Annotated in this window: 91 protein-coding genes and 1 pseudogene (2 of these 92 cut by a window edge); 52 read left to right on the plus strand and 40 right to left on the minus strand. The window is 68.7% G+C overall.

The genetic code is table 11. The features are described from left to right. From LCL87_RS13905 to LCL87_RS13925, 5 genes are all read left to right on the plus strand, one after another. Positions 1-4,596: the 3' portion of a DUF5979 domain-containing protein gene (locus tag LCL87_RS13905; protein WP_225020524.1), read on the plus strand. Its footprint begins 159 nt before the window's first position; only the last 4,596 of its 4,755 coding nucleotides appear in the window; its start codon lies off the left edge, out of view; it ends in the stop codon at positions 4,594-4,596. A gap of 145 nt (positions 4,597-4,741) precedes the next feature. After that, positions 4,742-4,882 carry a hypothetical protein gene (locus LCL87_RS13910; RefSeq protein ID WP_225020526.1) on the plus strand — a complete coding sequence of 47 codons (141 nt, stop codon included), beginning with the start codon at positions 4,742-4,744 and terminating at the stop codon, positions 4,880-4,882. Between the two features lie 33 nt (positions 4,883-4,915). Continuing rightward, the gene (locus LCL87_RS13915) at positions 4,916-5,719 is read left to right on the plus strand and encodes a class E sortase (protein ID WP_225020528.1); all 804 of its coding nucleotides are present in this window, start codon (positions 4,916-4,918) and stop codon (positions 5,717-5,719) included. A 4-nt stretch (positions 5,720-5,723) separates the two neighbouring features. Then, positions 5,724-5,876: a hypothetical protein gene (locus tag LCL87_RS13920; RefSeq protein WP_225020530.1), complete on the plus strand. Its 153-nt coding sequence runs from the start codon at positions 5,724-5,726 to the stop codon at positions 5,874-5,876. 15 nt (positions 5,877-5,891) lie between these two features. Next, the gene (locus tag LCL87_RS13925) at positions 5,892-6,629 is read left to right on the plus strand and encodes a class F sortase (RefSeq protein ID WP_225020531.1); all 738 of its coding nucleotides are present in this window, start codon (positions 5,892-5,894) and stop codon (positions 6,627-6,629) included. Here LCL87_RS13925 and treZ read toward each other — a convergent pair. Together treZ and LCL87_RS13935 are read right to left on the minus strand one after the other, a co-directional pair. Further along, positions 6,610-8,370: a malto-oligosyltrehalose trehalohydrolase gene (gene treZ, locus LCL87_RS13930; RefSeq protein WP_225020533.1), complete on the minus strand. Its 1,761-nt coding sequence runs from the start codon at positions 8,368-8,370 to the stop codon at positions 6,610-6,612. The genes LCL87_RS13925 and treZ overlap by 20 nt on opposite strands. 59 nt (positions 8,371-8,429) lie before the next feature. Beyond that, positions 8,430-9,242 carry a mycofactocin-coupled SDR family oxidoreductase gene (locus tag LCL87_RS13935; RefSeq protein ID WP_225020535.1) on the minus strand — a complete coding sequence of 271 codons (813 nt, stop codon included), beginning with the start codon at positions 9,240-9,242 and terminating at the stop codon, positions 8,430-8,432. A 131-nt stretch (positions 9,243-9,373) separates the two neighbouring features. Between LCL87_RS13935 and LCL87_RS13940 the strand changes: the two genes are divergently transcribed. Together LCL87_RS13940 and LCL87_RS13945 are read left to right on the plus strand one after the other, a co-directional pair. Further along, positions 9,374-10,219: an SAM-dependent methyltransferase gene (locus LCL87_RS13940; RefSeq protein WP_225020537.1), complete on the plus strand. Its 846-nt coding sequence runs from the start codon at positions 9,374-9,376 to the stop codon at positions 10,217-10,219. Positions 10,220-10,386: 167 nt separating this feature from the next. Beyond that, complete coding sequence (locus LCL87_RS13945) at positions 10,387-11,502, plus strand: phosphotransferase (RefSeq protein ID WP_225020539.1); 1,116 nt, start codon at positions 10,387-10,389, stop codon at positions 11,500-11,502. Positions 11,503-11,674: 172 nt separating this feature from the next. Here the strand turns inward: LCL87_RS13945 and treY are convergent, their stop codons facing one another. Together treY and glgX are read right to left on the minus strand one after the other, a co-directional pair. Beyond that, on the minus strand, positions 11,675-14,053 hold the full coding sequence (treY, locus tag LCL87_RS13950) for a malto-oligosyltrehalose synthase (RefSeq protein ID WP_225020541.1): 2,379 nt from the start codon (positions 14,051-14,053) through the stop codon (positions 11,675-11,677). Continuing rightward, positions 14,050-16,170 (minus strand): glycogen debranching protein GlgX, encoded by a 2,121-nt coding sequence (glgX, locus tag LCL87_RS13955; RefSeq protein WP_225020543.1) that lies wholly within the window; start codon positions 16,168-16,170, stop codon positions 14,050-14,052. Before glgX ends, treY begins: the two co-directional genes overlap by 4 nt. A gap of 129 nt (positions 16,171-16,299) precedes the next feature. Here glgX and LCL87_RS13960 point away from each other — a divergent pair, with 129 nt between their 5' ends. Together LCL87_RS13960 and LCL87_RS13965 are read left to right on the plus strand one after the other, a co-directional pair. After that, positions 16,300-16,596, plus strand: coding sequence for a PepSY domain-containing protein (locus LCL87_RS13960; protein WP_225020545.1), 297 nt, complete (start codon positions 16,300-16,302; stop codon positions 16,594-16,596). A gap of 168 nt (positions 16,597-16,764) precedes the next feature. Then, a complete protein-coding gene (locus tag LCL87_RS13965; RefSeq protein WP_225020547.1) occupies positions 16,765-18,438 on the plus strand; it encodes an ammonium transporter in 1,674 nt (557 codons plus the stop codon). On the opposite strand, the gene LCL87_RS13970 is transcribed toward LCL87_RS13965, so the two are convergent. Next, positions 18,431-19,747, minus strand: coding sequence for an ion channel protein (locus tag LCL87_RS13970; RefSeq protein ID WP_225020549.1), 1,317 nt, complete (start codon positions 19,745-19,747; stop codon positions 18,431-18,433). The two genes, LCL87_RS13965 and LCL87_RS13970, sit on opposite strands and share 8 nt — an antisense overlap. A 141-nt stretch (positions 19,748-19,888) precedes the next feature. Here LCL87_RS13970 and LCL87_RS13975 point away from each other — a divergent pair, with 141 nt between their 5' ends. Together LCL87_RS13975 and LCL87_RS25880 are read left to right on the plus strand one after the other, a co-directional pair. Further along, on the plus strand, positions 19,889-20,437 hold the full coding sequence (locus LCL87_RS13975; protein ID WP_225020551.1) for a hypothetical protein: 549 nt from the start codon (positions 19,889-19,891) through the stop codon (positions 20,435-20,437). Positions 20,438-20,821: 384 nt separating this feature from the next. After that, positions 20,822-20,944, plus strand: coding sequence for a hypothetical protein (locus tag LCL87_RS25880; protein WP_510850765.1), 123 nt, complete (start codon positions 20,822-20,824; stop codon positions 20,942-20,944). Between the two features lie 60 nt (positions 20,945-21,004). On the opposite strand, the gene LCL87_RS13980 is transcribed toward LCL87_RS25880, so the two are convergent. The 15 genes from LCL87_RS13980 to LCL87_RS14050 all read right to left on the minus strand — a co-directional run bounded on the left by LCL87_RS13980 (position 21,005) and on the right by LCL87_RS14050 (position 38,396). Then, positions 21,005-21,532, minus strand: a complete 528-nt coding sequence (locus LCL87_RS13980) for a gluconokinase (protein WP_510850774.1) — start codon at positions 21,530-21,532, stop codon at positions 21,005-21,007. A gap of 12 nt (positions 21,533-21,544) precedes the next feature. Continuing rightward, positions 21,545-22,774 carry a D-mannonate dehydratase ManD gene (manD, locus tag LCL87_RS13985; RefSeq protein ID WP_225020555.1) on the minus strand — a complete coding sequence of 410 codons (1,230 nt, stop codon included), beginning with the start codon at positions 22,772-22,774 and terminating at the stop codon, positions 21,545-21,547. Next, a complete protein-coding gene (locus LCL87_RS13990) occupies positions 22,771-24,150 on the minus strand; it encodes a mannitol dehydrogenase family protein (protein ID WP_225020557.1) in 1,380 nt (459 codons plus the stop codon). Before LCL87_RS13990 ends, manD begins: the two co-directional genes overlap by 4 nt. A 41-nt stretch (positions 24,151-24,191) precedes the next feature. Continuing rightward, positions 24,192-25,613 carry a glucuronate isomerase gene (gene uxaC / locus LCL87_RS13995; RefSeq protein ID WP_225020558.1) on the minus strand — a complete coding sequence of 474 codons (1,422 nt, stop codon included), beginning with the start codon at positions 25,611-25,613 and terminating at the stop codon, positions 24,192-24,194. 87 nt (positions 25,614-25,700) lie between these two features. Continuing rightward, a complete protein-coding gene (locus tag LCL87_RS14000) occupies positions 25,701-26,750 on the minus strand; it encodes a LacI family DNA-binding transcriptional regulator (RefSeq protein WP_225020560.1) in 1,050 nt (349 codons plus the stop codon). A gap of 90 nt (positions 26,751-26,840) precedes the next feature. Then, positions 26,841-28,007 carry a Gfo/Idh/MocA family protein gene (locus LCL87_RS14005; protein WP_225020563.1) on the minus strand — a complete coding sequence of 389 codons (1,167 nt, stop codon included), beginning with the start codon at positions 28,005-28,007 and terminating at the stop codon, positions 26,841-26,843. Between the two features lie 60 nt (positions 28,008-28,067). Then, positions 28,068-28,928 (minus strand): sugar phosphate isomerase/epimerase family protein, encoded by an 861-nt coding sequence (locus LCL87_RS14010; RefSeq protein WP_225020565.1) that lies wholly within the window; start codon positions 28,926-28,928, stop codon positions 28,068-28,070. Between the two features lie 56 nt (positions 28,929-28,984). Further along, complete coding sequence (locus tag LCL87_RS14015) at positions 28,985-29,848, minus strand: ATP-binding cassette domain-containing protein (RefSeq protein ID WP_225020567.1); 864 nt, start codon at positions 29,846-29,848, stop codon at positions 28,985-28,987. Next, entirely contained in the window at positions 29,845-31,677 is a 1,833-nt protein-coding gene (locus LCL87_RS14020) for a dipeptide/oligopeptide/nickel ABC transporter permease/ATP-binding protein (RefSeq protein WP_225020569.1), read from the minus strand. Before LCL87_RS14020 ends, LCL87_RS14015 begins: the two co-directional genes overlap by 4 nt. Next, complete coding sequence (locus LCL87_RS14025; protein ID WP_225020571.1) at positions 31,674-32,615, minus strand: ABC transporter permease; 942 nt, start codon at positions 32,613-32,615, stop codon at positions 31,674-31,676. The genes LCL87_RS14020 and LCL87_RS14025 overlap by 4 nt, the downstream gene beginning before the upstream one ends. Next, a complete protein-coding gene (locus LCL87_RS14030) occupies positions 32,612-34,132 on the minus strand; it encodes an ABC transporter substrate-binding protein (protein ID WP_225020573.1) in 1,521 nt (506 codons plus the stop codon). Before LCL87_RS14030 ends, LCL87_RS14025 begins: the two co-directional genes overlap by 4 nt. 241 nt (positions 34,133-34,373) lie before the next feature. Then, positions 34,374-35,381: a Gfo/Idh/MocA family protein gene (locus LCL87_RS14035; RefSeq protein WP_225020575.1), complete on the minus strand. Its 1,008-nt coding sequence runs from the start codon at positions 35,379-35,381 to the stop codon at positions 34,374-34,376. Positions 35,382-35,434: 53 nt separating this feature from the next. Then, positions 35,435-36,277, minus strand: coding sequence for a TIM barrel protein (locus LCL87_RS14040; protein WP_225020577.1), 843 nt, complete (start codon positions 36,275-36,277; stop codon positions 35,435-35,437). 695 nt (positions 36,278-36,972) lie between these two features. Further along, positions 36,973-37,359, minus strand: a complete 387-nt coding sequence (locus LCL87_RS14045; protein ID WP_225020579.1) for a hypothetical protein — start codon at positions 37,357-37,359, stop codon at positions 36,973-36,975. Then, the gene (locus LCL87_RS14050) at positions 37,356-38,396 is read right to left on the minus strand and encodes an NAD(P)-dependent alcohol dehydrogenase (protein WP_225020581.1); all 1,041 of its coding nucleotides are present in this window, start codon (positions 38,394-38,396) and stop codon (positions 37,356-37,358) included. The genes LCL87_RS14045 and LCL87_RS14050 overlap by 4 nt, the downstream gene beginning before the upstream one ends. A 112-nt stretch (positions 38,397-38,508) precedes the next feature. Between LCL87_RS14050 and LCL87_RS14055 the strand changes: the two genes are divergently transcribed. Then, positions 38,509-38,871, plus strand: a complete 363-nt coding sequence (locus tag LCL87_RS14055) for a hypothetical protein (protein ID WP_225020583.1) — start codon at positions 38,509-38,511, stop codon at positions 38,869-38,871. Between the two features lie 97 nt (positions 38,872-38,968). Then, positions 38,969-40,174 (plus strand): helix-turn-helix domain-containing protein, encoded by a 1,206-nt coding sequence (locus LCL87_RS14060; RefSeq protein WP_225020585.1) that lies wholly within the window; start codon positions 38,969-38,971, stop codon positions 40,172-40,174. A 6-nt stretch (positions 40,175-40,180) separates the two neighbouring features. Here the strand turns inward: LCL87_RS14060 and LCL87_RS25885 are convergent, their stop codons facing one another. From LCL87_RS25885 to LCL87_RS14085, 5 genes are all read right to left on the minus strand, one after another. Then, a complete protein-coding gene (locus LCL87_RS25885; RefSeq protein WP_225020587.1) occupies positions 40,181-42,430 on the minus strand; it encodes a LuxR C-terminal-related transcriptional regulator in 2,250 nt (749 codons plus the stop codon). A gap of 2,329 nt (positions 42,431-44,759) precedes the next feature. After that, entirely contained in the window at positions 44,760-46,073 is a 1,314-nt protein-coding gene (locus LCL87_RS14070; protein ID WP_225020589.1) for an HNH endonuclease signature motif containing protein, read from the minus strand. Between the two features lie 31 nt (positions 46,074-46,104). After that, positions 46,105-46,353: a hypothetical protein gene (locus LCL87_RS14075; RefSeq protein ID WP_225020591.1), complete on the minus strand. Its 249-nt coding sequence runs from the start codon at positions 46,351-46,353 to the stop codon at positions 46,105-46,107. A gap of 30 nt (positions 46,354-46,383) precedes the next feature. Further along, a complete protein-coding gene (locus tag LCL87_RS14080) occupies positions 46,384-46,971 on the minus strand; it encodes a hypothetical protein (RefSeq protein WP_225020593.1) in 588 nt (195 codons plus the stop codon). Positions 46,972-47,011: 40 nt separating this feature from the next. Then, positions 47,012-47,800 carry a GNAT family N-acetyltransferase gene (locus LCL87_RS14085; protein ID WP_225020595.1) on the minus strand — a complete coding sequence of 263 codons (789 nt, stop codon included), beginning with the start codon at positions 47,798-47,800 and terminating at the stop codon, positions 47,012-47,014. A gap of 218 nt (positions 47,801-48,018) precedes the next feature. Here LCL87_RS14085 and LCL87_RS14090 point away from each other — a divergent pair, with 218 nt between their 5' ends. From LCL87_RS14090 to LCL87_RS14105, 4 genes are all read left to right on the plus strand, one after another. Further along, positions 48,019-49,266, plus strand: a complete 1,248-nt coding sequence (locus tag LCL87_RS14090) for a cytochrome P450 (RefSeq protein WP_225020597.1) — start codon at positions 48,019-48,021, stop codon at positions 49,264-49,266. 166 nt (positions 49,267-49,432) lie between these two features. Then, on the plus strand, positions 49,433-49,705 hold the full coding sequence (locus LCL87_RS14095; RefSeq protein WP_225020599.1) for a PrsW family glutamic-type intramembrane protease: 273 nt from the start codon (positions 49,433-49,435) through the stop codon (positions 49,703-49,705). Positions 49,706-50,111: 406 nt separating this feature from the next. Continuing rightward, on the plus strand, positions 50,112-51,077 hold the full coding sequence (locus tag LCL87_RS14100; protein ID WP_225020601.1) for a DUF389 domain-containing protein: 966 nt from the start codon (positions 50,112-50,114) through the stop codon (positions 51,075-51,077). A gap of 337 nt (positions 51,078-51,414) precedes the next feature. Then, on the plus strand, positions 51,415-52,782 hold the full coding sequence (locus LCL87_RS14105) for a DUF1254 domain-containing protein (RefSeq protein WP_225020603.1): 1,368 nt from the start codon (positions 51,415-51,417) through the stop codon (positions 52,780-52,782). Between the two features lie 547 nt (positions 52,783-53,329). On the opposite strand, the gene LCL87_RS14110 is transcribed toward LCL87_RS14105, so the two are convergent. Then, positions 53,330-55,396, minus strand: coding sequence for an acyltransferase family protein (locus tag LCL87_RS14110; RefSeq protein WP_225020868.1), 2,067 nt, complete (start codon positions 55,394-55,396; stop codon positions 53,330-53,332). 117 nt (positions 55,397-55,513) lie between these two features. On the opposite strand from LCL87_RS14110, the gene LCL87_RS14115 reads away from it, so the two are divergent. Genes LCL87_RS14115 through bioD form a run of 4 tightly spaced genes read left to right on the plus strand, consistent with a single transcriptional unit; the run spans position 55,514 to position 59,368 of the window. Then, positions 55,514-56,818, plus strand: a complete 1,305-nt coding sequence (locus tag LCL87_RS14115) for an adenosylmethionine--8-amino-7-oxononanoate transaminase (RefSeq protein WP_225020606.1) — start codon at positions 55,514-55,516, stop codon at positions 56,816-56,818. Between the two features lie 22 nt (positions 56,819-56,840). Further along, positions 56,841-57,467 (plus strand): hypothetical protein, encoded by a 627-nt coding sequence (locus LCL87_RS14120; RefSeq protein ID WP_225020607.1) that lies wholly within the window; start codon positions 56,841-56,843, stop codon positions 57,465-57,467. A 42-nt stretch (positions 57,468-57,509) separates the two neighbouring features. Continuing rightward, positions 57,510-58,676, plus strand: a complete 1,167-nt coding sequence (locus LCL87_RS14125) for an 8-amino-7-oxononanoate synthase (RefSeq protein WP_510850775.1) — start codon at positions 57,510-57,512, stop codon at positions 58,674-58,676. Next, positions 58,673-59,368, plus strand: a complete 696-nt coding sequence (gene bioD, locus LCL87_RS14130; RefSeq protein ID WP_225020611.1) for a dethiobiotin synthase — start codon at positions 58,673-58,675, stop codon at positions 59,366-59,368. The genes LCL87_RS14125 and bioD overlap by 4 nt, the downstream gene beginning before the upstream one ends. Here bioD and LCL87_RS14135 read toward each other — a convergent pair. The 5 genes from LCL87_RS14135 to LCL87_RS14155 form a co-directional block, all read right to left on the minus strand. Further along, positions 59,358-59,873 carry a hypothetical protein gene (locus LCL87_RS14135; RefSeq protein WP_225020613.1) on the minus strand — a complete coding sequence of 172 codons (516 nt, stop codon included), beginning with the start codon at positions 59,871-59,873 and terminating at the stop codon, positions 59,358-59,360. The genes bioD and LCL87_RS14135 overlap by 11 nt on opposite strands. A 220-nt stretch (positions 59,874-60,093) precedes the next feature. Then, on the minus strand, positions 60,094-60,264 hold the full coding sequence (locus LCL87_RS14140; protein ID WP_225020615.1) for a hypothetical protein: 171 nt from the start codon (positions 60,262-60,264) through the stop codon (positions 60,094-60,096). A 104-nt stretch (positions 60,265-60,368) separates the two neighbouring features. Then, positions 60,369-61,958, minus strand: a complete 1,590-nt coding sequence (ahpF, locus tag LCL87_RS14145) for an alkyl hydroperoxide reductase subunit F (RefSeq protein WP_225020617.1) — start codon at positions 61,956-61,958, stop codon at positions 60,369-60,371. A gap of 174 nt (positions 61,959-62,132) precedes the next feature. Next, positions 62,133-62,696, minus strand: a complete 564-nt coding sequence (ahpC, locus tag LCL87_RS14150) for an alkyl hydroperoxide reductase subunit C (protein ID WP_064059176.1) — start codon at positions 62,694-62,696, stop codon at positions 62,133-62,135. Between the two features lie 203 nt (positions 62,697-62,899). After that, positions 62,900-63,775, minus strand: a complete 876-nt coding sequence (locus LCL87_RS14155; RefSeq protein ID WP_225020619.1) for a TIGR03619 family F420-dependent LLM class oxidoreductase — start codon at positions 63,773-63,775, stop codon at positions 62,900-62,902. A gap of 256 nt (positions 63,776-64,031) precedes the next feature. Here LCL87_RS14155 and LCL87_RS14160 point away from each other — a divergent pair, with 256 nt between their 5' ends. The 8 genes from LCL87_RS14160 to LCL87_RS14195 all read left to right on the plus strand — a co-directional run bounded on the left by LCL87_RS14160 (position 64,032) and on the right by LCL87_RS14195 (position 86,351). Next, a complete protein-coding gene (locus tag LCL87_RS14160) occupies positions 64,032-64,316 on the plus strand; it encodes an Rv0250c family protein (RefSeq protein ID WP_225020621.1) in 285 nt (94 codons plus the stop codon). Beyond that, complete coding sequence (sdhC, locus tag LCL87_RS14165; protein WP_510850766.1) at positions 64,313-65,131, plus strand: succinate dehydrogenase subunit SdhC; 819 nt, start codon at positions 64,313-64,315, stop codon at positions 65,129-65,131. Before LCL87_RS14160 ends, sdhC begins: the two co-directional genes overlap by 4 nt. Before the next feature lie 51 nt (positions 65,132-65,182). Next, the gene (locus LCL87_RS14170) at positions 65,183-67,114 is read left to right on the plus strand and encodes a fumarate reductase/succinate dehydrogenase flavoprotein subunit (protein WP_225020623.1); all 1,932 of its coding nucleotides are present in this window, start codon (positions 65,183-65,185) and stop codon (positions 67,112-67,114) included. A 1-nt stretch (position 67,115) separates the two neighbouring features. Next, entirely contained in the window at positions 67,116-67,871 is a 756-nt protein-coding gene (locus LCL87_RS14175; RefSeq protein WP_225020625.1) for a succinate dehydrogenase/fumarate reductase iron-sulfur subunit, read from the plus strand. 248 nt (positions 67,872-68,119) lie between these two features. Further along, positions 68,120-68,440 (plus strand): hypothetical protein, encoded by a 321-nt coding sequence (locus LCL87_RS14180; RefSeq protein ID WP_225020626.1) that lies wholly within the window; start codon positions 68,120-68,122, stop codon positions 68,438-68,440. Positions 68,441-68,630: 190 nt separating this feature from the next. Next, on the plus strand, positions 68,631-85,046 hold the full coding sequence (locus LCL87_RS14185; protein ID WP_510850767.1) for an amino acid adenylation domain-containing protein: 16,416 nt from the start codon (positions 68,631-68,633) through the stop codon (positions 85,044-85,046). A gap of 102 nt (positions 85,047-85,148) precedes the next feature. Next, on the plus strand, positions 85,149-85,532 hold the full coding sequence (locus LCL87_RS14190) for a VOC family protein (protein ID WP_225020631.1): 384 nt from the start codon (positions 85,149-85,151) through the stop codon (positions 85,530-85,532). 63 nt (positions 85,533-85,595) lie between these two features. Further along, positions 85,596-86,351, plus strand: coding sequence for a Mut7-C RNAse domain-containing protein (locus LCL87_RS14195; protein WP_237692222.1), 756 nt, complete (start codon positions 85,596-85,598; stop codon positions 86,349-86,351). An 18-nt stretch (positions 86,352-86,369) separates the two neighbouring features. On the opposite strand, the gene LCL87_RS14200 is transcribed toward LCL87_RS14195, so the two are convergent. Beyond that, the gene (locus LCL87_RS14200; protein ID WP_225020635.1) at positions 86,370-87,515 is read right to left on the minus strand and encodes a lipase family protein; all 1,146 of its coding nucleotides are present in this window, start codon (positions 87,513-87,515) and stop codon (positions 86,370-86,372) included. A 145-nt stretch (positions 87,516-87,660) separates the two neighbouring features. Between LCL87_RS14200 and LCL87_RS14205 the strand changes: the two genes are divergently transcribed. Continuing rightward, positions 87,661-87,996 carry a hypothetical protein gene (locus LCL87_RS14205; protein ID WP_225020637.1) on the plus strand — a complete coding sequence of 112 codons (336 nt, stop codon included), beginning with the start codon at positions 87,661-87,663 and terminating at the stop codon, positions 87,994-87,996. Here the strand turns inward: LCL87_RS14205 and LCL87_RS14210 are convergent. Next, entirely contained in the window at positions 87,993-88,625 is a 633-nt protein-coding gene (locus LCL87_RS14210; RefSeq protein ID WP_225020639.1) for a TetR/AcrR family transcriptional regulator C-terminal domain-containing protein, read from the minus strand. The two genes, LCL87_RS14205 and LCL87_RS14210, sit on opposite strands and share 4 nt — an antisense overlap. A gap of 186 nt (positions 88,626-88,811) precedes the next feature. Between LCL87_RS14210 and bioB the strand changes: the two genes are divergently transcribed. The 3 genes from bioB to LCL87_RS14225 are packed head-to-tail and all read left to right on the plus strand — an operon-like array spanning position 88,812 to position 90,635. Further along, complete coding sequence (gene bioB, locus LCL87_RS14215) at positions 88,812-89,831, plus strand: biotin synthase BioB (protein WP_225020641.1); 1,020 nt, start codon at positions 88,812-88,814, stop codon at positions 89,829-89,831. After that, the gene (gene bsaP, locus LCL87_RS14220; RefSeq protein ID WP_225020644.1) at positions 89,818-90,063 is read left to right on the plus strand and encodes a biotin synthase auxiliary protein BsaP; all 246 of its coding nucleotides are present in this window, start codon (positions 89,818-89,820) and stop codon (positions 90,061-90,063) included. Before bioB ends, bsaP begins: the two co-directional genes overlap by 14 nt. Positions 90,064-90,074: 11 nt before the next feature. After that, complete coding sequence (locus LCL87_RS14225) at positions 90,075-90,635, plus strand: DUF2567 domain-containing protein (protein ID WP_510850768.1); 561 nt, start codon at positions 90,075-90,077, stop codon at positions 90,633-90,635. A gap of 31 nt (positions 90,636-90,666) precedes the next feature. Here LCL87_RS14225 and LCL87_RS14230 read toward each other — a convergent pair whose 3' ends face one another. Further along, a complete protein-coding gene (locus LCL87_RS14230; RefSeq protein ID WP_225020648.1) occupies positions 90,667-91,722 on the minus strand; it encodes a winged helix DNA-binding domain-containing protein in 1,056 nt (351 codons plus the stop codon). Between the two features lie 105 nt (positions 91,723-91,827). Between LCL87_RS14230 and LCL87_RS14235 the strand changes: the two genes are divergently transcribed. Beyond that, the gene (locus tag LCL87_RS14235; protein WP_225020650.1) at positions 91,828-92,619 is read left to right on the plus strand and encodes a hypothetical protein; all 792 of its coding nucleotides are present in this window, start codon (positions 91,828-91,830) and stop codon (positions 92,617-92,619) included. A gap of 1 nt (position 92,620) precedes the next feature. Here the strand turns inward: LCL87_RS14235 and LCL87_RS14240 are convergent, their stop codons facing one another. Continuing rightward, positions 92,621-93,325 (minus strand): lysophospholipid acyltransferase family protein, encoded by a 705-nt coding sequence (locus LCL87_RS14240; RefSeq protein ID WP_225020652.1) that lies wholly within the window; start codon positions 93,323-93,325, stop codon positions 92,621-92,623. Positions 93,326-93,362: 37 nt separating this feature from the next. Here LCL87_RS14240 and LCL87_RS14245 point away from each other — a divergent pair, with 37 nt between their 5' ends. After that, entirely contained in the window at positions 93,363-93,917 is a 555-nt protein-coding gene (locus LCL87_RS14245) for a TetR/AcrR family transcriptional regulator (protein ID WP_225020654.1), read from the plus strand. A 6-nt stretch (positions 93,918-93,923) separates the two neighbouring features. Here the strand turns inward: LCL87_RS14245 and LCL87_RS14250 are convergent, their stop codons facing one another. Then, positions 93,924-95,519 (minus strand): HNH endonuclease signature motif containing protein, encoded by a 1,596-nt coding sequence (locus tag LCL87_RS14250; RefSeq protein ID WP_225020656.1) that lies wholly within the window; start codon positions 95,517-95,519, stop codon positions 93,924-93,926. 47 nt (positions 95,520-95,566) lie between these two features. Continuing rightward, positions 95,567-96,301 carry an NUDIX hydrolase gene (locus LCL87_RS14255; protein WP_510850769.1) on the minus strand — a complete coding sequence of 245 codons (735 nt, stop codon included), beginning with the start codon at positions 96,299-96,301 and terminating at the stop codon, positions 95,567-95,569. A 103-nt stretch (positions 96,302-96,404) separates the two neighbouring features. On the opposite strand from LCL87_RS14255, the gene nadA reads away from it, so the two are divergent. From nadA to LCL87_RS14285, 6 genes are all read left to right on the plus strand, one after another. Next, entirely contained in the window at positions 96,405-97,436 is a 1,032-nt protein-coding gene (gene nadA / locus LCL87_RS14260) for a quinolinate synthase NadA (RefSeq protein ID WP_225020658.1), read from the plus strand. Further along, a complete protein-coding gene (locus tag LCL87_RS14265) occupies positions 97,436-99,013 on the plus strand; it encodes an L-aspartate oxidase (RefSeq protein WP_225020660.1) in 1,578 nt (525 codons plus the stop codon). The genes nadA and LCL87_RS14265 overlap by 1 nt, the downstream gene beginning before the upstream one ends. Then, a complete protein-coding gene (gene nadC / locus LCL87_RS14270; protein WP_225020662.1) occupies positions 99,010-99,870 on the plus strand; it encodes a carboxylating nicotinate-nucleotide diphosphorylase in 861 nt (286 codons plus the stop codon). The genes LCL87_RS14265 and nadC overlap by 4 nt, the downstream gene beginning before the upstream one ends. 6 nt (positions 99,871-99,876) lie before the next feature. Further along, the gene (locus LCL87_RS14275) at positions 99,877-100,491 is read left to right on the plus strand and encodes an NAD(P)H-dependent oxidoreductase (protein ID WP_225020663.1); all 615 of its coding nucleotides are present in this window, start codon (positions 99,877-99,879) and stop codon (positions 100,489-100,491) included. 138 nt (positions 100,492-100,629) lie between these two features. Then, positions 100,630-103,224 (plus strand): LuxR C-terminal-related transcriptional regulator, encoded by a 2,595-nt coding sequence (locus tag LCL87_RS14280; RefSeq protein WP_225020665.1) that lies wholly within the window; start codon positions 100,630-100,632, stop codon positions 103,222-103,224. Positions 103,225-103,258: 34 nt separating this feature from the next. Continuing rightward, entirely contained in the window at positions 103,259-103,708 is a 450-nt protein-coding gene (locus tag LCL87_RS14285; RefSeq protein ID WP_225020668.1) for a hypothetical protein, read from the plus strand. Here the strand turns inward: LCL87_RS14285 and LCL87_RS14290 are convergent. The 3 genes and pseudogenes from LCL87_RS14290 to LCL87_RS14300 all read right to left on the minus strand — a co-directional run bounded on the left by LCL87_RS14290 (position 103,674) and on the right by LCL87_RS14300 (position 107,207). Then, positions 103,674-104,290 (minus strand): annotated as a pseudogene (locus tag LCL87_RS14290) (LysE family transporter). The gene LCL87_RS14285 and the pseudogene LCL87_RS14290 overlap by 35 nt on opposite strands. 48 nt (positions 104,291-104,338) lie before the next feature. Beyond that, on the minus strand, positions 104,339-105,625 hold the full coding sequence (locus tag LCL87_RS14295) for a family 1 glycosylhydrolase (protein WP_225020670.1): 1,287 nt from the start codon (positions 105,623-105,625) through the stop codon (positions 104,339-104,341). Positions 105,626-105,635: 10 nt separating this feature from the next. Next, a complete protein-coding gene (locus tag LCL87_RS14300) occupies positions 105,636-107,207 on the minus strand; it encodes a GMC oxidoreductase (RefSeq protein WP_237692228.1) in 1,572 nt (523 codons plus the stop codon). A 280-nt stretch (positions 107,208-107,487) separates the two neighbouring features. Between LCL87_RS14300 and hisD the strand changes: the two genes are divergently transcribed. The 11 genes in view from hisD to hisI are tightly spaced (at most 59 nt apart) and all read left to right on the plus strand, a layout consistent with a single transcriptional unit that may run on beyond the window. Next, on the plus strand, positions 107,488-108,837 hold the full coding sequence (gene hisD, locus LCL87_RS14305) for a histidinol dehydrogenase (RefSeq protein ID WP_225020674.1): 1,350 nt from the start codon (positions 107,488-107,490) through the stop codon (positions 108,835-108,837). After that, positions 108,834-109,979: a histidinol-phosphate transaminase gene (locus tag LCL87_RS14310; RefSeq protein ID WP_225020676.1), complete on the plus strand. Its 1,146-nt coding sequence runs from the start codon at positions 108,834-108,836 to the stop codon at positions 109,977-109,979. Before hisD ends, LCL87_RS14310 begins: the two co-directional genes overlap by 4 nt. Continuing rightward, entirely contained in the window at positions 109,979-110,593 is a 615-nt protein-coding gene (gene hisB, locus LCL87_RS14315) for an imidazoleglycerol-phosphate dehydratase HisB (RefSeq protein ID WP_225020678.1), read from the plus strand. Before LCL87_RS14310 ends, hisB begins: the two co-directional genes overlap by 1 nt. 4 nt (positions 110,594-110,597) lie before the next feature. Further along, the gene (locus LCL87_RS14320) at positions 110,598-110,750 is read left to right on the plus strand and encodes a CG2302 family histidine operon protein (RefSeq protein ID WP_225020680.1); all 153 of its coding nucleotides are present in this window, start codon (positions 110,598-110,600) and stop codon (positions 110,748-110,750) included. Further along, positions 110,750-111,901, plus strand: coding sequence for an MFS transporter (locus LCL87_RS14325; protein WP_225020682.1), 1,152 nt, complete (start codon positions 110,750-110,752; stop codon positions 111,899-111,901). The genes LCL87_RS14320 and LCL87_RS14325 overlap by 1 nt, the downstream gene beginning before the upstream one ends. Before the next feature lie 9 nt (positions 111,902-111,910). Next, positions 111,911-112,546, plus strand: coding sequence for an imidazole glycerol phosphate synthase subunit HisH (gene hisH / locus LCL87_RS14330; protein WP_225020684.1), 636 nt, complete (start codon positions 111,911-111,913; stop codon positions 112,544-112,546). Between the two features lie 59 nt (positions 112,547-112,605). Further along, on the plus strand, positions 112,606-112,824 hold the full coding sequence (locus LCL87_RS14335; RefSeq protein WP_225020873.1) for a hypothetical protein: 219 nt from the start codon (positions 112,606-112,608) through the stop codon (positions 112,822-112,824). Positions 112,825-112,842: 18 nt separating this feature from the next. Next, positions 112,843-113,577: a bifunctional 1-(5-phosphoribosyl)-5-((5-phosphoribosylamino)methylideneamino)imidazole-4-carboxamide isomerase/phosphoribosylanthranilate isomerase PriA gene (gene priA, locus LCL87_RS14340; RefSeq protein WP_225020686.1), complete on the plus strand. Its 735-nt coding sequence runs from the start codon at positions 112,843-112,845 to the stop codon at positions 113,575-113,577. A gap of 14 nt (positions 113,578-113,591) precedes the next feature. Next, positions 113,592-114,425: an inositol monophosphatase family protein gene (locus LCL87_RS14345; protein WP_225020688.1), complete on the plus strand. Its 834-nt coding sequence runs from the start codon at positions 113,592-113,594 to the stop codon at positions 114,423-114,425. Continuing rightward, positions 114,422-115,195, plus strand: a complete 774-nt coding sequence (gene hisF, locus LCL87_RS14350) for an imidazole glycerol phosphate synthase subunit HisF (protein ID WP_225020690.1) — start codon at positions 114,422-114,424, stop codon at positions 115,193-115,195. Before LCL87_RS14345 ends, hisF begins: the two co-directional genes overlap by 4 nt. After that, positions 115,192-115,343 carry the beginning of a phosphoribosyl-AMP cyclohydrolase gene (gene hisI, locus LCL87_RS14355; RefSeq protein WP_225020691.1) on the plus strand. It continues 196 nt past the right edge of the window, so only the first 152 of its 348 coding nucleotides appear in the window; it begins with the start codon at positions 115,192-115,194; the stop codon falls past the right edge of the window. Before hisF ends, hisI begins: the two co-directional genes overlap by 4 nt.

Here is a 115,343-nt window from a genome sequence, read left to right on the forward strand (position 1 = left end):
CCGACGCAGACTGCCGAGAGTTCGCCCTCGACAACGGAACGGAGCTCCGCTCCGGCAGCACCCACGACCACGACCACGACCACGACGAAGGCGCCGGCGGTGACCACGTCGGAGTCGCCCGCAACCACGACGAAGGCGCCGGCCGAGTCGAAGGCGCCCGCGACCACGACGAGCGTGGCCCCCACGACGGCGCAGCGAAGCGCGGCGCGTGGACTCAACCCCGGCATCGAGGTCGCGATCACCGAGGTCAAGGTCGTGGGAACTCCCGGCCCGCAGATCAAGGTCGGGGACTCCGTCGAGGTGAGCGGCACGTGGGACGCGTCGAAGACCACTCCCAAAAAGGGTGACGAGTTCACGATCAAGTTCCCCGACGAGCTGAAGTTCCCGGCCAACCAGCCGATCGCTCTCGAGGGGACCGACAACGGCAGTCCGATCATCTGGGGCAACTGCGAGCTGGTGGCCGCCACCAATCTCATGACCTGTGTGCTCACCGACGCCGTGGACGGCCGCGAACTGGACGTGTTCGGCACCTTCACGGTCTACACGAAGGCAGTCGAGCGCACCACGTCCGAGACGGTGAACTTCACGATCAACAATGAGGTCGTGGCGGTCGATCTGCCCGGTACGGGCGGCATCAGCGACGGCGTCACCATCGGCGAGGCCAAGAAGTCCGGCAAGCTCCAGGACAACAAGCAGTCCGTGCGTTGGACGATCGATATCCCCGGCGCAGATCTGGCCGCTCTGGACACCGGCAACGGTTCGGTGAACCTGACCGATGCGCTCTCGGGCAACATGAAGCTGTGCGCGGGCACCCTGCCCAACGCCAAGCTGCTGGTCGGCCGGGACAAATTCGATGAGGTCTCGGGCGGTGTCACCGTCAGCCAGGCTGCTGCGGGCGCTCCCGTCTCCATCGCGATCACCAACGGTGCGGCTTTCAAGAGCGACATGGTCTACCGCGTCGAGTACACCTCGTGCACGGTCAGCGGTGAGGCAGACGCTGCCGGGACTGTTTACGACAACTCCGTGCAGATCGGCGGCAAGACTGTGAGCGCGCTTGGCGTCGGGCAGGACTTTGTCCCGAAGACCGCGCCGTCCAAGTCTGGAAGTCTGGACAAGGGTAAGCGCTACATGGAGGCCGACTGGTCGATCCTGGTCCCGGGCAGCTACATTGCCGGCATCACCACCCCGGACAAGAAGGTCACCATTGTGGAGACTCTCGGTACCGGGCACGCCGTCTGCAAGTCGGGCCTCGATCTGAGGATCGAGCGCGCCAACCGACTGCCTGCATTGGATGGCTCGGGTTACGGACGCACCACCGTCACCGGCGATTTCGACGTCGCCGTCACAGGTGCCACGGAGGGCGCCACGACCTTCACCGTGACAATCACGCCGAAGGATGCCGGCACGATCGACCCGAAGCAGTACTACTACGTCACCTACCGGAGCTGCCTCACCGGGAGCGAGGTGCCGGACAACACGGTGGAGTTCACCAACTCGGCGACGGTGAACACTGATCCGGTCACCGCTACGGCGAAGGGTCCCGCATTCGAGGGCAGCAAGAGCGGCGCGCTCAACAAGACGCCGCGGATGGTCGCCGGAGAGGCGCAGCCGGCCGGCACGACCCTCGACTGGAAGGTGGAGATCCCCGGACGCCACCTCGAGACGCTCACGGAACGTGCGGTCGTCACGGACACCTTCTCGGACACCCTGACCGTGTGTGAGGTCGGCAACGATCTCAAGGCGAACCTCAATCTCAAGGTCGTTGCGAAGGACTTCCTCGGCACCAACAGTGTCAACCCGGAGCGCGACCTCACCGCCGCCACCACGGTCGAGCGAACCGCCGACGGGATCAAGTTCACCCTCCCGAAGGACGAGGACGCCGGCGACTACAACCGTGAGATCCGGTACTTCATCGACTACACCCTGTGCACCGCCAGCGGTGGGCTGGATCAGTTCGGCACGGAGTACCGAAACTCGCTTGCCTACACGGGCAACATCATCAACTCGAAGAGCGTCGAGCAGACCTGGGGCGGTGGCGGCACCGGTACCGGTGTGACGCGCGGCTCGTTCTCGCTCCAGAAGGAGGCCGCACCGCTCTCCAAGGAGTTCCCGGAGGACACCGAGTTCACCGTGAAGGTCGAGGAGTTCGCCCCCGGGAACGATCCGGCGAACAACAAGCCGACCAGCACCTACAACATCAAGGTGAAGGCCGACGGAACGCCGGTCAACGGGCACAACCCCCGCGGCACCGGCTGGCAGATCCGCCTGTCCGAGATCGACCTGCCCACCGTCGGCGGCGTCTACTTCGAACAGGGCAAGTTCCGCCCGGCAGCGGGCGTGACCCTCAACGCGGACCAGACCCAGGCGCTGGTGACCATCACGCCGAAGGCCAACATCGGTGTCACCCTGCTGAACAAGGCCGTCCTGGGCAAGGCGACGATCACCAAGACCGTCATCGGTGACGGGCTCGGTGACCTCTCCGGCAACGAGTCGTTCGTCATCAACGCGCGCATCGACGACAATGACGACGCCACCGGCACCGAGGTGCGCCAGTTCACCCTGAAGAGCGGTCAGCACTTCGAGCTGAAGGACCTGCCCATCGGAGCGAAGGTCACCTTCGACGAGGTCCTGCCGCTGAACACCGACCGCGTGACGTGGGCGGCGCCGGTGATCGTGCCGAACACGCTCACCATCGGTACCAACGCCGCGGCGAACACGGTCTCCATCACCAACGAGGCCAAGATCACCTACGGCTCGTTCGACGTGAGGAAGGCGCTCACCGGACCGGAGGCGTTCAACAAGAACGTGCCGGCCACCTTCGACGTGACCGCCACTTGGACGGGCACGGACGGAGTCGAGCAGACCAAGACGCTGAAGCTCCCGAAGGACGGCAGCACGGTTTCGTTCGGTGAGAACCTGCCCGGTGGCACCAAGGTGACGCTGACCGAGACGGTTCCGGCGAACGGTAGCGGTCTCGCCTGGAGCGTGCCCGCATACGCCGGGAACGTCACCGCCGGCGCACCCGGCTCGGCCGTGGTGACCATCGGCAAGGACCGGGGCCAGGTCGAGGTGAAGAACTACGTCGACACCAACGACGGCACCCTGCGCATCACCAAGCAGGTCAGCGGCGAGGCCGCCGAGGCCGTCGGAGACGAGGCGTTCACGGTCGAGGCGCGCTGGCAGGACGGCACGGAGTTCCGCTTCAAGGAACTGACCGTCAAGCAGGGCGAGAGCACGCCGCTCGGCGTCGACATCCCTGTCGGTACCCAGGTGACCTTCACCGAGAAGGGGCGTCCCGGCATCGACCGAGTCGAGTGGGGCACGACCTCGTGGGGCACTGACCCGACCGGGGGCTCCTGGCTCATCTCGAACGCCGACGGCACCGCGACGGGCATCGTCTCGGACGCCCCGATCGACGGTCGATTGATCACCCTGTCGAACGAGGCGCTGTGGAAGTTCGGCTCGGTCGAGTTCACGAAGTTCATCCTCGACGGGGATGACCTCATCCGCGCCACCGAGGCTGACCTGCCCGAGGGTGCTGAGTTCAAGGTCAAGATCGATGGCATCACGCCGGCGCTGCCCGAGGGAACCGAGTTCCCGGCAGTGAACGAGACCATCACCCTCAATGCCGAGAACGACTGGAGCTGGACGTCCGGCGAGGTGCTGCCGCGGGACACCGTGATCACCTTCGCCGAGGTCGATCCCGCTGCCCTGCCCGGAATCTCCTGGGCGCGGCCGTACTACAACGTGGCTGCGGACGCCGGTGAACCCGGCCACCGCAATACCGTCGAGGTCGTGGCGGGTGACAAGGCAGTGGTGGAGATCCACAACCGCCCGATCCCGACCACGGACGTGGACATCGACAAGATCGTGACCGGCCCCAAGGGCAAGCAGGTGACGGAGCACGAGTCCACGACCTTCCAGGTCACGGCCACGTGGACGGACGTCGACGGTGAGGATCGCACCTGCGTCCTCGACGTCAAGCCGGGCGGCTCGGTCAGCCCGACCGCCGGGTGTGACGCGGCCGTCGTCGACGGCCGGGTCTACTTCCCGCGCGACACGGAGATCACCTTCGCCGAGACCGGCGCACTCACCGACGTGACCAACGTCAAGTGGGGCGAGGTCGTGTGGGGCGTCAACGAGGGCGAGGCGGAGGTTGCCACGATCGACGGCAAGTCGACCGCTGTCTCCGTCACCCTCACCGGTGACGCGAACGAGTCGGTGGTGCTGGGTCTCGAGAACAAGACCAGCAGCAACGGTCTGATCATCATCCCGCTCCCGATCCCGCTGCCGCCGTGGGGTGGATCGCTGACCCCGCCGGGGACCGGATCCGACGGGCCGACCCCGCCGGTCTCCGGCCAGCCGGAGCAGCCGGGCCAGCCGGGCCAGCCGGGTTCGCCGGAACAGCCGGGTAACTCCGGCCACAACGGTGCTCCGGGCCAGCCGGCTCCGGGCAAACCTGCTCCGGACCAGTCGTCGTCGCTGCCCGTGACGGGTGCGAACGTCGTCTGGCTCGCCGGTGCGGCGCTCGTGCTGATCGCCGGTGGCGGATGGCTCACGCTGCGTAACCGCAGGCGGGTGACCGGCGAGGGCTAGTCCCTCGGCCGACACACGGTAACGGGGCGGGCGCGATCTACCGGGTCGCGCCCGCCCCGGACCGGTGCCACACCGAATTCCGCTGACCAGCGGATCAGAAATGTCGCGGCCGATTGTTCGGCCGCCCTCGAAAGGAGAATCTTCCGTGCTCGTCCTCCCGCTCTCTCTCACCTTCGATGTCCAGACCACCGGTTCCGCCGTGATCGACGGTCTCGGTCGGTTGTCCGTCCTTCTCTATGATCTGCTCGGTGGCGGCGGAAGCGCCGCGATCAACCTGGGCAGCTAGCCGGTTCGACACCTGTGGAGGGGGCTCCGGCCCATGCGTGACACCAAAGTTCCTGGGCCGCAGCGGACCCGGCCGAATGTGGGCCGGGTCATCGGCGAACTGCTCCTCACCGCGGGGGTCGTCGTCCTGCTGTACGTCTTCTACGAGGCGTACTGGACGAATATCGTCTCGGGGCGGCTGCAGGACGAGGTCGACAACAACCTGACGGAATCCTGGGGTAGAGGGGCGGCCGGCGGCGAGCCGGTCGCCCCGCCGTCCCCGGCTCTCGGCGAAGGTTTTGCGCGCGTGCATATTCCCGTCCTTGATGCGGCCTACGCGGTCGTGGAGGGCACACGCAACGAGGACCTGCGGGCCGGTCCCGGCCACTATGTCGACTCGCAGATGCCCGGCGAGCCCGGAAATTTCGCGCTCGCCGGGCATCGCATCGGTACCGGTGCGGTGTTCCAGCACCTGGATCGGCTCGACACCTGTGATGCCGTGGTCGTGGAGACCGAATTTCAATGGGTCACTTACCGAGTGCTCCCGCTCGACGCCACTGCGCCCGAACGCCGCGCTGCGGCGTCAGCCTGCCTGAGTCCGGAGCAGGTCGATCGGGTCGCCGACGGCGACTACGCCCACCTCCAGGGACGGCACATCACTACGCCCGACGACATCGAGGTCGTCAACCCACTGCCCGGCGCCCCGTGGGTCGAGCCGCACCCGGGGCTGGAAAGCATCCTCACGCTCACCACGTGTCATCCACTGTTCTCGAACTCCGAACGCATGATCGTGCATGCCGTTCGCGTCGAGACCGTCTCGAAGTCGTCGGGCAACCTGCCTGCGGCGTTGCAGGAGTAGACAGATGTACGGCTATCTCTGGCGCATGCTCCCGGGTCCTCGACCGGTGAAGGCGCTACTGGCGATCGCCCTCGCGGTCGCGTTCGTGCTGCTGCTCATGGAAGTCGTATTCCCGTGGGTGTCCGAGCAGATGCCCTACTCTGACGTCACCGTATAGGGGAGGACGGCAGGCATGGGTAGGCACGAGGCCAGGCGACGAGCCGGTCGGGGCGGGACGATCCTGATGGTCGTCGTCGCGCTGATCCTGCTCGCGGGGGGTGGAGTCCTCGTCTTCCGCGGGTTGCAGCCCGAGCCTGCGGCGGCTGCGCCGGTGCCTCGGTCGACGTTCGATCTGTCGCCCGACGGCGTCGCGGATCCGGTCGACGGCGCTGTGCCGGGGATCGGCGCGGGTGGGAAGGCGCGCAAGCCCGGGCCGGCGGCGGAGAACCCGGCGGATCGGCCGCAGGTGCCGTTCGGGCCGCTGCCCGACAACAGTGTGGTGATCCCGGCGATCGGGGTGGAGACCACGCTTGATCCGCTCGGATTGGCGGCGGATCAGAGCCTGTTGTTGCCGCGGGACGTGAGTCAGGTGACGTACTGGACGGGCTCGGCGCCGATCGATGCCCCGGACGGGGGAATCCTGGTGGCCGGTCACGTGGACAACGCGAATCAGGGTGAGGGCGCGTTGTATTGGATGCACACGCTGTATCCGGGGGATGCGGTGTACGTGACGAAGGACGGCGTCGTGACCCGATGGAAGATCACGAAGATGGAGCGGTTCGTCAAGCAGGCGCTGCCGGACTGGGCGTTCCAGGGGCCCGGTGGTCCGCGAGAACTGCACATCGTCACGTGTGGCGGGGAGATCGTGAAGGACGCGCAGGGCCGGGGCACCTACCTCGAGAACGTGGTGGTCACCGCCGTCCCGTTCTGATCCTGGCAGCCGGATCGGCATCCAGGACCGCGAACGAGTGACCCGGCAGGACCACCGCGGACGCGGTCTCGTCGACGGTGGGCTCGTCCCACCACAGCAGCGGGATCCCGCCGACCGGCACGGTCACCGCGGCGGTGCCCAGGTTGCACACGACGCGCAGTGACCCGCGGATCATCGCGATCCACTTTGCGTCTTCGTCGTACTCGATGCCCAGATGCTCGAGCCACGGGTCGCTGATCTCGGAGCGGCTGCGCCGCAGGTCGATCAGCGCGCGATAGCACTCCAGCAGGCGGCCGTGTGCCGGAACCGACGGCTCGTCCCAGTCGAGTTTCGAGCGCTGGAACGTGGCAGGTTCCTGCGGATCCGGAACGGAGTCGTAATCCCATCCGTGCTCGGCGAACTCGCGCCGACGTCCCTCCGCGGTGGCCGCGCCGAGCGCGGCCTCGGGATGGGAGGTGAAGTACTGGAACGGCGTTCGGGCGCCCCACTCCTCGCCCATGAACAGCATCGGCGTGTACGGCGAACACAGCACCAGGGCGGCCTTGACGGCGAGTTGGCCGTCGGACAGATACGTGCCCGGGCGGTCGCCGGTGGCGCGGTTGCCGATCTGGTCGTGGGTGCAGGTGTAGGCCAGCAGGGCGTCGGCGGGGATCCGGCGAACGTCGATGGGCCGACCGTGGATTCGCCCCCGGAACGACGAGTACGTGCCGTTGTGGAAGTAGCCCTGGGTGAGGGTGCGGGCGAGGGCCTGCAGCGAGCCGAAGTCGCCGTAGTAGCCCTGCCGTTCGCCGGACACCGCGGCGTGGATCGCGTGATGGATGTCGTCGTCCCACTGCGCGTCGAGACCGAATCCGCCGGCGGCCCGCGAGGTGATGATGCGCGGGTCGTTGAGATCGCTCTCGGCGATCAGCGTGAGCGGTCGACGCAGGTGCGTCGACAGTCGGTGCACCTCGATCGACAGTTCCTCGAGCAGATGCGTCGCCGAGTTGTCCGCGAGTGCGTGCACGGCGTCCAGTCGGAGGGCGTCGATGTGGAAGTCGCGGAACCAGCGCAGCGCGTTGTCGACGATGTAGCGGCGCACCTCGGTGGACTCCGGACCCGCCAGGTTCACCTCCCGACCCCACGAGTTGGCGCCGTCGGCAAGGTAGGGCCCGAACCGGTCGAGGTAGTTGCCCGACGGCCCGAGATGGTTGTAGACGACGTCCAGCACCACCGCGAGCCCGCGCCGATGGCACGCGTCGACGAACCGCTGGAGGCCGTCCGGGCCGCCGTACCGCTCGTGGACCGCGTACCAGAGCACGCCGTCGTAGCCCCAGTTGTGGGTGCCGTTGAAGGCCGCCACCGGCATCAGCTCGACGAAGCCGACGCCCAGGTCGACGAGGTGGTCGAGGCGTCCGATCGCGGCGTCGAACGTGCCCTCGGGCGTGAACGTGCCCACGTGCAGTTCGTAGACGACGCTGCCGGCGAGCTGACGGCCCGTCCACGCCGTGTCCGTCCACCGCGCGGCGTCGAGCTCGTGCAGCTGCGACGGCACGTGCACGCCCTCCGGCTGGCGGGGTGATCGCGGGTCGGGCAGGACGACGGGGGAGTCGTCGAGCACGTACCCGTACCGCGCGCCCGGTTCGGCGTCGACGTCGGCGCGCCACCATCCGTCGGCGGAGCGGGTCATCTCGTGCTCGGTCCCGTCCACGTGGACGCGGACCGAGCGCGGGATCGGGGCCCAGACCTCGAAGGTGTGCACGTGATCAGCATGCCCCGATCGCGTGCACACCGCAGCCGACCCGTGCCGAACCCGGCAGATCAGCGGATGAGGGTGCCCAGGTCGACGGGCAACTGGATGCCGGTGACGTGCCGGGCCTCGTCCGACGCCAGCCATGCGACGGCGTTGGCGATGTCCTCGGGCTGGCTGATCTGGTCGGGCAGGCTGCCCATGAAGATCGGGGCCAGGGTCGTCGCGTACTCCTGGACCAGGGCGTGCATGTCGTTGACCTGCATGCCCGTCTCGACACCGTTGGGGTGAACGGTGTTGACCCGGATGTTGTGCGCGCCGAGCTCGACGGCGAGCGTCTTCGCGAGTCCGGTGACGCCGTGCTTGCTGGCCACATAGTGGCCGAGGAACGGCAGGCCCCGCAGGCCGGCGACGGAGCTGGTGATGACGATCGAACCGCCCTCGCCCTGCTCGATCAGGTGCGGGATCGCGGCCTTGCAGGTGTAGAAGACGCCGGTGAGGTTGACGTCGAGGGTCTCCTGCCACTGCTCGGGGGTGATCTCCCACGACATCGCGCCGGAACAGATGCCTGCGTTGGCGACGACGACGTCGAGGCGGCCGAGTGCGGCGATACCGTTCGCGAGAGCCTCGGAGACGGCGGCGAAGTCGCGCACGTCGGTCTTGGTGGCGACGATCTTCCGGCCCTGCGCCTCGACCAGCGCGACCGTCTCGGCGAGATCCGCCTCGGTGGCGCCGTCGTAGGCGGTGGAGTCGAACTCGGCGCACGCGTCGATCGCGATGATGTCGGCGCCCTCGGTCGCCAGGCGCACCGCCTCGGCGCGGCCCTGTCCACGCGCTGCTCCGGTGATGAATGCGACCTTGCCGACGAAACGGTTCGCGCTCATGGGTACTGCCTCCAGTCTTCGACGATCATGTGACCTGGACCATATGAAGTGGCGACGGCTCGGGGCGGCGCGGTCCCGGTCACCGGGAGGACAATCGACGGTGAACCAGGGCTGCCCCAGGAGGTGCCGACATGAATCAGCCTCGCGGCGTGGGTGTGACGGCGGTGTTCGTCGCAGCGGCACGAGCACTCGAGACCGAGCGCGACGACCGACTGCTCGACGACCCGTGGGCCGGTGAGTTCGTCCGGCGGTCCGGCTGGGATCCACCCACCGAGCGGATGGACGACGCCACGCGAGAGATGTTGACCGCCTGGGTTGCCGCGCGGACGAAGTTCCTCGACGACTTCGTGCTGGACGCCGTCGACCGGGGGTGCCGGCAGGTGGTGCTGCTCGGGGCCGGTCTCGACACCCGCGCCTTCCGCTTGCCGTGGCACAGTCCGGTCACCGTGTACGAACTCGACACCCCGGACATGATCGGCTTCAAGGCCGAGGTGCTCGGTGACGCCGCGCCCGCGTCGGCCGCGCGCGTCGTCGTGCCGATCGACCTGCGCGACGACTGGCCCGCGGCACTGCGCGATGCCGGTTTTCTGCCGGACGTCCCGACCGCATGGATCCTCGAGGGCCTGCTGATGTACCTGCCCGACGACGCCGTCGACGCACTGATGGCCCGCATCGGAGAGTTGTCTGCGCCTGGCAGCGCGGTCGGGGCGACCATCACCAACGCCGACGCGGCGGCCGCGCTCAACGACTCGCCGCTGTTCCACGACAGCCCGATCAGCCGCGAGGACTGGCTGGCCATGTTGCGTTCGAACGGTCCGGCCGATCCGGTGGCGTGGTTCGACTCCTACGGATGGCGCGCCACGGCGGTTTCGATCGACGACCTCGCAGAACGGTACGGGCGCACAGTGCAGGGAGGGCCCGGGGTGTGGCAGGCGCGACCCGGAAACCGGTGGTTGGTCGCGGCCGACCGCACCTGAGACGGATTCTGTTTGTGAGGTGCACGAATTCGGCGAATACGCCCACGCTGGTGAGCACAGAGGATCGCCGTCCGCGCTGCGGGCGTTGCGGCGGTACGTAACCGGCTTGCGGCAGGCGCGACGCGGTCACACTGTCGTGAACGGACCTGGCGTCCTACGATGTCGGTATGGGCGCCGGAGATCGGGAGCTCGCTCATCTCCCTCGGTCCGCCGATGACATGACGGCCGAGTGGTTGTCGTCGGCGCTGGGGCGCGGTGCGGTGTCGGATGTGCGCATCGAACCGTTGAAGAGCAGCGCAGGCCTTACCGGTCAGGTCGTCCGTCTGGCGCTGCACGGCGGCCCGGACATTCCCGCGACACTGATCGCAAAACTCCCCAATGCCGATGCGGGACGCCGCGCGCTGTTCCATCGGCTCGGTTATGCCGCACGTGAGCTGGCGTTTTACCGGTCGATCGCCCCGGACTCCGGATTGCGCGTTCCGGACCTGTATTTCGGCGAAGTCGATACCGACACCGGTGATTCGGTGCTGCTCCTCGAGGACCTCGGGGCGCAGCGATGTCTCGGGTCGCCGCGCAGCGAGTGTTCTTTCGACGACGCTGCGTCCGTGGTGGCGGCCCTCGCCCGGTTCCACGCCGATTGGTGGTCGAACACCGACGCCGTCGAGTGGGTGCCCGATGTCCGATTGGGCGCGGAGAAGACCCGGGCGGCGGTGGCAGGTCCCTGGCGTGTGGTTTTCGACGAACGCGTTCGTGCCCACGCGCCAGAACTGCTGGCCGACGGCGGTCCGGTAGCCGGGATACTGGACGTACTCGGTGATCGGCTGGCTGACGTCAGGGAGGCGCTCGCGAGCGGTCCAACTACCGTTGTGCACTCTGATTTCAGGCTCGACAACATCTTTCGCATGTCCGATGACGGTGAGATTGCCGTAATAGATTGGGAGAACATCGCCCGCGCCCGCGGAGGCATGGACCTGGGTCTGTTCGCGATCGCCGGCCTGTCGGTGCAGTCTCGACGCGAGCACGAACCTGTGCTGCTGCGCACCTACGTAGACACAGTCACCGGTCGTGGAATAGCGGATTACGGGATCGCTGAATGCCTTCGCGACTACCGCCTCGGTATCGCCAATTCTGTTGTGGTGATGGTGCTCGGCGTTGTCGTACTCGATACGTTGGCCCAACGCGATCCCTCGTGGACGGTAGAGATGCTTCGGCGTGTGGAGGCTGCGGCACTTGACCACGAGTTGGTCTCGTGGGTGTCGGGAGGAGAGTTTCTCGATGCCTGACGAACCGAACTGCACTTTGGGATACGGCGATCGACTGTCGGGCGGTGCGAAACGGCGGCGCGCGAGGTGCCTTCGACGCTCCAGCTGCGCGAGCGCTGCGATTGCCCTTGCTTCCGTGGGCGGTGAGGAGTCGATACGTGCGCCCGTCCGAACCTGGTTGTGCTGCGGGGCGTCACGGCCGGTCCAGCCGGACCAAAAGGGCGACGGGAAGACGGCCGAACACCTTCGTCAGCGGGATGGAGCCCGCGTAGACCTCGCCGGTGAGCCGGTCGAACCAGCTTCCGGTCGGTAGCGCGATGCCCGAACTGCCCCAGCCGTTCTCGGCGATCAACACGCTGTGCCGAGTCGCCAGCGCGATGACGTCGGAGGCTGCGCCGACCGGTCCCCTGGCGAAGCCGATGAGGTGGTCCCGGGTCGGGCCGACCCCGAACACGGGACGGTAGTGCCCGCCGACGAAACTGTTCGGGCGTTCTCGCCGCAGCCGCAGCGCGATCCGTGTCACGTGCAGTTTCGCCGCTCCCGACGCGTCGATCGGCGGGGTCTCCACGCCGGGGGTGTCCATCGACTTCAGGAGGGCGCGTCGGACGGTGTAGTCGACGGGACGCCGGTTGTCGGGGTCGACCAGCGAGTCCTCCCACAGTTCGGTGCCCTGGTACACGTCGGGGATGCCGGGCCCGCACAGTTGCAGCAGCTTCTGGCCCAGCGCGTCCGACCATCCGTGCGGTGCCAGGTGCTGGGCGATCCGGCCGATGCTGCGGCCCACCGGGCCGTCGACGACCCGGTCGATCCAGTCGTGCAGCGCACCCTCGAACTTCGCATCGACCTCGGTCCACGACGTGCGCACGCCGGCCTCGCGGGCGGCTTTCTCTGCGTAGCGGTGGAGGCGTGGCCGCAGGTCGACCGCGTCGGGAGACGGTCCGTCGACGGGCCACACACCGAACATGTTCTGCCACAGCATCAGTCCCAGGACGCCGTCCGGACTGGGGGCCGACATCTCCCAGTCGGCGACGCACCGTGCCCACAGTTCCGGGACCTGCGAGAGCACCCCGATGCGGGCGCGGACGTCCTCGCCGCGTTTGGTGTCGTGTGTCGACAGGGTGGTCATCGTGCGGGGCCAGAGGCGGGAGCGTTCGTGGGCGCGCAGATGGAACTCGGCGGGGGAGCAGCCGACGACTGCGGGGTTGCCGCCGACCTCGAGGAGCGACACGAGCCGGGGGGTGCGATAGAACAGGCAGTCCTCCACGGCCTTCGCGGTGACGGCCCCGCACACCTGGTGGAACCGGGTCCGGGACTCGGTACCGTCGACGAGGGCGCTCGCGAGCGTCGTCAGTGCCGTCTGCCATTCAGGATGCCGGTCGACGGTGTCGCCGATGACCCGTGGCAGGACACCCGCCAGGGGCGCGTAGTCGGACCGGTACACCGGCATGTGCGCGAGCACCTCGATCAGTGCCTCGCGCAGTTGCTCCGGATTGCAGAACGTCGGCGAGTCCCGCAGCACCGCCCGCGTCAGTCGGCGCACCTCGGGGGCGAGATCGCCGCGAGCGACGCTGCGGCGCAGCTCCGTTCCCTTCTCGTCCAACCAGTCACGGTCCCCGGGCGCGCCGGCCCGGGCCGCCAGTTCGGTCAGCGCCGCGGCCCCGGCCGGGTCGAGAAACACGCCGCCGTACTCGGCGAGGGCGTCGTAGCCGGTGGTGCCGTCGATCGGCAGCGTGGGATCGAGGGGTTCCCCGGCCGCGAGGACCTTCTCGGCCACCAGCCAGCGCTCGGGGCCGATCAACTCGCGCAGGTTGCGCAGGTAGCCGGCGGGATCGCTCAACCCGTCGGGGTGATCGACCCGGACACCGTCCACCATGTCGTCGCGCACCCACGATGCGAACTGGTGATGGGTGGTGTCGAACACCCGTGGATCCTCCTGCCGGAGCGCGGCCAGATCGTTGATCGCGAAGAAGCGCCGATAGCCGACCCGCCCCTCCCGCCACGGCACCAGCCGATACGGCTGCCGGGCGTGGATCTCCCGCGGGTCCCCGTCGTCGGTGCCGGGGGCGATCGGGAAGCGCTGGTCGCCGAGCGCCAGCAGGGGAGTGCCGCCCGTGCGGTCGACCGTCAGGCCGAGGAGATCACCCTCCTCGGCCAGCACGGGCAGCGCGATCCGTCCGTCGGTGCCGTTGTCGTCGCGCCAGTCGATGTCGAAGAACCGCGCGAACGGCGACCGGTGGCCGTTCGTCAGCACGTCCCACCACCAGCGGTTCTGCTGTGGCCGGCCGATTCCGGCATGGTTGGGCACCAGGTCGACGATCAGACCCATGCCCCGCTCGGTCAGTTCCGCGGACAGTGCGACCAGCGCGGGGCGCCCGCCCAGTTCGGACGACACCGACGTGGGATCGGTGACGTCGTAGCCGTGGGTGGATCCGGGCATCGCCGTCAGGATCGGCGAGAGGTAGACGTGCGAGACGCCGAGACGATCGAGATAGTCGGCGAGTCGGCGCGCGTCGTCGAGGGTGAACACGTCGCCCCGAAGTTGCAGGCGGTAGGTCGCGGTGATCGGTTTCATGAGTGGCCGTCCCGCCGCAGTACGAGCAGGGATCGGGACGGAACCTCGAGCGTGTCCCCGGAGTGTGCGACGAGATCCGTTGCACCCGTTGAAGCTGCGGTGTCCAGCTCGCCGACCCATCGGATGTCGGACGGTCCCCCCGGAACCGCGAACTCGAGGTCCGCGTCGTGGGCGTTGAAGAACAACAGGAACGAGTCGTCGACCACACGCCGGCCCCGGTGATCGGGTTCGGGGATCGCGTCACCGCCGAGATAGACGACCAGTCCCTTGCCGAAGCCGCTGTCCCAGTCCTCGGTGGTCATCTCCCGTCCGGTCGGGGTCAGCCACGCGATGTCGGGGCGGTGCTGGTCGCGGACCGGGCGGCCGGCGAGGAATCGGCGCCGCCGGAACACCGGGTGCGCAGCCCGCAGTGTCGTCGCGCGCCGGGCGAACGCGAGCAGGTCCGCGTTCGCGTCGGCCAGCGACCAGTCCATCCACGACAGCGGCGAGTCCTGGCAGTAGACGTTGTTGTTGCCGTGCTGGGTGCGGCCGATCTCGTCGCCGTGCGCGAGCATCGGGGTGCCCTGGCTGAGTAGCAGCGTCGCGAGGATGTTCCGGCGTTGGCGGGCCCGCAGGGCGAGGATCTCCGGGTCGTCGGTAGGCCCCTCCACGCCGCAGTTCCAGGAGCGGTTGTGGCTCTCGCCGTCCCGATTGTCCTCGCCGTTGGCCTCGTTGTGCTTCTCGTCGTACGACACCAGGTCGGCGAGGGTGAAGCCGTCGTGCGCGGTGACGAAGTTGATGCTCGCGCTGGGGCGTCGCCCGGTGGCCTCGTACAGGTCCGACGACCCGGTCAGCCGGGACGCGAACTCGCCCAGGGTGGCCGGCCGGCCCCGCCAGTAGTCGCGGACGGTGTCGCGGTACTTGCCGTTCCACTCGGTCCACAGCCCGGGGAAGTTGCCGACCTGGTAGCCGCCCTCGCCGACGTCCCAGGGCTCGGCGATCAGCTTCACCTGGCTCACCACCGGGTCCTGTTGCACCAGGTCGAAGAACGCGGAAAGCCGGTCCACGTCGTGCAGTTCGCGGGCGAGGGTCGACGCCAGATCGAAGCGGAACCCGTCGACGTGCATTTCGGTGACCCAGTACCGCAGCGAGTCCATGATGAGCTGGAGGGTGTGCGGGTGCCGGGCATTGAGACTGTTGCCGGTGCCCGTGTAGTCCGTGTAGCGCGACCGATCGTCGTCGTCCAGTCGGTAGTAGGCGGCGTTGTCGATGCCGCGGAAGACGACGGTCGGACCGCGATGGTCGCCCTCGGCGGTGTGGTTGTAGACGACGTCGAGGATCACCTCGATCCCGGCGTCGTGGAACGCGCGGACCATCGTCTTGAACTCGGTCACCACGCCGCTCGGTTTGGTGGCCGACGAGTACTCGGTGTGCGGTGCCAGGAATCCGAAGCTGTTGTAGCCCCAGTAGTTTCGCAGCCCCTGATCGAGCAGGACCTGGTCGTGCATGAACTGGTGCACCGGCATCAGCTCGATCGCGGTGACCCCGAGCGCGCGGAGGTGGTCGATCACCGCGGGATGCGCGAGCCCGGCGTAGGTGCCGCGCAGCTCCGCCGGGATCTCGGGATGCGTCGCGGTCATGCCCTTGACGTGCGCCTCGTAGATGAGGGTCTCGTGGTAGGGCGTGCGGGGCGCGCGGTCGGCGCCCCAATCGAAGAAGGGATTGATGACGACCGTCGTCATGGTGTGGCCGAGCGAGTCCTCTCCGTAGGTGTGCAGTGAGGGATGTCCGTCGAAGGCGCCGTCGAACGCCTTGCCGTAGGGATCGAGCAGCAACTTGGACGGATCGCACCGCAGCCCGGCTTCCGGGTCGAACGGGCCGTGGACCCGGAAGCCGTACCGCTGCCCGGGCCCGACCGACGGCAGGTAGGCGTGCCACACGTGGCCGTCGACCTCGTCGAGCGGGACGCGGGTCTCGGTGCCGTCCTTGGCGACCAGGCACAGGTCCACGGCCTCGGCAGCCTCGGAGAACAGGGAGAAGTTGGTACCGCCGCCGTCGTACGTGGCACCGAGCGGATACGCGGCCCCCGGCCACATCTCGACCGGCGGTGTTCCACCGGCCCCGTCGCTCCGCTCCATGCTGCTGAACCCTAGCCGGAAGCGGTCGGGTGCACCCGGGCTGCGGTGCGCGATTCACGGGCCTGTCGCTCGTGCGGGATTCCGGTCTAGCGTGGAACGAGATCGAGTCACCGGGAGAGGTGAGGTCCCATGTTCTTCCAGTCGCGCGCAGCGAGGGTGGCCGCCGTGGTGATCGGCTCGGCCGTCGTCGGATCCGGAGCACTCGTGGTCGGTGCCGGCCAGGCCGCAGCGCAGGAGGCGCCGCCGGGACCCGCGATCCTGGGCATCGAACTCGACGAGGAGGACGGCCGGCCCACCGTCGAGATCGACTACGTGAACCTTCAGGGTGAGCGGCGTGAGATCGACGTCGATCTGCAGACCGGCCGCATCATCGAGAGTGAACCCGAGGACGAGGCGACGATGCCCGCCGCGACCTCCCAACGCTGACCGCCCGCCCGACCGACTGCGGATTCGGGGGCTTACCGCCGCACGATCACCGCTCTAGACTGAGGGTCCGACGACCCTCCATTGCGGCTGCGTCGTTTGAACGGTTTGTCCCGCAACCTGATCCGTGACATCGGGGCGACCGGAGCTGTCCCTCCGGAGGTGTTTTCCGTGACCGTTTCGAATCCCATGGACGGCGGCGACACCGCCTGGGTGCTGGTCTGCGCCGCGCTGGTGCTGTTCATGGTTCCAGGTCTGGCGTTCTTCTACGCCGGAATGGTGAAGAGCCGCAACACGTTGGTGATGATCCAGCAGAACTTCGTCCCGCTCGGTGTGGTGACGGTGGTGTGGATCCTGATCGGACACAGCATCGCCTTCAGCGACGACGCCGCGGGGGGACTGTTCGGTGACCTGAAGCTGTTCGCCCTGCAGAATCTGGACGAAGCACCCAGTCCGGCACTGCATGTCGTGGTGCCGGGAGTCGCGATACCGGCGTTGGCCTTCGTGGCGTACCAGATGATGTTCGCGATCATCACGCCCGCCTTGATCACCGGGGCGACGGCAAACCGGTTGAAGATCGCGGGATGGGTGACGATCCTCGCGGTGTGGCCGGTGATCGTGTACGCACCGATCGCGCACTGGCTGTTCAACCCTGAGGGTTGGCTCGCGAGCCGAGGCGCGCAGGACTGGGCGGGCGGCATGGTGGTCCACGCGTCGGCGGGGGCTGCTGCGCTGGCGATCCTTCTGGTCGTCGGCCGGCGGACCGGCTGGCCCGACACCGAGACGGTCCCGCACTCGGTGCCGCTCACGATGATCGGCGCCGGCATCCTGTGGTTCGGCTGGTTCGGGTTCAATGCGGGAGATGGTCTGCAGGCGAACGGTATTGCCGCGCAAGCCCTGCTCAACACCCACGTCGCGGCGGCCGCGGGCATGGTGATCTGGCTGATCATGGAGCGCTTCCGGCAAGGGCGGTCCACCGTGGTGGGTGCGGCGACCGGCGCGGTGGCGGGGCTGGCGACGATCACGCCGTGCGCCGGATACGTCGACACCGCGTCCGCGCTGCTGATCGGCGCGATCGCCGGATTCGCCTGTCAGTTCGCGCTGCGCCTGAAGGTGCTGTTCAGGTTCGACGACGCGCTCGATGTGATCGCCGTGCACTTCGTCGGCGGCGTGCTCGGCTCGCTCCTGCTGGGCTTCTTCGGGAAGAAGGCGATCAATGTGATCGGGGCCGACGGACTCTTCTTCGGTGGGGGCTTCTCGCTGCTCGGGAACCAGGCGCTCGCGCTCGTCGTCGTGATCGCGTTCTCGTTCGTCGTCACGTTCGCGATCGCGATCACCACGGACAAGACCGTGGGCCTGCGGCTGCCGGCCGACGAGGAGTTCGGTCTGGACCGCCGTCGGCAGGGGATGGACGCCTACCAGTTCGCGCCGTCGTTCGTCGCCGGAGCCGGGCTGGCGTCGGGTGCGGTCGACGAGCCGCCGGTGACTTCGACCCGGATTGCACAGTCGCCACCGGGAGTGCAGTATCGCCTGGTCACGGTGCTCGTCCGGGCGGTCGACGCGGGCAAGCTGGAACTCGCCCTCCGCGAGGCCGGCGCCCGATCGATAGTGGTGACCGAGGTGCACGCCCCCTCGACCCATCGCGACACGGTGGTGATGCGCGATCAGCGCAGCGAGCTCGTGCTCGCCTTGCGTCTCAAGGTGGAGGTCCTGGTGCGCGATGCGGATGTCGAGGCTGTGCTCGATGCGCTGGACCGCAACACGATCGGCGGCCACGAGGGTTACGTGCAGCAAGCAGCGGAACCACTGACGGCGCAGGCCCGCTCGGACGACTCCGTCAGCTGACGTGTTTCTCGAGTGGCACCGTGTTGGGGCCGACGACCAACTGGCCGCTGTGAACCGTGAGCAGCCAGACCGGTAGGACCGCGATACACAGCACCGGCACCACCCCGAAGGACGCCACCATCGTCGCCCCGATGAACAGGCCCAGCCAGCAGCTGCGTACCGCGACGACGAGGGCACCGAGCACCGCGCACGACACCGTCAGGGCGAGCGGAACCGTGTCGAACAGCGCGTGCACCAGCAGCCCGACGTCGAGCCCGACGAACACGGAGGCGAACGTCCGGCCGCCCCGGAACCCGCAGCTCGACGCGACGAGCAGCGCCACCAGGTTGATCAGCGCGAAGATCGCGAGCCGGCCCGCCGACTGGTTTCCGGCGTCGGCGGTGACCCGCCCCATGTTCTCGGCGTCCTTGAAGAGCGTCGCGGGTCCACCGATCGCGCCGAGGACGCCGAGGATCGCGCCGCCGAGCCCGATCGCCAGGACCGGGTTCGGCAGTGCGTGGAACAGCGCGTGCATCCGGTGGAAGGCGGGGACGCCCAGCAGGAAGAAGGCGGCGGTGCCGACCGCGATGAGTGTCCCGATCAGGACGTGCCCGATCGTGGGCCATCGGTATTCGGGGACGTCGATGATGAGCATCGGCCGGTCGAGGAGGAACATCGTCGCGGTGCCCGCGCCGGCCGCGACGAGCGGCGCGAACATGTTCTCCCACAGTTCGCCTTTCGGGCGGCGTCCGGCGAGTTCGACGAACGCCAGCGGTCCGGCGAGCGGGGTACCGAACAGGACGCCGATCGTCGCGGACGTCGTCAGCCAGACGACGCGTTTGGTCGGCATGGTCGGCCACAGCCGGCCCAGGATCCACGCCGCGACCGCGACGTTGATCGCGATCAGCGGGTTCTCCGGGCCGAGGCTCACACCGGCACCCAGCGCGAGCGCCACGACGAGCGCCAGCGACGGCAACGAGCCGAGCGGGATCGGCGGACCCACCAGTCCGGCGGTCGCGGGGTCGGGTCCGCCGTGCCCCGGCAGCTTCCACACCAGCAGGCCCACCAACAGACCGATTCCGGTGAGTACCGCGAAGATCCACCACCGGGCATAGCCGTCGAACCCGATCAGATCGGGGATCCAGGCGTAGAGCAGGTCGGTGACCCGGTCGGTGACGAGCACCATCACGATCGGGATGACCGCGGCCGCCACACCCACGAGAACGGAGGGGACGGCCTCGCGGGCGATCGTCCGGGTGCTCGGGAACACGACGTCCAACGCTGCCTCCGGTGTCTCCCTGTTCGACGGGTCGGAGTGCTCGTCCTCCACGCTACGACGCCCGGGCGGGCAGGCGCAGGTACTCCGGCACCGCGCAGCGGGATGACGGGTCGGCGTCCGGTAACAGAATCCCGTTCGTCGGGGATATCCGGACAGGAGTGGGTCGACATGATCGAAATCGGGGGAGTTCTCGTGAAGACACGCATGTTTCAGCGTCTGTTCTCTGCTGCGGTCGTTTCCGCGGCGCTGTCCGCAGTAGTGGTCACGGGGGCGGCCGGGCCCGCGGCCGCGTTGCCCGGCACCGACCCGTTGACGTCGATCGTCGGATCGGTGGAGGGAGGTTCGTCCGGTGGGGTCGGTTCGTCGGAGCACCTCGGCGTCGACGCGCTCGTCGCGGCCCGCAACGCGGGCGTCCCGGTCTACGAGGTCGGTCGGACCGTGATCGTCTCGGCAACGAAGATGGGCACGGTCTACGCCACCGAGTACCGGCGGGTGCACGAGGTCGACGCCCTCGAGTCTCCGACGACGAAGTTCGTTGCCGTCGGTGCCGCCGCGCCGGACAACTTCTACGTCGTCGCCGGATACGACAACAGGAACTGGATCGTGGTGAACATGCGCCCGAGCGGAAACCCTGTCTTCGGCGGCTATCTCTACGACACGACACCGCAGTCGTGGTGGAACAGCCCGACGATCCCGACCGCGGATGCCGGTCCACGGGTCGGCGTCGCCTTCATCGGCTAGAAGGGCATGGGCGACGATGCCAACTCGTTGAGGTAGGAGGCGCCGACGGCCGGCCGAGCGGACCACTGACACTTCGCCGCGGCGCGCTCATCCACCGACGCGCGTGCTGTGCGGGTGAGGAGGGTGTAGCCGCCGCGTCATGTCTGAGAAGTCGGCGCCACCAGCGTTCCACGTCGCGGGGATCCCATCATTGCGCCGGGACCCAGGACGTCATTCCTGGCCATGCAGGACCGCGCGGACCAGGGCGCCACGAACGAGTGGATCGACCTCGCGGAGGACCCGCGGACACCTCCGACGCCACTACGTGGCGGGTTCGTCCTGCGGACAGGATCGGAAGCGTTGCTCGAAATCATCGACCGTTATCGCAGAATAGGTGTCAACCACATGGCATTCGGCGTCCAGCACGGAGCCCGTCCCGCCGCGGAGGTGGTGCAACAGCTCATCGAAGAGGTCGCCCCCCACTTCCCGGCGCTCGAGGGCGCTGAGCCTCGGCCGGCGGCATGGTGACCCGCGCCGTTGCGGGTGCTCCATAGAGGTTTCGGAGCCCGCGGATCAGCCAGGAAATTGTCAGCTATCCGTGTAACAGTTCCGTGCTCGCCACCACGATTCAATGGCTCCGGCGACGAGATCCACAACCGGCGCCGAGAAGTCGACGGTGATCGCATCTTCATCTGGTTGGAGCGGCTCCAACGTCGCCAGTTGCGAGTCGAGCAGCGACGTCGGCATGAAATGTCCGGGACGTGATCGCATTCGATCGGCCAGCACGTCGGGCGGGCCGTGGAGATGCATGAACGTCACGGTGGAGTCGTGGTTGCGGATGACGTCGCGGTACGCGCGAGTGAGGGCACTGCAGGCGACGACGAGGTCGTGGCCCGTTCCCGCGAAACGCTCACCCACCTCGGCGAGCCAGGGGAGCCGGTCGTCGTCGGTCAGGGGTATCCCGGCCGACATCTTGTCGATGTTCACCCGCGGATGAAGCGTATCTGCGTCGAGGAACTCTGCGCCGACGGCCGCGGCAAGAGCACTGCCGACAGTGCTCTTGCCGCAGCCCGAGACCCCCATCACCACGACATGGCGTGTGCGCCGCGGCATCATCGGCAGCATCGCTCACCAGTCATGAACGGTACCGTCCGCCAGGCGGTTGTACGGTAGGTACGCCTGTTCGTACGGAAAGGATTCGGCGGCTTCGACATTGAACTCGACGCCCAGGCCCGGCCGTGCACCCGGATGGAGGTAGCCGTCGACGAAGGTCATCGACTGTTCGAACACGGCGTTCGTCGCGTCCGAGTGCTGCATGTACTCCTGGATCCCGAAGTTGTGGATCGCAAGACCCACGTGCAGTTGCGCGGCGAATCCGACGGGGGAGATGTCGGTGGGACCGTGGAAGCCCGATTTCACCTGGTACTGCGCGGCGTAGTCCATGACCTTCTTCAGTGGTGAGATCCCGCCGAAGTGGGTGGATGCCGCCCGGACGTAGTCGATCAGTTGTTCCCGGATCAACGTCTGGAAGTCGTACACCGTGTTGAACACCTCCCCGATCGCCAGTGGCGTGGTGGTGTGCTGCCGTACCACCCGCAGTGCCTCCTGATTCTCGGCGGGCGTGCAGTCCTCCAGCCAGTAAAGGTCGTAGGGCTCGAGGGCCTTACCGAGCTGTGCCGCCTGGATCGGTGTCATCCGGTGATGTCCGTCGTGCAGGAGCGGGAGTTCCGGCCCGAACTCGTTGCGTACCGCCTCGAAGATCGTCGGAACGTGACGGAGATAGGCACGGGTGTCCCAGTCCTCCTCTTGTGGGAACGAACCTCTGCCGGCCGGCTCGTAGTCGTACCGCTCGCCGGTTGCCTGCGACTGCGCCGCGACGCCGTACACGGACCGGAGTCCCGGAACAGCCGTCTGGATCCGAATCGACTTGTAGCCGAGTTCGAGGTGCTCGCGAATCGAGTCGAACAGCGACTCGGTGTCGAGCCCCGACGCGTGACCGTACGCGCGCAGCCCCCTGCGGGACGCGCCGCCGAGCAGCTGATAGACCGGCAGACCCGCCACCTTGCCCTTGATGTCCCACAACGCCATGTCGACGGCCGCGATCGCCGCCATCGTCACCGGCCCGCGACGCCAGTAGGAACCACGGTAGAGGAACTGCCAGGTGTCCTCGATGCGGTGCGGATCCATCCCGAGGAGCAACTGGGCGACATGCTCGCGCAGATACGTCGCGACCGCCAGTTCCCGCCCATTCAGCGTGGCGTCGCCGATACCGACGACACCGTCGTCGGTGGTGAGGCGGAGGGTGACGAAGTTGCGCGTCGGACTGGTCACGAAGACGTCTGCCGCAATGATTTTCACGACTCTTCCTTTCGGAGATGGTTCCGGTCCGGAGCGACGTAGCCGGACAGGTTCTGTACCAGGGCAACCACGTCGTCGTCGGCGCCGAGTTCGGGGTCGAGGAGTTCGAGAAGGTACTGCAGTCGGGCACGACGGCCCAGCAGGTTCGCGGCTCGGATGGCGGAGATCGCCGAGTCCTGCGGATCACCGACTGCGAGGAAGTCGGCCCACGCGGCGATGACGAACGCGGCGCCGGCACCGCCACGACCGGCGGCTCGCTCGGCCTTCAGCACCGGCACGATGCGCATGCGGAGTTTGGTGCTTCCGTCGATCGCAATCTGTGCGAGCGCGTGGGCGATGCGGCGATTGCCGAAACGTTCCAGCAGCGCCGCGCGGTAGTCCCCGAGCCGTAGGTCGGCCTCCGGAAGGTGCCTGGACGCCTCCTCCCACAGGGCCTCCATCGCGTCACCACACAGGTCGTCGGTGAGGGCCTCGGCCACCGTCCGGTGGCCGCGGAGCGATCCGACGTATGCCAGCAGGGAGTGGGCGCCGTTGAGGAGCCACAACTTCCGGCGCTCGTACGGGCCGAGGTCGTCCACGAACTCGGCGCCGGCCTCGTCCCAGCGAGGCCTGCCCTCGGGGAAGGTGCCACTGAGCACCCAGTTGTGGAACGGTTCCGCCACCACGGCGGAGTCGTCGCGATACCCGCACGCCCGGGTGACCGCCGCCAGATCGGACTCCGTCGTGCGCGGAGTGATGCGGTCCACGGACGTGCCGACGAAGCTCACGTTCTGGTCGATCCACCATGCCAAGTCTGTGTCGACGGTTGCCGCAAGCGCGGTCACCGCCTCGCGGGCCACTGAACCGTTGTCGGTCACATTGTCACAGCTCACGATGGCGAGGGGGCCCGCGTCGGCACGCCGGCGGGCGGCGAGCGCCGACACCAGGCGGCCCAATGGCGTTGCAGGAGCGGCGCGGTGGTCCTGCAGCAGAGCGATCTCGCGGGCGACGTCCGGGGCCGAGTAGTCGAGACGCCCGTCCACGCCCACCCCGTAGGCGGCCTCCGTGATCGTCAACGTGACCACCGCCGTGTGCGGGGTGGCCATGAGAGAGCGGAGGCGTTGGACGTCGGCCCCGTCGACGGCCTCGACGATGCTACCGACCACCTCGAAGGTGTCGCAGGCATCGGAGCGTTCGACCACGGTGTACAGGCCACCCTGCACCGTCAGGCGCGTCGCGGCGTCCGGACGTCGACCGGTGAACGCGGCGATTCCCCAGTCGTCGGCCTCCCCGCAGCGGTGCGTGTACCAGGCTTGGTGTGATCGATGAAATGCTCCCAGGCCCAGGTGGACGATCCGCGGTGGAGCCGCCGGCAGGCCCGTGCGGGCTCGCGCCAATCGCGGAACCGTTGTGCGACTAGAGGATAGGCTGACGGTGCTCACAGCTTGAACACCCGACGCGGCGCGGTATCGACGATGTCGACGATGATCTCGTGTGCGCGTTCCTCGCTGATCCGGTGCTCGGCTACGAGCCGGGACAGGAATGCTGCCTCGATGCGGCGGGCCATGTCGTGGCGCGCCGGAATCGAACAGAAGGCACGGGTGTCGTCGATGAAGCCCGAGGATCGTGAGAAGCCCGCAGTCTCGGTCACGGCCGCCCGGAATCGGAGGATTGCATCGGGTGCGTCCAGGAACCACCAGGGCGCGCCGAGATACACCGAAGGGTAGAAGCCCGCGAGCGGGGCGAGTTCGCGTGAGTAGACCGTCTCGTCCATCGTGAACAACACGAGGTGGAACCCCTTGGCTGTGCCGAAGTCCTGCAACAACGGCCTGAGTGCCGCGGTGTAGTCGATCGCGACCGGGATGTCGTGCCCGGTATCGGAGCCGAAGGCGTCGTACGTCGGTCTGTGATGGTTGCGGAGCGAGCCGGGATGGATGGTCATCACCAGTCCGTCCTCCACCGACATCCTCGCCATCTGATACAGCATGTGTGCCTCGAACGAGTTCCGGTCCTGCGGAGATGCCCGGCCGGCCCGTGCACGGTCGAAAATGGCTGCGGCATCGGCTTCGTCGAGCGCGAGCGTGGCCGGGGTCCGGACCCCATGGTCGGCCGACACGGCACCGCGTTCGATGAAGTAGTGGCGGCGATTCTCCAGGGCGGCGATGTACCCGCGGTACCCGGTGGCACCGTTGCCGGCGGTGGCGATGAGCCGGTCGACGTTGTCCCGCCACGCCGGATGGGCAAGATCGATGTACGCGTCGGGCCGAAAAGTGGGGAGCACACGCCCGTGGAAATCGGGATCCGTGGCCAGTGCTTCGTGGCTCGAGAGCGAGTCCAGAGGATCGTCCGTGGTCGCGAGGACCTCGATCCCGAAATCGTGGAACAGCTTGCGCGGCCGGAAGTCCGGCCTTTCCAGCTGATGTGAGATAGCGTCGTACGTTGCGTCCGCGGTCTCCGGGCCGAGTTCCTCGGCGAGACCGAAAACCTCCCGCAACTGGGTGTCCAGCCAGTACCCGGACGCCGTTCCGGCGAACAGTGGCCAGGCCTCGCAGAACGTGCGCCAGATTGCTCGGGAATCAGGGGCAGGAGTGGCCGACATGCCGGCCCGGCCCACACCGAGGCGCTCGAGCCGGACTCCGTCGGAATGGAGGAGTCGGGTGACGTAGTGGTCCGGGCGCACGAGCAGCGTCGCGGGGTCGGGGAACGGCTCGTTTCGTTCGAGGAGGGCCGCGTCGACGTGGCCGTGCGGCGAGATGATGGGCAGGTCGTCGACTCGCTGCAGGAGCGAGCGCGCTATTGCACGCGTGCCCGGGTCCGCGGGAAGGAGTCGGTCGGGGTTTGCTGCGATCGACTGTGGCATAGGGCAATCTTCGGTGGATCGACCTACATTGTCAACCGGTTGCCAAAAATTGCCGGACTGTTGCAACCGCACCCCCCGATGCGGTTGTCACCGAGCAGGACCGATCGAGCCTCTGACCACGAGCTCCGTTGCCAGCGAATGTCTTTGATGTATATCGGAGCCACCGATCCCGTCCAGGTCATCCAGTACGAGGCCGACCGCGGTGGCGCCGGCGTCCTCGGGTTGGGACTTGATCGTCGACAGCGGGGGAGTGGTGAAGTCCGAGCCGAAGATGTTGTCGAACCCGAGGATGCTGAGGTCCTCGGGGATCCTGACACCGGCCAGCTGGAGTTCCTGCATGAGGCCGATGGCCATGAGGTCGTTGTAGCAGATCGCGGCGGTGCAACCGGTGTTTCGGACCGCGGCGGCCGCCTGGCGGCCACCGGTGACGGTGGGCACACCCGACGCGACCTCGACCGCGGTCAGGCCGGACCAGTCGCAGCGCGACCGGATGCTCTCCCAGCGCGACCGGGACATCCAGGACAACTCCGGGCCGGTGACGTACGCGACCGACGTGTGCCCGAGGCTGGCCAGGTGCCGGATCGCGTCGGTGACGCCGGGCTCGATCGCTGCCACGACGGACGGTGCACCATCCACGATCCGGTTGACGACCGCGAGCGGCTTCTGCGCGGCGAGGTCGAGAATCTGCTGGTCGGAAAGGCGAGAGCTCGCCAGCACGATTCCGTCCACCGTGGCCGACATGCGCTGGACGACGGTGAGTTCGGTGTCTGCCGACTCGGCGGATTCCGCGAGGACCAGCGTGCAGTCCCGCTTCGAAGCCACGCTCGCTGCACCGCGGACGATGTTGAAGTAGGCGGGATTGGTGATGTCGGAGACGATGACCCCGACGGTTCCGGTCCGCCCTGTCGGAAGTGCGCGCGCGGCACGATTGACCTGGTAGTTGAGTTCGGCCGCGGCGTCTTCGATCTTCTTCTGGGTCTTCGCGCTCACTCGGCCCGGCTTGCTCAGCGCGCGCGAGACGGTGGACGGGCTGACCCCGGCCGATCGGGCGATGTCGTAGATCGTCGCCTTCTCGCCGCGGACCCGATTGCTGCTCGGTTTCGTTGCCGGCACTCGGCGATTCGAGGGATCTGTCACGGATTCATTCTAATGGGGTGGCAACCGTGGCGGCGCCGGTTGCCAAAGTCGTTCGGACGATGACGACCGGCGCCGCGGGGGCCTGCTCGATCAGCCGCGTACCGTGAACTTGCCCTCGTCGGCGATGCGCTTGTTGAGCTCGACGAGGTAGTCGGCGTCGTCGAAGTCCAGCGAGACCTCCCGGCCGGTCCAGCTGGAAAGGTGGATCGCGTTCGCGAGGCGCACGCTGTTGATGCCTTCCGCGCCCGGCGCGAGCAGCGGCGTGCCGTCGAGGACGTTGGCGGCGAAGTTCTCCAGCACCTCCGAATGCTGTCCGCCCCAAGCCGACTCGAACTCGAGTACCTCCTCGGAGTACAGGGTCGACGCGTCGAGCTGGCCCATGAACAGCTTCCGCACGTCGTCCAGGTTCATACCGGCGCTCAATTCGCGCTCGGGAGCACGCAGCCTGGTCACCGTGGCGACCCGACTGTTCTCGACGACGATCTTGCCCTGATCTCCCAGGATCTCGAATCGGTCGGTCCCGGTGAGATCGTGCGTGGCAGTGACGAAGGTGCCGGTGGCACCGTCGCCGTAGTCCACGACCGCGGTGACCTCGTCCTCGACCGCGATGTCGCGGCAGAACCCGTAGGCCACCTTCGCGTAGACCGACTTCGGGCTCCCGCAGATCCACTGCCACAGATCAAGTTGGTGCGGCGCCTGGTTGACCAGCACGCCACCGCCCTCTCCGCCCCAGGTCGCTCGCCAGTCGCTCTGGTCGTAGTAGCCCTGCGGTCGCCACCAGGTGGTGATGATCCAGTTCGTTCGTCGGATTCGGCCGATCTCGCCGTTGTCGACGATCTCCTTGATCCGCTTGTACAGCGGGTTGATCCGCTGATTGAACATGACGCCGAAGGAGAGCTCGGGTTTGCCGGCGGCGACCTCGTTCAGTTCGGCAACCTGCGCGGTGTAGACGCCGGCGGGCTTCTCCACGAGAGCGTGGATGTTCCGGCGCAGGGCCTCGATGCCCATTTCCGGATGCAGGTAGTGCGGTACGCAGGTGACGATCGCGTCGACGTCACCGCTGTCGAGCATCGCGATGTAGTCGTCGTGGAACGGAACATCGGGGTACCGATCCTCGGCGACCCACTTCTTGTCCGTGTCGATATCGCAGATGGCGCCGATGGTCATTTTCGGGACCCGGCCGTCCTCGATGAGCTTGGCATACGTGGTGCCCTGAGCGCCGAGTCCGACGATCCCGAGGCGAACTGTCTCGGTCATGGGTGGGTTCTCCAATTCTGACTGCGGAAAGGATGGGGGAGTGGGGCGGATCCGGCGGGCCTAGAAGAGATTCGCGTAGCCCATGGCGACGAGGTTGTCGTAGGAGGTTTGCAGGGCCTCCCACACTGTGCGTCCGTACAGTTCGTCCTGTTCCACGAGCAGATACCGGGCGTGCACTGCGCGCGAGTGCTCGATGATCGCGGGGAAGTCGAGGTTTCCTTCGCCGACTTCGGCGAACTGAACGACGTTCTTGAATTCGTTCATGAAGCCGGGGATGTCCCCGCGCTCGAGCAGTTCGAACGAGTTCTGCGGCAACTGTCCGATCCGGTAGTCCTTGAGGTGCACCATCGAGATTCGTTCGGCGTACTTGTCGATGGTGCGAACCGGGTCGAGTCCGCCGCGTTGCACCCAGTGGACATCCAGTTCGAGCCCCATGGCGGGGGAGTTCTCCGCGATGACGTCCAGCATGTACTTGCCATCGAACTTCGCGAATTCTACGTGGTGGTTGTGGTAGTAGAGGCCGATCCCGTGTTCCCGGAGACGGTCTGCCTGCTCGTTGGCCTGCTTCGCGAAGTCCACGACCCGGTCGATGGACGTCATGGCGGAGAAGGGGAGCATCCCGATCCGGAGCATCTTGGTGTCCAAGCGCTTCGCGTCGTCGACAATCTTGTCGAAGTCCCGGACGAGGGTGTCGCCGGGGATGCCCTCCGGCAGGCTGATCGCCGCGGAGAGCGCGCCGATATCCATCCCGAGTTCGGTGCGGGCGCGCTCGAGTTCGGCGACGTTCTCGGGGGTCATGGCGATCTGGGAGATCTCGACGGCGTTGTAGCCGATCGCACTGACCTTGCGGAGCGTTTCGAACGCTCCGACTTCGTCGAAGCTGCGCTTCAACATCATTGCCTGTACGCCGATTCTGGTCATGACAGTTCCTCTGTTCGTAAGTGGTCCGGCTGGTTCGTTGGTTGCCCGCGGCCGAGTCAGCTGGTCAGGAGGGCACGGCGCTCGGCCCGGCGAATCGCCTGGCGGTCCGGGTCCGGGACGGGCGAGGCCAGCAGGAGTCGTCTGGTGTAGGCATGTTCCGGGCTCCGGGTGACCTGGTCCGCGACTCCCTGCTCGACGATCTCCCCGTGGTACATCACGGCCACGCGGTGGCTGACATGCCGCACGACATCGAGGTCGTGCGACACGAAGAGATAGGAGACACCGGTCTCCCGCTGGATCTGGAGGAAGAGGTCGAGAACGTGCGCCTGGGTGGACAGGTCCAGTGCGCTCACCGGCTCGTCGCACACGATCAGTTTCGGGGCGAGTGCCAGGGCTCGTGCGATTGCCACGCGTTGACGTTGTCCGCCGCTGAACTCGCTGGGCAGGCGACGGATCGCATCAGCCGGTAATCGGACCTGGTCGAGTAGTTCGCGCACCCGCGCCGTCGAGTCTCGACGTGATCGACCGCGGAGACGGAGAGGTTCGGCGAGGATGTCCCCGATCTCCATCGCGGGATTGAGCGAGGTGTACGGATCCTGGAACACGACCTGTAGGTCGCTGCTCAGTGCCCGCCGCTGCCTGCGGGAAGCGTGGCTGATGTCTTTGTCGCCGAAGACGATGCACCCGCTGGTGACCGGCGCGAGCCCCAGGACGGCGCGGCCCAGGGTCGTCTTGCCCGACCCGGATTCCCCGACCAGCCCGAGCGTCTCGCCCTCGCGAATCGAGATGCTGACGTCCTTCAGAGCGCGAAACGGCCTGGCCCGGAATCCCTTACCTGGATACTCCACCATCAGGTCGGTCACGGTCAGGAGTGCGTCCGGGGTTCGGGTGGTGCCGGTCGTGATCGTGTTCGCGGTCATGCCGCGTCCTCCTCGGCTCCGGGGGTGACGAGCATGGTCATCGGTTCCTTGCCCTCGAGCGTCGATGCCAGCAGGAGCTGGGTGTAGCGCTGGGACGGGTCCCTCAGGATGTCGCGGACCGGCCCCTCCTCGACGACACGTCCGTTCTTCATCACGATCACGCGGTCGCACAGGTCGGCGACGACTCCGAAGTTGTGGGTGACGAGCACGACCCCCATCCGTAGCCGCCCCTGGAGATCGCGGAGCAGGTCCAGGATCTCGGCCTGAACGGTGACGTCGAGGGCGGTGGTGGGCTCGTCCGCGATGATCAGGTCGGGGTCGCAGCTGATCGCCCCGGCGATGAGGACGCGCTGCGCCATGCCGCCGGAGATCTCGTGCGGGTAGGAATCGAAAGCCCGCTGTGGATTCGTGATGTGGACGTCCGCGAGCAGCTGCAGGGCACGTCGCCTGGCTTCGGCCTTCGAGATTCCGAGAAGGCGGATCATCGGAGTCGTCAATTGGTAACCGATGGTGAACGCCGGGTCCAGGTTGCTCATCGGCTCCTGCGGGATGTACGCGATGCGCCGGCCACGGAGCTTCGTGAGCTGGTCCTGTCGGACCTGATCCTCGCCGGGGACGACCGTGTATTGCCCGTCGAACTGGATGGAGCCGGCGACGACGAGTGCGTTGCTCGGTAGCAGTCCCAGGATGGAGAAGGCAGTCTGCGACTTGCCGGATCCGGACTCGCCCACGATCCCGAGGATCTCCCCGCGGTCGACGTGGAAGGAGACGTCGTCGACGACTCGCTTGATCGAACCGTCGGCCTGGGGGTATCCGACGCCGAGGCCGGTCACCTTGACCAGGTGATGCTCCGTGCCCGCCGGGACGGGCGGAACCTCGCCGTCCCGTCGTCGAGAGCCGTTGGCCACCTGTGGTTCCGGGCGACGTGCGCGCTTCCCGTGGCGGGTGGGCTTGTCGCCGTCCTCGAGCGCGTCCCGGAGAGCGTTCCCGAGCAGGACCAGTGCCCCGATCGTCAGCGCCAGCGCGAGCGCCGGCCACACCAGGAGCATGGGTGCGAGGTAGACGTTCTTGAATCCGTCGCTGAGCATGACGCCCCACGTGGATTTCGTCGGGTCTCCCAGCCCCAGGAACTCCAGCCCGGACTGGATGCCGATGGCCACGCCGCACACGGCGGACGTCTGGATGATGATCGGTGCCCGGACCGCGGCGAGGATGTGGCGAGCGATGATTCGCGGATCGGACAGTCCGGATACCCGGGCAGCGTCGACGTAGAGTTCGTTGCGCACGGCCTGGACGGCGGTTCGGGTGAGTCGAAAGTAGCTCGGGCTGATCAGCACACCGAAGGCGATCATCGAGATCCAGATGGACGGCCCGAACGCCGCTCGGATCGTCATCAGCACGATCAGCCCCGGCAGGCTCATGAGGATTCCGACGGCCCAGTTGGACACGGCATCGAACTTGCCGTCGAAGTACCCGGCGACGAGGCCTGCGGGCAGGCCGATTCCGATGGCGACACCGGCGCAGAGTGCGGCCGAGAGCAACGTCATCCGCGCGCCGTACAGCAGGCGGCTCCAGGTGTCGCGGCCGGCGCTGTCGGTTCCCAGGATGTTGACGCCGTCCGGGCCGGCGAGTGTCTTGCCGATGTTGGCGGCGTCTTCGTCGAACGGTGCGAGGACGCCGGCGAAGAGGGCCAGGAGTGCGATCGTGGTGAGGACACCGACAGCGATGACGCCCAACGGATTCGTGAGCAGGCGTTTCACGACCGTGGAGCGGACGACGGTACCGGACTGTCCGATCCGAGCCGAGGTCACCGATACGGATTCGGTCATGAGACACGCACCTTCGGGTTGAGCCAGCCGTTGAGGATGTCCACAGCGAGGTTGACCACGATGACGACCGCGACCGTGTACATGACGATTCCCATCACGATGGGCAGGTCACTCTGACTCGTCGCGGTGACGGCGAGCGGGCCGATCCCCGGAAGCGCGAAGATCTGCTCGATGATGACGACTCCGCCCAGCATCCCGATCAGCTGCAGGCTGAGGACGGTGAGACCTGTCGGCGCCGCGCTGCGCAGGACGTGGCGGAACAGGATCTCGCGCTCGTCGAGACCACGACTGCGAAGCGTGCGGACGTAGTCCTTCTCGAGTTGCTTGATGACCGCGCTCCGGATCTGCTGCGCACCCGCGGTGACTCCACTCAGGAGCAGGGCGAGGACCGGGAGCGTCATCGACATGGCCCAAGCCTGAATCCCTGCACCGGGAACGATCGTGCTGGTGGCCGGGAACCAGCCCAGCCGGATCGCGAGGAAGGTGACCAGGACGACTGCGACGACGAAGCCCGGGACGGAGTTTCCGGCGACCGCGCCCACCTGGACGATGCGGTCGACCCATCCGCGCTTCACCGCGGCCGTGACCCCCAGCAGTGTCGAGCAGATCGCGATCAGGATCATCGCCACGACAACCATGACCATGGTGACCGGAACCCGGTTCGCCATCGCGGCGGTCACCGGCTCCGACGTGAACCACGAGCTGCCGAGGTCACCGCGGAACGCTCCGGTCAGCCAGTCGACGTACCGGCCGAGGATCGGTTGGTCGAGACCCAGCTCGGCTTCCTTGGCCGTGACCTGCTCCGGAGTGGCCTGGTCGCCGAGGATGTTCCGGGCGATGCTGCCGCTCGAGACGTACAGCAGCGCGAAGGTCAGTGCCGAGACCGCGAGCAGTACGACGAGTCCGCTGCCGAGCCGCCGGAGGACGAATCCCGTCATCGGCCGTCCCGCGGCTGGTAGTTGTAGATCGACGGCACGGCCTGCTGGATCTGCGGTGTCACGTCGACCTTGTCGTTGTGGTAGTACATCTGGTTCACCCGGTACAGAGGAGCGAACCAGGCCTGTTCCACCACGTATTCGTTGACGGCCCGTGCCGGCGTCGCCGAGTCCGACCCGCCGTTGCGGACCGCCTCGATCAGCCCCTCCAACTCCGGGGACCTCGTCTCGAACGGGTTGTACAGCGCCGTCGGCGCCACGAGTTGATTGATCGCCACCCACGGTTCCCCCTGGAACAGCGAGAAGTAGAGGGAGGTGTACTTCTGCGCCGCGATGTCGGCGGAGATTGTGTTCGCGATCGCGGCCCCGACCTCGAGCCGGATACCCACGTCCGCGAGTTGTTGCTTGACGACCGAGATCTCGGTCTCGAACTGGGAGATGGCCGGAACCTCGATGGTCAGGCCCGATGCGTAGCCGGCTTCCGCCAGCAGCGCCTTCGCCTTGGCCGGATCGTAGGGGTACCGGTTCTCGAGCGCCTCCACCCAGGCGCCGCTCTCCTTGCCGAACGGCTGCGAGGTGGGTGTGCCTTCGCCCAGCACCACCTGGTCGAGAATCGTCTGCCGGTCGAACGCGTGGTTGATCGCCTGACGCACGCGGACGTCCTTCAGCGCCGGGTTGCGGGTGCCGTCACGGTCCAGCAGGAGCAGGCCCTGCCAGTCGACCTGATTGATCGCAGCTTCCAGGCCGGCGCCCTCGGCCTGCTTGCTGGCCTTGGGGGACAGCAGGGTTGCGTCGACCTGCCCGGAGACGAGGGCGTTCGTGCGGGCCGTGATGTCCGGCAGCACTTTGAGGGTGATCTTCTCGTAGTGCTGCAGGTCCTCGTTCCAGTAATCCTGGCGGGCGGAGAACACGACCTGCGCGCCCTTCACCGATCCGCCCTTGTCCAGGGTGTACGGGCCGGTTCCTACCGGATCGGTCTGGATCCCTTCGTTCTCCAGTGCCTTCGGGCTGCCCATCAGCCCGGCCGCCTGGCTGAGGTAGTACGTCAGCGCCGGGTCGGGAGCTCGGAGGGTGATGGCGATCGTGTCCGTGTCCACCACCGTGATCTGTTCGACGGCCCCGAGCTGGGCCGTCTGGGGGCCGTTGGCGGCCCGGAAGCGGTCGAGGTTCGCCTTGGCCGCGGCAGCATCGAACACGGTTCCGTCGCTGAAGGTGACCGCGGAACGGAGATCGACGGTCAGCACCGTGCCGTCCGCATTGTAGTTCCAGTCGGTCGCCAGCATCGGCGTGAGCGTGCCGTCGGGTTCGCGCAGGATCAGGGTGTCGTAGACGGCCTGGAACGGCACCAGGGCGTTGCCGACGCCGGCCTGAGCCGGATCCCACGAACGGACGTCGTTCAAGGCGCCCACTGTGAGTGCGGTGGAACCTGTCTGGGTGGCTCCCGCGCCCGCACCGCAGGCACTCGACGCGAGTGCTGCGCTGACGAGCAGCACGGCTGCCGCAAGCCGGGGACTCTTCATTCTGGCTCCTAGGAGTTTTCGGGAACCTCGAGGCGATGGGAGGGCGCATGCGCCCACTGGGGTGTGCTGTGCGCCACACCCTGTCGTATGCATGGGAGATTACGTTCGATTGGCAAGATTGGCAACCGGTTGTCAACATTTGTTGCACCAAAGAGGGCGATTTCGAAACTGACTCTGTCAGTGAAGTTTTGATCGGCGAGCGGTACCTGTCCCGGCTGTTGCCGGCCGGTCGGAGCGGGGGTCAGGACACCTCGCCCAGGGCATCCGGGTAACTCATCCGGTAGAGGTCCTTGACTATGCGCAGGGACTTCTCTGCTTCGTCCGCGCCGATCCAGAAGGGTTCGGCGTCGTCCAGGCGATCGTAGAAGTCCCGGATGAGCAGTTGATGGGACGCACCCCAGTAGGTGCGGCCGTCGGCCGCGGGTGCTCGGTCGGAGACGACCTCCCTCTTGCCGTCTCGATACGTCACCGTGAGATCGTCCCCGAGGTGCAGGCTCGCCTTCTCGGTCTCGATGTCCAGTGTCACCGGGGCGTTCGTGGCGTTCGCGAGCGTCGCGAAGAAGACGCTGCGGATGCCGCCGGTGTGCTCTGCCACGAACTCCGCTGTGTCCTCGACGGCGATGACATCCGCCAGGCGCCGGGTCGAGGTTCGCCCGTCGACCGAGACGATGTCCCCGACCAGCCATTGGAGCAGATCCACGGTGTGGATCGCCTGGTTCATCATCAGTCCGCCGCCACCCTCGGCCCAGGTGCCGCGCCACGGCCGGTTGCGGTAGTACTCCGGTGTGCGGCTCCACATCACGGTTGCGGAGGCGCCCAGTATCGCGCCGAGCTCGCCGCCGTCGAGCAGGCCGCGCATGGCCTCGACGGTCGTGTTGTACCGGTTCTGGAAGCAGACCGCGATCCGCGCCGAGCTCCGCTGTGCTGCGGCCACCACCCGAGCGCCCTCGGCGCGGGTGTGCGCCAGGGGTTTCTCGACCAGCACGTGGATGCCGCGGTCCAGACAGTCCACTGTCATCGATGCGTGCAGATGGTGTGGTGTGCAGATGTGAACGACGCCGGGGTGAACCGTGTCGAGCATCGTCCGGTAGTCCGAGAACGCTTGCACACCATGCCTTTCGGATGCGGCGTGAAGACGTCTCGGGTCGGTGTCGCAGACCGCGACCAATTGGGTGTCCGGGGTGGAGGCCAGGGCCTCGAAGTGGACGCTCGAGACGTCCCCGCATCCGATGACTGCGACTGTCGGCATTTTCGCTCCCTGTGACGATTCGTTCTGTTCGATCGAGATGTTCCGGCCGGCGCTCATGCGAGAGTGACGCCGCGGGCCGTCGCGAGGGTGGCGAAGGCGCGGGCAGCGTCGCCGAACGCGGCCGGGCCGGAGAACCCGCCGAGCTCGTGGGCGCTGGCGAGATGCGGTTCGAGGGAGGCGAAGCCGCGGTAGCCGTCCGCGGCGAGCGCGGCGATCGTCGCGTCCAGTTCGCCGTCCCCCGCACCCGCCGGCACGACGTCACCGGTGGTCGCCAGCGCGTCCTTCACCTGGAAGTAGGCGAGGTACGGACGAAGGAGGTGGTATCCGTCGGTGTAGGGCTTGACGCCGACCTGTACGAAATTCGCGTTGTCCCAAGCGACTCGGAGTGCGGGGGAGTCGACGGCCGTCATGATGTCGAGGACCCGTTCGGGGGTGTCGCCGTAGATACCCTTCTCGTTCTCGTGCAGCAACACGACGCCTGCATCCGCGGCAACGGCGGCGAGGGCGTGCATGCGTTCGAGGACCGCATCGCGAACGTCGCAGTGGCTCCGGTTGGGGCCGCGGTAGAAGGAGAAGATCCGGATGCTTTCGGAGTGCAACGCCTTCGCGACGGCGATGACCCGGCGAAGGCGTTCGACCTCGCTGCCTACGGGCAGCTCGACATCTACCTTGCCGATCGGGCTCGCAATGGCGGAGACCGTGAGTCCCTTGTCGTCCAGGATCTTCCGCAGCCGAGCCACGTGGTCTGGCGACATCTCCGCGACGTTGACACCCCAGGCGCTGCGTACCTCGATGTGGGAGGCTCCCAGTGCGAGGAGAACGGCGGCCTGGACAGCTGGATCCGGATCGATTTCGTCACCGAACCCGGACAGCTTCCACGACGTACCCTGATCCATTATGGGTGCCCTTTCAGTGGCAGGGAGCATCTCCGCTCATGGCGGCCGCATGACCCAGGTCACACGTATGCGATTTCAGGAACGGTAACGGTAGACCGCATTCGTGGCAACCGGTTGCCTCAATCTTTCACGGAGATTCCTCGGCGTCCACCTCGAATGTGAGCGGCTCGCGACCGGCTGGCTGGTTGCGAGTGGTTGGCATGCAATCCGACGCCGAATGTGCGGTAGTGGCAGGCCGGCACCAGATCACGATCACGCCGAGCGCGATCGTGCTGGGGACCGCCCATCGGGTGTGTTGCAATGGGTGCCCTTCGGCGACGGTCTGAGTCGGCGAGGCAACGGGCACCATTGTGGAACGCCTGCACGGGGGCGCCAGGAGGTGACCCTGCCGTCCAGATGATGCACTCCTGCAATTAGTTCGGAGCATCGACCGATCGGCCGGGTGGAGGGAGATGGGGCCGGCCACCTCGGGCCTCGAGTGGGCGCCCCCTCCGGCGGAACCGGAGGTATGACGGGTCGCTACACCATGCCGATACGGTGACAGTCGCATCGTCGAGTTCGGTACATGAGTTCGTACTCGGCAATCGGGAGGCGACGGTGTCCCGCCGAGGGATCGTTGTGTCGTGCGGTGGCGAGGGCGTGGCAGATCGGTACGGAGGTCGCCCTTGTCGGGGATGCGCATGTCGGTGCGGCGGTCAGCAGGTCGCGGCCGGTCTCTGCTCTCGAAGCAAATACCCGAGCAGCACCAGCATCGGCACACTCCAGATCCAGTAGCCCCAGCCGAACAGCATGAGGGCCACGTGGAAGGCGATTGCACCGATCAGTCCGATCCGGGTCCAGCGACCACCCGCTAGGACCAGAACGCCGATCGCGAGCTCGCCGGCCGCGACGACGAGGCCCCAGGCCGCCGGGTGCGCCATGAAGACGTCCCGCCACGCCGTCCGGACGAACGGCAGGTACGACTGGTCGGCGAAGGGGCGGTACAGCTCGGCGTCGGCGGCGACGATGCCGACGTGGATGCCGGCGGTGAACACGAACAGCCCACCGACGAGTCGGCGGAGCAGGTCCGCGGTCCGGCTCACGGCACGATGACGGCCCGGCCGCGCAGCGTTCCCGCCGCGAGCCGGCGGTACGCTTCGATGCCGTCGTCGAGTGCGAACCGCTCGACCGCGATGTCCAGGACACCCTGGTGCGCGAGGTCGATCAACTCGATGAGTTCGCTGCGCGAACCCCAGTACGGGGATGCGACGTTCGTCTCGTAGGCCCCGGTGAAGAAGCCGACCCGGGCCGCGGACTTCCCGTCGCCGAGACCGACGATCGTGACGTCGGACCCGACACCGGCGACGGCGGTCGCGACGTCCAGCGTCGGCTGGATGCCCACGAAATCGAGGACCAGCGCGGCACCGGCCCGGCCGGTGATCTTCCGGACGTTCGCGGCGGCGTCGGCGTTCGACAGCACGGTCTCGTGGGCGCCGACCTCGCGCGCGAACGCCAGCTTCTCGTCGGTTACGTCGAGGGCGATGATTCGGGCGGGCGACAGGTGTCGGAGCAGTTGGATGCCGACGTGTCCGAGCCCGCCGGTGCCGATCACGACGGCGTAGGAGCCCGCGCGGAGCTTGCCGAGCGACCGTTTGATCGCGTGGTAGGGGGTGAGACCGGCATCGGTCAACGGCACGGTGGTGACGGGGTCGAGATCACCGATCGGGACCAGGTGGCGGGGCGAGTCGACGATCATGTACTCGGCAATCGCACCCGGTGCGCCGAGCCCGGGTGGGGCGATGCCGAGTTCCCTTGCGCGGGAACAGTAGTTCTCGAGGCCCTGGGCGCAGTGCCAGCAGCGTCCGCACCCCCACGGCCCGTACACGACGACGTTGGTTCCGATCTCGAGGTCCGTGACCCCGGCGCCGACGGCGGCCACTCGGCCGGCGCCCTCGTGCCCGAGCGTCATCGGCAGGTCGTAGCCGAACTGCTCGGCGGGGAGGCTCATGACGAACTCGTCCGAGTGACACACGCCCGCCGCGGTGATTTCGAGTAGCACCTCGCCCGGTTTCGGCTCCGGCGTCGGAATCTCGACGAGTTCGGGTTCCGCCCCGATTCGGGTGTACTGGATCGCCTTCACGCTGGACTCCTTCGATGGGCACTCGCGGTCGAGGACGTGTCGCGTCTCGAGCATCGCACGGATCCACCGACTCGGGGGACAGGTGCCGTCCTCCGGCGTTAGGTTGCAGTGCATGGGGGACTCGACATCGGATCCCGAACGCCTCTACGGCCGTCTGTCGGAGCGGGCGCGACTCGCGCTGCTGCGCAATCCGCAGGGCTTCGTACCGCCGGAGTTCATCGGCCAGGTCATGAGCGTCTGCGGTGACGACAGCGTCTGCTACGTGACTTCCGACGACGAGGTCCCTCACTTCGCGATCTTCCAGGGCGCCGTGTCGGACTACCTGTTCGCCCGCCGTCAGGATCTCGACTGCTGGTGGGACGCGCTGGAACCAGGCCTACGCCGCGCGCTGGCCCGGGGACAGACGGTGTTCGACTCGTCCCTCGTCGACAGTGACTATGTCACCCTGCGTCTGGCCGGCGCGGACCTGAGGTAGTTCCCGGCGATTCATCGGCCTTTCCCGCGCTCTCCGCGTCTACGGTGAAGGCGCGGATCGTCGGCGGCGAGCACGATCCGGAAAGGTGTGATGGCGGGTGGACGCGCGGGAACCGGCGGATCGGTGGCTGCGGAGCTACCTCACGACGACGCTGACGCAGGACGCACTGAACCTCTTCCTGTCCGGTCTCGAGGAGTCGTTCACCGCGGATGTTCCCGAGCTTGCCGCGGACGCAGAGCTGCAGCGAGACCTGCGGGCCGCCGTGCGCAGTCAGCTCGGTGCCTTCCTGGGGGCAGCCGGACCGTCCGCCGACGGACCGGCCGAGGCCCCGGTCTCGCTGGAGGCCCACGCACTCGCCCGCACCGTCGCGCAGCGAGGACTGGAGCTGCGGGTCCTGACGCAGCTCTACCACGCCGGGCATCGCGCCATGCTCTCGTTCGCGACCGCGTTCCTCCAACAGGAGGAGCTCGACCCTCAGTTCAAGCTCGAGGTCCTGACCACGATGTGGTCGCAGACCAGTGAGTTGCTCAACGCGATGCTCGACGAGCTCGCCGTCACCTACGCGGACGAACGAGAACGGTTGCTGCAGGGCGCTTTCGCATCCCGTGTGACGACGGTGCGCGAAATACTCGACGGTGGTGGGGGCGTCGCGCAGTCGTCCGGACTGCTCGGCTATCCGTTGCGGCTCACGCACACCGCCGTCGTCGCGTGGGTCGACGACTCGACTCTGTTCGCCGGCTCCCTCGACAAGGTGATGACCCGAATTGCCGGCGGCAGGCGAACGCTGTCGGTGCCGTCCGGGGCGCACGGCGTGTGGTCGTGGATCGCGCACGACGGCGCCGCCGCGTGGGTGATCGACCGGAGTCTCGTGCCTGACGGCGTGCGACTCGCGGTCGGTGATCCCGGACTCGGGATCGAGGGATTTCGCACCAGTCATCGCGCGGCGCTGGCGGCGCAGCGGATCGCCGAGGTCGGCAGGCGTCGGGAGGTCGTGACCGGCTACGCGGACGTCGAGCTGGCGTCGATGCTGTCGACCGACCCCGATGCGATGCGCGCGCTCGTCACGCGGGAGCTCGCCGGTCTCCTGGGCGCCGACGCTGCATCCGAGCGGCTCCGGGACACCCTGCGCGCCGTGATGGGCTGCAACGGCAACCTCGAGGCCGCCGCCCGCCGTCTGGGCATTCACAAGAACACGGTCCGGTACCGCATGCAGCGGGCGGAGGAGATCCTCGGCGGGGACATCCCGGCGAGACGGCTGAAACTCGAACTCGCGTTGGAGTGTTTCGACACTTTCGGAGGGTGAGTACTTCTACGGCATCCCCGTTGGAGGCCTGATGAAGGAATCAGGCTTCACCAGGCCCAACCGGGTTGCCTGGGAGATGGCTTCCTGTCGGGAGTGCACGCCCAACTTCCGGTACAGCGATCTGACTTGTGTCTTCACCGTATTGATACTGACGTAATGGTGTCTCGCGATTTCCGCGAGCGTTCTGCCGGCGACCAACGAGGCGAGGACGGCATGTTCCTGTCTCGTGAGTCCGACGTCGGGCGTAATCGGCCGGAACACTGCAAGGTTCGCGGTCAGGGGATCTGCATCCACAGGCAGATCGACACCGAGATCGGCGATGCGCCGCACCATGGACGGATCGAGCAGTGCGAACGGGCGCACCAGGTTGTGGCGGCGGGAGAGGGCAACCGCGCGGTCCAGGTGTCGTGCGGCGCCCACCGGGTTCTTGTTGGTGGCGGCTGCGGCGGCGCCGATCACTGACAACTCCGTGGACTCCCGGACGGAGCAGCGGACATCTGCCCAGTGCTGGTCGGCCAGTCGCTCGGCGGCGTGTGGTTCTGCCGCGAGGAGGTGTATCCGGGCACGGGCTGCGGCAGTTCGTGGGTGACTCGATCGATCGACCAGTTCTCGTGCCGAATCGATCTGGCCGATGGCCAGATAGAGGTCCGCACGGACGGCGTCGAGGATCGGCCCGGCCGCAGAGCCCTCCCCGTGTAGGTCGGGGTATCGCTCGAGGTGATGGAGGATCGAGCGCAGCCCGTCGGCTGGTGTACCGGCGATCAGCGCGTGCTGCCCGACGGCATACAGCACGTGGGCCCAGTACTCCTCACGATCGCTCGGGGATCCCAGATCCGTCAGGACGGCGAGGGCGGCCGTCGGGTCGAGTCGATCGAGCGCGACGAGCGCTGCCGCCACCATCCCGGCGGTCCGCACGAGGTGCTCGCTCTCCGCCGGCAGCGGCGGATGACGTTGCTCCTCGTCCAACCACCGCTGGGCGTCGGAGGCCGCACCGTCCAGCGCGTAGCTGAGAGCAAGCTTGCCCGCGGCGTCTCGTTCGACGAAAGTGCCCGCCCCCGCACGGTGAGCTCGGCGGAACATCGTGGTCGCGTCGTCGATCCGGTCGACCAATTGATACGTGATCCCGATATGGAGGTAGAGAAACGCGTACGCGTGTCGCTGGGAGTCGTTCAGCTCGTCCAGGATCGGCACGGGTGCGGACGCGAGCTCGTCGCACAGGCCGGCCGCTTCGACGAGGCCGCCCTCGATGCGCAACGTCATCACACGCATCATCACCTCGGCGGGCCCGGCGGACGCCTCGAGTGGCGGTTCGTGCCGGGCCGCGACGACCGGGACGTCGCGGGGCGCTGCGAACTGGCGATGCATGCGGCGAATCGCGATGACGGTGGGGTGATCGCGCGCGATCTCCTCAGGGATGCGCTCGACGAACGCCTCGTCGAGCGTCGCGAGGAACCCGCCGGTGTACAGCGCTGTCCAGTGCTCGCTGACGATGTCGAGTACCCGGTGCCAGTCCTCACCGTCGATGGCGATTGTCAGTGCGTTGTGAGGATCGCCTCGGTCGAGCCAGTGTTCGACGAATGTGGCTCGGGCGCGTCGTAATTCGTCTCCATGGTGCAGGGCGGTGATGCGTAGTAGGGACTTGCGAACCGGCTCGGGGAACCGGCACGCCGGGGCGTCGGAAGTCGGCTGCTCGACGACTCCGAGTGTTTCGAGCGCGAGAATGGCATCCGCTCCGTCTGTCACGCCGGGAAGCGTTGCCACAAGCTCGGGGCCCAGGGGGACCGCCGCGGCGGCGAGGCCGGCGAAGGATCTCGACGCGGCGAAGGCGTTGTCGGCGAGGATGATTCCTTCGATCGATCGATCCACCGCTCCGGCGACGATGTCGTCGGGATGCGTACCGGCTTCTGCGCTGTTCTCGGCGTCCGCTCCGAGCCCGTCGACCAGTGCGGCCAGGCCGCCGGTCTGCCTGGTCATCCATTGCGTCCACCGCAGTTCGCGCGCGATCCCGCGTCGGTGGAAGTACGCGGACGTCTCGTCCTCGGTGAAAGCCAGCTCATCGGGGCCGATCACCGTGGGGCGGTGGTGCCCGTCGAACTCCTCGAGCCGTGACCCGCTGTTGCGAGTCGTCATGATGATCCGCAACTCGGCGTTGCCGGACAGGAGGGCGCGAGCGCCCGTCTTCACGCCGTCGCGCAGTGGGACCCCGTCGAGCACGAGCAGTACCGGGTGGTCGAGGCCGGCGACATGCGTGCTCACGGATTCGAAGCTCGCCCCGTCGTCCCCGGCACGGTCCGTGCGTCGTATTCCGAGGTCGGTCGCGACATGTTGCCAGTAGGCATCGGAACTGATGTCGGCGCTCGGGGCGCTGACGGAGACGACCTTCCTCTCGGGCGCTGGATCGGTCGCCAGCCACGAACGAACCAGCGACGTCTTTCCCGCGAACCGGGATCCATGGACGACGGTCAGGCGCCTCGAATTCGCCAACAAGGAGAAGAGTCGAGGTCTCGGCAGAAGCGGATCTGGCTGATCGTGAGGCGGAAGCACTCGACTCTCCGACGGTCATTGCGGTACTGGATGGCCCACAGGGAAGTAGCTGCTCGGCGCGAGCAACCTTGAGGCTAACAGCCTTGTTGATCTTGATTGTGGGGGCGTGGCAACGGCTGCGAGAGCTGCCGCTTGTCGGCTTGCCCGTATCGTGCCCACGCATGACCAGCGCCCATTGGTAACAGCGCGCCGAGCCCAGTGGATCGTCTTCCACCTCCACGAAGTGGCCATGGTCGTGCTGCCCATGCTGCGCCCCCTTCGCCTGCTGCGACTCGTCACGCTCCTCTGGGTCCTCCAGCGATCCATCGGAACCGCATTGCGAGGAAGAGCCGTCACCTACGCTGCTGGTGCGAGCTTGTCCTCATCCTGATCGGGTCGCTCGCGATACTCGACGCCGAACGACCGGGCCCCGACTCGGTCATCACTACGTTCCACGACGCATTGTGTTGGGCCACTGCCGCCTTCACGACCGTTGCATACTCCGACTACGCCCCGTCACACCCCGGGGTGACTCATCGCTGCGGCCCTGATGCTGGAGGGGACCGCACGTCTCGGTGTCGCCACCGCAACCCGCGCATCGTGGTGGGCTCAGCGAATCGGTGAGGAAGGAGAAATCAGCCAAGCCGCAAAATGAGTCGAGATCGCAACGCTCAATGAAGAACTCGTGCAGCTCCGGACTCAACTTCGAGTCAGGCGCGTCACGGACGCGGAACCAATCGGAACGCGGCGCTGGGTGTACGGGCGAGTTGTCGTTCGGCGACAATCCGGTCCGCGGGTGCCGGTCACTCGAAGTATCTGGCGTGCAACCTCTTCGAACCCGGTCGCGCTCGCTTCCCTCTCTGGAACTGAGGGTTTGGGTGCACTTCCGGCCATCTGCCGGGGTGATCATCTGTCATCTGGAGACGTCGAAACGGCCTTCGGGAATCGGTTTGGAGACGCAGAGGTGTGGTGATTCGGCTGCTTACACGGGCGGCATGGTCTGGCTGCCCGTGACGATCCAGCGCAGGGCCGTGTCGATTGCGTCCCCGAGCGGGCCGAGGGTTCTGCCGTAGAAACCGTAGTCGAGTCCCATGATTGCCTCCTACAGCGTGTTGTACCAGGTGAAGATGGCGCGCAGTGCCGCCCCGAGTGCTGGTCCGAACCAGACGTCGTACGTCATCTCACATTCCGCCTTTCAGCCTGGCTACCAGGGGAGCCTTCCTCCCGTGGCGATCCAGTAGACGACCAGATCGATCGCCTCCCCGAGGGGGCCAAGAGTCCTGCCGAAGAATCCGTAGTCGAGCATCTTCGCCTCCTCCTATTTACAGTTCTGGACGCTACTCAGCCGGCAGGGCGCCTTAACCCGAGCCCACCGTCGTTGCTCGTCATTGAAGAACGGCGGCCACATCAGCCAGAAGAACCAAGGGAAATCCAATATCAGCATCTATCTACCGGCAGGTGGCCGTCAGCCAGCAAGGCGCGTTGTCGGTGGCCCACTGCCAATCCCACTCAGTGAAGAACGGCGCTGGCATCAGCCACACGAACCACGGCCAATCTCCGCCCATGTCGATCACCTCCTATCAGTGCAGCGGGGTGCCAACCATCACAGCACCCGATCCACGCGAGAAACGCGTTCGTCATCATGCCTAGCCATGCCCAATCCATCTCAGGTCATCTCTGATCCATCACGAACCCGACAACCCGCCCAGGGATCCACGCCTTTCGCCTCCATCTAGACGGGCCAGTCGTACGGACAAGTCGAGAGTCCCTAGGGTTGGCACGGTGTGATTGCGCGTAGCCGTTCCCTCGATGCTGGGGGCCAGTTCATCGTCCACCTCCATGACTGCAGGTTGACTACGTTCGTCTCCTTCGATACCTAGCGGCAATCTTCGGCCCAGCTGAGGAGTCGGCACCGAGTGTTCGATGAGCATCCGTGTGAAGTGCGACGTCTCTAGCGCCGGTCGGGCGGCACGACGAGGCGTGCCGCGAGGGTGTGGGATTGAGTGTCGGGCGAGAGCCATCCCGCGATGGCCGGCACCCAGTTCGGGTGCCGGCTGCAGGGTCATGCGGCTTGTGGTCCTGCCCGATTGTGGGCCGGGATGGGTTTCTTGTAGGGATCCACCGTCGATGGTGGGGTGAACCACGGGTGTCGGTCGACGCCTATCTTCACTTCCCAGTGGGAGTGGTGCAGCAGCGTGTGGTGGTAGCGGCACAAGAGCACGAGGTTGTCGAGGTCTGTCGGTCCGCCGTCGGCCCAATGTGTGACGTGGTGGCCTTCGCAGTGGGCGGGTACTGCTCCGCACCCGGGGAACGCGCAGCCGTGATCGCGGGCGATCAACGCTCTCCGCTGCTTCTTCGACACGGTCCTGCTGGTGCGGCCCAAATCGATCGGGACCCCATCGTCCATGACGATCGGCGTGAGGTGACAATCGCAGGCGAGCCGGCGGGCGGTCGCGATCGACAGCGGTCCCATGTGTGGCATGCGCGCGATGTCTTTGTCGCCGAACAGGTCCGGATTGCCGGACAGATCACCGTCTGAGCCCGTCCACTCGTGATCCGCGTCGCTGCGGGCGAGATCGCTGGCGTTCACGTGCAGGGATAGGTGGGGTCGCTCGCCGCCCTCGATGGGGGCGTCCCCGGAGTCGAGATATCGGCGCAGAATCTCTGCGAACGCGTCCGCGCGCTGCCGCGCCGGAGGGCGGGAACCGGCGGGGTCATCCATCGGGTTCCGTGGCTTGGTCAACGACGACAGGGCCGTCAGCAGCATCTCGCCCGTCACTGCGTCGAGATCACCCTTCACCGCAACCCGCCCGTTCAACGTCTTCGAGGCGTGGAACTCGTTGCGCTCGGTGTCCTCGCTCGGTGGCAGTTCGTCGGATTCGAAGATCCGCTCGAGCTTGCTGATGCAGGTCTGGACGGTCGTGGTGGTTGCGGTGGGTCCGGTGGCACTGTCGAGCAGCACCTTCCGGCACGCATCGAGTGCCTCGTTCGGCATCCCGCGGGGTGGGGTCTCGCAGAACTTCCCGATCAACGCAGCGTGCTCGGCCGAGATGTTGCCCGCGTTGTAGGCGTCGGCGATCTCGGGTTGCCGGCTCAGCATCCGCCCCAAGGCGAGGATTCGTCCCGCGGTCGATACTTCCATCAGGGTGTTCGCCGCCAGCCACATCTTCACACTCCGAAAACCGAGGGTGTCGAACGAGACTGCCCGCTCATCGATTTGGGCAACGGCAGCGGCACGAAGGGCTTCGAGTTGTTCCATTGCGTGGCAGATGTCGAGCGCGGTCTGCAGCAGCGAGATTTCGGGCAGCGTGCCCATGTCTTCGGGCCGCAGTGTGGTGACTGCGATGCTCGAATTGTTGAGTCCCCCCGGATTCATGACTCGAGTTTAGTTCGAACTGATGTTCGAGTCAATGGTGGGATTGTTCGGCGCTGGATGCGCAGAGTGCGCCGACCACTGGGATGAGCCAGGCTGCAATCGCCCAGGTCCACGGCCGTCGTTGAACCAGGGTGAGGGTTGGGGCGACGATCGTCACTACGGCCGGAAGAGCAAGCAGGACGACGGCGCCCGCCGCTGCGACCACCGTCGCTGCGATGTCGATCCATGCAACCCGGCCGAGCGAGGATCGCTCGGGGGCGGGACTCGCCTTGTAAGCCACCTGCGGACAGTACGGCGAAAGGAAGCTCAGTCAGCAGTAGTGCGGCGGCTCCGTGTCGGGGTCGTCGACCACGACGTCGATACGCGGGTTCGCCACGAGCCGATCGATCGCGCCGGCGTCGGCTCCGATCGACGCGAAATTCGGGTCGACGTCGCAGGTCACGCACCACGCGTGATCCGCCGGCCACACGAATGCGGGGGTCGGCGCCGCGATGTCGTGGAGCAGCGCCGTGACCTGCGAATCCCAGGCCGCGACGTCCGCGAGTGATCCGTGGAACAGGAAGTAGCACCGGTTAGGGATCTGAACCTTCGGCATCGGATCGCAGCTGCGGAAGCTGGGCCACCCCTCCCAGATGCAGAAGTAGCAGTTGTCCGGGGTGCTCGTGTGGCGGGCCAGCTCGGCCAGGGCCACGCTGATTTGTTCGTTGTCGGACAGCGCATTTGGGGTGACCCGGACCTCGGCTTCGCGCTGCCTCGGAAAGCCCGGGTCCGGGATCAGCCGCAGGCGTGCGTACTTCTCGAAACCGCGCGGACCGCGTACGGTCAGCCGTCTCCAGTCTTCGTCGGACTGCTCGAGCCAACGCGCAGCCGTCAGATCGGCACACCGTGTGATGCTCATCCGAGCATTATGACGGCGCCAACCGGGACGCGGGTAGCGCTCAGGGGATTCGGAATCCGCGGAACGTCACTTCCCGACGTGGCCGGAACCCGAGGCGCGTGTAGACGCTGATCGCCTGCGTGTTGGTGCCGGCGACGTGTAGGAACGCCCGCTCGCCGCGGGCCGCGATCCGGTCGGTGAGTGCCTGGACCAGGCGGGCGGCAAGGCCGTGACCACGGGCCTCCGGCGCGGTGCAGACGGCACTGATCTCGGTCCACCCCGGGGGCCGAAGTCGCTCGCCCGCCATCGCGACCAGCGCGCCGTGCTGCCGGATCCCGAGGTAGGTGCCGAATTCCGGGGTGCGGGGCCAGAACGGACCCGGACGCGTTTCGGACACGAGCTCGAGCATCTCCGGCAGGTCCGCGTCCCCGAGTTCGACGAGCACGAAGCCCGCGGGAAGGGCGTCCGTCTTCGTGGCCGGGCGCGCGTCCGTGGCCGGCGGCGCGATCATCTGCAGTCCGTCGAGTGTGAAGACCGGCTCCCAGTGCGCGGGTGGCAGTTCCGGGCAGCTGAACAGATCGGCGAAGCCGCCGGTCCCGAGCAGTCGGGCGAGGTCGTCCCAGTCCTCGGGTGCCGGGTCGGCGGGCACCGAGCAGAACGTCGACACCCCGTCGGCGTAGGTGCCCGCTCCGCCGACGGTGCGGGACAGATGGGCGTGCGCGCCGGTCAGGGAGTAGTGGACCGGGTGGTCGAGTGCGAGGTCGTCGATCACCGCCCAGTCATCCTCGAGGAGCGCGCCGGAGTCGGGATGACCGGCCGGGAGGGATTCCGAACGAGGATCTGACGCCATGCGTCCCAGCCTCGCATTCGAGGAGGTGGTCGACGAAATCCGTCGGGTTCGCTCCGGCGGTCCAGGACCCGATCGCCGACTGTCGAGTTTGTGCGTGCGGCACAACTCGCGCCCGCCGAGCTGTGCCAAATGCCCAAGCGGGAGCCCTCGCATGCGTGTGATCATGGTCACGCGGATCGCCGAACGGTCTGCATCGGTCCCGAGAGAAGGTGTTCAGCGTGACAGTTTCCGGTGTCCCCGAAGGTTTCGATTTCACCGATCCCGACGTCTACGAGCAGCGGTTGCCGATCGCCGAATTCGCGGCACTGCGCAAGTCGGCCCCGGTCCACTGGGTGGAGCAGCCGCCCACCAAGGGCGGGTACGCGGACGAGGGCTACTGGGCGGTGACCCGGCACGAGGACGTCAAGGAGGTCTCGCGCAACAGCGAGGTCTTCTCGACTTGGGAGAACACCGCGATCGCGCGCTTCTCGGACGACATGCCCCGCGAGACCGTCGAGCTGATGCGGCACCTGCTGATCAACAAGGACGCCCCCGAGCACACCAAGCTCCGTAAGGTCATCGCCCGGGGCTTCACGCCGCGCGCCGTGCAGAGTCTGCGTCCGGCTCTGAAAGAGCGCGCGGAGAAGATCGTGCAGGACGCCGTGGCCGCCGGATCCGGCGACTTCGTCGAGCAGGTGGCCTGTGAGCTGCCGCTGCAGGCCATCGCCGAGCTGATCGGTGTGCCGCAGGAGGATCGGCACAAGATCTTCGACTGGTCGAACCAGATGATGGGCTACGACGATCCCGAGTTCGCCGAGGAATCGGCCACCGCGTCCGCCGAGATCCTCGCGTACTCGTACGCGATGGCCGAGGAGCGTCGGAAGTGCCCCGCGCAGGACATCGTCACCACGCTCGTGGAGGCGGACGTCGACGGCGACGGGCTCGCGTCCGAGGAGTTCGGCTTCTTCGTGCTGCTGCTCGCGGTCGCCGGCAACGAGACCACCCGCAACGCGATCACGCACGGCGTCATGGCGTTCATGGACAACCCCGACCAGTGGGAGCTGTACAAGCGGGAGCGTCCGACGACCGCGGTCGACGAGATCATCCGCTGGGCCACACCGGTCGTCGGATTCCAGCGAACCGCTCTGGTGGACACCGAACTCGGCGGTCAGACGATCCGCAAGGGCGACCGCGTGGTGATGTTCTACTCGTCGGCGAACTTCGACGAGGACGTGTTCGAGGATCCCAAGCGATTCGACATCACCCGCGCCGAGAACGACCACCTCGCCTTCGGCGGCACCGGTGCGCACTTCTGCATCGGCGCGAACCTCGCCCGGATGGAGATCGAGTTGATGTTCAACGCGATCGCCGACCACATGCCCGACATCACCAAGCTCGGCGACCCGCGCCGGCTACGGTCGGGCTGGATCAACGGGATCAAGGAACTGCAGGTGGATTACGCCGGCAAGTGCCCGGTGGCGCACTGACCGGACTGCTGCGACGCCCCGACGCCGACGTGCGCGAGTGAAAGGCTCACCCACGCCGGCGTCGGCGTATCGCTGACGTCTACGAAACGCGAGAGGTGTTGTCGGGACGCCGAGCCGAACCGATGTGGAACACGCCTGCACTCACCCTCGAACTGGCACTCGGCCGTTGGGCGCCGGCCTCACCGCGTTCGACGGGTTCGTCCTCGGCGCGTCTATCGGACTCGGCTTTCAGATCCTCGAAGACATCCAGTACGCGCTGACCTCGAGCGCCGCCCGGTTCGGCGCAAACCCGGTGGGCAACGCGATGCTCACCATCGTCATGCGGATAACGGTGGTCGTCGCCGCGCACATCCTCTACAGTGCGGTCTTCTGTGCGGCCGGGTCTACTTCCTCGGTGGACCCACCGAACCACGCCGACGCGGCCGAGGCCTCGCACTGACGGCGACCGACATGCTCCTCTCCTCTACGGGATCTGGGACACCATCGGCGTAATCGCCGGCGGAAAACCGCGCTGATGTTCCTGCTCTGGATCGGTGTCCTCGCCCCTGAGGCCGCCAACGGAACAGTCACCGCGGAAGAGGTCACACGCTCGCCGGCAACCGCACCACCCTGTTGGAAAGTATGTTCGAGATGTTCTTGACGCATGACAACCGAACAACGAGCGACGGGGCCGACACACCGACTGCAGGTGAGCCGCATGGGGCCGAACCCGAACTCTTGTGCTGCGTACGCCATGCGCTGGAACAGCGCCGGCAGCCAGATGGGGCCGGTCACCCCGATACGATTGCCGGCGATGAACTGGCCGTATCTCGGTCACACAACCGCTGACCGGAGGAAGCAACAACGTGCTGCATCTGCGCGTCATCTCGCCGAGTGACCGGTCCTCAGAAGTGCTACGCATACTGGCTGCAGAACCCGGCGCCACCCACGTCAGGCTCGCAGTCGGTGCCGCCATCGATCCGCCTGGCGACGTGATCGAGGCGGATGTGGCGCGTGCCTGCGCCAATGATGTGCTCGCGGCGTTGACCGCTCTGGATCTGGTGCGCACGGGCGGAATTTCGTTCGAGCCGACGGGAACCGTGCTTTCTCTCGCCGGAGAACGGGCGGACGCCGCGTCGCCTAGACGACCGGACCAAACGGTGGTGTGGGCCCAGTTGCTCGACCAGGTACGCGAAGGGGCCCGACTGACACCCACGTTCCTGGTGTTTCTGTCGATCGCCTTCCTCCTGTCGGCGGTAGGTGTGGCGACGGCCTCTCCACTCACCCTGGTCGGCGCGATGGTGGTCGGGCCCGAATTCCGGCCGCTGGCAGCGCTTTCGGTGGGTCTGGTCCGGCGAGATGTCGGGCTCATACGGAGTTCGGCGCGAACCCTGGCTATTTCGTTTCCGGTCGCGATGGTGGTCACGGCGCTGGCCACACTGCTGTGGATTCGTCTCGGGTGGATCGGGACCGGTGACGTCGAGAACGCTCGTGTTTTCGACTTCATCTACGAGGTGGGGCCGTTCTCGCTGGTGGTAGCGCTCCTGGCGGGGGCGGCAGGCATGCTGGCACTGGTCACCTACGCCTCCACGGTCCTAGTGGGCGTGTTCATCTCGGTCACGACGGTGCCGGCTGCCGGATTGGCGGTCGTCGCGGTGTTCGCGGGGAAGTGGAATGTCGTGCTGAGCTCGCTCGGGCAACTCGGCGTCAATCTGATCGGCATTGTGGCCGCCGGGGTGGCCGTCCTGCTGGTGTTGCAACGTGTCGACCGCACGAGCAGGTCCGGTATAGGGCGTAGCTCGTCAGGTCGGCCAGCGCCACGCGAAAGCTGAATTCGGCCACCGGCCAGTGGGCCTGTTCGGGTTCTAGGTCACGTTCGCTACGTCGACGCTCAGGCGCCGACCTCGATGTCGGTTGCAGCGGTCCACCGTCGGCGGCATGAAGCAATACAGGCTCGACCGGCGGCGCCGTCTCGCCTTACACGCCGGCGCCACCGCGGGCGGATCCTGAACTCGCCTGTCCGCGACACCCATCGACAAGTCGCAGGCACCTCTACTGCGCGATGGGGACCACCCGCAGAGGGTGATGCGGGCTGGCACCGTGTTTGCCAGAGTCGCAGGTGCTGAGCAGCGACACGTGGATGGAGCGGGGATGGTTACACAGCAGGACATGGCCGTATCGACAGTCGAGGGTGCGTCACGGATGCACCCGGACTATGCCGCGAGCCTCGCTCGGTTCGCCTACATTTGGGCCTATCCGATGGTGAACATGGTCAACCGGCGCGACCGGTTGAGTGCCGCACCCGTACCCGGTCGGCTCGGTGGTGTGCTCCCTGCCGCCCCGACCGGGCAGATCGCGATGCTCAACGACTACATCGATCCCGGCCAGACGTTTATCGCGTGCCCGAACCAGGACGTGGTCTACGGACTGGGTTACTTCTCCCTGGACGAGCAGCCCGTTGTCGTCCAGGTCCCGGACTTCGGTGGCCGGTTCTTCGTTTACGCGTTCTACGACGCCCGCACGGACCAATTCGGCCACGTCGGCTCGATGTACGCCAGCGCGCCGGGGCACTACCTGCTGGCCGGGCCCGGCTGGCACGGTGAGGTTCCGCAGGGAATCGTCGATGTGCTGCGCAGTCCCACAACCCTTGGCAACGCCATCCCGCGGGTCTTCATGGACGACACCGACGACGACCGCGCCGCTATCCAGCCACTGCTCAACCAGATCATGGTCTACCCGCTCACCGAGTTCACCGGAGAAATGAAGACCGCCAACTGGTCCGACGTCCCCACGTTCCCCGCCGAATCCAGCAGCACCGGCGAGGAAACCAAATGGGTACGCCCTGAAACCTTCTTCGACCAGCTCCCCGAGATCCTGGCCACAGTGCCACCACAGCCCGGCGAACAGTCCCTCTACTCGCAGTTCTCCGAGCTTCTCGACGCCGCGGCGAGGTTCCCCGAGATACGTCAGGCCATCGAGACGGCTGTTGCCGACACTGACATCGGACTGATCAAGGACCTCATGCGCTGGGGATACAACGGCGCGCCCGACGAGAACGGATGGAACCGCTCGATTCACAACTCCGAGTGGGGCGTCGACTACTACAACCGCGCCGCGACATCACGCTCGAACATGTTCGAGAACCGGCCACCGGAAACCCAGTACTTCTACACCGACCACGACAGCGACGGCTACGAACTGCGCGGCGACAGCACCTACGAGATTGTCTTCCCCGCTGGTCAGCTCCCACCGGTCGATGGGTTCTGGTCGCTGACCCTCTACAACGAGCATCACTTCTTTTTCCCCAACGACCTGCACCGGTACTCCCTGGGCACCAAGAACAAGACGCTGACCTATGGCACTGACGGGTCGCTCACCCTTTACGCCGGTGCGATCAGCCCCGGTCGTGGGCGAGACACCAACTGGCTTCCGGCCCCGGGCGGGCGGTTCTCCCTCTACTTGCGTGCCTACGGCGGTCAGGACGCAGTTCGGGACGGCACCTGGAAACCGCCCCGGATCACGCTGGCGCAGAACTGATCCGACATCGACACCGACTGAACAGACATCCGGCCAGGCTCCATCTGCGCTTCCACATCTTACGTATCAGCCGACGGTATCTGCTCAACTTCGCCGATCGCATAGGCTGTGTCACAGCTCCGGGCACGGATCCGTCTCAGCGTTGGCGCGCACAGGCCTGCGAGAACTGTCGGCGGCGGAACCTGTCGCCGACAGCATGACCACCACGGAGCCGGCGAGCGAAGAGGTTGCCGAGGCCACGGCTGACCTCGTGCACCTTTGGCACACGCGCGCGCAGATCAACCCCGACCGCTACCACGATGCGGTGCCGCCGACGCGAATTGCTCGGGGGTGGCATCGCCTGGGATCGGTCGGCGAGATCAGGACGGCGGGCTGCCGGAGATGGTGCAGCGCTTCGAAATCGAGCTCGATACCACTCGTCCCGTCCAGGCGTGGAAGGCTCAGGTCGCGGAGAATCTCGAGCGAAAGTCCGCTGCCGGAGCGGCGATTCGGTAACGCGGTCGAGTGCTCGGTCCGTCGGGGGTGTTCGAAGCTCCGGCGGGCCGAGTCACCACCAGCCCGTGAGCGGGCCGAGACGGTCGCCCAGCACCGGGGTAAGGGTCTTCACGTACGACGCGGTGAGGTGGTTCGAGTCCCGGTAGATCTGCACGTTGCCCTCGATCACCCGGCAGCGATCCTCCCGGCACACCGCATCGGAGAGGTCGAAGGGGAGGACCGTCGGGAACGGTTCCGCGGCGGCCTGCGCGGGGTCGATCGGGTCGAGCACCTGCGCGCGGTCGATGCCGCACGTGTCGGCGTCGCCGCCGCGTCGGGCCAGGCAGTCCGAGGCGCGGTAGGCGACCCCGTCCGATTCCAGCCACGGAGTGTCGCGAACCACGATCGTCGGCAGACCCAGATCCGTCAGGGCCTGCCAGAACGCGATGTAGGTGTCGGGGGTGTAGTCGCCGGCGGTGCCCGGTCGGGGCCGAGTGGAGGTGCTGAACACGATGTCGGGGCGGGCGGCGGCCATCGCGTCGACAGCATCGAACGTCCACTCCTCGCATTCGCCGACCGGGGAGTCCGGCCCCGGCGGCAGGACCGCCGGGCACCCCACCTTCACGTACGTTTCCACTCGGAAACGGTGTTCGTGGCCGAGCGCGTCGAGCGCGGGCAGCCAGTGTTCGGCATGTGAACCGCCGATCAGCGCGATGCTGCGGTCCGCTTCGGCGTCGCCGTAGGTGCACGTGAGCGCGTCGGTCTGGCCGGGCTGGGACATGCACCCGTCGAGCGTCGTCGCGGGCAGGTCCGATTGCGCCACGAAGCGCGACGGCTGCTCCCGCGCGTAGTCGACGTCGAAGCCGGACAGGAGCGCGGCGGCTCCGGGATAGGTCGTCGAGTCGAGAGTGGTCTGCTGCGCCCACTGCTCGGTTCGCCGGTCGATGAACCCGGTCCACGTCACCGAGGCCGCCGCGAGCGCGACCGTGGTCAAGGTGACCACCGTGATCAGCGCGGCGCGCACGGCGCGCGGACTCGACGGCCGCCGGATGGGCGTCTCGATCAATCGCGTGGTGAGTTCCGCGAGGAGCAGGGAAACGGCGATGACGGCGACCCCGCCGGCCCACCCGACCGCCGGTTGGTCGCGCCACACGAGGTACGCGATGAGGATCGGCCAGTGCCACAGGTACAGCGCGTACGCGATCGAGCCGAGCCGAACCATCGGGCGCCAGGCGAGCAGCCGAGTGGGGGAGCGGTCGCCCTCGTCGTCCTGTGATCCGGCGACGATGATCGCGAGCGCGGCACCGACGGGAACCAGCGCCCACGGTCCCGGGAACAGGTTCCGCCCGTCGAGCAGCATGCCGCACCCGACCACGATCGCGAGGCCGGCGACCGCGAGGAGCACGCGCCACGCCCGTCGCACCCGCAGGCTCGGTGCGACACAGGCCACGAGGCCGCCGACGAGCAGTTCCCACATGCGGGCGCCGGTGTCGTAGTAGAGCCATGTCTGCGGCAGGTCGCTGGTCGTCGCGTACGCCAGGGACACGAGCGAGAGGACGCCGAGTAGCAGCGCGAGCGGTCCCCGGACCGGAACGCCGCGGGTGCGGAGCAGCCACGCGAGCCCGAACACGAGGACCAGCGCCGCCAGATAGAACTGGCCCTGCACGGAGATCGACCACAGATGCTGAAGTGGGCTGACCGACGGGTCGGCGGCGAGATAGTCGCTCGCGGTGTCGGCCAGGTGCCAGTTCTGCAGGAACGTCAACGACGCCGTGATCTGCCGTGAGGTGTCGAACCACTGGGTGGCCGGATGCATCACGACGGTGAACACCGCCACCGCCGCCAGCACGAGAGCGAGCGGTGGCACCAGGCGTCTCACGATGCGCCGGACCACGGGGACCGGATCGAGTCGGCCACCGGACTCGGCGGCCCGCAGCAGCGACCCGACGAAGAAGAACCCGGACAGCGTCAGGAAGATGTCGACGCCGCCGGACACCCGCCCGAACCAGACGTGGTAGACGACGACGAGGCCGATCGCGAGACCGCGCAGTCCGTCGAGATCGTGGCGGTACGCGGGACGGCCGCGAGTTGCCGAGCCCGACGGCCGGCCGATGGTTCGGTCGGTGGAGCGGACGGACAACGCGAATCTCTCCGGGCAGGCAATAGGGGAGTTGACCGCGGCGGATTCCGCCGGCGGGGACCAGTCCAACGTACCTGCCGACCCGCCCGTGATGCTTGACACCTACAGTCGAGCGCCGTGAACTCCCTGCACCTGACGGCCGAACGGATCGTCGAAATCGACACGACCCACCTGTGGCACCCGTACGGTGCCTTTCCCGCGTCGACGGCGTCGCTCGTCGTCGAGTCCGCGCAGGGCGCGCGGCTCACCCTGGCGGACGGGACCGAACTGGTCGACGGGATGAGTTCGTGGTGGTCCGCCGTGCACGGATACCGCAATCCGGTGCTGGACCAGGCCGTTGTCGACCAGCTCGGCCGGATGAGTCACGTGATGTTCGGCGGTCTCACGCACGCGCCCGCCGCACGGCTCGCCGAGCTTCTGGTCGAGATCACCCCGGACGGCCTCGACAAGGTGTTCCTCGCCGACTCCGGTTCGGTGTCGGTGGAGGTCGCGGTGAAGATGTGCCTGCAGTACTGGCGCAGCCGTGGACGTTCCGAGAAGCACCGGCTGCTCACGTGGCGTGGCGGATATCACGGCGATACGTTCGCGCCGATGAGCGTCTGCGACCCGGACGGCGGCATGCACGCGATGTGGACCGACGTGCTCGCCCGGCAACTGTTCGCGCCGGCGCCGCCGCGCGAGTTCGATCCGGAGTACGTCGCCGAGTTCGAGCGACTGGTCGTCGAGCATCGCGACGAACTCGCCGCGATCATCGTCGAACCCGTCGTCCAGGGCGCCGGCGGCATGCGTTTCCACCACCCCGACTACCTGCGGGAGCTGCGCCGAATGTGCGACGAGCACGAACTGCTGCTGGTGTTCGACGAGATCGCCACGGGCTTCGGGCGCACCGGTGAACTGTTCGCGGCGGACCACGCCGGGCTCGCGCCGGACGTGATGTGTGTCGGCAAGGCGCTCACCGGCGGGTATCTCACACTGGCCGCGACGCTGTGCACGACAGAGGTGGCCGAGGTCATCAGCGCCGGTGAGGGCGGCGCCATCATGCACGGACCCACATTCATGGGGAACCCGATGGCGTGCGCGGTGGCGGTAGCCGCGGTGGAGTTGTTGCTCTCGCGCGACTGGCGCGCCGAGATCGCGGCACTGAACGCGGGACTCGAGCGCGGCCTGGCCCCGGCATGGGACGTGCCGGGTGTCGTGGACGTACGGATCCTCGGCGGCATCGGCGTGATCGAACTCGCCGACCCGGTCGACATGCCGACGGTCACCGCCGCCGCCGTCGAGGCGGGTGTCTGGCTGCGGCCGTTCCGGAACCTGATCTACGCGATGCCGCCGTATGTGTGCAGCGCGAACGAGATCGACCGCATCGCCGCCGGAATGGTTGCGGCGGCGCGCAGTCAGTCCCGGAGTCCCGCCGAAATGTGATCTGCGTCGCTACAGTCCCGGTGTGGACAGCGACGGTGTGCCCCGGGCCCGCCCCGTGACCGGTCTGCTCGTGCTCGTCGGACTGCTCGCGGGGCTGACTGCGGCGCTCGTGTGGCACTTCGCGACGCCGCAGCCGGCTGCATGGTGGCCCGGCCTGCCGCTCCTGGCGATCCTCGGGATGTTCGTCGGCTGGTTCGTCGGGGCGTGCGCGAACGCCGAGGGGTGGCGGATCCTGCGTGTGCCGGCAGCCCCGCGACGCCCGTTGGTCGCCCTCGTGTGTGGCACCGCGCTGGTCGCGGGCCTGTGCTTCGCGTGGGCGTGGACCCTGGCGCCGCCCGTTCCGGACGGCTCTGCTGCGGAATCGTCGCCCGTTCCGATCAGCACTGCGGCGGCCGAGGGGGATGCGGTCGAGTTCGCGGGTCTCGGGACTCCGTTCTGTGGTGAGGTCGGGGTGATGTGCGTGTACGCCGATGCTGATGTCGTCGAGTTGGAGTCGGTCGAGGTTGAGGCCGATTCGGTCGGTCTCGGGGTGGGATCGCCCTGGCTCACGTTCCCGATCCTGTCCGGGGTGACGGCGTCGGCTGCCGCCGCCGGAGCGCTCGCCGGCGGAGTCCGGGTGGTGCGGTGGGGGGCGCGCGCCGCTGAGTAGCGTCGATACAAGCCCACTTGAACGCCGTTCAAGTGGGCTTGTATCGTGCTGCGGGTGGGAACCGATGGCAGTGCTCTGAGTTGGCTCGACGACGTCGAACGCGCCCGGCGCGCGGCGGGTCTGCGCCGTGAACTGCGGGCGCGCGGCGACCAGGATCGGGTGATCGACCTCGCCTCCAACGACTACCTGGGCCTCGTCCGGCATCCCGAGGTGATCGACGGCGCCGTCGACGCCGTCCGGCGCTGGGGTGGGGGAGCGACCGGATCCCGCCTGGTCACCGGCACGACGTCCGACCACGAACTCCTCGAGCGCGAGCTCGCGGGCTTCGTCGGCGCCGAGTCGGGTCTGGTGTTCGCGAGCGGCTACGCCGCCAACCTCGGTGCGGTGACGGCACTTTCGGGCAAGGGCGCGCTGATCGTCTCGGACGCCGGCTGTCACGCCTCGCTCGTCGACGCGTGCCGCCTGTCGCGGTCCCGCGTCGTCGTCGCGCCGCACGCCGACGTCGAATTCCTGCGCCGCGCGCTCGCCGAGCGCGCCGAGGAGCGCGCCCTCGTGCTCACCGACTCGGTGTTCAGCGCCGACGGCGACCTCGCCCCGCTCGCCGAGATGCACCGGGTGTGCCGGGAACACGGTGCGGTCCTGCTCGTCGACGAGGCACACGGCATCGGGGTGCGTGGTCGCGGTGGCCGCGGACTGGTCCACGAGGCGGGCCTGGCCGGGGAGCCGGACGTCGTCGTCACGGCGACGCTCTCGAAGTCCCTCGCGAGCCAGGGTGGCGCGGTGCTGGCCGCCGAGCAGGTGCGCGCACATCTCGTCGATGCGGCCCGCACCTTCATCTTCGACACCGGCCTGGCGCCCGCAGCGGTCGGCGCCGCCCGCGCCGCGCTGTCGGTGCTGATCCGGGAACCGCAGCGGGCGGCCGCCGTCCTGGATCGCGCCCGCGACCTCGCCCGCATCACCGGTGCCGCCGACCCCGAATCGGCGGTGGTGTCGGTGGTGCTCGGCGATCCGGCGGTGGCGTTCTCCGCCGCGGCAGCGTGCCGTGACCTCGGGTTGCACGTGGGCTGTTTCCGTCCGCCGTCCGTCCCGGAGGGCACGTCGCGTCTGCGTCTGACGGCGCGGGCGACGATCGATGCCGGCGAGATGGCAGTCATCGAATCCGTTCTGACCGAGGTGCTTTCGGATCGTCGCGTGGGAGTCCCGGCATGAGCATTCTCGTGGTGTCCGGAACGTCCACCGACGTCGGTAAGACCGTCGTCACCGCCGCGCTCGCGGCTGCGTTGCGTGCCGCGGGGCAGTCGGTTGCGGTGTGCAAGCCTGCTCAGACCGGCGTCGCGATCGACGAACCCGGTGATCTCGCCGAGGTGACCCGGCTCAGTGGCGTGACTGCCACCGTCGAACTGGCCCGGTATCCCGAACCGCTGGCTCCCGACACCGCCGCGCGCCGCGCGGCCATGCCGATGCTGACCCGGCCCCAAGTCGTCGCCGCGGTGCGCAATCTGAACTCGGCGCACGACGTGACCCTGCTGGAAGGCGCCGGTGGGCTGCTGGTCCGACTCGGTGCCGACGGATTCACGGTGCGTGACGTCGCGGCCGAGCTCGGTGCCCCCGTCGTCGTGGTGGCCGCCGCCGGCCTCGGCACCCTCAATCACTGTGCGCTCACGGCGGAGGCGCTCGCCTCGGCGGGCGTGAAGTGCAGTGGCTTCGTCGTCGGATCCTGGCCCGAGCAGCCGGATCTCGCGGCGCGCTGCAACCTCGACGATCTGCCGGCGGTCACCGGTTCGGCGTTGGTCGGCCGCGTGCCCGAGGGTGTCGCGGGCCCGGATGCGGCCGGATTCGCCGCAGCCGCAGCCGCCTGGTTCGACCCCGACTGGCTCGCGTCGCTTCAGCTCAGACGATGACGCGGCAGTAGAGACGCTCTCCGCGGGACACGGCGGTGGTAGCCAGTTCGGCCAGTGCCACGACGAACGGGACGGATTCCTCGGAGGGCTCGGCGGCCTCGTCGAAGATCCATTCGCCGGCCGCGGCGATCAGTGCGCTCGGATCGGCGCCGGCCAGCGCATCGCGTAGTTCGTCGGCGACGGACAGGACGAAGGAGCCGCCGAACTCGCTGTCCGCCACCATCGATCCGCGGCGCGGACCGGCCTTGATGTCGGCGTAGCTGCGACCGGTGAGCACCGCTTCCAGTCGCCCGAGCGAGACGGTCGGGTCGATGCCCTTCGCCTGGAGAACCGGTGTGCCGCTCGTGGCGGTCCGCACGCGTGGGCGGGCGGCCTCGTCCGGGGAGGTGCGGTACAGCTCCTCGGCCGCCGTGAGGTCGTCCGGATCGAGATCGATCAGGCCGTGCAGAGCGGTTGCCGCGGCATCGTCCGAGGGCGCGGAGAAGTAGTCGGTGATCGCGGACATGACGGCATCGTTGCACAGTCGGCGGGCTTGGTGGGGGGAGACAATCTTCCGTGGAACTTCGGATGCGACGGAACAGATGGATTTCCGGAGTTGTGGATCGCGTGAGCAGAAACCCGGTGGACAACAGCCGGCCCGTGGCGTTCCCATGGACGGCGCCGAGGACGATCGTCTCGAGGCGGCCCTCGACGCGGCTGTCGCGCGGGGCCTCGGCAGGTAGTTCCTACCGCCGAAGGACGAAGGTTCCGTGCGGGTCGTCCGGGAACGGCTCGACGTCGACGACCAGCGACGTCTCGATCGCCTCCGGCTCGGGCTCGGGCGCCGAGTCCCATGTCCGGCCGGTCAGGTACAGCGAGCTGACGTTCTGGAAAGCCCGCCCCGCAGTGTCCGCCACGAATTCACCTCCACCCGATTCCTGTTCGACCCCACGCTACGCCAGGACGACCCCGGGTCCGGTGCCATTCGGCGCCGGACCCGGGGTCGTCGTAGAAGGGAGCGTCAGCCGACCGCTGCTGCCGATTCCTCTTCCGGAGCGCTGGTGCGGATCAGGTGGTCGAACGCGGACAGCGCGGCCGTCGCGCCGGCACCGGCGGCGATCACGATCTGCTTGAACGGCACCGTCGTGCAGTCGCCCGCGGCGAACACGCCGGGGACCGACGTCTGACCGCGATCATCGATGACGATCTCGCCGCGCGGCGAGAGGTCGACACTGCCCGCCAGCCACTCGGTGTTGGGCAGCAAGCCGATCTGGACGAAGATGCCCTCGAGATCGACGGTGTGCGACTCGTCGGTGGTGCGGTCGGTGTAGGTGAGGCCGGTGACCTTGCTGCCGTCGCCGCGAACCTCGGTGGTGAGGGTGCTCAGCAGGATGGTCACGTTCGGCAAGCTGCGCAGCTTGCGCTGCAGCACCTCGTCGGCGCGCAGCACCGAGTCGAACTCGATGAGCGTGACGTGCGCGACGATGCCGGCGAGGTCGATCGCCGCCTCGACACCGGAGTTGCCGCCACCGATGACCGCGACGCGCTTGCCCTTGAACAGCGGGCCGTCGCAGTGCGGGCAGTAGGTGACACCCTTGTTCCGGTACTCGGTCTCGCCGGGCACGTTCATCGAACGCCAGCGCGCACCCGTCGACAGGATCACCGTGCGGGCGAGAAGCGAAGCGCCGCTCTCCAGTTCGACCTCGACGAGGCCGTTCTCGGTGGCCGCCGGCACGAGCTTGGCGGCCCGCTGGGTGTTCATGAGGTCGACGTCGTACTGGCGCACGTGGTTCTCGAGCGCCGCGCCGAACTTCGGTCCCTCGGTGTAGGGAACGGAGATGTAGTTCTCGATCGCCATCGTGTCGAGCACCTGGCCGCCGAAGCGCTCGGCGGCGATCCCGGTGCGAATTCCCTTGCGGGCGGCGTAGATCGCGGCCGCGGCGCCGGCCGGGCCGCCACCGACGACGAGCACGTCGAACGGATCCTTCTCCGCTATCGCGGCGGCAGCACGGTCCGCGGCGCCGTCGTCGAGCTTGTTGACGATCTCGGCGAGGCTCATCCGGCCGGAGCCGAACAGTTCACCGTTGAGGTACACCGTCGGCACCGCCATGATCTGACGGCCGTCGACCTCGTCCTGGTACAGCGCACCGTCGATCGCGACGTGGCTGACACCCGGGTTGAGCACGGCCATCAGGTTGAGGGCCTGCACGACGTCGGGGCAGTTCTGGCACGACAGCGAGAAGTAGGTCTCGAAGTGGAACTCGCCCTCGAGCCCCTGGACCTGCTCGAGCAGCTCGGGCGCTTCCTTCGACGGGTAACCGCCGACCTGGAGCAGTGCGAGTGCGAGCGAGGTGAATTCGTGACCGAGGGGGATGCCTGCGAAGCGGACCTCGATGTCGGTGCCGGTGCGGCGGATGGCGAACGACGGACGTCGCGCGTCGTCGTCGCGGCGCTCGTAGGTGATCTTGTCCGACATCGCGGCGATCTCGGTGAGCAGTTCGGCGAGTTCGGCCGACTTGGCGCCGTCGTCGAGGGAGGACACGAGCTCGATCGGCAGGGTCAACCGCTCGAGGAGGGACTTCAGTTGGCCGGCGAGGGGGGCGTCGAGCATGCGGATCTACTCCATCCGTGGGGAAGGCTGTGATCGGGAATCGGACCTTGGTTCTCCTGCGGTCCGGGCAGGTGTGGGGCGGTGCAGGTCGACGGAAGTGGGGGTGGGGCGCGGGCCCGGAGTGTCCGGGCCCGCGCCGCCCGAAGCGACTTACGTCAGCCGATTCGACTTACGTCAGATCTTGCCGACGAGGTCCAGCGACGGAGCGAGGGTCTCTTCGCCTTCTTCCCACTTGGCCGGGCAGACCTCGCCCGGGTGCGAGCGGACGTACTGAGCGGCCTTGACCTTGCGCAGCAGCTCGGCAGCGTTGCGGCCGATGCCCTCCGCGGTGATCTCCATGAACTGGATGACACCGTCGGGATCGACGAGGAAGGTGCCGCGGTCGGCCAGGCCCTGGTTCTCGCGAAGCACCTCGAAGTTGGTGCTGATCTCGAGGGTCGGGTCGCCGATCATCGCGTACTGGATCTTGCCGATGGTCTCGGAGGAGTCGTGCCACGCCTTGTGCGTGAAGTGGGTGTCGGTGGACACCGAGAAGACCTCGACGCCGAGGCGCTGCAGCTCCTCGTAGTGATCGGCGAGATCACCGAGCTCCGTCGGGCAGACGAAGGTGAAGTCGGCCGGGTAGAAGAAGAAGATCGCCCACTTGCCCTTGATGTCCTCGTCGGACACGTCGACGAATGCGCCGTTCTTGTAGGCGGTCGCGGAGAAGGGCTTGATCTGCTTGTTGATCAGGGCCATTTGAACCTCTGTTCGGTCGAAGGTGGATACCAGACATCTCAGAGGTTAGCCAAGAATCATAAATAGTTCCAATCTATGAGGTCTATTTCATAGATACCCTTTACCTATCAATGCTGGGCGGGAGGTTTCGGGCAAATCCGGCGCGCTGACGTCGATCCTCGTCGCCCGGTGTGCGGGCGACGAGAGTCGACGGTCCCGCCTCGTCAGAGCACCTTGGCGATCACCGATTCCGCGTAACCCTCCAGGTTTGCGATCTTCTGCTCGAGCGGCTCGGTGTCGGGCGCGGCGTCGTAGGAGTTGCGGAAGCCGACGATCACGTCGGTGACGCCCTTGTCCTCGAGGCGCTTGATCCCGTCTACCGTGTAGGCCTCGGCCGAGGCGACGTGGATCTCGAACGGCGCGTCCGCCTTGCCCTCCGCGGCGCGGATCTTCTGCAGCCGATCCAGCATCCGGTCGAGTTCCTCGGGGTCGCCGCCGGCGTGCGTCCAGCCGTCGCCGCGTACAACCGCCCGGCGCAGCGCCGCGTCGCTGTGGCCGCCGATCAGGATCGGGATCGGCTGCGTCGGAACCGGATTGATCTTGATCGACGGGACGTCGAAGATCTCGCCGTGGTACTCGAAGTATCCGCCGTTCGTCAGTCCCCGCACGATGTCGATCGCCTCGTCGGTTCGCCGGCCGCGCCGTTCCCACGGCACGTCCATGACCTGGAAGTCGTCGGGCCACGGGCTGACGCCCACGCCCAGCCGCAGTCGGTTGCCGGTCAGATAGGCGACGGAGGCGGCCTGCTTGGCGACGAGTACCGGTGGGCGGACGGGGAGCTTGAGCACGAAGGTCGTGAACCGCAGTGTGCTCGTCGCCGCACCCAGGGCCATCGCAAGGATCATCGCCTCGATGAACGGCTTGTTCTCGAGGAACTCGCGGCTCCCGTCCGGCGTGTACGGGTAGACGGAGTCGGACTCCTCCGGGTAGCAGATGCTGTCCGCGATGGTCATGGAGTCGAAGCCGACGCGTTCGGCTGCCTGCGCGAGCGGAACGTAGAAGTCGGGGTCGGTCATGGACTCGGCATAGGTGAATCGCACGGACGGGCTCCTTCGGTCGTGTGGCGGGCGAGGTCCGTCCCGCCCGCACCATCTTGAAGTGGGCTGCGTCACATGTCAGTGCATCTCCCGCTGCGCGGGAAGTTGCTCGCGGGCAGGCTCGGCCGATCTCGATCGATCGACGGCGTCGGCGCGACACCTGACGTACTGTGAGTGGCATCACACCGTGTAGGCAGATCGGGCGCGACCGGCAGCCCTGCCGCCGTCCGATCCGACCGACGTTTGTGCGGAGGTACGGATGACCACCACCGAAGTGATGGATTTGCAGCGCACGATCGGGCATCTGCGTCAGTGCATCGGATCGCTGCGCGAGGTGTACGGCGACGCGTCCGCCGTGCGCCGGCTGGCCAACGACGTCGACCGGCTCGACATCGACGCCCACGACCTGAGCGACTCGCCGCCGCGTCCGACGGCCGGCGCCACCGCCGAGCGGGTACAGGTGCCGGACACCCCTTACGACCGCTCGCTGTGGCAGGGCGCGGACGACGAGGGACTCGGCGGCAACCCGCACGAGAACGCGTGAGGGCCCCGCGGGTGACCGAGATCGGCGCGCCGCCGCCGGCTCGGGCGGATATCCGTGCGCGCACCCTGCGCACCGACCGATGGTGGCTCGCGCCGCTGCTCACCACGCTCGGGCTGGCGGTGTTCGTCGTGTACGCCACCGTCCGGTCGTTCGTACGCACCGCGTACTGGGTCGACGACTACCACTACCTGACGCCGTTCTACTCGCCGTGCATCAGCGAGTCGTGCGTGCCCGGAGCCAGCCACTTCGGCACGTGGGTGGGCGAGCTGCCGATGTGGATCCCGCTCGGATTCCTCGTCCTGCCATTCCTGCTGGGCTTCCGGCTCACCTGCTACTACTACCGCAAGGCCTACTACCGGTCGATCTGGCTGGCGCCGCCGGCGTGCGCGGTGGCGGAACCGCATTCCAGCTACTCGGGTGAGACGCGGTTCCCGCTGATTGTGCAGAACGTCCACCGCTACTTCTTCTATGTCGCGCTGGTGGTTTCACTCGTCAACACGTACGACGCGGTGCGCGCCTACGAGGGGCCGAACGGCAGTTTCGGGCTCGGGTTGGGCAGCCTGATCATCACGGCCAACGTGGTCCTGCTCTGGGCGTACACGCTCTCGTGCCACTCGTGCCGCCATGTCACCGGCGGCCGGCTCAAACACTTCTCGGCTCACCCGGTCCGCTACCGGCTCTGGACGTGGGTGAGCAAGCTCAACACCCGGCACATGCAGTTGGCGTGGACCACGCTCGGGACGCTGATCCTCACGGACTTCTACATCATGCTGGTCGCGAGCGGCACGATCTCCGACCTGCGACTGATCAACTGAGTTCCACCGATTCCGGCGTCACCGACGGATGCACCGAGAGGGGGAGTGCGCATGGCCGAGGTCGAGCGGCACAGATACGACGTGGTGGTAATCGGCGCCGGCGGTGCCGGACTGCGTGCGGTCATCGAGGCCCGGGAACGGGGGCTCTCGGTCGCGGTCGTGTGCAAGTCGTTGTTCGGCAAGGCCCACACCGTCATGGCCGAGGGCGGCTGCGCGGCCGCGATGGGCAACGTCAACTCGAAGGACAGCTGGCAGGTCCACTTCGGCGACACGATGCGCGGTGGCAAGTTCCTCAACAACTGGCGCATGGCCGAGCTGCACGCACGCGAGGCGCCCGACCGGGTGTGGGAGCTCGAGACGTACGGCGCGCTGTTCGACCGCACCGAGGACGGCCGGATCAGCCAGCGCAACTTCGGCGGTCACACGTATCCCAGGCTCGCGCACGTCGGCGACCGCACCGGCCTCGAGTTGATCCGCACGATGCAGCAGAAGATTGTCTCGCTCCAGCAGGAGGACTTCGCCGAGACCGGCGACTACGAGGCCCGGGTGAAGGTGTTCGCCGAATGCACCGTCACCGAACTGCTCAAGGACGGCGACCGGATCGCCGGCGCCTTCGGCTACTGGCGCGAGTCGGGACGGTTCGTGCTGTTCGAGGCGCCCGCGGTGGTGATGGCGACGGGCGGCATCGGCAAGTCGTTCAAGGTCACCTCCAACTCGTGGGAGTACACCGGTGACGGGCACGCGCTCGCGCTGCGGGCCGGCGCGAACCTGATCAACATGGAGTTCGTGCAGTTCCATCCGACGGGGATGGTGTGGCCGCCGAGCGTGAAGGGCATCCTCGTCACCGAGGGCGTCCGCGGAGACGGTGGCGTGCTCAAGAACTCCGACGGCGAGCGCTTCATGTTCTCGTACATTCCGGCGGTGTTCAAAGGCCAGTACGCGGAGACCGCGGAGGAGGCCGACAAGTGGTACGAGGACCCCGACAACAACCGCCGCACCCCGGACCTGTTGCCGCGTGACGAGGTGGCCCGCGCCATCAACTCCGAGGTCAAGGCCGGTCGTTCCACCCCGCACGGCGGCGTCTACCTCGACATCGCGTCGCGCATGCCCGCCGAGGAGATCGTCCGGCGGCTGCCCTCGATGCACCACCAGTTCAAGGAACTCGCCGACGTCGACATCACGAAGGAACAGATGGAGGTCGGCCCCACCTGCCACTACGTGATGGGCGGCATCGAGGTCGATCCGGACACCGGGTCGTCCACGGTGGCAGGGCTTTTCGCGGCGGGTGAGTGTTCGGGTGGGATGCACGGGTCGAATCGCCTGGGCGGCAATTCGCTGTCGGATCTGCTGGTGTTCGGTCGCCGGGCCGGGCTCGGCGCGGCCGACTACGTCCAGTCTCTCGAGGCGCGTCCGACAGTGGCCGAGGCCGACGTCGCGACCGCCGCGCGGGCCGCGCTGGTCCCGTTCGATCCACCGGCTGCGGGCACGGGGGAGAACCCCTACACGCTGCACACCCAACTGCAGCAGACGATGAACGACCTGGTGGGAATCATCCGCACCGAGTCGGAGATCGAACAGGCCATCGCGACGCTCGACGACGTCAAGTCCCGGCTTCCGGGGGTGACCGTCGAGGGGCATCGACAGTTCAATCCCGGATGGCATCTGGCGCTGGACCTGCGGAACATGGTCCTGGTCAGCGAGTGTGTCGCCCGCGCGGCGCTGATGCGGACCGAGAGCCGCGGCGGGCACACCCGCGACGACTTCCCGTCGATGGATCCGCAGTGGCGGTCGACGTTGCTGGTGTGCAGCACGGTGGCCGGGGACCCGGCCGCGGAGGACGGCACGTCCGTGCCCGACGTGATCGTCACCCGCGAGCGGCAGGTGCCGATGCGTCCGGACCTGTTGGCGCTGTTCGAGATCGACGAGCTCGGCAAGTACTACACCGACGCCGAACTCGATGCTCATCCTGGGAGGGCGACCTGACATGGGATACGACGCGAAGTTCCGGATCTGGCGCGGTGACGCGTCGGGCGGTGACCTGCGGGACTATGCGGTGGAGGTGAACGAGGGCGAGGTGGTCCTCGACATCATCCACCGGATACAGGCGACGCAGTCCGCCGATCTGGCGGTGCGGTGGAACTGCAAGGCGGGCAAGTGCGGATCGTGTTCCGCGGAGATCAACGGCCGGCCCCGGCTGATGTGCATGACTCGGATGTCGACGTTCGCCGAGGACGAGATCGTCACCGTCACGCCCATGCGCACGTTCCCCGTGATCCGCGACCTCGTCACCGACGTCTCGTTCAACTACACCAAGGCGCGGGAGATCCCGTCGTTCACTCCGCCGCCCGGGCTGGCGCCGGGGGAGTACCGGATGAAGCAGGTCGACGTGGAGCGCTCGCAGGAGTTCCGCAAGTGCATCGAGTGCTTCCTCTGTCAGAACACGTGCCACGTGGTGCGTGACCACGAGGAGAACAAGGAGGCGTTCTCGGGTCCGCGCTACCTGATGCGCGTCGCCGAGCTCGAGATGCACCCGTTGGACGTGGCCGACCGGCGGGACGCCGCCCAGGACGACTTTGGGCTCGGGCTGTGCAACATCACGAAGTGCTGCACCGACGTGTGCCCGGAGAACATCCACATCACCGACAACGCCCTGATCCCGATGAAGGAACGGGTCGCGGACAAGCGGTACGACCCGGTCGTCTGGTTGGGCAACAAGCTCTTCCGCCGGGATCGGAGCTGAGTGCCGCACCGTCTCGGTGCGCTTGCGCGCCAGTCGGATTCGGAAGGTCGCCCAGAGCGAACATACCGGGGCCCCGGTTGGCGCTCCTGCCGGGCGAGTGCTAATTTCTGGGGTGAGTGGTCGATAGGTTCCCGTCGGGCCGCGAGTGCCTGCGAAACATTCGGCTGATCCGAACCGAAAGACCTCAGTGGCGGATCCGTCCGCCGCGCCCACGCGTCAATCAGTAGTTTGTTCGAGAAAGCATCAGGATGTCCGTCGTCGCCGACCGCCCCACCCCGGATCCCGACCCCTCCACCGACAAGCCGCGGTCCCTCGCGCCGTTTCTGGAATGGCTGCGCCGTTCCGGGAGCGACACCTCGATCGCGTTGGGGGCGCTGTCGGTCATCACCTTCTGGACGTTCGGTCTCGGGATCGTGCTCGGGCTCGGTGCCGTCGGTGCCGGGGTCGTCGCCTCCCGCTCCGAGGAGAGCGAACCCAAGTCGCTCGAGGCTCTGTTCGGCATCCTCAGCGGCGCGCTCGGCGTCGTGGCCGGACTGATATTCCTCCTCGTCGCCGCACCTCAGTGGTGATCTACACGAAATCGTCACTCGCTCGGCGGTGACCGTCCGTCGTATCGTTGGGGCAATGACGAACATCGACGCAATTCTTGCCGCGTCGAACGCCTCCGGCGCTCGCGCGACGAGGATCGACTCACCCGGCCAGGACTGAGGCGGCAGCGGGCGTCGGACAATCCAGTCCCCGGCGCCGCGTACCGAGCTGATGGAACTGCCTTTTCGAGTCGACGCAGCACCCGGCACGACGGGCGCTGGCGCAAGCCTGCCGGAACTGGACGGCGGTTCCGGCGGTCACTCGGAGCCGATGCCGCTCTCGCCCGCGCAGACCGGCCAGTGGCTGGCGCAGCAACTCGATCCCTCCGTGCCGATGTCCGTGGCCCAGTACGTGGACATCGGGGAGGGGCCGGACCGGCTCGACGTCGACCTCCTCTCGCGGGCCGTATCTCGAGCGGCCCGCGAGTTCGGTTCGGGCCTGATTCGTCTGGTACTGACCGATTCTCGGCCGCATCAGATCCTCGATCCCCGGCTCGACACGGGAACCATAGTCGTCGATCTGCGTGGCGAGTCGGACCCGGAAGCGGCGGCGCACACCTGGATGCGGACCGATGTGACGGCTCCGCTCGATCTGCTGCGCGACCGGCTTTCGGTGTCGGTACTCCTCCGCGTCGCCGACGATCGTTGGTTCTGGTACACCAGGGCGCATCACATCGCCCTCGACGGGGTCGCCGCGGCGACGATGCTCTACCGGGCCGCGGAACTCTACAACGCGGCCGTGGACGGGCGTGACCCGCCGCCCACGCGGGCCGCAGATCTCGATGCCGTGCATGCCGCGGATGTCGAGTACGTCGGGTCGAAGCGCTGGCGGACGGACCGCGACTACTGGGCGGAGCGGACGTCTGGGATGCCCGAAAGGTGCAGTCTCGCGGAGCGGTCCGCGCCGGCACAGGCATTCGGGCGCGACGTCGGTGGTGTGGTTGCACCCGACACCGCGGGGGCCCTGGACGACGCCCAGGAGCGCTACGGCGTGAGCGTCGCGGTTCTGGTCGCATCGGCGATCGCGGCGTACACGTCGCGGCACACCGGCGCCGAGGACGTAGTCCTGAGCCTGCCGGTCTCGTCGCGCACGACGGCGGTGCTGCGCCGGTCCGGCGGCACGCTCGCGAACGTCGTGCCGCTGCGGGTACCGGTCCGTATCGGCACGACCGTCGCGGAGTTGGTGGCCGAGGTGTCCGCCGCCCTGTCCGGAGCGCTCCGGCACCAGCGCTACCGGCACGAGGATCTGCGCCGGGACCGGGGCGAGCACGGCGCCGGGCGCGGCTTCTCGGGACCGCTGCTGAACCTGATGCTGTTTCCGGAGGAATTGCGGCTCGGCGGCACCCGGACCGCGCTCGACGTGCTGTCGTCGGGGCCGATCGAGGACCTGCTCGTCAACGTCTACCGGTACGGCCCGTCCGGGCCGATCCGGCTCGACTTCAAGGCCAACCCGCAGCTCTACGACGATGCCACCCTCCGCACCCACCACGAGCGGTTCGCGCGCCTGCTGCACGCCCTGCTCACCGCACCCGCCGACACCGCGGTGGGTGAACTGCCGATGGTGGACGACACCGAGCTCGCGGCGCTGCTCGACTCGTGGCGCACACCCGGGACGGATGTGGACGATACGCTGCCCGAACTGGTGGCGCGACGGGCCGCGGAGAATCCCGACCGGGTCGCCGTCGTGTGGAGCGACCGGCGGCTCACCTACGCAGAGCTGGCATCCAGGGCGAATCGGCTTGCGCGACGGCTCATCACGCTGGGCGTGGGCCCCGAGGTCCCGGTGGGGGTGGTGCTCGACCGCTCCGACGCTCTGATCGTCACGCTCCTGGCGATCCTCACCGCGGGCGGCAGCTACGTCCCGATCGAGGCCCGCACGCCCGCGTCGCGGCGCGAGTACGTGCTGCGCGACGCAGCGGTGTCCTGCGTGGTGACCACGTCCGACGTCGAGGACGGGCCGGATGTCGGTAGTTCGCGGATCGTGCTCGACGATGCCGACACCGCCCGGACGCTCGACGCGCTGTCGGAGGCACCGGTCACCGACGCCGAACGGACGCGGCCCCTGCGCTCGGCCCACCTCGCCTACGCGATCTACACGTCGGGATCGACCGGCCGGCCCAAGGGCGTGCAGGTGAGCCATCGCAGCGTCACGGCGCTGCTGGCGAACGCGCGGGCCGCGTTCGAGACCCCCGACGGCGCCGTGTGGGCGATGTTCCATGCCTTCTCGTTCGACTTCTCGGTGTGGGAGACCTGGGGGGCGCTCACCTCCGGCGGAACCCTCGTCGTGGTCGACCAGGACACCGTCCGCGCCCCCGACGCGCTCGTCGAACTGCTGTCGCGCGAGCACGTGAACGTGCTGGGGCAGACGCCGGCCGCCTTCCTGCAACTCGCGGAGGCCGAGAAGGCGGCGGGACGGACGCTGACCGACCTGCGCCGGGTGTGCGTCGGCGGCGACGACTACGACCAGCGCCGGATGTTGCCGTGGCTCCGCCGTCACGGCGGCGACGCGGCGACGCTCGTCAGCGTCTACGGGATCACCGAGACCACCGTCTTCCTCACCGGCGAGGAGATGGATGCCGCCCGCGCGCAGGAGCCGGGGAATCTGGTGGGCCGCGGCCTGCCGGGGGTGCGTTTGCATCTGCTGGACCGTCGGCTGCGCCCGGTCCCGGTCGGGGTGGTCGGAGAGATCTACGCCGGCGGCGTTCAGACGGCGCGCGGCTACGGTGGCCGACCCGGTCTCACCGCGGGTCGCTTCGTCGCCGACCCGTTCTCCGACGGTGGCCGGCTCTACCGTTCGGGCGACCTCGCGCGGTGGGACGCCGACGGGCGACTGATCTTCCTCGGGCGCAGCGACTTCCAGGTTCAGGTGCGTGGCTTCCGGGTCGAGCCGGGGGAGATCGAGGCGACGCTCGTCGAGTGCCCGGGCGTGGCCGACGCGGTGGTGGTCCCGCGGCGGACGGACGCGGGTCCGGTGCGTCTGGCCGCGTACGTGGTGCCGGACCCGGGCGTGGTGCTCGATCCGCACGCCGTGCGCGAGCGGGTCGGTGCAATCCTGCCGCCCTACATGATTCCGGCCGCCGTCACCGTCCTCGAGCGGTTGCCGCTCACGGTCAACGGCAAGGTCGATCGGAAGTCGCTGCCGGAGCCGGACTTCGGAACTGCCGCCGGTGCAGGTCGGGCGCCCGCCGGGCCTGTCGAGGAGACCCTGGCGGGCCTGTTCGCACAGGTGCTCGGTGTCGAGGCGGTGCGGGCCGACGACTCGTTCTTCGCGCTCGGCGGCGACTCGATCATGGCGATCCAGCTGGTGTCGAGGGCCCGCGAGGCCGGCCTGTCGCTGACGCCACGCGACGTATTCGACCGGCTGTCGGTCTCGGGGCTCGCTGCGGTCGCCGGCTCGGTCGCGGAGCCCGCGGCGGCGCTCGCCGAGTTACCGGGCGGCGGCGTCGGTCGAGTGCCACCGACGCCGATCGTGCGGTGGCTCGTCGAACGCGGCGGACCGTGGTCGCGGCTGTCGCAGTCCGTGTGTGTGGCACTGCCGGTGAGCATCGAGGCGTCGGATCTGGGTGGCGCGCTGCAGGCGGTGCTCGACCACCACGACCTGCTCCGGGCGCGCTTCCTGCCCGAGAACGCGGAATTCGAGGTGCCCCCGGCGGGCGCCGTCGCGGCGTCGGACGTGCTGCGCCGGATCGAGATGGCCGCTCCCGCCGACCTTGCCGGTGTGCTCGCCGCGGCCCGCGAGGACGCTGCGGATCGGCTGGACCCGGACTCGGGGCGGATGGTGCAGGCGGTGTGGTGCGATCTCGGGCCGGATAGGCCGGGGCGACTGCTCCTGGTGATCCACCACCTGGTCGTCGACGGGGTGTCGTGGCGGATCCTGCTGCCCGATCTGGCCGCCGCGTGGGCGCAGGTGCGGGACGGCCACACGCCGCACCTGCCCGACGTCGGCACCTCGATGCGCACGTGGGCGCACGTGCTCACCGAGTGGGCCGCGGCGCCGGAACGCACCGCGGAGTCCGAATACTGGCGCGGCGTACTTGCTGACCCAGATCCGCCGCTCGGCCGCCGCGCTCTCGACCCCGCCCGTGACGTCGCCGGCGCTGTCGTCACACAGTTCGTCGAGCTGCCGGAGAGTGTCGCCGCGGCCCTGTCGACCACCGTGCCGGAATCCGTGCACGGCGGCGTCGACGACGCGGTCGTCACCGGGCTCGCGATGGCGCTGGTGCGGTGGCGCCGTCGCCGCGGAGCCGCGACCGCGTCGTGCGTCGTCCTGCTCGAGGGGCACGGCCGCGAGGAACAGGTAATTCCAGGCGCGGACGTGTCGCGCACCGTCGGCTGGTTCACCACCACTCATCCGGTGCGGCTCGACCTCACCGGCATCGACCTCGACGCCCGGAGCGCTGCCGGCGCTGCGCTGGAGGCACTGAAACTCGTCAAGGAACAGCTGCGGGCGGCCCCCGACCACGGCATCGGCTACGGCGCCCTCCGCTACCTCCGCGACGGCGATGCAAACCGGCTCGACGCGCCGCCGCCCGAGATCAGCATCAACTATCTCGGGCGCACGACGCTCACGGACGGCGACGAGGGGGCATGGCTGCCGGTCGACGAACTCGGCGATCTGGGCTCGTCCGCTGACCCGGAGATGCCCGTCGCGGCCGCGCTCGACATCAACCTTCTCACCGTCGACACCGCATCCGGTCCGACGCTGCGCGCGTCGATCGCCTACCCCGCGGGCCTGTTCGACGCCGCGGAGGTGCGGGATCTGGCCGACCTGTGGCGCTCGGCGTGCCGGGAACTCGCGAGCGCCGCCCGCGCACCGGACGCGGGCGGCCTGACACCGTCGGACGTACCGCTGGTGGACCTCGACCAGGAGGCCATCGAGCAGCTCGAAGCGGCGTACCCCGACCTCGCGGCGGTGTGGCCCCTGTCGCCGCTGCAGGCCGGCCTCCTGTTCCAGACCGAACTCGCCGGCGCCGGTACCGATCCCTACCTCGTCCAACTGACCCTCGATCTGCGCGGGCAGGTCGACGGCGACCGGCTGCGTCGTGCGGTACAGACGTTGCTGGACCGGCACGAGATTCTGCGGGTCGCGTTCACCACCGGCCCGGACGGCGATCCGCTGCAACCGGTTCCGCGTCGGGTCGAACTGCCGTGGTCGGTCGCCGACCTGCCGGATCCCGACGATGTCACCAGGGTGCTGGAAGAGGATCGGGCGCGGCGATTCGACATGGCGACACCACCGCTGTTGCGGGCGTTGCTGATCCGTACCGGCGACGACCGGCACGTGCTCGCGCTCAGCTACCACCACATCCTGCTCGACGGCTGGTCCGTGCCGCTGCTGATCCGCGAACTCCTCGCGCTGTACGCGGCGCCGGATCCGCACGACCTCCCGGCGTCGGCGTCGTTCGCGGACTACCTGGCGTGGCTGGCCACGATCGACCGGTCGGCGTCGACGGCGCGGTGGGTGGAGGCGCTCGCGGGTGTCGACGAACCGACACTGGTGGGGGCGTTCGAACGCGGACGGCAGCTGCCCACGGTGCCGCGCGCCGATCGGCTGCTCCTCACCGACGCGGAGACCGCGCGGCTCGAGGACCTCGCCCGGGAGCGCGGTGTCACGCTCAGCACGATCGTGCGGGTGGCGTGGGCAATCGTGCTGGGGGCGTGGACCCGACGCGACGACGTGGTGTTCGGGGCGATCGTGTCCGGGCGGCCACCCGAGGTCGACGGCATCGAGGACATGGTCGGCCTGTTCATCAACACGATCCCGGTCCGGGTGACGCTGCACCCCGCGGAGACCCTCGGCGAACTGCTCGACCGCTGCCACGCCGACCAGGCTGAGCTCCTCGATCACGAACACGTCGGTCTCGCCGACATCGAACGCGCGACCGGGGCGGCGGCGCTGTTCGACACCATCACGGTCTTCGAGTCCTATCCGATCGACCGGGGTGGGCTGACCGCCGACACCGACATCGCGGGGATGCGGGTCGCCGACATCGCGGTCCACGACGCCACGCACTACCCGTTCGCGCTCGCCGCGTCCGTCGACGGAGGCCTGGAAATCCGCATCGACTACGCCCCGGCGCTGTTCGACGAGCACGAGATCGACGCCGTCGCCGACCGACTCGAGCGGGTGCTGCACGCGATCGCGTCCGATCCCGACCGGACGCTGGCGCGGCTACGGCTGCTCTCGGACACGGACTACGCCCGGCTGGCACCCGTCCACGGTCGGCCCGGACGCCGGCCCCGCACGCTGCCCGACATCCTCTCCGACGCGGCCCGGATCGACCCGGACGCGCCGGCGCTGTCCTCCGCCGATCGTGTCCTCACGTACCGCGAACTCGACGAGCGGTCCAGCCGGATGGCGCGGCACCTCGTCGCGGCCGGGGTGGGGCCGGAAGGCATCGTGGCACTGGGGCTGACCCGGTCGATCGAGTTCGTCCTGGGCGTGTGGGCCGTTGCGAAGACGGGCGCGGCGTTCGTCCCCGTCGATCCGACCTACCCGCGCGAGCGGATCGAACACATGCTCGGCGACTCGGGGGCGCGCATCGGATTGACCGTCGAGCGGTGGCGCGACACCCTGCCGAGTGCGGTGTCCTGGCACGCGATCGACTCCGACGGCTACCGGGACGATCTCACGGACCTGTCCGGCGGGCCGCTCTCCGACACCGACCGACGCGCACCCGTGCGCGTCGACAACCCTGCGTACCTGATCTACACGTCGGGCTCGACGGGCATTCCGAAGGGGGTCGCCCTCACCCATCGCGGTCTGGCGAATCTCGTTGCGGCCGAGCGGGAGAGCCTCGCCGTCACCGAGGACGCCCGGGTGTCCCAGTTCACGTCGCCGAGCTTCGACGCGTCGGTGTTCGAACTGCTCATGGCGTTCGGTTCCGGCGCCCACCTGATGATCGCGCCGCCTGACGTGTTCGGCGGCGACGAGCTGGCGCGCGGGTTGGCGGATCGGCGGGCGACCCACGCGTTCTTCACCCCCAGCGTGCTCGGGTCCCTGTCGCCCGACGGCCTCGATGCCCTGGCCTCGCTCGCCGTCGCGGGGGAGGCGTGCCCGCCGGAACTGGTGGGGCGGTGGGCGCCCGGGCGTCGGATGTTCAACGCGTACGGGCCCACCGAGACCACGATCATGTCCAACATCGCCGGACCCCTGGTGCCCGACGAACCCGTCACGATCGGCGGTCCGACGCTGGGATTCGTCGAGTTGGTGCTCGACGCGCGGCTGCAGCCGGTGGCGATCGGAATGCCCGGCGAGCTGTATCTGGGCGGGCCCGCGATCGCGCGCGGCTACCACCACCGACCGGGGCTGACCGCGGAACGGTTCGTCGCGAGCCCGTTCGTCGCCGCCACCGACCGTCCTACCGAGGAGGACGAGGGCACCCTCCCCGGCGACCGGCTGTACCGCACGGGCGACATCGTGCGCTGGCGCGAGGACCTCACCCTCGAATACCTGGGCCGCAGCGACTTCCAGGTGAAGGTGCGCGGGTTCCGGATCGAACTCGGTGAGATCGACGCCGCGCTCACCGATCACCCCGCGGTGGACTTCGCCGCCACTCTCGGCCGGACCGGGCCGTCGGGCGAGACGGTCCTTGTCGCGTACGTGCGCTCGGGCGACGATCCGGCGGTCGATCCGGGCGAGTTGATCGCGCACGTGGCGCTGCGGCTGCCGTCGCACATGGTGCCGTCGCTGATCGTGCCGATCCCGGAGGTGCCGCTGACGCCGTCCGGGAAACTCGACCAGAAGGCGCTGCCGGAGCCCGACTTCCCGGTCGCCGTCGACACCACGGGCGCAGCCGCATTCACCCCGATCGAGAAGATCGTCGCCGGGCATCTGCGCGCGGTGCTCGGCATCGACCGGATCGGGCCGGACGACAGCTTCTTCGACCTCGGCGGCAACTCGCTCATGGCGACCCGGGTCACGCGTCGGCTCGGCGCGGCGCTCGACGCCGACCTCGACGTCCGCGCCCTCTTCGAGGCGCCCACCGTCCGGAGCCTCGCCGCGCGGATCCGCAGCGGCGGCCGGTCGGACCCTCGCCCGGTGCTTCGCCCGTACCCGCGGCCCGACGTCGTGCCGCTGTCGTCGGCGCAGCTGCGCATGTGGTCGATCAACCAGCTCGACACCGCGTCGGACGCCTACAACATCGTGATGGCCGTTCGTCTGCGCGGCGACCTCGACGAACGCGCGCTGATCGCAGCGGTCGGTGACGTCGTGGTCCGGCACCCGACCCTGCGCACGACGTACCCGCTCGTCGACGGCGGCCCCGTCCAGCGGGTCGTCGAACCGGATCACGCCCCGCGCACCGAGCTGCTGTCGGTGCTCGGTGCCGACCTGCCCGCCCACCTGCTGCGGCTGGTCGGATCCGGATTCGATGTCAGCCTCGAGGTGCCGTTGCGGGCGCAGCTGCTGCGAGTGTCGCGCACCGAGCATGTGCTGGCCGTCGTGGCCCACCACATCGCGGCGGACGGGTTCTCGATGACGACGCTCGCGCGGGACGTGATGCGCGCGTACGAGTCCCGTCGTCGCGGCCGCCCACCCGACTGGGCGCCGCCGCCCCTCGACTACGTCGACTTCGCGTTGTGGCAGCGCGACCTGCTCGGCGACCCCGCCGATCCGGACTCGCTGTACGCCCGTCAGCTCGCACAGTGGCGGTCCACTCTCGACGGCATCCCGGAGTTGATCCCGCTACCGACCGACCGGCCGCGGCCGTCCCGGCAGTCGTTCCGCGGCGCGGCCGTCGGATTCGGCATCGACGCGGCCGAGCACACGAGGCTCGCGGACCTCGCCCGCCACGGCAACGCGACGATGTTCATGGTCGCGCACACCGCACTGGCGGTGCTGGTCGCGCGGCTGTCGGGCACCGACGACATCGTGATCGGCACGCCTGTGTCCGGGCGCGGGGAGGCGGGTCTCGACGACATCGTCGGCATGTTCGTCGGCATGCTGCCGCTGCGGACCCCGATCGACACCGGCGCCGGGTTCGGTGAACTCCTCGCGGTGGTCCGCGACACCGACCTCACCGCGTTCGCCCGGACCGACCTGCCGTTCGAGCGACTGGTCGACGAACTCGCCCCGGAGCGGTCGACGTCGTACGCGCCGCTGTTCCAGGTACTCGTCGAGTACCGGTCCGACATGTCGGGGTATCTGCGGCTGCCCGGGCTCGAGGTGGAGCCGCTCGAGTGCGAGCCGGCGGTCTCCAAGTTCGACCTGCAACTCAGCGTCGCCGAATCGTTCACGCCGGAAGGCGAACCCGCGGGGCTGCGCCTCGACCTCACCTACGCGACCGACCTGTGGGATCCGCCGACGGCGGAGGGCTTCGCCGAGCGACTGCGCCGGATCGTCGCCGCGGCCGCGGCCGATCCGCACGTCCCGGTCGGCGAGGTGGGCCTTCTCACCGATGCCGAACTTGCGGCGATCGAGGCCGGGCACGTCGCCGCCGCGAGTGCCCCGGGGGCCACGCTCGACGCGCTGTTCGCGCGGGCCGCGGCGGCGCATCCCCACACCGTCGCCCTCGTCGACGGGGCCGCGCGGACGACGTACGAGGAACTGCGCGCCGACGCGAGCCGGCTCGCGCGGGTGCTCGCCGCCCGCGGCGCGGGACCCGACACGGTGGTGGTGCTGGCGCTGCCCCGGTCGGCCGACATGGTGGTCGCGATGGTCGCAACCACTCTCGCCGGGGCGGCCTACCTGCCGATCGACATCGGATCGCCCTCCGAGCGGATCGCTTTCGTGGTCGGCGAGGTCGCGCCGGCGTGTGTCCTGACGACCGTGAACGCGGCCGACTCGCTGGGTGATCTCCCGGCGCCGGTCGTCGTCCTCGACTCGGGCCCCGTTCGTGCCGCCCGCGACGCGGCGTCGCCGGCGCCGGTCACGTCCGCCGACAGAGCCGTCCCACTGCACCCCGACAATGCCGCCTACGTGATCTATACGTCCGGGTCGACGGGACGGCCGAAGGGCGTGCAGGTGTCGCATCGCAGCGCGGTGGCGCTGCTGGCCGGCGGCTACGCCGCGTTCGACCTGCGGCCCACCGACACCTGGACCCAGTTCCACTCCTTCGCTTTCGACGTCTCGGTGTGGGAGGTGTGGGGGCCGCTGTCGGTGGGCGCCACCGCGGTCGTCGTGGACCCGGTGACCGCGCGTTCGCCGGAGGAGTTCGTCGAGTTGCTGCGCCGGGAATCGGTGACCGTGCTGAACCAGACGCCCGCGTCGTTCTACCAACTGGTCGATCACTCCGCGGCCGCGGACCTGCCGCTGCGCTACGTGTTCGTCGGCGGCGAGGAACTGGCTCTCGAACAGGTGGAGCGCTGGTACGCCCAATCGCCCCCGGACGGTGCCCGGGTGGTGGAGATGTACGGCGTCACCGAGGCGACCGTGATCGACACCGACGCGGTCCTCGCACGCGACGCGCTCGCGGACACGCCCGCATCCGTGATCGGCCGTCCGCTGCCCGGTGTCCGCGTCGATGTGCTCGACGCGCGACTGCACCCCGTGCCCGCAGGGGTGCAGGGCGAGATCTACGTGTCGGGCGACGCCGTCGCCCGCGGTTACGTCGGCCGGCCCGGCCTCACCGCGGCGCGATTCGTCGCGACACCGGGCGGCGACGGCCGGCGGATGTACCGCACCGGCGACCTCGGTCGCCGCGGATCCGACGGTCGACTGGAGTTCTTGGGCCGCAGCGACTTCCAGGTCCAGGTGCGGGGCTTCCGGATCGAGCTCGGCGAGATCGAGTCCGCGCTGCTGCGCTGCGACGGCGTCGGGCGCGCGGTCGTCGTGTCGCGGCGGGGTGAGCGCGGCGCCGACGACCGTCTCGTCGGCTACGTGGTCCCCGAGCCCGGACACGTCCTGGACCCGCTCGGGATTCGTGACACGGTCGACCGGATCCTGCCCCCGTACATGGTGCCGGCGGCCGTCGTGGTGCTCGACTCGCTGCCGGTCACCGCGAACGGGAAGGTCGACCGTCGCGCGCTGCCCGAGCCTGACTTCGCGGCCTTCACCGGGCACGGCCGGGAGCCGGCCGGACCCGCGGAAGAGCACCTTGCCGGTCTGTTCGCGGAGACACTCGGCGTGCCCGCGGTCGCGGCCGACGACTCCTTCTTCACCCTGGGCGGTGACTCGATCACCGTCATCCAGTTGGTGTCCCGGGCCCGCGCGGCGGGGATGGTGTTCACCCCGCAGGACGTGTTCGAGCATCCGACGGTCGAGCGTCTCGCCACCGTGGTGGGCTCGGCGGACGGCGCGGACCGGGCCGCGGGCCTCGCGGAGGTCGCCGGCGGCGGGGTCGGTGAGGTGGAGCCGACACCTGTACTCCGCTGGCTCGGTGGCCGACGGGGCGAGTGGGATCACTTCTCGCAGTCGGTCACCGTGCGGATTCCCGAGGGGACGACGGGGGCGCAGTTGATCGTCGCGCTGCAGTCGCTGTTCGATCGGCACGACATGCTGCGATCGATGCGGATCGGTTCCGGCTCCGACATGCATCTGGTGGTGGACGAGCCCGGTTCGGTCGACGCCGGCGACTGCCTGCGGCGCATCGACTGCTCGCACGTCCACGACGACGCGGACGTCGACGCCGTGGCGTCGTGGGAGCGGGCCGCCGCGGTCGTTCGCCTCGACCCGGCGGCCGGGGTCATGGTGCAGGTTGCCTGGTGCGACGCCGGTCCCGAACGGTCGGGGCGGCTCGCGGTCGCCATCCACCACCTCGCGGTCGACGGGGTGTCGTGGCGGATCCTGCTCGCCGACCTCGTGTCCGCGTGCGCGCAGGCCCGCGCCGGCGCGGCGCCGGAGTTGCCGCGGGTGGGGACGTCGATGCGGACGTGGGCGCACGAGTTGGTCAGGCTCGCGGCCGAACCGGAACGGGTCGCGGAGTTACGTTGGTGGCGAGACGCATTGACACCGGCCGACCCGGTGCTCGGTGCCCGGCGCTTCGACCCGGTCGTCGACGTGACAGCGGAACAGGAGACGGTGCGCATCGCCGCGAGCGTGACCCACCGCCTGCTGGGGCGGCTGCCCGAGCTGTACCGGGCGACCCCGGCGGACGCGGTGCTGTGCGCGACGGCGATGGCCATCGCCCGGTGGGATCGCTGGGCCGGCGGCCGCGCGAGTGTCGTCGTCTCGGCCGAGGGGCACGGCCGCGAGGAACAGATCCTGCCGGGCGCCGACCTCTCGCGCACCGTGGGATGGTTCACGACCAGCTTCCCGGTGCGGGTCGACCTCACCGACGTCGACCTCGACGACGCATACGCGGCGGGCGACGGGGCCGGCGCGGCGCTCGCGGCGGTCAAGGAGCAGTGGCGCGCGGTGCCCGACCACGGCATCGGCTACGGGCTGCTCCGCTACCTGAACCCCGACACCGCGACGGAATTCGACGATCTCGAGGATCCGCAGGTGTCGATCAACTACCTCGGACGGCTGGCAGGTCAGGGCGCGGCCGGGTGGTCCCTCGACGCGGACGGCCCGGACACGATGGTCGACGCCGCGAGCCAGGGGCCGGTGCCGAGCACGCTCGCGATCGACGCCTACGTCGTAGACCTCGTGGACGGGCCGCACCTGTGCGCCGCCGTCCGGTACGCGCCGGGAGTCCTCGACGCCGACGGCGCCGAAGAGTTCGCGACGTTGTGGCGCAGCGCTGTCCACGCGCTGGCGGAGTACGCGGACCGCCCCGGCAGCGGGGGTCTGACCCCGTCGGATCTGGACCTCGTGACGGCGACGCAGAAGGACATCACCGAGTGGGAGAGCACGCATCCCGCGCTGGCGGATGTCTGGCCGTCGGCGCCGCTGCAGGAGGGGCTCCTCTTCCACGCGCTGCTCGCCGGGGAAGGCGTCGACGCTTACCACGTGCAACTGGTACTCGACCTCGACGGCGAGCTGGATCCGGTCCGGTTGGCCGTGGCGGCGCAGGCGCTGATGGACCGGCACCCGAGCCTGCGCATCGCGTTCGACAACCGAGCCGACGGCACGATCGTGCAGGTGGTCCTCGATCACGTGGACGTCGACTGGTCGGTCGCCGTCGTCGCCGACGGCCGGGATCAGGTGCTCATCGACCGTGAGCGCGAGAACCACTTCGACATGCGCAGGGCACCGCTGATCCGGTTCCTGCTGATCGAACTCGGCGCCGGCCGTCGCCGGCTGGTCGTCACGAACCATCACATCCTGCTCGACGGCTGGTCGATGCCGCTGCTCGTCGCGGACCTGTTCGAGCTGTACGTCACGGGCGGTCGGCCGCTCGAGCGTCCGGCGGCGCCGTACCGCGACTACCTGGCCTGGCTCGCCTCCCGCGACACCGGTGCGGCGGAGCGGGCGTGGGCGGCGGCGCTGGCCGGACTGCCCGGCCCGACACTGGTCGCGCCGCACGCCGCCGGGCAGCGGCTGTCGGCGAGCGCGAGCGAAGCGGTGCCGGTGGACACGTCGACCGCAACGGCGCTGGCCCGGACGGCCGAGCGGGCCGGTGTCACGGTCAACACGGTGCTGCAGGCGGCGTGGGGAATCCTGTTGGGGGAGATGACCGCCGGCACCGACGTCGTGTTCGGCACCACGGTGTCCGGCCGTCCGCCCGCGGTCGATGCCGTGGAATCGATGGTGGGGCTGTTCATCAACACCGTGCCGGTCCGGGTCCGGCTCGACCCGCGCGAGACGACCCTGGACCTGCTGGCCAGGCTGCAGTCCGAGCGCGCCGCGCTGATGCCGCACGAGCACCTGGGCCTCACCGCGATCCAGCAGGCGGCGGGCTTCGGCGGACTCTTCGACACCGCGATGGTGCTCGAGTCGTATCCGCTCGACCTGGCGGCGCTCGAACAACTGACCGACCGGACCGGGGTGCGGGTCACCGACATCGTCGGGCACGACTCCACCCACTACCCGCTCTCGCTGATGGCGTTCGACGACGTGGGACTGCGCCTGCGGCTGCGGTACTCGCCCGACGCTGTCGCACCGGAGACCGTCACGGACCTGTCCGCACGGCTGGCGCGGATCGTCGAGACCGTCGCGCACCGGCCCGAGACGCCGGTGGGGCGCATCGACGTGCTGGGCGCCGAGCGCCGGGCCGAACTCGTCGAGGTGGCATCGCAGGGCTCCGTGACGCCGCGGACCTGGGCCGCGACCCTCGGGGCGGGAGCGGCGCTCGACCCGGACGCCGTGGCGCTGCGCTGGCACGGCACCGACATCACCTACCGCGAACTCGACGAGCGGTCGACCCGGATCGCGCGCGTCCTCGTCGAGCGGGGCATCGGACCGGAGGACTTCGTGCCCGTCGCGATCCCGCGGTCGGCCGATTCGGTGACCGCGACCTGGGCCGTCGCGAAGTCGGGCGCCGCGCCGGTCCCGATCGATCTCGCGCTGCCGCCGGGGCGGATCGGTTACATGCTCGACGATTGCGACGCCGTGGTCGGGCTCGCCGCGTCCCGCGATCACGGTCTGCCTGGTGGGCCTGAGTGGCTCGCGCTCGACGAGCTCGAACTGGACCGCTTCTCCCCGTTGCCGATTCGTGACGACGAACGCACCCATCCCGTCCGGGTGTCCGATCCCGCCTACCTGATCTACACGTCCGGGTCGACGGGGGCGCCCAAGGGGGTCGTGGTCACCCACGCCGGGCTGCCGTACCTGGCGGCCGCACAGATCGAGCACCAGGGAGTCACCCCGGATTCCCGCGTCCTGCACGTGTGTTCCCCGAGCTTCGACGTGTCGATTCTCGAACTCACCCTCGCTCTCGCGGCAGGGGCGACGCTCGTGGTCGCGCCGCCCGAGGTGTACGCGGGCCCAGAACTCGAGCGGTACGCGGCGGAGGAGCGCATCACCCACCTGCTCGTCACCCCCGCGGTCTGCGGCACCCTCGACCCGGCCGCACTACCGGACGTCGAGGTGGTGGAGGTCGGCGGCGAACTGTTCGGCGCCGAACTCGTCGACGAGTGGGCGCCCCGCACTCGGTTGCTCAATGCGTACGGGCCCACCGAATGCACGGTGTGCGTCACCACGAGCGACACCCTCGCGCCCGGCGAACCCATCACGCTGGGCGGACCGGTACCGCGGTCGGCGGTGGGCGCCGTCGTGCTCGACGGCTGGATGCGGCCGGTGCCCGACGGCGGCGAGGGCGAGCTGTACCTGTCCGGGCCGTGCCTCGCCCGCGGCTACCGCGGCCAGTCGGCGCGGACGTCGGAACGCTTCGTGGCCAACCCGTTCGGTCCATCCGGGTCGCGGCTGTACCGGACCGGCGACCTGGTGCGGCGCGCCGGCTCGTGCGGCATCCAGTACGTGGGGCGCACCGACTTCCAGATCAAGATCCGGGGCCTGCGCATCGAGATCGGGGACGTCGACGCCGCCCTGACGGCGCACCCCGACGTCGAGTTCGCGGCGTCCCTCGGGCACACGGCACCCACGGGGGAGACGGTGCTGGTGTCGTACGTGCGCCTCGGCGCAGGCAGTGCTCTCGACGCGGCGTCGCTCAAGAAGTTCGCGGCGGCGTCGCTGCCCGCGTACATGGTGCCGTCGGCGATCACGATCCTGGACGACGTGCCGATGAACTCCAACGGCAAGCTCGACCGAGGCGCGCTGCCGGATCCGGTGTTCGCGACCGTCGACTACCGGCCGCCCGCGACGGATGTCGAGGCGGTGCTGGTCGACGTGTTCGCCGACGTTCTCGGGACCGACCGCGTCGGCGTCGACGACAGCTTCTTCGAACTCGGCGGCAACTCGCTCAGTGCCGTGCGGGTCGTTGCCGAGGTGCAGTCCCGGCTCGGCCGCGCGCTGCCGATGCAGTGGGTCGTCACCGACCCCACCCCGGCGGCGATAGCGGCTCGCCTGGACGGCGGCGGCGAACCCGTCCCCGACGACGTCCTGGTCCGGATGCGGCCGGGTGACGGCGCGGAACCACTGGTGTGTGTGCACCCGGCCATCGGATTGACCTGGTGCTATACGGGTCTGCTGCCGTACCTTCCGGCCGGCCGGCCGGTGTACGGCATCCAGTCGCCGGGCCTGACCGACGGGGCCGACGCGCCGGCGACGATGCGGGAACTGGCGCACCGGTACGTCGACCGGATCCGGCAGATCCAGCCGCACGGGCCCTACCACCTGCTCGGCTACTCGGTGGGCGGTGCGATCGCGCACGCGATGGCCGTGCGCCTGCGTCGTCTCGGTGAGGAGGTCGGCACCCTCGTCATGCTCGACACCCAGACGGCGGAGTCGGTCCCCGAGTCGGCGCCCGCCCCGACACTGGGCATGTTGTTCGCGGAGTTCGCGGGTGTCGACGAGTCCTCGGCCGACGGCGACCTCACCCCCGCGGACGCCGCGCGGTTGCTGCACGACGGCGGCGGGCCGTACGCGTCGCTCACCGCGGACGACGTGCGCCGGCTCTACGACGACTACCTCCACACGATCGACCTCGGCGGTTCCTACCGACCCGAGATGTTCGACGGCGACCTGATCTACGTCGCCGCCGGGGACGGTGCGACCGTCGGCTCGGAAACACCCTGGGATCCTTACGTTTCCGGCGCCGTCCGGATCCACCCGGTGGCCTGGTCGCACAACCGGCTCACGACGCCGGAGGCGCTCGACGTGATCGGCCCCATCGTCGGGCGGTACCTGGACGGTCACTCGCGATGATCTTGCAGCGCACCCCGGTCCGGTGCTTTCATGGTGGGCAGCGTCGCGTGCCGATGGCGGACTGCGTCAGGCATGGAGGCGTCGAATCTCGAGGGGTCTTCCATGACGATCTCGTTCAACCACACCATCGTTTTCTCGCGGGACAGGTCCGTTGCCGCCGCCTTCTTCACCGAGCTGTTCGGTCTGCCCGACGCAGTGTCGGCGGGCCCGTTCCTGGCGGTCCGTCTCGACAACGACGTGACGCTCGACTTCGCGACGTTGGAAATCGAGGTGCTGCCGCAGCACTACGCGTTCCTGGTCTCGGAGGCGGACTTCGACGACATCTACGGCCGGATCCGCGAGCGCGGAATGGACCACTGGGCCGATCCGCGCAAGACCCGCCCCGGCGAGATCAACCACAACGACGGCGGCCGCGGTGTCTACTTCCACGACCCGGACGGCCACAACCTGGAGATCATCACCCGCCCTTACGGTTCCGGCGGATGACGCGGCACCGGGTGACTCAACGGTAGGAGGGTGGGTTTCGTCGCACCGTGCGGTGATCCGGACATGACGATCCAGTACTGCGATTTCCGGTTCTACGGGGAGTTGAACGACTTCCTGCAGGCTTCCCGGTCCCTGCCGCGCCCGCAAACGGTCACGCACGGGTTCACCGGTACGCCGTCGGTCAAGGATCGGATCGAATCGCTCGGCGTTCCGCACACCGAGGTCGATCTGATCGTCGTCGACGGCCGACCCGTCGGATTCGACCGCCTGCTCTCCGGTGGAGAGCGGGTGGCCGTGTACCCGACCTTCCAGTCGCTCGACCTGGGCGACATCGAGCCTTTGCGCCCGCCACTGCGGGAGCCGCGGTTCGTGCTCGACGTGCACCTCGGTCGTCTCGCGCGCTATCTGCGGCTGCTCGGGTTCGACAGCCTGTATGCGAACGATCGCTCGGACGACGAACTGCTCGCGTTGTCGCGCAGCGAGAATCGCGTCCTGCTCACCCGGGACGTCGGACTGCTCGAACGCGCTGCGCTCGTCTATGGGGGATTCCTGCACGAGACGGACTCGCGACTGCAGTTGCGGGAGGTCCTCGATCGGTTCCGGTTGCAACCGCGGATCGCACCGCTGACGCGGTGTGCGCGGTGCAACGGGCTCATCGGGCCCGCGACGCCCGCGGTCGCACGCGGGCGGGTCCCCCGGGGTGTGCTGCGGGAGCAGCGCCGGTTCAGCAGGTGCCGGGACTGCGGTCAGGTGTACTGGCCGGGAGGTCATCTGGCGCGGTTGCGTGCCCGGTTGGCCGAGATCGGGGTGTGGTTCTGAACCGTGGGCGGTCCGAGATCACCGGTCGAACAGGTCACGCACGAAGGACGTGGTGTCGGGCAATGAGGCGCGCATGGTCTCGAGGTGGCCGGTCGGGTACGTCCGAAACGTCACCGGCTGCCGGTTGGCCGCCAGGTCCGCGGCCAGTTTCAGCGCCAGCGGCGCGGGCACCATGTCGTCGGTCAGGCCCTGTCCGAGGAACACGGGGCGGTCGTAGCCGGCCGTGGGAACCTCGAGCATGTCGCGGACCGCGGCCAGCAGGGCGGGGTCGTCGAGCGGGCGGGAGACGAGGTCGCCGATCGAGACGTCGGCCAGTTTCGGCGCCATCGTCTCGTAGCACTCGGTCTCGGCGCCGGTGAGGGCGTCACGGCCGACCGGGGTGAGGAATCGGTCGACGTCGACGTCCGGTCGCGCCGCCCGCAGGCCGGCCAGGATGTACGACACGAACACGGTGCTGCCCGTGAGCGGAAGGCGGGGGAACCCGGGCCGCACCAGTGTGGTCAGGTTCTCGAGATTCGACGGTGCGCCGGTCGCAACCGTCCCGCGATAGTCGAGTTCGGGCGCGTAGCGCGTCGCCCGCGCCGCGGTGAACAGCGCGGCCTGGCCTCCCTGCGACTGTCCGAGCGCCACCCACCGTGGTGAGAGAGCTGGCTCGACCGCGCGCGCGGCGCGCACCATGTCGATCACGCCGTTCGCCTCGGTGGGCCCGTCGAGGTACGGGTGTAGTCCGGGGGTTCCGAGGCCGACGTAGTCGGTGGCCACGATCGCGTAACCCTGCGAAAGCCAGTGCGCGAGATACGGTCCGCCGATCTTCCCGGTCACGGTGGGGGAGCATCGATCGGCGATCCCGACCGTGCCGTGTGCCCACGAGACGACCGGCCAGCCGCCGGGCGGTGCGTCCCCGGGCGGAAGAAAGACGGCGCCGGTGCTGGTCGCCGAGCGGCCCAGTGGCCCGGTGGTGACGTAGGTGATCTTCGTTCCGGTCGCCGCCCCGGGAATCCACGACGATGTCGGCAACGACTCCACCGCGGTCACGGAGCCCGGCGTGGACACCGGGGCCGGAGCTTCGGCGGGCGCCGGGAGTGCCTGGGTAATTGCCACGACGACGGCCGTCGTCACGGTCGCTACCGCGAGCGCGGCGCGGTAGGCGAGTTGTCCGATCATCGCGTCACCTCGCAGATGTCCCTCGAACGATGCCCCGTTGTGCGCCCCACCATCTATTCTGCTGGTTGGGATGCGATCTTCGCTCGGGGTTCGGCGGCGTTACCATCGAAAGCTCTGGGCGCAGCTTCGTTTTGGGGGGTGTTGAATGGGGCCGGGTGAGTATCCGGGTGAGTTCTCCGGCGAGATGGTGACACCGCCGACGTGGCTCGTGATGTTGGCGATGCTGCCCATCCTCGCGATGGTGTTGCTGCTCGGGTGGTTCGGGTGGCACGAATGGCGGGCGCGCAGCCGCAACCGGACCTCCCCGGTCCACGCCGCGGCCTGGGCGATGGATCACGACGAACTCGCCCGCGCCATCGCGGCGCTCACCGACCGCGAACGCGAACTACTCGCGGTGGGGGACGTCGACACCGCCCGGGCGGTCGCCGTCGACCGCGACATCTGCCTCGCCGTCAGCGAACGGCGCGAGGACGTCTCCTAGGCGTGCCGGTCGGCCGGCTGGCCGAGGCGGGCCCGCACCCCGTCGATGAACAGGGCCAGCCCGAAGTCGAACCGGACCTGCGGGTCGCCGTCGAGGAAGTCGTCGTCGGAGCCGAGGTCGGCGCCGGTCTCGATGTCGGGTGATGCGGGCGTCCGAGTGAGGGCGCCGAGCGCCTCCATCTGGGCACGGGACTGCTCGTCGACGGTGTGTCCGAGGACGAAGTAGAGCAGCGTGTACGCGGCCAGCTCGGCATACGGGCGGGGGAGTCCGGCGCGCACGCCGGCGCCCACGAAACTCTCCCGGGCCAGGTTCGACGTCATGCGCGACGCGTAGGTCGCCGCCACCAGTTCGGCGCCGTCGCGATGAGCCAGCAGGGCCGTCCGCAGGCGCTGTGCGAGTTCGGCGATCCCGTCGTCCCACTGCTCCGACGACACCGGCGCGTCGACGCCTTCGAGGATCCGGTCGGCCATCGCGCCGAGCAGGGTCTGCTTGTTCGGGAAATGCCAGTACAGGGCCCCCGGCTGGACGCCGAGCGAGGTCGCGAGCCGGCGCATCGTGAGATCGGCGAGTCCGTACTCGTCGAGGATCGCCATCGCGCCGTCGAGGACGTCGCCGCGTCGCAGCTGCACTGACTCACTCCTCCGGATCGGGCCGAGGCCGCGGTTCTCGCGGTGGCCTGTTCCTTTGACACTAATCCACCTCGGCTCTAACGTGAACGCCGTTCAACTTGTACGGTGTTCAAGTTCGCGCCGACCTAGTTGCCGAATCCGTCCGGTCCCGGCTCTCGGGGCTGTTCGCACCCCGAGGAGTTCGCAGTGACCAGTGCCCCCGACGTCGTCGACCTCGACATTCTCGCGACCGCACGCGACCAGGTGCTCGAGCGTGGTGAGGGATTGAGCCAGGAGCAGGTGCTCGAGGTGCTGCGCCTCGGCGACGACCGACTGGAGGAGCTGCTCGCCCTCGCGCACGACGTGCGCATGAAGTGGTGCGGGCCGGAGGTCGAGGTCGAGGGCATCATCAGCCTCAAGACCGGCGGCTGCCCCGAGGACTGCCACTTCTGCTCGCAGTCCGGGCTGTTCCAGTCGCCCGTGCGCGCCGCCTGGCTCGACATCCCCAGCCTGGTCGAGGCCGCGAAGCAGACCGCCAAGACCGGCGCCACCGAGTTCTGCATCGTTGCCGCGGTCCGCGGGCCCGACGAGAAGCTGCTCGCCCAGGTCGCGGCCGGTATCGAGGCCATCCGCAACGAGGTCGACATCCAGATCGCGTGCTCGCTCGGCATGCTCACCCAGGAGCAGGTCGACCAGCTCGCCGCGATGGGCGTGCACCGCTACAACCACAACCTCGAGACCTCCGAGTCGTACTTCCCGAACGTCGTCACCACCCACACCTGGGAGGAGCGCTGGGACACCCTGCGCATGGTCCGGGAGGCCGGCATGGAGGTGTGCTGCGGCGGCATCCTCGGCATGGGGGAGAGCGTCGAGCAGCGCGCCGAGTTCGCCGCGAACCTCGCCGCGCTCGAGCCCGACGAGGTGCCGCTGAACTTCTTCAACCCGCGTCCGGGCACGCCGTTCGGCGACCTCGACGTGCTGCCCGCGAGCGAGGCGCTCAAGTCGGTGGCGGCGTTCCGTCTCGCGCTGCCGCGCACGATCCTGCGCTTCGCCGGCGGCCGCGAGATCACGCTCGGCGACCTCGGCGCCAAGCAGGGCATGCTCGGCGGCATCAACGCCGTGATCGTCGGCAACTACCTGACCACGCTGGGCCGTCCCGCCGAGAGCGACCTGGATCTGCTGGTGGATCTCGAGATGCCGATCAAGGCGCTCAATGCCACCCTCTGACGCGGTGACGGAGGCGGCCGGCGCGGGCGAGCACTACAACCCGTTCACCGGGCACCGGATCGTCGTCGGCGTCGACGACGCGACACCCGCATCCGCGCAACTCGGCCTCGAGCCGCCCCGGTTCTGCGAGCAGTGCGGCCGCCGGATGATCGTCCAGGTCAGCCCCGACGGCTGGTGGGCCAAGTGCTCCCGGCACGGTGTCCTCGACTCGGCCCTGCTCGGTCGCAGGTAACGTCCCGTGGTGTGACGCCACCCCGACAGTCTCGGCCGCGAGCCGCCTTGCGAATCGTTGCCGGGCTGACGGTTGTCGGCGTGCCGGCGGGGGCAATCTGGGCGCTGCTCGCACCGGCGGTGCACATGCTCGTCGTCGCCGAGGACCGCGGTGTCGTGCTGACCACCGAGAGCCTGCACCGATTCGACGCGCTGGCGATCTTCGTCGGCATCACCCTCGTGGTCGGGGTGCTGTCGGCGGTCGTGGTGTGGGGGATGCGGCGCTTCCGCGGTCCCGGTCAGATGGCCGCGCTCGTCGGGGGTTCGGCAATCGGCGCCGGTGTGGCAGCTCTGGTCGGGATGGGCGTGGCGCGACTGCGCTACCCGGACGTCACCGGTCCCGCAGTCGACTCCGTCATCGCGGCCGCACCGGGTCTGTCGACACCGCTCGTGCTCGTCGCGCAGCCCCTCGCGGCGGCCCTCGTCTACCTGCTGCTGGTGTCACTCAGCCCGGACGACGACCTCGGTGTCGGGGACGGGACCGCGCCTGCTGTCGCCGAACCAGAGCCGGCGGACGCGGCCGACGGGCCCTAGCACCGACGAGCCTCAGCAACGTGCGTGGGCGTCAGCCCAGCGCCGAATACGCCCGCGGGATCGCCTTTTCGGTGCGCGCACAGAACTCGGTGAACGGGGTGGCATCGATGCCACCGGCCGCGCCGCGACCGCGTTTCCAGGTGCCGACCACCCGGCCGTTCTCCACGACGGTCGGCATGAACATGCCGTTGTTGCCGGGTTGCAGTCGTGGCTGGAACGCCGGATCCACGGCGGCGCCGCCGTCCCGGTAGCCGAGGATGAACTCGTCGAATCCGGGCAGCAGGAACACCCCGCGCGCGTGCCGACGGTGTGTCGCGAGCAGCTCGGGCGTCGCAGGGTCGAGGAAGTAGTCGACACCGTTGACCGAAGTTCTCTCGAGCTGCTCGGACGCCAGCGCGAGTCCCGCGCGTGCCTGCCGGACGGTCAGTTTCGTCCACCACACGAAGTCGTCGAGCGTCGCCGGTCCGTGGCTGCGGAAGTACCGCAGCGCCCACTCGCCCAACGCCGCGTCGCCGTCGAGGTTCCGTGAGTTGCTGATCCAGTCGTCGAGCAACACCACTCGCTGTGCCCCGCCGTCGACCGGCCCCAGACACACGACTCCGGTCAGTGCCAGCGTCCACAGCAGATGCTGACCGCGCTGATTCGCCGTCGCGATCCCGGCTTGCTCCCAGGCCTGCATCAGATCCGATCGGCCCAGGCCGTCACCGGTGAGTGCATCCCGAGCGACGTTGCCGGCGTGTTCGATCGCGGCGTCGTCGATGTCGAGCGCACGGTGGCGCGCCCGCACACTCGACAGCGTCCGGGCGCCGGTGAGTGCGAGCATCCACGACAGATCCTCGGCGGCGACGAAGTGCAGGGTTCCCCGCATGGGCCACGAGCGCACCACCTTGCCGGCGTTCAGAGCGTCGAGGATTGATGCGCGGCCCGTGGGACCGGAGCGTAGCGCGATCGACGTGCGAGCTCCCGGGAAGTCCTGCGCCTGAGCGGCGGTCAGCCAACGCACGGACTCGGTCGCCGAAGCGGACGCCGGACCCGCGACCCGCTGCGCAACGAGGCGCATCAGCGCCAACTCCCGGAGCGTCGTCATGCGATGAATCTAGTGCTGCCCACCGACACGCGACAGAAGGCCTAAACCGGCCCGGGCCGACCCGTGCATGTGGAAATATCGCGGCACCGAACTGGAGGAGGCGCCGTGAGCTGCAGGATCATCCGAACCGCCGGCATTGTCGCGGCCGCCGTGATCGCGACCGTCGGGCTGGCCGGCTGCCGGGCTCCTGACACACCGCCCGGATGGTCGAGCTACACCATCGAGCGCGGCGCACACAGCGCTTCGGTGTACCGCCCGCTCGGTGTCGCCGGCCCGCTCGAGGGTTGGGTGAGCCCCGGTGGAGCGTCGCCGACCTACGACTTCGTGTTCACGCCCACCGCCGAGTACGTGCTCACCGCACCCACGCAACCCGAGGATCAGTTCGACTGGAACAAGCTGCCCGGCTTCTCGGACTGCGGCGACTTCGACCTGGCCCGCAACGGCGCGATGTTCGGTTGGCGGTGGCGCACCGACACCTCACCGCAGGTACTCGAACTCGTGCCCTATGCGAACGCGAACGGTGTGCACCAGTACCCGTCGAGTGCGCTCGTGACCCTCGACGGCAACGACCTCGCGGCCAACGAACCCCTGACCTATTCGATCGGGATCGACGGGTCCGACTATCGATTCGCGATCGACGGCACCATCCGCGGCCGGACCATCCACGAGACGGCCTCGCTGCCCCGGTCCTGTCCCGGCACCTCCGAGGACGCGGGCAAGTGGTACTCCGGCTACTACTTCGGAGGCACGTCCACCGCCCCGTCCCGGACGTACGCCTATGTGCGCGAATCCGTGGACAGCGCGGCGCTGGGTGGGTCCCTCGGTTCGGGATCGGGCGGCTCGAGTGGCTCGGTGCTCGGTGGGATCGAATCCGGTCTGGGTTCGCTCAGTCAGTAGTTCACGCGCATTGACCGCGCAGATCCCGACCCGACTGGGGTGTCCACGATTTCGCGTAGGCGTCCACGGTCTCCTGGCCCGTGCGACTGGCGATCGTGCGCATCAGCGCGTCCGTCGCGGCTCGCATACCCTCGGGCCCCGCGGTCCGGAACGGGGCCAGGTCGAGCGGCGGAAGGATCTGCACGGTGACGCGGCGGCGCCACCAGGGCGCGGCGCCTTCGGCGGTGGTTCCGGTGATCGCAACCGGGAGTAGTGGCGCGCCCGTCTCCAGTGCGACGCGAACCGCGCCGGTGCGGCCACGGTAGAGGCGGCCGTCGGGGGAGCGGGTCCCCTCCGGGTGGATTCCCCAGGCGCCGCCTCCCTCGATGATCCGGGTGGCGGCGCCGATAGCCGGCGCCGCTGCGGTCCCGCCGCTGCGGTCGACGGGTATCTGGCCCAACGCCGAGAAGAACCAGCGCTGAAGGACTCCGACGACGCCGGTGCGGTCGAAGTACTCGCTCTTCGCGAGGAACGAGGTCGGTCGACGGGCGGCCAGCGTCAGATAGAACGAGTCGAGGACCGCCAGATGATTCGCCGCGAGGATGACAGGGCCCCTACGAGGAACATGCTCGCGACCGGAGATCTTCGGGCGTCCGAGGATGAACAGTGCGGGCCCGATCAGCAGGTAGCGGCACGCCAGGTACGCGCATCGTCGGAAAGTGTGCATAGACACTGTCTACATCGAAATAGGAGACACTGTCTACGTGACGGTCGATGGAACGCGAGAGGCCCTTGTCAGGGCTGGAGTCGAGCTACTCGAGGAAACCGGCGACGCCGACGTGGGGCTGCGTGCGATCGCCCGTCGTGCCGGTGTCTCGCACGGAGCGCCGCGGCGTTGGTTCCCCACACGTCGGAGCCTGCTCGCCGCGATTGCGGAGGTCGGGTTGGCGGATCTCGCGGCAGCATTGGCGTCGGCGGCTGAGCGGTCAGGTGGCGATCTGGTGCGCGTGGCGGAGGCTTACGTCGAGTTCGCTGTGTCTAGGCCGGCGATGTTCACGCTCGTGTTCCGGCACGATCTGCTCGAAGGGTCCGGCGCCGAATTGCGGACCGTGTCGCAACCGCTGTTCGGGTGGCTCGTCGACATGGTCGAGCATGCGGCGGGCGGGGGTGAATCCGAGGCGCGTGCAGCGGCGTTGTGGGTTGGCGTCCACGGTATCGCTGTGCTCGCAGCGACCGGTTCGCTCGAACTCGCCACCGGGGGCGTCGACCGGAGGCGGCTGACCGCGCTCGTCGTTCGAAACAGTCTGTCGTCGAGGTGATTCCGATCAGAAAGGTGGCGAATCATCAACTGTGACCGACGGCGATGTTCCAGGGTCGATCCTCTTCCTCGAATTGCCGTGTCGTGGCGTGTGACCACGTCGTCGGCGTTGCCGCGGCGGTATGTGGACGTCGAGGAGAAAGTCGAGATCGAGTTCGGCGCGTGAGTAGTTCAACGCGGCCAGGGTGGCGCTGTCGGTGACCCGATCCAGGACGTCGTCGGCGATGCCCGCATGGAGGTTGCCCAGGCCCGCATCCGCGAACGGTCCGTGAGGTTCGGTGACAGTGGTCCGACCCGACGGGTCCGACCACTCCAGCCTTCCGCCGCCGATCTGCCGGACGGTCCAGTAGCTGAGTGTCTTTAGTCGATGATGTTTGCGACACAGACACGCGAGGTTCGCTTCAGTCGTGGGTCCGCCGCGCGCGGGATCGTCGCGATCGAACGCGACCGTGTGGTCGAGGTCGCACGCACTGGCGGGGACGGTGCAGTTCGGGAAACGGCAGCCGCCATCCCGGATCCGCACCGTCTCCGCGAGCTGACTGCCGGGTCGATAGATGTGTTTGCGGACGCGCGCCGTGACATCGGCGGGGTTATGTCGTGGTGCCTCCAGAGAGGATCCGACACCGACCACCGGGCCTGTCGAACATGCTGTCGCGGAGGCAAGTCGAACCCGATCCCGATCGGTGAGGGTGAGCACTCGCTTCCACGTGCCGTCCGCGGCGAGGTCCCGAGCCAGCTCGGCGTCGATGGGGCCGTGGCCGAACAGGTAGCCGGGGGCATCGTCGAGACCGAGGAGTGTCGATGCGTCGACGCCGACCAGAATTTGAACCGATACTCCCGAACGAGCGGGACGATCCTCGTGCCCGGGAAGATTTGTGCGGGCGGTGCAGTCCTCACGCCCGCAACTGCAGTCCAGATGCGCGTACCCGGATGCGAGCGCGACCAGTGCGTCGGCCCGGCGCTGCGCATCGGTGCGCGGATCGTGCGCGCACACGTCGAAACACATCGCACGGAGCCGACCGGCCAGGATCCGGCCGCCCGCGGCGGGCAGCAGACCGTCAACCTCGGCCATCGCATCGTCACGGGCGATGACGCGCACGTCGCGATCCGCGGCCGCTCGGCGGCGGCGTTCGTGAGTACCCTCCGGATCCAGGCGGGCGATCAGTCGCCGGGCGCGCTCCTTGAGTCGGGTGGTGCTCGCCCGGTCCGCACCGTCGAGAAGCCGTTGCTCGATCTCCGCGAGCATCGCGTCGGACACGTTCGCGAGCGCCTCGGCCAGGGCATGCGCTTTCGCGAGATCGATCCGGCCGGACGCGAAGGCGTCGCGTACCCGGTGCAAGCGCCACCGCAGATCGCAGCCGAGCCCGATCATGCGCTGCGCCGCCGACTCCGTCAGCCCGAGGATTCCGGCCACTTCCACATGCGCGAACTCGCCGTGACGGGCCTCGTTCCGGCCCGCACGCGCGTCCTCTTCGCACCGGGCCACGAACAGATCGGCCACTGACTCGATCTCGAGGAACTGTTCCCGCGCGATCCGGGCATGCCGGGCGGAGAGCGCCGCAGATTCGTCTGCGTCTGCATTCGCGACCCCCGTTTCGAACATGCATTCGAGTGTAGTCGGACGTGCCGACAATCGTTGGGGAAACGAACTCAGACCGGCGGGCGCAATGCCGCGAACTCGTCGGTGACCCGCAGTCGCGAGTCGGTGAACCGGTACAGCGCGGCCGGCCTTCCACCGGTGCGTCCCGATCGGGCCGTGTTGCCGGTGGCGGTGATGACGCCACGCCGGGTCAACACCCGCTGCAGGTTGGTGGTGTCGACCTGGTATCCCAGAGCGGCACAATAGATTTCGCGCAGCGTCGACATCGTGAACTCGTCGGGCGCGAGCGCGAATGCGATGTTGGTGTACGAGAGCTTGGCTGCCAGGCGCGTGCGTGCGTGTTCGACGACGGTGCCGTGATCGAACGACATCGATGGCAGCGCCGAGACCGGGTGCCAGGCGGTGTCGGGCGGCAGCTGTGGATCGGCGGGGAGGGGGACCAGGCCCAGGTAGGTCGACGCGATCCGGCGGTCGCCGGGCACCCGGTGTGGATCGCTGAACACCGACAGCTGTTCGAGGTGTGCCACCTCGCGGACGTCGACCTTCTCGGCCAGCTGCCGCCGAGCGGACGTCTTGAGGTCCTCGTCGTCGCGGAGGGTTCCGCCGGGCAGGGACCACGTGCCCTTCTGCGGGTCGAGTGCGCGCTGCCACAACAGCACCATCAGTTCGTCGCCGCGGCACCCGTTGGGGCCGTGATGGCCGTCACCAGCGGTGATGGTTCGAGTTGCCGGCCGAGCCTGGAACACCGCGGTGAGCACTTCGTGGACGGTGCTACCATGTGGCATGTTTTCGATCCTAAGTCGAAAACCTCGATTTCGGAAATTCGGGCCAGCCCGCCCGGGTTGTAGTGACGGAGCCGTCGAAGAGGCTTCGGAAGAAGGAGTGGCCATGACCTCGATGTTGTGGGCGGGTGCAGGACAGATCGTGGACGGTCCCGGTGGGTACACCGGCATCGAGGGTGGCCCCGAGTGGGCGGCAGAGGTGCGCCGCCTGGCCAAGGAGCGCAACGCCACGATCCTGGCGCACAACTACCAGCTGCCCGAGATCCAGGACGTCGCCGACCATGTCGGTGACTCGCTGGCGCTGTCTCGTATCGCGGCCGAGGCCGAAGAGGGCACGATCGTGTTCTGCGGTGTCCACTTCATGGCCGAGACCGCCAAGATCCTCAGCCCCGAGAAGACCGTGCTGATCCCGGACGAGCGCGCGGGCTGCTCGCTCGCCGACTCGATCACCGCCGACCAGTTGCGCGAGTGGAAGGCCGAGCACCCCGACGCTCTGGTGGTGTCGTACGTCAACACCACCGCCGAGGTGAAGGGCCTGACCGACATCTGCTGCACGTCGTCCAACGCGGTCGACGTCGTCGCGTCGATCGATCCCGACCGCGAGGTGCTGTTCCTGCCGGACCAGTTCCTCGGCGCGCACGTCAAGCGTGTGACCGGCCGCGAGAACATGCACATCTGGGCGGGCGAGTGCCACGTGCACGCGGGCATCAACGGTGACGAGCTCACCGCGAAGTCCAAGAGCCACCCGGACGCCGAGTTGTTCGTGCACCCCGAGTGCGGCTGCGCCACTTCGGCGCTGTACCTCGCGGGCGAGGGCTTCGTGCCCGAGGACAAGGTCAAGATCCTCTCGACCGGCGGCATGCTCGATGCGGCCCGCGAGACCGGTGCCAAGCAGGTTCTCGTCGCCACCGAGGTCGGCATGCTGCACCAGCTGCGCAAGGCCGCGCCGGGCGTCGACTTCCAGGCCGTCAACGACCGCGCGTCCTGCCCGTACATGAAGATGATCACCCCGGCCGCGCTGCTGCGCTGCCTGGTCGAGGGCAAGGACGAGGTCCACGTCGCCCCCGACGTCGCCGAGCGCGCACGAAAGTCCGTGCAGCGCATGATCGAGATCGGAAACCCCGGCGGCGGGGAGTAATGGTCGCCGGTCCCGGGGGTGACGGCGTCGTGTGGGAGGCACGCGCCGACGTCGTGGTCGTCGGGGGCGGTGTCGCGGGGCTGACGGCCGCGCGGGTGGCCGCGCAACACGGTCTGCAGGTGCTCGTGGTGAGCAAGGGTGGCCCCACCGACACCGCAACCCAGTACGCGCAGGGCGGCATCGCGGTGGTGGGCGATCCGCGGACCGATTCGGTCGACTCGCATACCGGCGACACGTGTGTCGCGGGCGTCGGGTTGTGCGACGAGGCGGCGGTGCGGTCCATCGTGTCCGCCGGCCGGGAGGCGTTCACCGCGCTGACCGCGCTGGGCGCCGTGTTCGACGTCGGCGCGGACGGCAACGTCGCGCGTACCCGGGAGGGCGGGCACAGCACGCGCCGCATCGTCCACGCGGGCGGCGACGCCACCGGGGCCGAGGTGCAACGGGCGCTGAACGCGGCCGGGATGCCGGTGCTGTTCGGTGCGGCGGCCGCGCGGGTCACGACCGGCCCGGACGGCGTGACCGGCCTGATCGTGTTGTCGGACAAGGGGCTCGGTGTGATCCACACGCCGTCCGTGGTGCTCGCGACCGGCGGGCTGGGGCAGCTGTATTCGTGCAGCACCAACCCGCCCGGCGCCACCGGTGACGGCATCGCGCTGGCGCTCGAGGCAGGCGCCGCGGTGGCCGATCTCGAATTCGTCCAGTTCCATCCCACCGTGCTGTACGCGCCGGGCGGGGTGGGGCGACGTCCCCTCATCAGTGAGGCCGTGCGCGGTGAGGGCGCCCGGCTCGTCGATGCGGAGGGCCGGTCGGTCACCGACGGTGTGCACGCGCAGGGCGACCTCGCGCCGCGTGACGTCGTCTCCCGCGCGATCGCGCAGCGTCTGCGTGACAGCGGTGCCGATCACGTCTATCTCGATGCCCGGCACCTGGCGGGGTTCGCGACGCGGTTCCCGACGGTCACCGCGTCGTGCCTCGCGGCGGGCATCGATCCGTCCGAACAGCTGATCCCGGTGGCGCCCGCGGCGCACTATTCGTGCGGCGGCGTCGTCACCGACGTGCACGGGCGAACCGAGGTTCCGGGACTGTTCGCGGCCGGTGAGGTGGCCCGCACCGGGCTGCACGGCGCCAACCGGCTGGCGTCGAACAGTCTCCTCGAGGGGCTCGTGGTGGGGGAGCGGGTCGGCCGGGCGGCCACCGAGCGCGCCCACCTGAACGTCGAGGCCGACGACCTGCTGCTGCCGTTCCGGCGGCGGGCGCCGCGCGAGACGGTGCAGGCGCTCATGACGGCACATGCCTCCGTTGTCCGAGACGGCGACGGACTGTCTGCCGCGGCAACAGATCTGGGTCGCAGCGGTGTCGCCGTCGCGGGCAGCGGGGCTGCCCTCGAGGACACCTCGCTCACGATCGCCGCGTCCGCGCTCGTGATGGCGGCCGTCGCGCGTCGTGAGAGCCGCGGCTGCCACACTCGCACCGACTACCCGGACACGTCCGACGCGTTCCGCCGCAGCATCGAGGTGCGGATCGGCCGCGACGGTGAACTCGAAGTACCCGAACTGGAATCGACAGGAGCACGATGAGCACGCTGGACCGACTCGATCCGCAGGAGACGCTCGCGCTGGTGCGCACCGCGCTCGACGAGGACCTGCGCTACGGTCCCGACATCACGTCGGTCGCGACGGTGCCCGAGGGGGCCGTCGCGAAGGCAGCCGTCGTGACCCGGTCGGTCGGCACCGTCGCGGGCATCGACGTGGGTCTGACCGTGCTCGACGAGGTGATCGGTGCCGGCAACTACGAGGTGCTGGGTCGCGTCGCCGACGGCACCCGGGTACAGCCCGGTGACTCGGTGCTCACGGTCAGCGCGCCCACCCGCGGACTCCTGACCGCCGAGCGCACGATGCTCAACCTTATGTGCCACCTGTCCGGCATCGCGACCGCGACGTCGGCGTGGGCGGACGCGGTGGCCGGCACGAACTGCAAGATCCGGGACAGTCGCAAGACCCTGCCCGGCATGCGTGGACTGCAGAAGTACGCGGTGCGGGTCGGCGGCGGTGTGAACCACCGGATGGGTCTCGGCGACGCCGCGCTCATCAAGGACAATCACGTCGCCGCGGCGGGCTCGGTCGTGGCGGCGCTGCGTGCGGTGCGTGCCGTCGACCCGGACATCGAGTGCGAGGTGGAGGTCGACAACCTCACCCAGCTCGACGAGGTGCTCGCGGAGGGTGTCGAACTCGTTCTGCTGGACAACTTTCCGCTGTGGCAGACACAGATCGCCGTGCAGCGGCGGGACACCGTCTCGCCCACGACCAAGCTCGAGTCGTCGGGTGGTCTCACTCTCGACGTCGCCGCGGACTACGCCGCGACGGGTGTCGACTACCTCGCGGTCGGCGCGCTGACGCACTCGGTCACCGTGCTGGATCTCGGGCTGGACATGTAGCGCGCCGTGTCGCACGTGATGCTGCTGCTGGCGCACCCCCGCCCGGACAGCTACTGCCACGCGATCGCGGACCGGATCCGGTCGGTGCTGACCGGATCCGGCCACGACGTGCGCTTCCACGACCTGTACGCAGAGGCCTTCGATCCGATCGTCTCGGCCGAGGAGGCTTACACGACGGGGGAGTCGGTCGAGTCCTACCTGGCCCGTGAATCCGATTCCGTCGTCGGACGGCACCGCACCGAACTGCGGGACGCTCGGGGTCTCGTCGTCGTCCATCCCAATTGGTGGGGGAAGCCGCCGGCCATCCTGTCCGGATGGATGGACCGCGTGGTAGTGCCCGGCGTGGCGTACCGGCTTCCCGACGCGACCGGTGAACCCGAGAGTCTCCTCGCGATCGAACGGATGCTCGTGGTCAACACCTCGGACACCACTGCCGAACGCGAGCAGTCGGTGTTCGGTGATCCTCTCGAGGCGATCTGGGGCCGGTGCCTGGCGCCGTATCTCGGTGGCCCGTCCTTCGTGCGCCAGGTCTTCAGGCCCGTGACCGATGCGACGCGGGAGCAGCGGACCGACTGGCTGGACGACGTCGCGGACATGACCCGCGCCCTGTTCGTGCACTGAATTCGGTCAGGCACCTGGAGTTGGAGGCGCGAGTGCGGCCTCGCTCACAGTTGATCTTGAACCATCCTTAGCTGGGCGAAATGTCTGATAAGACTCAGTACGTCGGGGAGTCCATGCAGGGGTCGGCGGAGGAGTCGTGTGGCACAGCAAAGTTCGCGAGAGGGCGTGTCCGGCGGCGGCCCGTCCGCTGACGATCGTCTCGGCTATGTAGGCATGCCCCCGCCACGGCTGTCCGTGACGGTTCAACCGCGCGAGGACGTCCACTCGGTGCTCGATGCGGTGGTGGCGCGCGAGGTGCCCGGCAAGGTCTTGATCAGCGCGGCGGCGGGCACGGGCAAGACGGTGCTGCTTGCCGATTGGATCGATCGGACAGATCGGGATCTCGAGATCGCCTGGGTGACACTCGGATCCGCCGACAACGATGCGGAAGCGTTGCGGCGCAGGCTCGCCGGTCTGTGGGAACGGTTGGGCGCCGGCGGGGGCCCGGTCGTCCTGGTCCTCGACGACGCCCACGAGATCCGTGACGATGCCGCGCTCGGCGTGCTGGCGGCTGTCGTGGAGTCCGCGCCGGTGCAGTCGACGGTCATCGTGGCCTGCCGCAGGACGCCCGACCTGCCGTTTGCCCGCTATGCGCTCGAAGGCACGCTCACGTGGATCGGCTGGGAGGAACTCGCGCTCGACAGGGTTGCGGTCGCCGCGATCGTCGAGGAACACGGACCCTCGCTCGACGAGTCCGACCTCGACGGGCTTCTCGAGCTGACGCGCGGGTGGGCGGCACCGGTGCGACTCGCGGCGATGCGACTCGGAACGTACGCCGATCGGAGCGGGGCCGTCGCGGATCTCCTCCGCTATCCGCAGCAGATCTCGGAGTACGTCGTCGAAGAGACGCTCGGTGCGCTGCCCGCGTACCTGGTGCGGTTCATCGAGGCGACGAGCATCGTCGAGTTCTTCGACGCCGACCTCGCGGAACAGCTCGACGAGGCGAGCGTGGACCGCGCCGTATCGGACCGGGAGCGGTTCGGCGTGCCGGTTCTCAGGTGCTCCGCGGACACCACCGGCGTCCGCTACGGATGGCATCCGCTCGTCCGCGCCCATGCACGCGCCGCTGTCCGGAATCGCGATCCCGAGCGGGTGACCCGGTTGCACCGGATCGCGGCGCGCTGGTTCCTGGACGCGCGCGAACCCATCATCGCGCTAGAGCACCTCGTCGCGGCAGGTGACGAACACGCGCTGGAGGAGTTCGTTCTCCGCCACGGCCTCACAGCGGTCTTCGACGGCCACGCAGAGGCCGTCTGGGATCTGATCGGAACCCGGTACGGCGACCTGCCGGGCGTGCGGTACCTGCGGGCTCTGGCCGCGCTCGAACGGAACTACCCTGATGCCGCCCACGCGCACCTGGTCGTCGCCGATTCGAGGCCGTCCGCTGATCGATTCGCCGTCGCCGCCCGTGCGTTCGCGGCAGCGCTGGCGGTCGAGATCGCAGTGATCGGCGGTTCGGCAGTACCGGAAGGTGCGCTGCGCGCGTTCGAGGAGTGCGCCGGGACAGGCAGTGTCGATCTGGATTGCTATGTAGCACTGCAGCATTCGGCTGCGCGGATGTTGCTCGGGGACCTGGCGTGGAGCGAGGGGTTGCTCCGGCAGGCGCTGACACTGGCCGACGTGGGGGCGCACCCGCGTCTGGTGTTGCGTAGTCTTGCGAGGCTTTCGGTGCTCTCCAGTGTGAAGGGTGACCTCGGAACAATGGCGGTGCGCGCGGCGCATGCACTGGAGTACGCGGTCGCACGAGGGCTCACTGATCGCATCGACGCCTTCCAGTGCGCTGCAGCGGTGTGCATGGATGCATATCTCCGCGCCGAATCGTTGCCCGACGACAGCCCCGTTCACGCTTTGGCCCTCGCGTCGGCGCTCGAATCGCATCAGCACGCCAGGCCGGACGGGACGACGGCACCCGCCTCCGGCGGACACGGCGAGGTCGCCTTCGCGCTCGTGCAGGCTCGGCGCAACCCTCGCCCCACCCCCGCCGACGCGGATGTCGTCGGGCGCGCAATGCTCGGATTGTTGGATCGGGCCCCGCAGCCGGGATTCAGCGACAATTTCGTCCCGCTCGTGATGGCGGTCCTCCTCGACGCCGGACGGATGACCGCGGCCGCAGAGCTGATCGAGAGGGCGGCTTCGACCTTCGGGGAGAGGTTCAACGTGGTGGTGGCCCGGGCGATGGTGGAGGTTGCCGTGGGCAACACCGCTGCTGCCCGTGAGTTGCTCGGTGCTGTGCCGGGCTCGCAGCTCGGTCCGGCCCTCGGCGTCCGCGCGTGGCTGCTCGACGCTGTCGTGGCGAACCGCCAGCGCCGGTCCGCCGACGCGGTCGTGTCACTCGCGCGTGCGCTGGAAGTGGCCGAACCGAATCGGATCGTGAGTCCGTTTCTGGACTACGCCGCCGATACGGCCGAGATGCTGACGCTGCTACCGCCGGGGGGAGAACACAGCCACGAGTTCGTGGTGCACATCAGGACGAAGCTGGTCGATGCAAATGCCGGACGGAACCCGCGTCTGACGCGGACCGAGAAGGTGATGCTGGGCGAGTTGGCGACTGGAAGGCAGCTTCGTGAGATCGCCCGAGATCTGCACGTGTCGCTCAACACCGTTCGCACCCATACCCGCAACGTCTACCGGAAACTCGAGGTGAGCAGTCGCGCCGAGGCAGTGGAGGCGGCGATACAGCGCGGGCTCCTCTGACGACTCGTCGGCGGGGTCGTGGTTTGCTGTGGGTATGGGGTGGGTATCGCGGCAGGTATGGATCGCGTCCGGCGTCGGCGCTGTCGTGGGCGTGAGCGAGAGCGCGCCTTCCGGTTTCGGAGTTCAGACGTGGCCTGCGCTGGTGCTGGGGGCATTCGCCGGCGTCGTCGTCGGCCTGGCGTCGGTGATGGGCGGGCACCTGGCGGTCCGCTCGGCTGAGGTGTGGCCGCCGCGATCGTCCATGTCTTGGCGCCATAGATTCGCCGTGTGTTCGTCCGCGGTGGTGTTCCTGCTGACCGCGGGGTGCTTCGCGTGGATCATCGTGTCGGCAGGAGCTGCCGCGGACCAATCCGACGGCAGGTACTTCCTGGGCGTGTCCGCGGCGTTCGCCGCGGTGACCTACGCGTTCACGGTGTTCCTCGCGCCTGTGTTGCCGAGTGGAAACGGCATCACACGGCGGCCGCGAGTGCAGCGGCGGCCGTGAAGAACAGTGCCGCGAAGACGCGGCTCGTCAGCTGCATCTGCCGGGGTGAGCGCGACAGGCGCAGCACGCGTGAGGCCAGGCCCGTGTATCCGGTCATGACGACGGTGTCGACCGCGACCATCGTCGCCGCCATGAGTGCGTACTGCGGCAGCAGCGGGGCAGCGGGGCGAGGAACTGCGGCAGCACCGCGAGCATGAAGACGATCGCCTTCGGGTTGCTGGAGTTGACGAGGAACGCCCGCAGCACGAGCCCGGCCGCGGTCGAGCGGCCCGTGCCGGACTCGGCGTCGACCGGTGTGGGTGCCGAACGCCACTGGCGCACACCGAGATAGGCGAGGTAGGCGACACCGAACCACTTGACGATCAGGAACGCCGTCGTCGATCCCGCCAGCAGCGCGCCGACGCCGGCCGCGACGATCGCGATCTGCAGCAGCAACGCCAGCTGCAGGCCGAGGATGTTCCAGTATCCGCGGAGGAAGCCGTGCTGCAGGCCGGTCGACATCGACGCGATCGCGCCGGCTCCCGGTGACAGACTGATCACCCAGCTGGCGCCGAAGAACGCCAACCAGATCTGCCACGACACGGGCCAGAAATCTACTCCCGGCCCGGGCGCGTGGAGGCGGCGGGTAGGTCAGGAACCGCCGGATCCGGAGCCGAGGCAGCTACGCGGGGGGTCGACCAGTGAGCAGAATGCCGCAGGCTTCACCGGCCGGTAGTCCGCGGGCACACCGCCGACCGCGACGAGGTCCCGATACGTCGCGACGGCGTCGGTGGGGCGCCGGGTGAGTGTCGGGTCGGTGAGGGCGTCGACCGTGTACAGGCCGAACCGCGGCCGGTACGAACCCCATTCGTAGTTGTCAGTGATCGACCAGTAGTTGTAGCCGATGACGTCGGCGCCGTCCTCGCGGGCGCGTTCGATCCAGTAGATGTGATCGCGCAGGTGGTCCGACCGGGTGTACCCGTCCGCGCGGGCCTGCCCGTTGTCGGTCGGCATGCCGTTCTCCACGACGTAGAGCGGCATGCCCGGCAGCTTGCGGTGGTACGCCATGAGGGCGTGGTAGATCCCGTCCGGCTGCGGGACGACGTCGTAGAAGCGGTCGGTGGCGGCCGCGATCGCGGAGACGTTGTCCAACGAGACGCCGTAGTAGTAGTCGATGCCGAGGAAGTCGAGCTTGTCGGTCACCCGGTCGACGAACAGGGTGTCGAGCATCCCGAAGACGGCCGGGATGAACGCCAGGTTGCTGCCGACGCGGGCGGTGGGGTCGAGCTGGTGGATGCGGTCGTAGATCGTGCGGTGCGCGCGGGTCATACCGTCGAACATCTTGTGGACGTCGAGCAGCGAGATCCCGCCGAAGGTCAGTTCGCGCTGCGCGTACGTCGTCGGCTCGTTGAACGTGATCCAGATGGCCCCGGCGTCCTTGTAGCGCTCGACGACCTTGTCGGCGTTGGCGAGCCAGTCGTCGACGGTCCGCGGGTCGGCCCAGCCGCCGCGGTCGGCGACCCAGCCGGGATACACCCAGTGATCGAGCGTGATCATCGGGGTCATGCCGTGGCTGCGGATCCGCTGTACGACGTCGTCGTAGTAGGCGAACTCGGCCTCGTCCCAGGTGCCGGGGCTCGGTTGCACCCGCGCCCACTCGATGCCGAAGCGGAACACGTCCACGCCGAGCGCCGCCGCGTTGTCGATGTCCTCGGCGTAGCGGTGCCGGAAGTCGACCGCGTCGCCGATCTCGTCGTGGGTCTGTCCGGACGCCGAGTACCGCGCCCAGTTGCTGTCCGGCGACGCCCCCTCGGACTGGAAGCCGGACGTGGCCACGCCCCACAGGAAGTCGTCGCCGAGCGGCGCGGCCTGTGCGGCGGGCGCGGCGAGCAGGGTTGCGGTGAGCGCCACGATCGCGGCGCCGAGAGCGGTTTTCACGGTTGCTCCTTCAGAAGACCGAGCCGACGTCGTGCGCGACGACGGTATCCATGCTGTATTCGGCCAGTGCCGCGATCGTCATCGACGGATTGCACGCGCCGGTGGAGCCCGGGATGCGTGCGCCGTCGAGGACGTAGAGGCCGCGCTGTCCGTGTACGCGTCCGGCGTCGTCGCAGACGGTCTCGAACGGTGCGCCGCCGAGGGGATGGAAGGTGTTGGTGTCGAAGGCATTCACGTCGATCGCCGACACCCCGAACCCGGCGCCCACGATCTGTTCGATCCGGGCGCGGATCGCGTCGGTGAGACCGCGGTCGTAGGCCTGGTTCCAGGTGAGCACCGCATCGTCGCGGGCGGCGTCGTAGTTCCACACGCCGAGTCCCTGCACCACGCCGTACCCGATCACCGACGTCGTGTGCAGGTCCAGCGGGAACGGCACCGGCCCGAGGACGATCGTCAGCGCGCCGGCCGGGTTGTCCCAGTCCTTGACGCCGACGCACGCCGGTCCGCCCTGCCAGGCGCCGGGGCTGTCGGTGACGCGGGTGACCATGAAGATGCGGTCGCCGTTGTTGCCCCACCCGGTGCCGACGCCGTCCGGCAGATCGGGGATCAGGTTCTTGGCCTTCGCCTTGACCAGCAGGCGGGTGGTGCCGGGGGAGCCGGCGCCGAGGAACAGCGCGTCGGAGACGATGCGTTTGCGTTCGAGTACGGTGCCGTCCCGGCCGATCCGGTCGCAGTGGACGATCCAGGTGCCGTCGGCGCCGCGTTGGATGTCGCCCACGCGATGCAGCGGCGCCACCTCCACCTTGCCGGTCGCCTCGGCCTCCGCGAGGTAGGTGACGTCCACGGAGAACTTGCCGCCGTTGTTGACGCCGTAGATCACGTCGCCGTTGGTGTACGACGGCCGCATCTCGCCGCGCAGTTCACGGCGCGCGAACTCCCAGTCGATGGGCATCGGCACCCGGAACGTGTGCAGTCCCTGCGCGTCGGCCATCTCCACGAACCGCCGCGACGAGTTGTACTGGGGGCTGTTCAACAGGTCGTCGGGAATCGTCGCTATCCGCAGCATCCGCGCGACCCGCGGGTAGTACTCCGACTCCATGCGTTCGTAGTCGATGCGCGACGAGACGGACTTCGCGAAGTTCTCGCCGTTCGGCTGCATGGTCATGCCGTGATAGACCAGCGAGCCGCCGCCGACGCCGGCGCCGCAGAGGATGTCCATGCCGTTGCCGGGGATGCGCTCCATCAGGCCCGTGAACGGTGGAAAGACGGCCGGCGGAGCGCCCGTCATGACGGGGTGCGGTTGCAGCCACGCGGAGCGCTGGTCGGGGGAGAGCATCCGGGGGAACGTCTCGGCGTTGGGGCCCGTCGGCCAGCGGATGCCGCGCTCGAGGACGAGGGTGTCCACGCCGGCGCGGCCGAGATGCATCGCCGCGATCGCGCCGCCGAAGCCGCTGCCGATCACGACGGCGCGGCGGCGTTGCTCGGTGACCTGCTGGGGCTGTGCGTGGGCCGGCGCGGGCGCCGCGGCGGTCGCACCCGCCGTGGTCACGATCGTTGCGGCGGCAGCACTGCCGAGGAACATGCGCCGCGACACACGTGCAGTGGTGGAACTCGAATCCTGGATCACGACGGCTCCCTTGCCATGCTGTTCCGGGGTGCTGCTGGGACGACTGGCTCTCGCAGGTCCGGACTCTAGGGTGGACACGTGTCCAGTGGGGTGTCTTTCGGATAAAACGCAGTTCAGGGGCACCGCTCGCCGCGCCTCGGGTCCCGCTCGACGCGCGTGCGGGGCCGGAACGTAAGTAACTTGCACCCATCGCGGATAATCGTTGTAAACCCCCGTTCTCCAGAGAGGACCTCTCATGCTCGCCCGTACCGACCTTCGCGGTCGTACCCCGTCCACCGCTGAGCTCCGGGGCGCGCTGCCCCGTGGCGGAGTGGACGTGGACGCGGTGCTGCATCAGGTCCGCCCCGTCGTCGAGGACATCCGTGACCGAGGCGCCGAGGCCGCCCTCGAGTACGGCGAGAAGTTCGACGGCGTCCGCCCCGCGACGGTCCGCGTCCCGCAGGCCGAGCTGGATCGTGCGCTCGCCGAACTCGACGCCGACGTCCGCGCCGCCCTCGAGGTCGCGATCGAGCGGACCCGCAAGGTACACGCCGATCAGCGCCGCACCGACACCGTCACCGAGGTGGTCCCCGGTGGCACCGTCACCGAGCGCTGGGTGCCGGTCGAGCGCGTCGGCCTGTACGTGCCCGGCGGCAATGCCGTCTACCCGTCGTCGGTCGTGATGAACGTCGTCCCGGCGCAGGCCGCGGGCGTCGAGTCGCTCGTCGTGGCGTCGCCGCCGCAGGCCGCGTTCGGTGGCCTGCCGCACCCGACGATCCTCGCCGCGGCCGCGATGCTCGGCGTCGACGAGGTGTGGGCTGTCGGCGGCGCCCAGGCCGTCGCGCTGCTCACCTACGGCGGCACCGACACCGACGAGGCTGAACTGGCTCCAGTCGACCTCATCACCGGTCCCGGCAACATCTTCGTCACCGCCGCCAAGCGGCTGTGCCGCGGACTGGTCGGCATCGACGCCGAGGCCGGCCCGACGGAGATCGCGATCCTGGCCGACCACACTGCGGACCCGGTACACGTGGCCGCCGACATGATCAGCCAGGCCGAGCACGACGTCATGGCCGCGAGCGTCCTGGTGACCACGTCCACCGAACTCGCCGACGCCGTGGACGAAGCACTCGCCGCGCAACTCGAGATCACCAAGCACCGCGAGCGCGTCGAGACTGCGCTGCGCGGCAGCCAGTCCGGGACGGTGCTGGTGGACGACATCGCAGCCGGGCTGAAGGTCGTGAACGCCTACGCCGCCGAGCACCTCGAGATCCAGACCGAGGACGCCTCCGCGGTGGCCGCGCAGGTGCGCTCCGCGGGAGCCATCTTCGTCGGCCCGTGGGCGCCGGTCAGCCTCGGCGACTACTGCGCCGGCTCCAACCACGTGCTGCCCACCGCGGGCTGCGCGCGGCACTCGTCGGGTCTGAGCGTCCAGACGTTCCTGCGCGGCATCCACGTCGTCGACTACTCGGAAGCGGCACTGAAGGACGTTGCCGGACACGTCATCACGCTGGCCAACGCCGAGGACCTCCCGGCCCACGGCGAGGCCGTGCGGCTGCGGTTCGAGCGTTTGACGGACGGCACCGCCGTCGAGGCACTGAAGTGAGCGCCGGATCCATCCCCGGATCGGCTGTCGGCATCGACGACCTGCCCATCCGGGAGAGCCTGCGCGGCCAGTCCCCGTACGGCGCACCGCAGTTGACGGTGCCGGTGCAGCTCAACACCAACGAGAACCCGCACCCGCCGTCGAAGGCGCTCGTCGACGACGTCGCCGAGGCGGTGCGTGCGGCGGCTGCGGACCTGCACCGTTACCCGGACCGGGACGCGGTCGCGTTGCGCACCGACCTGGCCGAGTACATGACGCGGCAGACCGGTGTCGCGCTCGACGTGTCCAACGTGTGGGCGGCCAACGGCTCCAACGAGGTGCTGCAGCAGTTGCTGCAGGCGTTCGGTGGACCCGGCCGCAGCGCGATCGGCTTCGTGCCGTCGTACTCGATGCACCCGCTGCTCGTCGCCGGCACCCAGACCGAGTGGATCGCGGCGCCGCGCCACGACGACTTCTCGCTCGACACCGCGACCGCGGTGCGCGTCATCGAGGAGCGCCGTCCCGACGTCGTCTTCGTCACCAGCCCCAACAACCCGACCGGGCACAGCATCGGGCTCGCAGACTTGAAGCAGATCCTCGCGGCCGCGCCGGGCATCGTGATCGTGGACGAGGCGTACGCCGAGTTCTCGTCGGTGCCGAGCGCCGTGAGCCTGATCGACGAGTTCCCCACCAAGCTGGTGGTGAGTCGCACGATGAGCAAGGCGTTCGCGTTCGCCGGTGGCCGCCTCGGCTACCTGGTCGCGGCGCCGGCGTTCATCGACGCAATGCTGTTGGTGCGCTTGCCCTATCACCTGTCGGTCGTCACGCAGGCCGCGGCGCGGGCCGCGCTGCGCCACGCCGACGAGACCCTCGGCAGCGTCGCGGAGTTGGCGTCCGAGCGTGATCGCGTGAGCGCCGAGCTGACCGAGATGGGTTACAAGGTTGTCCCCAGTGACGCCAACTTCATCCTGTTCGGGCTCTTCGAGGACGCCGCCCGCACGTGGCAGCACTACCTCGACGAGGGTGTGCTGATCCGCGACGTCGGCATCGCCGGGCACCTGCGGGCCACGATCGGACTGGCTGCCGAGAACGACGAACTGCTGCGCGTCAGCAGGAAACTTGCCTCCACGGAGTTGGCGGCCACGGAATCGAAGGGATCCTGATGAGCGATCGGATCGCACGCGTCGAGCGGACCACCAGGGAGTCGAGCATCGTCGTCGAGCTGAACCTCGACGGGACGGGCAATGTGTCGGTATCCACCGGGATCCCGTTCTTCGACCACATGCTCACCGCCCTGGGCGCGCACGCCAGCTTCGATCTGACGGTCGAGGCGAAGGGCGACGTCGAGATCGACGCCCACCACACGGTCGAGGACACCGCGATCGTGCTCGGCCAGGCGCTCGGGCAGGCGCTCGGCGACAAGCGCGGCATCCGCCGCTTCGGCGACGCGTTCATTCCGATGGACGAGACCCTCGCGCACGCGTCGGTCGACGTCTCCGGTCGCCCCTACTGCGTGCACACCGGTGAGCCGGAGCACATGCTGCACAGCGTGATCGGCGGCTACCCGGGCGTGCCCTACTCGACCGTCATCAACCGCCACGTGTTCGAGTCGATCGCGCTCAACGCGCGGATCGCGCTGCACGTGCGGGTGCTGTACGGACGCGACCAGCACCACATCACCGAGGCCGAGTTCAAGGCCGTCGCCCGCGCGCTGCGCGAGGCCGTCGAGCCCGATCCGCGGGTCACCGGTGTGCCGTCGACCAAGGGTGCGCTGTAGAGCCATGGATACGGTCTTCATCTACGTCCTGTTCCTCGCAGCGGGCTTCGCCATCGGCGGCGCGTACGCGATGTGGAAGGTGAACAAGCTGGCCTCTGGCGTGCTCGTGGCCCTGGCCATCCTCGCGGCGGCGTCGGGAATCCTGCGGCTGATCTGATGCGTGAACTCCTGCGTACGCGCGGGATCCTGGTTGCACTGCTCATGGGCGCCACCACCTTCGGTGGGTGGTCGCTGCTGCTGCCCGTGGTTCCGTTGGCGATCGCTGACGGCGGCGGTTCCGACGCCGCGGCGGGTGCGTCGACGGCGGTCTTCATGGCTACCACCGTCGCGACCCAGCTGAAGGTGCCCGCGCTGCTGCGTCGCTACGGCTACCGGGCGGTGCTGGCGGTCGGCTGTGTGCTGCTCGGCCCGCCGTCGCTCGCTTTCCTGTGGAGCACCGCAACCGGTCCCGCGCTCGGCATCTCGGCGGTCCGTGGTATCGGTTTCGGCATGGTCACCGTCGCCGGCATCGGGCTGCTGGCCGAACTGGCTCCGCGCAATCTGTTGGGACGCGTCACAGGCGCCAACGGTGTCGCGATCGCGTCGGCGCAGATGCTGGTTCTGCCGCTCGGGCTTTCGCTGTACAAAGCGGATCACGCTCCGGTCGTGTTCGTGCTCGGTGCGCTGATCCCGACGCTGTCGCTGCTGTCGATCTCCCGCCTGCCGGCGGTGCCGAACCCGGGAATGCCGGCGGGCCGCAAGGGCCTGCCGGTCAGCGTGCTGCTGATCCCGTGCCTGGCAATGCTCGTCGTCTCCGCAGCCTACGGCGGTATGTCGTCGCTGCTTCCGATCGCCACCGAGAGCCGGGCCGCGCTTGCCGGGTTCGCGCTGTCGGCGTCCGCGGGCGCGATGCTCGTGGGTCGCTACGGCGCCGGCGTGATTGCGGACCGCATCGGCGCGGGCCGGACATTGGTCCCCGCGCTGGTTCTCGCGGCGGCGGGCATGGGCCTGCTGGCGTTGTCGGTGGCGGGGATCGCAGGCGAGGTATCGCTCGTCGTGGGTGCGATGGCATTCGGCGCCGGATTCGGTGCCGTCCAGAACGAGGCGCTGCTGACACTGCTCGCTTCCGCCGGACCAGACCGGGTGGGCGCGGCCAGCGCCGCGTGGAACATTGCGTACGACGGCGGCACCGGCATCGGCGCGCTGGTCCTCGGTGTCGTGGCGGGCGCGGCCGGCTATCCCGCCGTGTTCGCGCTGTCGTCCATCGTGGCGCTGGTGGTCGCGCCGGTCGCCCTGGCGGTGCGCGGGACGGGTCCCGCGCACCGATAGAGTTTCCCCATGACCGCACGCAAGGTTGCCCTCCTCGATTACGGCTCCGGAAATCTCCACTCGGCGCAGCGCGCCCTCGCTCGCACCGGTGCGCAGATCGAGGTGACCTCCGACCCGAAGGTGGCGCTCGCCGCCGACGGCCTGGTGGTCCCCGGCGTCGGCGCGTTCGCGGCGTGCATGGAGGGTCTGCTGTCGGTCCGGGGTGACCGCATCATCGGCCAGCGACTCGCGGGTGGACGCCCGGTCCTCGGTATCTGCGTCGGCATGCAGATCCTGTTCGAGCGCGGCGTCGAGTTCGGCGTCGAGGCAGACGGCTGCGGCGAGTGGCCCGGCACCGTCGAGCGCCTCGAGGCCGACGTGCTGCCGCACATGGGATGGAACACCGTCGACGCGCCCGAGGACAGCGTCCTGTTCGCCGGGATGGACGCCGAGACCCGCTTCTACTTCGTGCACTCGTACGGCGTCCGGAAGTGGGAGCTGCCGCCGTCGGACATCATCGCTCCGCCCAAGCTGACGTGGGCCGAGCACGGTGACCGGTTCCTCGCGGCCGTCGAGAACGGGGCACTGTCGGCCACCCAGTTCCATCCCGAGAAGTCCGGCGACGCCGGCGCGCAGCTGCTGGAGAACTGGGTCCGCAACCTGTGACGCGCGACCCCGACGACCGGACGGGTGATCTGTCGATCGCCCGGCTGGCGCTCGCGACGATGGGGACGGCGGCCACCGTGCTGGTGGTGGTTGCCCTCGTCATCGTGCTCGTCGAACCCGGTCCGGTCGTCGGGCTCGTGATCGCACTCGTCGGGGTCGTCGTCGCCATCGCGGCGATGGGATTCGTGTCGAAACGCATGACCAGCCGCGCGTACGGCGACCAGGGGCGTCGCCCCGACGAGCCGGGGGACGACCCGAAGCCCGGTCGCGGGCGGTGACCCACTAGGATCGGCGCAGTGAGCCTGGTCCTTTTGCCTGCTGTAGATGTCGCCAACGGTGAAGCTGTTCGCCTCGTTCAGGGAGAGGCGGGGAGCGAGACCAGTTACGGTGCGCCCCGCGATGCTGCCCTCGCGTGGCAGAACGACGGTGCCGAGTGGGTGCATCTGGTCGATCTCGACGCCGCGTTCGGCCGCGGATCCAACCGTGAGCTGCTGGCCGCCGTCGTCGGCGAGCTCGACGTCAAGGTCGAGCTGTCCGGTGGTATCCGCGACGACGAGTCCCTCGAGGCCGCCCTCGCGACCGGCTGCGCGCGCGTCAACCTCGGCACCGCCGCCGTCGAGAACCCGGACTGGTGCGCCCGCGCCATCGCCAAGCACGGCGAGCGCATAGCCGTCGGCCTCGACGTCAAGCTGATCGACGGCGACTACCGTCTGCGCGGCCGCGGCTGGGTGTCCGACGGCGGCGACCTGTGGGAGGTCCTCGAGCGCCTCAACCGCGACGGCTGCTCGCGCTACGTCGTCACCGACGTCAGCAAGGACGGCACCCTCACGGGCCCGAACCTCGAACTGCTCAGCGCGGTGTGCGCGGCCACCGATGCACCGGTCGTCGCGTCCGGTGGCGTCTCGACCATCGCCGACCTCGAGGCCATCGCCGGTCTCGTGGGCGAGGGGGTGGAGGGTTCGATCGTCGGAAAGGCGCTCTACGCCGGACGATTCACGCTTCCCGAGGCGCTGGCCGCGGTCTCGCGCTAGCAACGGCCACCGCGATGAGCCTGCCCCGGAAACCGCTCGAACTGCTCGCGACAGCGAGTGAGGTTCTCGACGGTGTCCGGGACCGGTTTGTCGCGGGGCTGGGCGCCCCCAGCGCGGTCCGCAAGGGCCCCAAGGACTTCGCGACGGCGCTCGACCTCGAACTCGAGAAGACGGTGTCGGCGGAACTCGAACGTCGCACCGGGATCGAGGTCCACGGCGAGGAATTCGGCGGACCCGAACTCGCGAGCGGCGACGTGTGGATCCTCGACCCGATCGACGGCACGTTCAACTACTCGGCCGGCCTGCCCACCGCGGGCATCCTGCTCGCGCTGCTGCGTGACGGCGTCCCCGTGCTGGGGCTGACGTGGCTGCCGCTGACCGGGGAGCGGTTCGCGGCCGCCGCGGGCGGCCCGGTGTACCGCAACGGCATCGCACTGCCGCCGCTCGAACCGAGTTCGTTGGCGTCGGCCATGATCGGGTTCGGGGCGTTCAACATCGACAGCCGCGGCCGCATCCCGGGCGCGTACCGCTTCGAACTGCTCGGTCAGCTCAGTCGCGTCTCGTCCCGGATCCGGATGCACGGATCGACGGGTGCCGACCTCGCCTACACTGCCGCCGGAATCCTCGGCGGTGCGGTGGTGTTCGGTCACCACGTGTGGGACAACGCGGCCGGCGTCGCACTCGTGCGGGCCGCCGGTGGTGTCGTCACGGACCTGCGCGGCGACGACTGGCACGTAGGCTCCCGCTCGGTGCTGGCCGCCGCACCCGGTGTCCACGGCGAACTGCTCGACATTCTCCACTCTCTGGGCGATCCGGAGACGCGGCCTGAAGGAGGGCCACCACAATGACTTTGGCTGTTCGAGTGATTCCGTGCCTCGACGTCGACGCGGGTCGCGTCGTCAAGGGCGTCAACTTCGAGAACCTGCGTGACGCGGGCGATCCCGTCGAGCTCGCCGCGACCTACGACGCGCAGGGCGCTGACGAGTTGACCTTCCTCGACGTCACCGCGTCCAGCGGCGATCGGGGCACGATGCTCGACGTCGTCACCCGCACCGCCGAGCAGGTCTTCATCCCGCTCACCGTCGGGGGTGGCGTGCGCACTGTCGAGGACGTCGACCGACTGCTGCGTGCGGGCGCCGACAAGGTCAGCGTCAACACCGCCGCGATCGCCCGCCCCGAGGTGTTGCGGGAGATGTCGGAGCGGTTCGGGTCGCAGTGCATCGTGCTGTCGGTCGACGCCCGCACCGTCCCGGACGGGCAGGAGCCGACGCCGTCGGGCTGGGAGGTAACCACACACGGTGGCAAGCGCGGCACCGGCATCGACGCCGTCGAGTGGGCGATCCGTGGTGCCGAACTCGGCGTCGGCGAGATCCTGCTCAACTCGATGGACGCCGACGGCACCAAGGCCGGCTTCGACCTGAAGATGATCCGCGCGGTCCGCGCCGCGGTGCACGTGCCGGTCATCGCCAGCGGCGGCGCGGGCGCCGTCGAACATTTCGCGCCCGCCGTCGAGGCCGGCGCCGACGCCGTCCTCGCGGCCAGTGTCTTCCACTTCGGGGACATGACGATCGGGGACGTCAAGGCGTCCATGCGTGCAGAAGGGATCACCGTCCGATGAGCCTCGATCCGTCGATCGCCGCCCGCCTCAAGCGCAACGAGGCCGGGCTGTTCAGCGCCGTCGCGCAGGAGAAGTCCACCGGCGACGTCCTCATGGTCGCCTGGATGGACGACGAGGCGCTCGCGCGCACCCTCGAGACCCGCAAGGG

This window comes from Prescottella equi, from assembly GCF_020171745.1.
GTDB lineage: Bacteria > Actinomycetota > Actinomycetes > Mycobacteriales > Mycobacteriaceae > Prescottella > Prescottella equi_A.

Bases quoted from the DNA above. Each gene is read 5' to 3' on its own strand.
- LCL87_RS13915 (WP_225020528.1), top strand. From the start codon at position 4,916: ATGCGTGACACCAAAGTTCCTGGGCCGCAGCGGACCCGGCCGAATGTG.
- LCL87_RS13920 (WP_225020530.1), top strand. From the start codon at position 5,724: ATGTACGGCTATCTCTGGCGCATGCTCCCGGGTCCTCGACCGGTGAAG.
- LCL87_RS13925 (WP_225020531.1), top strand. From the start codon at position 5,892: ATGGGTAGGCACGAGGCCAGGCGACGAGCCGGTCGGGGCGGGACGATC.
- LCL87_RS13935 (WP_225020535.1), bottom strand. From the start codon at position 9,242: ATGAGCGCGAACCGTTTCGTCGGCAAGGTCGCATTCATCACCGGAGCA.
- LCL87_RS13940 (WP_225020537.1), top strand. From the start codon at position 9,374: ATGAATCAGCCTCGCGGCGTGGGTGTGACGGCGGTGTTCGTCGCAGCG.
- LCL87_RS13945 (WP_225020539.1), top strand. From the start codon at position 10,387: ATGGGCGCCGGAGATCGGGAGCTCGCTCATCTCCCTCGGTCCGCCGAT.
- treY (WP_225020541.1), bottom strand. From the start codon at position 14,053: ATGAAACCGATCACCGCGACCTACCGCCTGCAACTTCGGGGCGACGTG.
- glgX (WP_225020543.1), bottom strand. From the start codon at position 16,170: ATGGAGCGGAGCGACGGGGCCGGTGGAACACCGCCGGTCGAGATGTGG.
- LCL87_RS13960 (WP_225020545.1), top strand. From the start codon at position 16,300: ATGTTCTTCCAGTCGCGCGCAGCGAGGGTGGCCGCCGTGGTGATCGGC.
- LCL87_RS25880 (WP_510850765.1), top strand. From the start codon at position 20,822: ATGGCATTCGGCGTCCAGCACGGAGCCCGTCCCGCCGCGGAGGTGGTG.
- LCL87_RS13980 (WP_510850774.1), bottom strand. From the start codon at position 21,532: ATGATGCCGCGGCGCACACGCCATGTCGTGGTGATGGGGGTCTCGGGC.
- uxaC (WP_225020558.1), bottom strand. From the start codon at position 25,613: ATGCCACAGTCGATCGCAGCAAACCCCGACCGACTCCTTCCCGCGGAC.
- LCL87_RS14005 (WP_225020563.1), bottom strand. From the start codon at position 28,007: ATGACCGAGACAGTTCGCCTCGGGATCGTCGGACTCGGCGCTCAGGGC.
- LCL87_RS14010 (WP_225020565.1), bottom strand. From the start codon at position 28,928: ATGACCAGAATCGGCGTACAGGCAATGATGTTGAAGCGCAGCTTCGAC.
- LCL87_RS14015 (WP_225020567.1), bottom strand. From the start codon at position 29,848: ATGACCGCGAACACGATCACGACCGGCACCACCCGAACCCCGGACGCA.
- LCL87_RS14020 (WP_225020569.1), bottom strand. From the start codon at position 31,677: ATGACCGAATCCGTATCGGTGACCTCGGCTCGGATCGGACAGTCCGGT.
- LCL87_RS14025 (WP_225020571.1), bottom strand. From the start codon at position 32,615: ATGACGGGATTCGTCCTCCGGCGGCTCGGCAGCGGACTCGTCGTACTG.
- LCL87_RS14030 (WP_225020573.1), bottom strand. From the start codon at position 34,132: ATGAAGAGTCCCCGGCTTGCGGCAGCCGTGCTGCTCGTCAGCGCAGCA.
- LCL87_RS14035 (WP_225020575.1), bottom strand. From the start codon at position 35,381: ATGCCGACAGTCGCAGTCATCGGATGCGGGGACGTCTCGAGCGTCCAC.
- LCL87_RS14040 (WP_225020577.1), bottom strand. From the start codon at position 36,277: ATGGATCAGGGTACGTCGTGGAAGCTGTCCGGGTTCGGTGACGAAATC.
- LCL87_RS14055 (WP_225020583.1), top strand. From the start codon at position 38,509: ATGGGGGACTCGACATCGGATCCCGAACGCCTCTACGGCCGTCTGTCG.
- LCL87_RS14070 (WP_225020589.1), bottom strand. From the start codon at position 46,073: ATGAATCCGGGGGGACTCAACAATTCGAGCATCGCAGTCACCACACTG.
- LCL87_RS14080 (WP_225020593.1), bottom strand. From the start codon at position 46,971: ATGAGCATCACACGGTGTGCCGATCTGACGGCTGCGCGTTGGCTCGAG.
- LCL87_RS14085 (WP_225020595.1), bottom strand. From the start codon at position 47,800: ATGGCGTCAGATCCTCGTTCGGAATCCCTCCCGGCCGGTCATCCCGAC.
- LCL87_RS14105 (WP_225020603.1), top strand. From the start codon at position 51,415: ATGGCCGTATCGACAGTCGAGGGTGCGTCACGGATGCACCCGGACTAT.
- bioD (WP_225020611.1), top strand. From the start codon at position 58,673: ATGAGCATTCTCGTGGTGTCCGGAACGTCCACCGACGTCGGTAAGACC.
- LCL87_RS14135 (WP_225020613.1), bottom strand. From the start codon at position 59,873: ATGTCCGCGATCACCGACTACTTCTCCGCGCCCTCGGACGATGCCGCG.
- ahpF (WP_225020617.1), bottom strand. From the start codon at position 61,958: ATGCTCGACGCCCCCCTCGCCGGCCAACTGAAGTCCCTCCTCGAGCGG.
- ahpC (WP_064059176.1), bottom strand. From the start codon at position 62,696: ATGGCCCTGATCAACAAGCAGATCAAGCCCTTCTCCGCGACCGCCTAC.
- LCL87_RS14160 (WP_225020621.1), top strand. From the start codon at position 64,032: ATGACCACCACCGAAGTGATGGATTTGCAGCGCACGATCGGGCATCTG.
- LCL87_RS14170 (WP_225020623.1), top strand. From the start codon at position 65,183: ATGGCCGAGGTCGAGCGGCACAGATACGACGTGGTGGTAATCGGCGCC.
- LCL87_RS14175 (WP_225020625.1), top strand. From the start codon at position 67,116: ATGGGATACGACGCGAAGTTCCGGATCTGGCGCGGTGACGCGTCGGGC.
- LCL87_RS14180 (WP_225020626.1), top strand. From the start codon at position 68,120: ATGTCCGTCGTCGCCGACCGCCCCACCCCGGATCCCGACCCCTCCACC.
- LCL87_RS14185 (WP_510850767.1), top strand. From the start codon at position 68,631: ATGGAACTGCCTTTTCGAGTCGACGCAGCACCCGGCACGACGGGCGCT.
- LCL87_RS14190 (WP_225020631.1), top strand. From the start codon at position 85,149: ATGACGATCTCGTTCAACCACACCATCGTTTTCTCGCGGGACAGGTCC.
- LCL87_RS14195 (WP_237692222.1), top strand. From the start codon at position 85,596: ATGACGATCCAGTACTGCGATTTCCGGTTCTACGGGGAGTTGAACGAC.
- LCL87_RS14200 (WP_225020635.1), bottom strand. From the start codon at position 87,515: ATGATCGGACAACTCGCCTACCGCGCCGCGCTCGCGGTAGCGACCGTG.
- LCL87_RS14205 (WP_225020637.1), top strand. From the start codon at position 87,661: ATGGGGCCGGGTGAGTATCCGGGTGAGTTCTCCGGCGAGATGGTGACA.
- bsaP (WP_225020644.1), top strand. From the start codon at position 89,818: ATGCCACCCTCTGACGCGGTGACGGAGGCGGCCGGCGCGGGCGAGCAC.
- LCL87_RS14230 (WP_225020648.1), bottom strand. From the start codon at position 91,722: ATGACGACGCTCCGGGAGTTGGCGCTGATGCGCCTCGTTGCGCAGCGG.
- LCL87_RS14240 (WP_225020652.1), bottom strand. From the start codon at position 93,325: ATGCACACTTTCCGACGATGCGCGTACCTGGCGTGCCGCTACCTGCTG.
- LCL87_RS14250 (WP_225020656.1), bottom strand. From the start codon at position 95,519: ATGTTCGAAACGGGGGTCGCGAATGCAGACGCAGACGAATCTGCGGCG.
- LCL87_RS14255 (WP_510850769.1), bottom strand. From the start codon at position 96,301: ATGCCACATGGTAGCACCGTCCACGAAGTGCTCACCGCGGTGTTCCAG.
- nadA (WP_225020658.1), top strand. From the start codon at position 96,405: ATGACCTCGATGTTGTGGGCGGGTGCAGGACAGATCGTGGACGGTCCC.
- LCL87_RS14265 (WP_225020660.1), top strand. From the start codon at position 97,436: ATGGTCGCCGGTCCCGGGGGTGACGGCGTCGTGTGGGAGGCACGCGCC.
- nadC (WP_225020662.1), top strand. From the start codon at position 99,010: ATGAGCACGCTGGACCGACTCGATCCGCAGGAGACGCTCGCGCTGGTG.
- LCL87_RS14285 (WP_225020668.1), top strand. From the start codon at position 103,259: ATGGGGTGGGTATCGCGGCAGGTATGGATCGCGTCCGGCGTCGGCGCT.
- LCL87_RS14300 (WP_237692228.1), bottom strand. From the start codon at position 107,207: ATGTTCCTCGGCAGTGCTGCCGCCGCAACGATCGTGACCACGGCGGGT.
- hisD (WP_225020674.1), top strand. From the start codon at position 107,488: ATGCTCGCCCGTACCGACCTTCGCGGTCGTACCCCGTCCACCGCTGAG.
- hisB (WP_225020678.1), top strand. From the start codon at position 109,979: ATGAGCGATCGGATCGCACGCGTCGAGCGGACCACCAGGGAGTCGAGC.
- LCL87_RS14320 (WP_225020680.1), top strand. From the start codon at position 110,598: ATGGATACGGTCTTCATCTACGTCCTGTTCCTCGCAGCGGGCTTCGCC.
- LCL87_RS14325 (WP_225020682.1), top strand. From the start codon at position 110,750: ATGCGTGAACTCCTGCGTACGCGCGGGATCCTGGTTGCACTGCTCATG.
- hisH (WP_225020684.1), top strand. From the start codon at position 111,911: ATGACCGCACGCAAGGTTGCCCTCCTCGATTACGGCTCCGGAAATCTC.
- LCL87_RS14335 (WP_225020873.1), top strand. From the start codon at position 112,606: ATGGGGACGGCGGCCACCGTGCTGGTGGTGGTTGCCCTCGTCATCGTG.
- LCL87_RS14345 (WP_225020688.1), top strand. From the start codon at position 113,592: ATGAGCCTGCCCCGGAAACCGCTCGAACTGCTCGCGACAGCGAGTGAG.
- hisF (WP_225020690.1), top strand. From the start codon at position 114,422: ATGACTTTGGCTGTTCGAGTGATTCCGTGCCTCGACGTCGACGCGGGT.